Origin of the sequence: Streptomyces sp. NPDC017448, assembly GCF_044330565.1 — a bacterium.
Taxonomy (GTDB): domain Bacteria; phylum Actinomycetota; class Actinomycetes; order Streptomycetales; family Streptomycetaceae; genus Streptomyces.
This window is the reverse complement of the sequence record NZ_JBIRLM010000005.1, coordinates 74,413-187,697: the sequence shown is the minus strand read 5'-3', so window position 1 is coordinate 187,697 and position 113,285 is coordinate 74,413. Positions and strand designations below refer to the sequence as shown.

Annotated in this window: 100 protein-coding genes, 2 tRNA genes and 1 riboswitch (1 of these 103 running past the window's edge); of the genes, 57 read left to right on the top strand and 45 right to left on the bottom strand. The window is 73.2% G+C overall.

Annotated elements, in window-relative coordinates:
* The 3 genes in view from ACH4K1_RS11520 to ACH4K1_RS11510 are tightly spaced (at most 41 nt apart) and all read left to right on the top strand, a layout consistent with a single transcriptional unit that may run on beyond the window.
* Positions 1-484, top strand: the 3' end of a protein-coding gene (locus ACH4K1_RS11520) for a serine hydrolase domain-containing protein (protein WP_398088860.1). 683 nt of this gene lie to the left of the window's left edge; only the last 484 of its 1,167 coding nucleotides appear in the window; the start codon falls outside the window, past its left edge; it ends in the stop codon at positions 482-484.
* Entirely contained in the window at positions 481-1,284 is an 804-nt protein-coding gene (locus ACH4K1_RS11515) for an SDR family NAD(P)-dependent oxidoreductase (RefSeq protein WP_398088643.1), read from the top strand. The genes ACH4K1_RS11520 and ACH4K1_RS11515 overlap by 4 nt, the downstream gene beginning before the upstream one ends.
* 41 nt (positions 1,285-1,325) lie before the next feature.
* Complete coding sequence (locus ACH4K1_RS11510; RefSeq protein WP_398088641.1) at positions 1,326-1,796, top strand: GNAT family N-acetyltransferase; 471 nt, start codon at positions 1,326-1,328, stop codon at positions 1,794-1,796.
* A gap of 97 nt (positions 1,797-1,893) precedes the next feature.
* Here the strand turns inward: ACH4K1_RS11510 and ACH4K1_RS11505 are convergent, their stop codons facing one another.
* From ACH4K1_RS11505 to ACH4K1_RS11490, 4 genes are all read right to left on the bottom strand, one after another.
* Complete coding sequence (locus tag ACH4K1_RS11505; protein WP_398088639.1) at positions 1,894-2,124, bottom strand: DUF6243 family protein; 231 nt, start codon at positions 2,122-2,124, stop codon at positions 1,894-1,896.
* Between the two features lie 869 nt (positions 2,125-2,993).
* Entirely contained in the window at positions 2,994-3,845 is an 852-nt protein-coding gene (locus ACH4K1_RS11500; RefSeq protein ID WP_398088638.1) for an EamA family transporter, read from the bottom strand.
* The gene (locus ACH4K1_RS11495; RefSeq protein ID WP_398088636.1) at positions 3,842-4,363 is read right to left on the bottom strand and encodes a YbaK/EbsC family protein; all 522 of its coding nucleotides are present in this window, start codon (positions 4,361-4,363) and stop codon (positions 3,842-3,844) included. The genes ACH4K1_RS11500 and ACH4K1_RS11495 overlap by 4 nt, the downstream gene beginning before the upstream one ends.
* Positions 4,364-4,515: 152 nt before the next feature.
* Positions 4,516-6,156: a penicillin-binding transpeptidase domain-containing protein gene (locus ACH4K1_RS11490; RefSeq protein WP_398088635.1), complete on the bottom strand. Its 1,641-nt coding sequence runs from the start codon at positions 6,154-6,156 to the stop codon at positions 4,516-4,518.
* Between the two features lie 243 nt (positions 6,157-6,399).
* Here ACH4K1_RS11490 and ACH4K1_RS11485 point away from each other — a divergent pair, with 243 nt between their 5' ends.
* The gene (locus ACH4K1_RS11485) at positions 6,400-7,872 is read left to right on the top strand and encodes a hypothetical protein (protein ID WP_398088634.1); all 1,473 of its coding nucleotides are present in this window, start codon (positions 6,400-6,402) and stop codon (positions 7,870-7,872) included.
* A 121-nt stretch (positions 7,873-7,993) separates the two neighbouring features.
* On the opposite strand, the gene ACH4K1_RS11480 is transcribed toward ACH4K1_RS11485, so the two are convergent.
* A complete protein-coding gene (locus tag ACH4K1_RS11480) occupies positions 7,994-8,839 on the bottom strand; it encodes a hypothetical protein (protein ID WP_398088632.1) in 846 nt (281 codons plus the stop codon).
* A 247-nt stretch (positions 8,840-9,086) separates the two neighbouring features.
* Here ACH4K1_RS11480 and ACH4K1_RS11475 point away from each other — a divergent pair, with 247 nt between their 5' ends.
* Positions 9,087-9,605 carry a hypothetical protein gene (locus ACH4K1_RS11475; protein ID WP_398088631.1) on the top strand — a complete coding sequence of 173 codons (519 nt, stop codon included), beginning with the start codon at positions 9,087-9,089 and terminating at the stop codon, positions 9,603-9,605.
* Between the two features lie 136 nt (positions 9,606-9,741).
* Here the strand turns inward: ACH4K1_RS11475 and ACH4K1_RS11470 are convergent, their stop codons facing one another.
* Positions 9,742-9,924 (bottom strand): hypothetical protein, encoded by a 183-nt coding sequence (locus tag ACH4K1_RS11470; RefSeq protein WP_398088884.1) that lies wholly within the window; start codon positions 9,922-9,924, stop codon positions 9,742-9,744.
* 118 nt (positions 9,925-10,042) lie between these two features.
* Positions 10,043-11,812 carry a dolichyl-phosphate-mannose--protein mannosyltransferase gene (locus tag ACH4K1_RS11465; protein WP_398088630.1) on the bottom strand — a complete coding sequence of 590 codons (1,770 nt, stop codon included), beginning with the start codon at positions 11,810-11,812 and terminating at the stop codon, positions 10,043-10,045.
* A 53-nt stretch (positions 11,813-11,865) separates the two neighbouring features.
* Between ACH4K1_RS11465 and rsmI the strand changes: the two genes are divergently transcribed.
* On the top strand, positions 11,866-12,780 hold the full coding sequence (rsmI, locus tag ACH4K1_RS11460) for a 16S rRNA (cytidine(1402)-2'-O)-methyltransferase (RefSeq protein ID WP_398088629.1): 915 nt from the start codon (positions 11,866-11,868) through the stop codon (positions 12,778-12,780).
* A 48-nt stretch (positions 12,781-12,828) separates the two neighbouring features.
* Here the strand turns inward: rsmI and ACH4K1_RS11455 are convergent, their stop codons facing one another.
* Genes ACH4K1_RS11455 through ACH4K1_RS11435 form a run of 5 tightly spaced genes read right to left on the bottom strand, consistent with a single transcriptional unit; the run spans position 12,829 to position 16,723 of the window.
* Positions 12,829-13,887: a serine hydrolase domain-containing protein gene (locus ACH4K1_RS11455; protein WP_398088627.1), complete on the bottom strand. Its 1,059-nt coding sequence runs from the start codon at positions 13,885-13,887 to the stop codon at positions 12,829-12,831.
* On the bottom strand, positions 13,884-14,813 hold the full coding sequence (locus ACH4K1_RS11450) for a DUF6895 family protein (protein ID WP_398088625.1): 930 nt from the start codon (positions 14,811-14,813) through the stop codon (positions 13,884-13,886). The genes ACH4K1_RS11455 and ACH4K1_RS11450 overlap by 4 nt, the downstream gene beginning before the upstream one ends.
* Positions 14,810-15,829 carry a DUF6895 family protein gene (locus tag ACH4K1_RS11445; protein WP_398088623.1) on the bottom strand — a complete coding sequence of 340 codons (1,020 nt, stop codon included), beginning with the start codon at positions 15,827-15,829 and terminating at the stop codon, positions 14,810-14,812. The genes ACH4K1_RS11450 and ACH4K1_RS11445 overlap by 4 nt, the downstream gene beginning before the upstream one ends.
* On the bottom strand, positions 15,826-16,536 hold the full coding sequence (locus tag ACH4K1_RS11440; protein ID WP_398088621.1) for a hypothetical protein: 711 nt from the start codon (positions 16,534-16,536) through the stop codon (positions 15,826-15,828). Before ACH4K1_RS11440 ends, ACH4K1_RS11445 begins: the two co-directional genes overlap by 4 nt.
* A gap of 10 nt (positions 16,537-16,546) precedes the next feature.
* Positions 16,547-16,723 carry a hypothetical protein gene (locus ACH4K1_RS11435; protein ID WP_398088620.1) on the bottom strand — a complete coding sequence of 59 codons (177 nt, stop codon included), beginning with the start codon at positions 16,721-16,723 and terminating at the stop codon, positions 16,547-16,549.
* 473 nt (positions 16,724-17,196) lie between these two features.
* Between ACH4K1_RS11435 and ACH4K1_RS11430 the strand changes: the two genes are divergently transcribed.
* From ACH4K1_RS11430 to ACH4K1_RS11410, 5 genes are all read left to right on the top strand, one after another.
* A complete protein-coding gene (locus ACH4K1_RS11430; protein ID WP_398088618.1) occupies positions 17,197-17,664 on the top strand; it encodes a hypothetical protein in 468 nt (155 codons plus the stop codon).
* A gap of 134 nt (positions 17,665-17,798) precedes the next feature.
* Positions 17,799-18,665 carry a TatD family hydrolase gene (locus ACH4K1_RS11425; RefSeq protein ID WP_398088617.1) on the top strand — a complete coding sequence of 289 codons (867 nt, stop codon included), beginning with the start codon at positions 17,799-17,801 and terminating at the stop codon, positions 18,663-18,665.
* Positions 18,666-18,749: 84 nt separating this feature from the next.
* Complete coding sequence (gene rsmA / locus ACH4K1_RS11420) at positions 18,750-19,640, top strand: 16S rRNA (adenine(1518)-N(6)/adenine(1519)-N(6))-dimethyltransferase RsmA (RefSeq protein WP_398088616.1); 891 nt, start codon at positions 18,750-18,752, stop codon at positions 19,638-19,640.
* On the top strand, positions 19,637-20,530 hold the full coding sequence (locus tag ACH4K1_RS11415) for a 4-(cytidine 5'-diphospho)-2-C-methyl-D-erythritol kinase (RefSeq protein ID WP_398088614.1): 894 nt from the start codon (positions 19,637-19,639) through the stop codon (positions 20,528-20,530). The genes rsmA and ACH4K1_RS11415 overlap by 4 nt, the downstream gene beginning before the upstream one ends.
* An 82-nt stretch (positions 20,531-20,612) precedes the next feature.
* Entirely contained in the window at positions 20,613-21,977 is a 1,365-nt protein-coding gene (locus ACH4K1_RS11410; protein ID WP_398088613.1) for an acyltransferase, read from the top strand.
* 42 nt (positions 21,978-22,019) lie between these two features.
* Here ACH4K1_RS11410 and ACH4K1_RS11405 read toward each other — a convergent pair whose 3' ends face one another.
* Both ACH4K1_RS11405 and ACH4K1_RS11400 read right to left on the bottom strand, forming a co-directional pair.
* A complete protein-coding gene (locus ACH4K1_RS11405; protein WP_398088611.1) occupies positions 22,020-23,084 on the bottom strand; it encodes a hypothetical protein in 1,065 nt (354 codons plus the stop codon).
* On the bottom strand, positions 23,081-24,208 hold the full coding sequence (locus tag ACH4K1_RS11400) for a hypothetical protein (RefSeq protein WP_398088610.1): 1,128 nt from the start codon (positions 24,206-24,208) through the stop codon (positions 23,081-23,083). The genes ACH4K1_RS11405 and ACH4K1_RS11400 overlap by 4 nt, the downstream gene beginning before the upstream one ends.
* A 137-nt stretch (positions 24,209-24,345) precedes the next feature.
* On the opposite strand from ACH4K1_RS11400, the gene ACH4K1_RS11395 reads away from it, so the two are divergent.
* The 7 genes from ACH4K1_RS11395 to galK all read left to right on the top strand — a co-directional run bounded on the left by ACH4K1_RS11395 (position 24,346) and on the right by galK (position 35,118).
* Positions 24,346-26,175 carry an ABC-F family ATP-binding cassette domain-containing protein gene (locus tag ACH4K1_RS11395; protein WP_398088608.1) on the top strand — a complete coding sequence of 610 codons (1,830 nt, stop codon included), beginning with the start codon at positions 24,346-24,348 and terminating at the stop codon, positions 26,173-26,175.
* 338 nt (positions 26,176-26,513) lie between these two features.
* Positions 26,514-28,364 (top strand): PQQ-binding-like beta-propeller repeat protein, encoded by a 1,851-nt coding sequence (locus ACH4K1_RS11390; protein WP_398088606.1) that lies wholly within the window; start codon positions 26,514-26,516, stop codon positions 28,362-28,364.
* Between the two features lie 85 nt (positions 28,365-28,449).
* Complete coding sequence (locus tag ACH4K1_RS11385) at positions 28,450-30,387, top strand: PQQ-binding-like beta-propeller repeat protein (protein ID WP_398088605.1); 1,938 nt, start codon at positions 28,450-28,452, stop codon at positions 30,385-30,387.
* Between the two features lie 263 nt (positions 30,388-30,650).
* On the top strand, positions 30,651-31,379 hold the full coding sequence (locus ACH4K1_RS11380; protein WP_398088603.1) for a LuxR C-terminal-related transcriptional regulator: 729 nt from the start codon (positions 30,651-30,653) through the stop codon (positions 31,377-31,379).
* A gap of 477 nt (positions 31,380-31,856) precedes the next feature.
* The gene (galT, locus tag ACH4K1_RS11375) at positions 31,857-32,900 is read left to right on the top strand and encodes a galactose-1-phosphate uridylyltransferase (RefSeq protein WP_398088601.1); all 1,044 of its coding nucleotides are present in this window, start codon (positions 31,857-31,859) and stop codon (positions 32,898-32,900) included.
* Positions 32,897-33,910 (top strand): UDP-glucose 4-epimerase GalE, encoded by a 1,014-nt coding sequence (gene galE / locus ACH4K1_RS11370; protein WP_398088599.1) that lies wholly within the window; start codon positions 32,897-32,899, stop codon positions 33,908-33,910. The genes galT and galE overlap by 4 nt, the downstream gene beginning before the upstream one ends.
* Positions 33,907-35,118 (top strand): galactokinase, encoded by a 1,212-nt coding sequence (gene galK / locus ACH4K1_RS11365; protein WP_398088597.1) that lies wholly within the window; start codon positions 33,907-33,909, stop codon positions 35,116-35,118. Before galE ends, galK begins: the two co-directional genes overlap by 4 nt.
* Positions 35,119-35,225: 107 nt before the next feature.
* On the opposite strand, the gene ACH4K1_RS11360 is transcribed toward galK, so the two are convergent.
* Entirely contained in the window at positions 35,226-35,666 is a 441-nt protein-coding gene (locus ACH4K1_RS11360; RefSeq protein ID WP_228990890.1) for an N-acetyltransferase, read from the bottom strand.
* Between the two features lie 245 nt (positions 35,667-35,911).
* Here ACH4K1_RS11360 and ACH4K1_RS11355 point away from each other — a divergent pair, with 245 nt between their 5' ends.
* Positions 35,912-36,697 (top strand): LuxR C-terminal-related transcriptional regulator, encoded by a 786-nt coding sequence (locus ACH4K1_RS11355; RefSeq protein ID WP_398088595.1) that lies wholly within the window; start codon positions 35,912-35,914, stop codon positions 36,695-36,697.
* Here the strand turns inward: ACH4K1_RS11355 and ACH4K1_RS11350 are convergent.
* Positions 36,653-37,150, bottom strand: coding sequence for a MarR family winged helix-turn-helix transcriptional regulator (locus ACH4K1_RS11350; protein WP_398088593.1), 498 nt, complete (start codon positions 37,148-37,150; stop codon positions 36,653-36,655). The genes ACH4K1_RS11355 and ACH4K1_RS11350 overlap by 45 nt on opposite strands.
* Positions 37,151-37,238: 88 nt before the next feature.
* Between ACH4K1_RS11350 and ACH4K1_RS11345 the strand changes: the two genes are divergently transcribed.
* Positions 37,239-38,051, top strand: coding sequence for a trans-aconitate 2-methyltransferase (locus ACH4K1_RS11345; protein WP_398088591.1), 813 nt, complete (start codon positions 37,239-37,241; stop codon positions 38,049-38,051).
* Positions 38,048-38,425: a VOC family protein gene (locus ACH4K1_RS11340; protein ID WP_398088589.1), complete on the top strand. Its 378-nt coding sequence runs from the start codon at positions 38,048-38,050 to the stop codon at positions 38,423-38,425. The genes ACH4K1_RS11345 and ACH4K1_RS11340 overlap by 4 nt, the downstream gene beginning before the upstream one ends.
* Before the next feature lie 9 nt (positions 38,426-38,434).
* Here the strand turns inward: ACH4K1_RS11340 and ACH4K1_RS11335 are convergent, their stop codons facing one another.
* The 3 genes from ACH4K1_RS11335 to ACH4K1_RS11325 all read right to left on the bottom strand — a co-directional run bounded on the left by ACH4K1_RS11335 (position 38,435) and on the right by ACH4K1_RS11325 (position 40,818).
* On the bottom strand, positions 38,435-39,037 hold the full coding sequence (locus tag ACH4K1_RS11335; RefSeq protein WP_398088858.1) for a Uma2 family endonuclease: 603 nt from the start codon (positions 39,035-39,037) through the stop codon (positions 38,435-38,437).
* Between the two features lie 111 nt (positions 39,038-39,148).
* The gene (locus ACH4K1_RS11330) at positions 39,149-39,835 is read right to left on the bottom strand and encodes a TetR family transcriptional regulator (RefSeq protein WP_398088587.1); all 687 of its coding nucleotides are present in this window, start codon (positions 39,833-39,835) and stop codon (positions 39,149-39,151) included.
* Positions 39,832-40,818, bottom strand: coding sequence for an acyl-CoA desaturase (locus ACH4K1_RS11325; protein ID WP_398088585.1), 987 nt, complete (start codon positions 40,816-40,818; stop codon positions 39,832-39,834). Before ACH4K1_RS11325 ends, ACH4K1_RS11330 begins: the two co-directional genes overlap by 4 nt.
* 395 nt (positions 40,819-41,213) lie before the next feature.
* On the opposite strand from ACH4K1_RS11325, the gene ppc reads away from it, so the two are divergent.
* Positions 41,214-43,943, top strand: coding sequence for a phosphoenolpyruvate carboxylase (ppc, locus tag ACH4K1_RS11320; RefSeq protein WP_398088583.1), 2,730 nt, complete (start codon positions 41,214-41,216; stop codon positions 43,941-43,943).
* 30 nt (positions 43,944-43,973) lie between these two features.
* On the opposite strand, the gene ACH4K1_RS11315 is transcribed toward ppc, so the two are convergent.
* The 7 genes from ACH4K1_RS11315 to ACH4K1_RS11285 all read right to left on the bottom strand — a co-directional run bounded on the left by ACH4K1_RS11315 (position 43,974) and on the right by ACH4K1_RS11285 (position 49,712).
* The gene (locus ACH4K1_RS11315) at positions 43,974-44,444 is read right to left on the bottom strand and encodes a hypothetical protein (RefSeq protein WP_398088581.1); all 471 of its coding nucleotides are present in this window, start codon (positions 44,442-44,444) and stop codon (positions 43,974-43,976) included.
* 124 nt (positions 44,445-44,568) lie between these two features.
* Positions 44,569-45,162 carry an aminoacyl-tRNA hydrolase gene (gene pth, locus ACH4K1_RS11310; protein WP_398088579.1) on the bottom strand — a complete coding sequence of 198 codons (594 nt, stop codon included), beginning with the start codon at positions 45,160-45,162 and terminating at the stop codon, positions 44,569-44,571.
* Between the two features lie 143 nt (positions 45,163-45,305).
* On the bottom strand, positions 45,306-45,896 hold the full coding sequence (locus tag ACH4K1_RS11305; protein ID WP_398088577.1) for a 50S ribosomal protein L25/general stress protein Ctc: 591 nt from the start codon (positions 45,894-45,896) through the stop codon (positions 45,306-45,308).
* Between the two features lie 206 nt (positions 45,897-46,102).
* On the bottom strand, positions 46,103-47,080 hold the full coding sequence (locus ACH4K1_RS11300) for a ribose-phosphate diphosphokinase (protein WP_073771276.1): 978 nt from the start codon (positions 47,078-47,080) through the stop codon (positions 46,103-46,105).
* Between the two features lie 119 nt (positions 47,081-47,199).
* Positions 47,200-48,648, bottom strand: a complete 1,449-nt coding sequence (gene glmU / locus ACH4K1_RS11295; protein ID WP_398088575.1) for a bifunctional UDP-N-acetylglucosamine diphosphorylase/glucosamine-1-phosphate N-acetyltransferase GlmU — start codon at positions 48,646-48,648, stop codon at positions 47,200-47,202.
* A gap of 108 nt (positions 48,649-48,756) precedes the next feature.
* Positions 48,757-48,827 (bottom strand) — tRNA-Gln (locus ACH4K1_RS11290).
* Positions 48,828-48,839: 12 nt separating this feature from the next.
* Positions 48,840-49,712 carry a hypothetical protein gene (locus tag ACH4K1_RS11285; RefSeq protein ID WP_398088573.1) on the bottom strand — a complete coding sequence of 291 codons (873 nt, stop codon included), beginning with the start codon at positions 49,710-49,712 and terminating at the stop codon, positions 48,840-48,842.
* Positions 49,713-49,868: 156 nt separating this feature from the next.
* On the opposite strand from ACH4K1_RS11285, the gene ACH4K1_RS11280 reads away from it, so the two are divergent.
* The gene (locus ACH4K1_RS11280; protein WP_398088571.1) at positions 49,869-51,191 is read left to right on the top strand and encodes a sensor histidine kinase; all 1,323 of its coding nucleotides are present in this window, start codon (positions 49,869-49,871) and stop codon (positions 51,189-51,191) included.
* A 105-nt stretch (positions 51,192-51,296) separates the two neighbouring features.
* Here ACH4K1_RS11280 and ACH4K1_RS11275 read toward each other — a convergent pair whose 3' ends face one another.
* Both ACH4K1_RS11275 and ACH4K1_RS11270 read right to left on the bottom strand, forming a co-directional pair.
* Entirely contained in the window at positions 51,297-51,797 is a 501-nt protein-coding gene (locus tag ACH4K1_RS11275; protein WP_398088569.1) for an SUKH-3 domain-containing protein, read from the bottom strand.
* Between the two features lie 10 nt (positions 51,798-51,807).
* Entirely contained in the window at positions 51,808-52,332 is a 525-nt protein-coding gene (locus tag ACH4K1_RS11270) for a YwqJ-related putative deaminase (protein ID WP_398088567.1), read from the bottom strand.
* Positions 52,333-52,568: 236 nt separating this feature from the next.
* On the opposite strand from ACH4K1_RS11270, the gene ACH4K1_RS11265 reads away from it, so the two are divergent.
* The 4 genes from ACH4K1_RS11265 to ACH4K1_RS11250 all read left to right on the top strand — a co-directional run bounded on the left by ACH4K1_RS11265 (position 52,569) and on the right by ACH4K1_RS11250 (position 58,679).
* On the top strand, positions 52,569-53,546 hold the full coding sequence (locus ACH4K1_RS11265; protein WP_228990913.1) for an SMI1/KNR4 family protein: 978 nt from the start codon (positions 52,569-52,571) through the stop codon (positions 53,544-53,546).
* Positions 53,547-53,551: 5 nt separating this feature from the next.
* On the top strand, positions 53,552-56,074 hold the full coding sequence (locus ACH4K1_RS11260) for an SUKH-4 family immunity protein (protein ID WP_398088565.1): 2,523 nt from the start codon (positions 53,552-53,554) through the stop codon (positions 56,072-56,074).
* A gap of 298 nt (positions 56,075-56,372) precedes the next feature.
* The gene (locus ACH4K1_RS11255) at positions 56,373-57,278 is read left to right on the top strand and encodes a cellulose-binding protein (RefSeq protein WP_398088563.1); all 906 of its coding nucleotides are present in this window, start codon (positions 56,373-56,375) and stop codon (positions 57,276-57,278) included.
* Between the two features lie 249 nt (positions 57,279-57,527).
* On the top strand, positions 57,528-58,679 hold the full coding sequence (locus ACH4K1_RS11250) for a cytochrome P450 (RefSeq protein WP_398088856.1): 1,152 nt from the start codon (positions 57,528-57,530) through the stop codon (positions 58,677-58,679).
* A gap of 109 nt (positions 58,680-58,788) precedes the next feature.
* Here ACH4K1_RS11250 and ACH4K1_RS11245 read toward each other — a convergent pair whose 3' ends face one another.
* From ACH4K1_RS11245 to ACH4K1_RS11225, 5 genes are all read right to left on the bottom strand, one after another.
* Positions 58,789-60,105 carry a cytochrome P450 gene (locus ACH4K1_RS11245; RefSeq protein WP_398088561.1) on the bottom strand — a complete coding sequence of 439 codons (1,317 nt, stop codon included), beginning with the start codon at positions 60,103-60,105 and terminating at the stop codon, positions 58,789-58,791.
* Entirely contained in the window at positions 60,102-60,716 is a 615-nt protein-coding gene (locus tag ACH4K1_RS11240; protein ID WP_073771266.1) for an ATP/GTP-binding protein, read from the bottom strand. The genes ACH4K1_RS11245 and ACH4K1_RS11240 overlap by 4 nt, the downstream gene beginning before the upstream one ends.
* On the bottom strand, positions 60,697-61,053 hold the full coding sequence (locus ACH4K1_RS11235) for a DUF742 domain-containing protein (protein ID WP_398088560.1): 357 nt from the start codon (positions 61,051-61,053) through the stop codon (positions 60,697-60,699). The genes ACH4K1_RS11240 and ACH4K1_RS11235 overlap by 20 nt, the downstream gene beginning before the upstream one ends.
* Positions 61,050-61,550, bottom strand: a complete 501-nt coding sequence (locus ACH4K1_RS11230; RefSeq protein WP_398088558.1) for a roadblock/LC7 domain-containing protein — start codon at positions 61,548-61,550, stop codon at positions 61,050-61,052. The genes ACH4K1_RS11235 and ACH4K1_RS11230 overlap by 4 nt, the downstream gene beginning before the upstream one ends.
* Before the next feature lie 114 nt (positions 61,551-61,664).
* Positions 61,665-63,821, bottom strand: a complete 2,157-nt coding sequence (locus ACH4K1_RS11225) for an ATP-binding protein (protein ID WP_398088556.1) — start codon at positions 63,819-63,821, stop codon at positions 61,665-61,667.
* Between the two features lie 760 nt (positions 63,822-64,581).
* On the opposite strand from ACH4K1_RS11225, the gene ACH4K1_RS11220 reads away from it, so the two are divergent.
* On the top strand, positions 64,582-65,304 hold the full coding sequence (locus ACH4K1_RS11220) for a 3-keto-5-aminohexanoate cleavage protein (protein WP_398088554.1): 723 nt from the start codon (positions 64,582-64,584) through the stop codon (positions 65,302-65,304).
* Here ACH4K1_RS11220 and ACH4K1_RS11215 read toward each other — a convergent pair.
* The 3 genes from ACH4K1_RS11215 to ACH4K1_RS11205 form a co-directional block, all read right to left on the bottom strand.
* A complete protein-coding gene (locus ACH4K1_RS11215) occupies positions 65,285-65,677 on the bottom strand; it encodes a VOC family protein (protein WP_398088552.1) in 393 nt (130 codons plus the stop codon). The genes ACH4K1_RS11220 and ACH4K1_RS11215 overlap by 20 nt on opposite strands.
* Positions 65,674-65,967 (bottom strand): ArsR/SmtB family transcription factor, encoded by a 294-nt coding sequence (locus tag ACH4K1_RS11210; protein ID WP_398088550.1) that lies wholly within the window; start codon positions 65,965-65,967, stop codon positions 65,674-65,676. Before ACH4K1_RS11210 ends, ACH4K1_RS11215 begins: the two co-directional genes overlap by 4 nt.
* A 78-nt stretch (positions 65,968-66,045) precedes the next feature.
* Positions 66,046-67,578 (bottom strand): MFS transporter, encoded by a 1,533-nt coding sequence (locus tag ACH4K1_RS11205; RefSeq protein ID WP_398088854.1) that lies wholly within the window; start codon positions 67,576-67,578, stop codon positions 66,046-66,048.
* 917 nt (positions 67,579-68,495) lie between these two features.
* Here ACH4K1_RS11205 and ACH4K1_RS11200 point away from each other — a divergent pair.
* The 3 genes from ACH4K1_RS11200 (at position 68,496) to ACH4K1_RS11190 (ending at position 72,822) form a co-directional block, all read left to right on the top strand.
* The gene (locus ACH4K1_RS11200) at positions 68,496-69,017 is read left to right on the top strand and encodes an ATP-binding protein (protein ID WP_398088549.1); all 522 of its coding nucleotides are present in this window, start codon (positions 68,496-68,498) and stop codon (positions 69,015-69,017) included.
* Between the two features lie 434 nt (positions 69,018-69,451).
* Positions 69,452-70,240: an ABC transporter ATP-binding protein gene (locus ACH4K1_RS11195; RefSeq protein WP_398088547.1), complete on the top strand. Its 789-nt coding sequence runs from the start codon at positions 69,452-69,454 to the stop codon at positions 70,238-70,240.
* Complete coding sequence (locus ACH4K1_RS11190; protein WP_398088545.1) at positions 70,237-72,822, top strand: ABC transporter permease; 2,586 nt, start codon at positions 70,237-70,239, stop codon at positions 72,820-72,822. The genes ACH4K1_RS11195 and ACH4K1_RS11190 overlap by 4 nt, the downstream gene beginning before the upstream one ends.
* A 219-nt stretch (positions 72,823-73,041) precedes the next feature.
* On the opposite strand, the gene ACH4K1_RS11185 is transcribed toward ACH4K1_RS11190, so the two are convergent.
* Positions 73,042-73,767: a DNA-binding response regulator gene (locus ACH4K1_RS11185; RefSeq protein WP_398088543.1), complete on the bottom strand. Its 726-nt coding sequence runs from the start codon at positions 73,765-73,767 to the stop codon at positions 73,042-73,044.
* Between the two features lie 533 nt (positions 73,768-74,300).
* On the opposite strand from ACH4K1_RS11185, the gene mfd reads away from it, so the two are divergent.
* The 4 genes from mfd to ACH4K1_RS11165 all read left to right on the top strand — a co-directional run bounded on the left by mfd (position 74,301) and on the right by ACH4K1_RS11165 (position 79,287).
* Positions 74,301-77,834 carry a transcription-repair coupling factor gene (mfd, locus tag ACH4K1_RS11180; protein ID WP_398088542.1) on the top strand — a complete coding sequence of 1,178 codons (3,534 nt, stop codon included), beginning with the start codon at positions 74,301-74,303 and terminating at the stop codon, positions 77,832-77,834.
* A gap of 129 nt (positions 77,835-77,963) precedes the next feature.
* The gene (locus ACH4K1_RS11175) at positions 77,964-78,221 is read left to right on the top strand and encodes a hypothetical protein (RefSeq protein WP_398088540.1); all 258 of its coding nucleotides are present in this window, start codon (positions 77,964-77,966) and stop codon (positions 78,219-78,221) included.
* Complete coding sequence (locus ACH4K1_RS11170) at positions 78,203-78,742, top strand: GntR family transcriptional regulator (protein WP_398088538.1); 540 nt, start codon at positions 78,203-78,205, stop codon at positions 78,740-78,742. The genes ACH4K1_RS11175 and ACH4K1_RS11170 overlap by 19 nt, the downstream gene beginning before the upstream one ends.
* On the top strand, positions 78,739-79,287 hold the full coding sequence (locus tag ACH4K1_RS11165) for a GntR family transcriptional regulator (RefSeq protein WP_398088536.1): 549 nt from the start codon (positions 78,739-78,741) through the stop codon (positions 79,285-79,287). The genes ACH4K1_RS11170 and ACH4K1_RS11165 overlap by 4 nt, the downstream gene beginning before the upstream one ends.
* On the opposite strand, the gene ACH4K1_RS11160 is transcribed toward ACH4K1_RS11165, so the two are convergent.
* Entirely contained in the window at positions 79,275-80,138 is an 864-nt protein-coding gene (locus tag ACH4K1_RS11160; protein ID WP_398088534.1) for a nucleotidyltransferase domain-containing protein, read from the bottom strand. The two genes, ACH4K1_RS11165 and ACH4K1_RS11160, sit on opposite strands and share 13 nt — an antisense overlap.
* A 342-nt stretch (positions 80,139-80,480) precedes the next feature.
* On the opposite strand from ACH4K1_RS11160, the gene ACH4K1_RS11155 reads away from it, so the two are divergent.
* Entirely contained in the window at positions 80,481-81,074 is a 594-nt protein-coding gene (locus tag ACH4K1_RS11155) for a GNAT family N-acetyltransferase (RefSeq protein WP_398088532.1), read from the top strand.
* 228 nt (positions 81,075-81,302) lie between these two features.
* On the top strand, positions 81,303-82,088 hold the full coding sequence (locus ACH4K1_RS11150; protein ID WP_398088531.1) for an HNH endonuclease family protein: 786 nt from the start codon (positions 81,303-81,305) through the stop codon (positions 82,086-82,088).
* 84 nt (positions 82,089-82,172) lie between these two features.
* Here the strand turns inward: ACH4K1_RS11150 and ACH4K1_RS11145 are convergent, their stop codons facing one another.
* Entirely contained in the window at positions 82,173-82,838 is a 666-nt protein-coding gene (locus tag ACH4K1_RS11145) for a hypothetical protein (protein WP_398088529.1), read from the bottom strand.
* Between the two features lie 235 nt (positions 82,839-83,073).
* Here ACH4K1_RS11145 and ACH4K1_RS11140 point away from each other — a divergent pair, with 235 nt between their 5' ends.
* Together ACH4K1_RS11140 and ACH4K1_RS11135 are read left to right on the top strand one after the other, a co-directional pair.
* Complete coding sequence (locus ACH4K1_RS11140; protein ID WP_398088527.1) at positions 83,074-83,820, top strand: GNAT family N-acetyltransferase; 747 nt, start codon at positions 83,074-83,076, stop codon at positions 83,818-83,820.
* Between the two features lie 65 nt (positions 83,821-83,885).
* Positions 83,886-84,419: a cysteine hydrolase family protein gene (locus ACH4K1_RS11135; protein ID WP_398088852.1), complete on the top strand. Its 534-nt coding sequence runs from the start codon at positions 83,886-83,888 to the stop codon at positions 84,417-84,419.
* A 22-nt stretch (positions 84,420-84,441) separates the two neighbouring features.
* Here the strand turns inward: ACH4K1_RS11135 and ACH4K1_RS11130 are convergent, their stop codons facing one another.
* A complete protein-coding gene (locus ACH4K1_RS11130; RefSeq protein WP_398088526.1) occupies positions 84,442-85,170 on the bottom strand; it encodes a hypothetical protein in 729 nt (242 codons plus the stop codon).
* 233 nt (positions 85,171-85,403) lie between these two features.
* Here ACH4K1_RS11130 and ACH4K1_RS11125 point away from each other — a divergent pair, with 233 nt between their 5' ends.
* The 13 genes from ACH4K1_RS11125 to ACH4K1_RS11065 all read left to right on the top strand — a co-directional run bounded on the left by ACH4K1_RS11125 (position 85,404) and on the right by ACH4K1_RS11065 (position 101,798).
* Complete coding sequence (locus ACH4K1_RS11125) at positions 85,404-87,788, top strand: N-6 DNA methylase (RefSeq protein ID WP_398088524.1); 2,385 nt, start codon at positions 85,404-85,406, stop codon at positions 87,786-87,788.
* A 224-nt stretch (positions 87,789-88,012) separates the two neighbouring features.
* Positions 88,013-88,678 carry a hypothetical protein gene (locus tag ACH4K1_RS11120; RefSeq protein WP_398088522.1) on the top strand — a complete coding sequence of 222 codons (666 nt, stop codon included), beginning with the start codon at positions 88,013-88,015 and terminating at the stop codon, positions 88,676-88,678.
* Positions 88,675-90,330: a protein kinase gene (locus tag ACH4K1_RS11115; protein WP_398088520.1), complete on the top strand. Its 1,656-nt coding sequence runs from the start codon at positions 88,675-88,677 to the stop codon at positions 90,328-90,330. The genes ACH4K1_RS11120 and ACH4K1_RS11115 overlap by 4 nt, the downstream gene beginning before the upstream one ends.
* Before the next feature lie 176 nt (positions 90,331-90,506).
* On the top strand, positions 90,507-91,160 hold the full coding sequence (locus ACH4K1_RS11110) for a SurA N-terminal domain-containing protein (RefSeq protein WP_398088519.1): 654 nt from the start codon (positions 90,507-90,509) through the stop codon (positions 91,158-91,160).
* A gap of 147 nt (positions 91,161-91,307) precedes the next feature.
* Positions 91,308-92,315, top strand: a complete 1,008-nt coding sequence (locus ACH4K1_RS11105) for a nucleoside triphosphate pyrophosphohydrolase (RefSeq protein WP_398088517.1) — start codon at positions 91,308-91,310, stop codon at positions 92,313-92,315.
* 50 nt (positions 92,316-92,365) lie between these two features.
* Positions 92,366-94,210 carry a sel1 repeat family protein gene (locus tag ACH4K1_RS11100; RefSeq protein WP_398088516.1) on the top strand — a complete coding sequence of 615 codons (1,845 nt, stop codon included), beginning with the start codon at positions 92,366-92,368 and terminating at the stop codon, positions 94,208-94,210.
* Positions 94,207-95,571, top strand: a complete 1,365-nt coding sequence (locus ACH4K1_RS11095; RefSeq protein WP_398088515.1) for a cytochrome P450 — start codon at positions 94,207-94,209, stop codon at positions 95,569-95,571. The genes ACH4K1_RS11100 and ACH4K1_RS11095 overlap by 4 nt, the downstream gene beginning before the upstream one ends.
* 179 nt (positions 95,572-95,750) lie before the next feature.
* Positions 95,751-96,794, top strand: a complete 1,044-nt coding sequence (locus ACH4K1_RS11090; protein WP_398088513.1) for a transglycosylase family protein — start codon at positions 95,751-95,753, stop codon at positions 96,792-96,794.
* Positions 96,795-97,083: 289 nt separating this feature from the next.
* A riboswitch (cyclic di-AMP (ydaO/yuaA leader) is annotated at positions 97,084-97,266 on the top strand.
* A 5-nt stretch (positions 97,267-97,271) separates the two neighbouring features.
* Positions 97,272-97,988 carry a transglycosylase family protein gene (locus tag ACH4K1_RS11085; RefSeq protein WP_398088511.1) on the top strand — a complete coding sequence of 239 codons (717 nt, stop codon included), beginning with the start codon at positions 97,272-97,274 and terminating at the stop codon, positions 97,986-97,988.
* Between the two features lie 320 nt (positions 97,989-98,308).
* A complete protein-coding gene (gene eno / locus ACH4K1_RS11080; RefSeq protein WP_030803159.1) occupies positions 98,309-99,589 on the top strand; it encodes a phosphopyruvate hydratase in 1,281 nt (426 codons plus the stop codon).
* Positions 99,590-99,679: 90 nt separating this feature from the next.
* Positions 99,680-100,159 carry a septum formation initiator family protein gene (locus ACH4K1_RS11075; protein WP_398088509.1) on the top strand — a complete coding sequence of 160 codons (480 nt, stop codon included), beginning with the start codon at positions 99,680-99,682 and terminating at the stop codon, positions 100,157-100,159.
* A 68-nt stretch (positions 100,160-100,227) separates the two neighbouring features.
* A complete protein-coding gene (locus tag ACH4K1_RS11070) occupies positions 100,228-100,842 on the top strand; it encodes a DUF501 domain-containing protein (protein ID WP_398088507.1) in 615 nt (204 codons plus the stop codon).
* The gene (locus ACH4K1_RS11065; RefSeq protein WP_398088505.1) at positions 100,839-101,798 is read left to right on the top strand and encodes an exopolyphosphatase; all 960 of its coding nucleotides are present in this window, start codon (positions 100,839-100,841) and stop codon (positions 101,796-101,798) included. Before ACH4K1_RS11070 ends, ACH4K1_RS11065 begins: the two co-directional genes overlap by 4 nt.
* Positions 101,799-101,878: 80 nt before the next feature.
* Here the strand turns inward: ACH4K1_RS11065 and ACH4K1_RS11060 are convergent, their stop codons facing one another.
* Positions 101,879-102,148, bottom strand: a complete 270-nt coding sequence (locus ACH4K1_RS11060; protein WP_398088504.1) for a type II toxin-antitoxin system RelE/ParE family toxin — start codon at positions 102,146-102,148, stop codon at positions 101,879-101,881.
* Entirely contained in the window at positions 102,145-102,414 is a 270-nt protein-coding gene (locus tag ACH4K1_RS11055) for a type II toxin-antitoxin system Phd/YefM family antitoxin (protein WP_398088502.1), read from the bottom strand. The genes ACH4K1_RS11060 and ACH4K1_RS11055 overlap by 4 nt, the downstream gene beginning before the upstream one ends.
* A 488-nt stretch (positions 102,415-102,902) precedes the next feature.
* Here ACH4K1_RS11055 and ACH4K1_RS11050 point away from each other — a divergent pair, with 488 nt between their 5' ends.
* Positions 102,903-104,288: an NAD(P)/FAD-dependent oxidoreductase gene (locus tag ACH4K1_RS11050; RefSeq protein ID WP_228990981.1), complete on the top strand. Its 1,386-nt coding sequence runs from the start codon at positions 102,903-102,905 to the stop codon at positions 104,286-104,288.
* 404 nt (positions 104,289-104,692) lie between these two features.
* On the top strand, positions 104,693-106,039 hold the full coding sequence (locus ACH4K1_RS11045; RefSeq protein WP_398088500.1) for a class I SAM-dependent methyltransferase: 1,347 nt from the start codon (positions 104,693-104,695) through the stop codon (positions 106,037-106,039).
* Between the two features lie 108 nt (positions 106,040-106,147).
* Here the strand turns inward: ACH4K1_RS11045 and ACH4K1_RS11040 are convergent, their stop codons facing one another.
* A complete protein-coding gene (locus ACH4K1_RS11040; RefSeq protein WP_398088499.1) occupies positions 106,148-108,679 on the bottom strand; it encodes an ABC transporter permease in 2,532 nt (843 codons plus the stop codon).
* A gap of 123 nt (positions 108,680-108,802) precedes the next feature.
* Positions 108,803-109,573 (bottom strand): ABC transporter ATP-binding protein, encoded by a 771-nt coding sequence (locus ACH4K1_RS11035; protein WP_228990989.1) that lies wholly within the window; start codon positions 109,571-109,573, stop codon positions 108,803-108,805.
* A 578-nt stretch (positions 109,574-110,151) separates the two neighbouring features.
* Between ACH4K1_RS11035 and ACH4K1_RS11030 the strand changes: the two genes are divergently transcribed.
* From ACH4K1_RS11030 to ACH4K1_RS11020, 3 genes are all read left to right on the top strand, one after another.
* Positions 110,152-110,237 (top strand) — tRNA-Leu (locus tag ACH4K1_RS11030).
* Positions 110,238-110,512: 275 nt separating this feature from the next.
* Positions 110,513-111,391, top strand: coding sequence for a Bax inhibitor-1/YccA family protein (locus ACH4K1_RS11025; protein ID WP_228990991.1), 879 nt, complete (start codon positions 110,513-110,515; stop codon positions 111,389-111,391).
* A gap of 171 nt (positions 111,392-111,562) precedes the next feature.
* On the top strand, positions 111,563-111,880 hold the full coding sequence (locus tag ACH4K1_RS11020; RefSeq protein WP_376154197.1) for a hypothetical protein: 318 nt from the start codon (positions 111,563-111,565) through the stop codon (positions 111,878-111,880).
* Positions 111,881-111,977: 97 nt separating this feature from the next.
* Here the strand turns inward: ACH4K1_RS11020 and ACH4K1_RS11015 are convergent, their stop codons facing one another.
* Positions 111,978-112,877: a hypothetical protein gene (locus ACH4K1_RS11015; RefSeq protein WP_398088497.1), complete on the bottom strand. Its 900-nt coding sequence runs from the start codon at positions 112,875-112,877 to the stop codon at positions 111,978-111,980.
* Positions 112,878-113,285: the final 408 nt, after the last annotated feature.

Genomic DNA, 113,285 nt, shown 5'->3' with positions numbered 1-113,285 from the left:
GCGCTCCGTCGTCGAGGCGTACCGCGATCCGCACTCCCTCACCCGCCGGGCGTTCGGCGCGATCGACCCGTTCCCCGACGAGAACGACCCCGCCTACCGCGCGGCCGAACTCCCCGCCTCCGGTGGCATCGCGACCGCCCGGGGGCTCGCCCGCTGCTACGCCGCGATGATCGGGCCCGTCGACGGCCACCGCCGCCTGTTCGCCCCCGCCACGCTCACCCTGGCCCGTACCGAGGAGTCGGCGGGCCCCGACCGGGTGCTGGTCGTCAACACCCGTTTCGGCCTGGGCTACATGCTGCACGGACCGGCCTCCCCGCTGCTCGGCCCGGGCTCCTTCGGCCACCCCGGCCGCGGCGGTTCGCTCGGCTTCGCCGACCCCGAGTCCGGCATCGCGCTCGGCTACGTCACCAACGGCCTCCAGAAGGGCGTCACCGCCGACCCCCGTGCCCAGGCGCTGGTCAGGGCAGTACGGTCGGCGCTATGACACCTGAACCCTCCCCGAACTCCGCCCGCTTCGACGGGTACAGCGTCCTCATCACCGCCGCCGGCCAGGGCATCGGCGCGGCGACGGCCCGCCGCCTGGCGGCGGAAGGGGCCTCGGTCCTCGTCACCGACCTGGACGCGGAGCGCGCGTCCGACACGGCGGCGGCGATCCGCGCGGCGGGCGGCACGGCCTCCTCCCTCGCCTGCGACGTGGCCGACCGGACGGCGGTCGAGGCGGCGGTGGCGCACGCGGTCGAGACCTTCGGCCGCCTCGACGTCCTGGTCAACAACGCGTACGCGGCGGGCGAGGACGCCGAACTCTTCGAGGACGAGCCCGACGCGACCTGGGAACGCGATCTGGACATCACCCTGTCCGGCCCGTTCCGCTGCGCCCGCGCCGCCCTGCCGCACCTGGTCGCCTCCGGCCGGGGCGCGATCGTCACCATCGGCTCGGTCAACGGCGAACAGGACTTCGGCGGCCACGCGTACAGCGCCGCCAAGGCGGGCCTGACCAGCCTGACCCGGACGCTGGCGGGCCACGCCGGACCGCGCGGCGTCCGCGTCAACCTCGTCGCCCCCGGCACGATCCGCACCGACGCCTGGGCGGGCCGCGACGCCGAGCTGGAGCGGGCCGCCGCCCTCTACCCGCTCGGCCGCGTCGGCACCCCCGAGGACATCGCCTCCGCCGTCGCCTTCCTCGCCTCCACCGACGCGGCCTGGATCACCGGGACGACGCTGCGCGTGGACGGCGGCATCCTCGCGGTGAACACGGGCTTCCGGCAGGCGATGGCACGGCCGTAATCCCATGGTCGCGTGAGGCCGGCAGGGCCTACCCTGCGCGGATGATCGACCACGGACACATCGACAGAACCGGCCGTCCCGTCACCCTCCGGGCGGTGGACGCGGACAACTGGCGGGCGGTCGCCGACAGTGCGCCGCGCGACGACCAGCGCGACTGGGTTCCGGCCCTGGCCGCCCGCTACCTGGTGCTGAGCAGCCGAGAGGACGACTGGAACTCGCTGGCCGTGGTCGCGGGCGACGAGGTGGCCGGGCACGTCATGTGGGCCCGGGACGAGGACGGCGCGTACTGGATCGGCGGCATGCTGATCGACGCCGCCCACCAGGGCGCGGGCATCGGCCGCGCCGCCGTACGGACCCTGGCGGCCTGGCTCTCCGCCCGCGGCGACTGCACCGCCGTACGCCTCTCGTACGCCCCGGCCAACGAGGCCGCCGCCCACCTGTACGCCTCGCTCGGCTTCCGCCCGACCGGGGAGGACGAGGACGGGGAAGTGGTGGCGGAGCTCACTGTCTGATCCCCTCCTTCAGGACGAGCCGAGCAGAGCCGACCTGGGCAGGGCCGGCCCGGGCCCGGCCGAGGCTCGGGCGTGGAGCCCGCGGCGGCCGGTGGCGTCAGCTCTGGGCGGTGTCGTCGTCCGTCCGCTCGGTGCCCGCGTCCGCCGCGCTCCCGGCCCCGGCCGCCTTCTCGCGCATCTTGCGCACCAGCTCCGCCTTCTGGTCGGCCGCGCCCTTGCGGTCGAGGTTGCGGTGCGGACCGTTGTTCTGCCGCTCGGCGCGGGACAGCTTCTTGCGCTGGCCGCCGCCCTGGCCCACGGGGTTGTTGATGTTCTTGCTCACGGTCACGGGTTCTCCCGGTAAGGATGCGAAGTGCTCTGGTGAAGCGGTCTACGGATGCCAACGGATTCAACGGTGGGGGACAGGCGGCGACGCCGAAGGACGTCAGCAGTGGCCCATCACGATCCCACGCGTAGATCTACGTCTGGAATGACAAGGACGTTACCCGGTCCCGCCGGCCCCGGTCGACGAGCACGGTCGCCCGAGCGCAGTGCGGGCAGGTGGCCGCCGAGGGATCGGTCCCCCCCGCCGAAGAAGGCCGAACGCCCTATTTCGAGATGCAGCCCGTTGGTCGTCAGAGAGCACAGCCCCGGCTCCGGGTGGTCGGTGGCTTCGGCGTAGAGCGTTCCCGGCGGGTACCCCGGTCCCCACCCGAGCACGCAGTCGTCCTGACGTTCCGCGCCGATGATGCTCTCCGCGATCAGCCGGTCACGCACGTTCTCCCGAGCCGCGGCGCGTCCTCCGCGGTGGCCTCGGTGTCGACGCACGTCTGGAACCAGTCGCCCATGCTCTCCCCCTGGCGTGATCCGTGGGCGGGCACTGTACGTCCCGCCACGGACAGTGCGGCGGCCGGCCGGGAGCAGCTGGTGCGGGTGGTGAGAGGGGATCGGGTTCTCAGGCGGCGGCCTGTACGTATGCGGTTCGGGTGGTTGATGTCCCGGGACACCGCATCGCGGTGCCGCGCGGCCCGGCGACGGTGTGTCGGCGCGTATCGGCACGCGCCGGGCCCGTATCGGAGTCGACCCCGCGGTGTACCGAGACGCGGCGAACCGGGTCGCGCTGTCGCGCGTCCCGGCGGACTCCTCGCCGTAGGACGCTGTTTGCCGCCCTCACGGTCGTAGTGGGAGGACGGCTCATGTTGCGGCCGAAGGTGGGCGTCAACCCGTGTGCAGCATCAGGCCGATGCCCACGACCATCAGCCCCGCCGCCGCGATCCTCGGAGTCCCGAAGCGCTCCTTGAAGAACAGCGTGCCGATCGCCGCGCCCACGATGATCGACGACTCCCGCAGCGCCGCGACCGGCGCGAGCGGCGCCCTTGTCTGGGCCCAGAGGACCAGCCCGTACGCGACCACCGAGAGGGCCGCGCCGAGCAGGCCGCGCGCCGCGTACGGCTTCAGCTGCGGGAGCAGGCCGGCGCGGCGGCGGTAGTACGCGTACGCGGGGATCGCCAGGCCCTCCAGGACCATCAGCCAGGCGACGTAGCCCAGCGGGGCGCCCGACGCCCGTACGCCGACGCCGTCCACCGTCGTGTACCCGGCGATCGCCAGACCCGTGCCGAGCGCCGCCACGATCGCCGGCCGGTGCGGGCGCTTCCCGGACCCCCGGACGCCCCACAGCGCCAGCCCGACCAGCCCGGCCGAGGCCACCGCCACGCCCGCCGTCGCCCAGGCGTCCGGCCGTTCGCCGACGAACACCGCCGCCAGCACCGTCACCACCAGCGGAGCCGTACCCCTGGCGATCGGGTACATCTGGCCGAAGTCGCCCAGCGTGAACGAACGCATCAGCAACAGCATGTACGCCACGTGCAGCGCGGCGGAGACGAGGAGATACGGCCACGCGCCCGCCGCCGGGAACGGCACGAAGAGGGCCATCGCCACACCGATCAGCAGACCGCCGCCGGAGATCAGCGTGAAGGAGAGGAGCTGGTCCTTGATCGCGTGGGCGATGGCGTTCCAACTGGCGTGCGTTATCGCGGCCATGAGGACCGCGAGGGCGACCGCCGGGGTCACTCGGCCGACTCGCGCACATCCGCTACCGTCGCGCCCGCGTGGGCGATCAGCGTTTCCGGGTCGAGCGGGAACACCGTGTGCGGGGTGCCCGCCGCCGCCCACACCACCGCCTGGTCCAGCAACCGCCGGTCCGCCAGGACGCGGGTCCGGGTGGCGTGGCCGAAGGGCGGTACGCCGCCGATGGCGTACCCCGTGGACTCCCGGACCACGGCCGCGTCCGCCCGCTCGACCTTCCCCGCGCCCAGTTCACGCCGTACCAGCTCCACGTCCACCCGCGAGGAGCCGTCCATCAGGACCAGCACCGGAACGCCGTCCGCCGCGAAGACCAGGGACTTGACGATCGCGCTCAGCTCGCAGCCGACCGCCGCTGCCGCCTCCGCCGCCGTACGGGTCGCGTCCGGGAAGCGGCGTACCTCGACCTGGAGACCCAGTTCGGCCAGCGCCTCCGCGAACCGGGGGTGGGCGTGGGAGGCGGGGGAGACGGGGGCGGACGGTGCGGTGGGTTCGGGTGCGTTCATGACTGCACGCTAGCGGTAGGTGTGCGATGCATGGGACGGAGGCCGGGGGCGGGAAGAGCGGGTACGGGTCGGGCCGTCCGGCCAGGTGTCCCGTCCGGCCCCGGTCCGGTCCGGCTCCGGCCCCGGTCGGCCCCGCCCTCACCCTCCGGCCCTCACCCGCCCGCGCGCAGGACCTCCGCCACGACCGGGCCCGCCGCGTCGCCGCCGTGGCCGCCGGTCTGGACGACCGCCGCCGCGGCGAGGTCGTCGCTGAAGCCGGTGAACCAGCTGTTGGAGGTGTCCTGTCCGTCGACCTCGGCCGAACCGGTCTTTGCGCCCTTGTCACCGCCCACCGAGGCCATCGCCTTCGCACCGGTGCCCCAGGCGGCCGTGGCGCGCATCATTGTGTTGAGCTGCTGGACGACGGAGGGGGACAGCGAGCGTGAGGCAGTCGCCAGCTCCCGGTTGTCCAGGGACTGCGGGACGATGATCGGCTGGCGGAAGGTGCCGGTGCGGGCGGTTGCGGTGATGGACGCCATGTTGAGGACGTTCATCTGGACGGTGCCCTGCCCGATGTACTGGGCGGCGGCCTCACCTTCGACCTCCTCCGGCACGCTGCCGTCGGACGTCACCACACCGGTCTTCCAGTCCAGGCCGATCCCGAAGACCTCCCGGGCCTCCTTGGCGAGCGCCGAGTCGTCGTCGACGTCGTCGATCATCTTGATGAAGGCGGTGTTGCAGGACTTGGCGAAGCTCTGGGTGAAGGTGGAGCCATCCGGCAGCGAGAAGCGGCCCAGGTTCTCGATCGTACGGGTGTAGTACCGGACGTCCGGCGGGCACTCGGCTGCCCCGTTCGCCGTGACGAGCCCCTTCTCCAGCAGCATCGCCGCCGTCATGATCTTCAGCGTCGAACCGGGGGCCTGCTTGCCCTGGAGCGCCACGTTGAACTCGGTCACCGGGTTGTTGGCCACCGCGCGGATCGCCCCTGTGGACGGCTTCACCGCCACCACGGACGCCTGCGCGTACTTCTTCACCGCCCGCTCCGCCGCCGCCTGCGCGTTCGCGTCCAGCGTCGTCTGCACCTTGCCGGGCTTGCCCTTGGCCAGGGTCAGCAGGTTGACGTCCGGCTGGGACGCGTCGGCGGGCTCGATCCAGGTCTCGATGCCGGCCGAACCGCCCGAGGCCTCCCCGTACTTCTGGCGCAGCGTGTCCAGGGCCGGCCCGAGCGAGGGGTACTTCTCCTTGGTCAGCACCGTTCCGTTGCGGTCGACGGCCTCGATCGCCGGGGTCGAGGACTCGCCCGTCTTCAGCGTCGCCCCCTCCGTCAACTGCGGGTGCACGACGGCCGGTTCCCAGTCCACCAGGGCCTTGCCCGTCGTCAGTCCGCGTACGACGGTCAACTCCGAGGCGTACGACAGGGGCTTCGACTTCCCCTGGAACGTGACCGTGGCCTCGACCGTGTACGGCACCTTCGTGCCGACCGGCGGGGCGGGCGTGATCTTTACCTTGCCGATGCGCGCGTCCTCGCCGTACGAGGAGAGCACCGGCTCCGCGCCCGACTCGTTGTTGGTGAGCAGCGCCGCGCCCTTCGCGTCCCCGGCCGCCCACGCGTCGAAGAAGCCCTTCGACGTCTGCGCGATCTCCTCCGCGCTCGGCGGCCCCGTCTTCACCTCCGACGACTCGGACGCGCTCCGTGTACCGTCGCCGCCCCCGCCAGCCGTCTCCCCGAGCACGCTGTACGCCCCGTAGCCGATCCCTCCGGCCACCAGCACGAACGCTCCGCCGACCACGGCGACCCTCGCTCCACTGCGCATCGCGCAGCCCCCCTCCCCAGGAAAACCCCCTGAACACGTTCAGGGGGCAACTGTGAGGAACCCTAAGCGTGGGCGGCGGGGCGTGAGGGCGTTGTTACCGGACCGGAATGCTGGGCCGGAAAGCGCTCTCCCGCTCCGGACAGCCGTTGCGGACGGCCGCCGGGGCAGCCGGTTACAGGCGGCCCGGGCCGGGAAGACTGGCCGGGAATGTACGGGGGACCGAGCGTCGGGGGGCGTGCGGGCATGGGCATGCGCAGAGACATATGGAGGGGGCGCGGAGCCGGTTCGACGGTGGCCTACCCGGTCAAGCACCTGCCGTCCGGGACGCTGCCGCCGGGCGCCGGGAAGGGAACCGCACCCGCCGTCTGGTCCGTCACCGGGGACGGCGTCGTCACCTGGTCGCCGGCCGGGGGCGCGGTCTCCGCCTGGTCCTCGGCCGATGTGGAGCGCTGGCGGAGGGCGGGCGGCCCGGCGGTCCTGTCCCCGGCCCTCATCGGCTGGGTCCTCGCCGCGCTGGTGGCGACGGCGTACGTCCTGCTGTACGGGATTGCGTCCGCCTCCCCGGCCTGGCACGGCGGGCACGGGACGGGGACGGACTGGCTGCGGTACCCGGGTGCGGTGCTGCTGGCCGCCCTGCCGCTCTGGTACCGGTACGTGCCGGTCGCGGCCGTCCCGGCGGCGCTGTACGTGGCGGTGGAGGCGGGCCTCCGGACGTTCGGGAGCGGCGGGACGGACACCGCGGCCCGGTCCGGTCAGTCGGTCGTCCTCGCCGCCTGCGCCCTGGCGTTCACCGGAGGCTGCCTGCGGCTGTGGGCCCGGCGGCGGCAGCGGGCGCTGATGCGCGCCGTGGCCGGAAACAGACGGTTTCCGCTGCCCGAGGGCGTCCCGGCGTCGGACGGCCACCGCGGCCACCAGCGGGTCTTCCTCGGCCTCGCGCTCGCCCTGGCCGCCGCCGGCGTCCTCACCGAGGGTCTGGTCCAGGACCTGACGCGGACCGGTGAACCGTACGACGCGGTCGGGCAGCAGCGCGTCGCCCTGGTGCTCCTCGTGGCCGCCACGACGTTCTACGGCCGGGGCGGGCTCGCCCACCTGGCGGCGCGGCGGCTGTACGGACAGGAGCAGCCCGTCCTGGTCGTGGGCGTACGCGTGGGGAAGGACGGACGCCACTGGGTGTACCCGGACGCCCGCACGACCACTGCCGCCCCCCTCGTCGCGTACGTCCCCCAGCGGCGCGACACCCGCACCAGGACGAGGCTCCTGAGCAGCGGCTCCGCGTACGGAACGGGGAACGGACACTACGACGTCGACCCGGAACAGGAGCCCTTCGAAGCGGTCCTGTACGGGACGGTCACCGAAGGCGACGAGGTGGTCCTCGTCCACGCCCGCGCCGAGTACCACCGCCGCCAGGAGACGGGGCGGTTGTACGCGACCGTCACCACCGCCCCGCTCCGCCCCGACCGCCGGCACCGGCTCGGGCCCTGGGAGCCGGCGGACGCGGCCGAGCGGCTGCGGAAGGGCCGGGAGCGGATGGAACGCCACTGGCACGAGGAGCGCGAGGCGAAGTGGCGGAGGGAGGAGCGGCGCGAGAACCCGCCGCCCAGCGCCTCGACCCGGTCGAGCGGGCACCGCGCCCGGCGCAGCGCGAACAGCTGCGGCGGCGGCTGCGGATCGAGCTGCGGCGGCGGTGGCGGCGGCTGCGGGGGCTGCGGCGGCTGAGCGCGAGCCCGGCCCCCGTCAGGTCCTCAGCCTTGCCCCCGTCAGCCCCTCGGACAGGCGGCCGACGCCCGTCGGGGCGGGGTCGTCCGCCCTCGACGGCCGCCTGCCCGTCCGGCGCCGGTCACTGCGCCCAGTCGAAGAAGCCCGTCTCCAGGTCGAGCTGGGCCGTGCCGCCGCCGAGGTTGATCCCGCCGACCCCGTCCTCCAGCTCCAACACGTACGGGGTCAGCCCCTCCGGCATCGCCTGGCAGGGCATGACCGTTCCGCCGAGGTGCGAGGTCCCCTCGACGGTCGACCAGAACGCTTCGAGCTCCTTGTCGTCCGAGGACCAGGCCGGCACATAGCCGCCCTCGCCCGTCTCGGAGGGCGCGATGCCGGTGTTCGGGTCGCCGGTGCGTTCGCCGATCCAGACCGTGGTCTCGGGGGCGCTGTCGTCCCAGGCGTTCTGGCCGCGGCCGTACGGGTCGCCGAGGCCGGCGGGCCGGATGTCGGCCGGGGGGCCGATGCGGGGCGCGGCGAACTCCTCGGCGGTGAGCCGGACGAGCGCGTGCGCGCCCCCGATGAGGTCCTCCAGGTCCTCCTGCTCGGGGTGGCGGGCCGCCGCCGCTGCCGCCACCTCGGCCAGGAAGGGATCGGCGGCCTGCTCGGCGGTGGGCGCGACCCCCTCCAGCAGCTCGGCGACGCCCTCGATGTCGTCGGCGACGTGGTCGTCGGCCTGGAAGAGGGAGACGGCCACCAGGTGCTCGCCCTTGCGCCGGTAGTCCTCGGGCAGTTCGAGGGTGATGACGTGGATCATCGGCAGCCCGGTGACCGGGCTACGCGGCCACGCCGCCGGTTCGATGCCCGGTCCGCGTCCGCCGCACCACCCGGCGACGCGGGCGTCGGGCAGCTCCATCCCGACGGCCCCGCCCGGCCGGATCGCCAGCTCGTCCGCGCTTTCCCCGAACCCCAGGTCGTACGCCTTCACCGTGGTGCCTTCCGTTCGACTGCGACGGCGCTCAACCTACGCGAGGGCGGCAGATTGCCGACATCGGGCAACCGGCGGCGGCCCGCTGTGCCGGGACCGCCCCCTGAAATCGCCGCGGCGGCCCGTCTAGCCTGCTGGGAAACGAGGACACGCGGCCCGGCGACCACCGGGGGCGCGCACGACCGCGAGAGCAGCGGGCGCGGGGGCGCCGGTCGGCTGCCGGCGGTCGCACGGGAGGGGGATCGGTTTGGACGGCACGGTGAGCGGGGGCGGCTCCGAGGTGCGCACACCGCCGGACACGGGGGCGTTCGGCGGCGCAGGGGGCGGCGGGGGTGAGAGCCACCCGGGGCCGCGCGCCTCCTTGCTGATGTCGCTGGCCCTCGCCCTGCTGCTGGGCGCGCTGTCGGCGCTGGTGATGTTCCCGGCGGCCCGGCACCTGCGCTCGCTCCAGAGCGGTGAGCGGGCTCAGGCGACGCTGCACACCGCCGGGGCCTGCATGACCGGCCAGTGCGAGGTGAAGTTCGAAGCCGGCGGGCGGACCGTGGTGGCCGACCTCCCGGTGGGCAGCGGCGGCGGCAAGCAGTCCGTGGGCGCGGCCGTCCCCGTCCGGTACCAGGCGGACGATCCGCAGGTGGTGGCCCGGGAAGCGGACGTCGGGGGAGGCGGCGCGGCCCTGCTGGCCTGGCTGACGGCCGGGGCCGCCGTGCTCTTTCTGGTGCTGTCGGGGGTGGCCGCGGTCTTCGGCACAGGACAGCGGCGAACATGATTTCGATGATGTGTGTATGTGATGTGTGTAAGTGCCGAAGGGCCGGGCACTAGGACGAACGCAACGAGTTCCGGTGGTCTTCCACCGCCGGAACCGATCGATCGGGTGCACCGCGACCGTTGCGAACTGTGGGTGTTCACGCACCTACTCGGACTCGGCGATGGGATTTGGCATGATTCTCCTTGGACTTCTTCTCCTCATCATCGGACTGCTCGTCGGTATGTCGCTCCTGACGACGATCGGTGGAATTCTCATCGTCGTCGGCGCGATCCTCTGGATTCTCGGTGCGACCGGCCGCGCCGTCGGCGGTCGAAAGCATTATTTCTAGGCTCACCGAGCCTGCTCCGGCACCACATGCGGGTGGCCGCGACGAGATACCGTCGCGGCCACCCGCATGTGCGCGTTTTCCCTCCCGGAGGGTCTCCGGACGTCCGGCGCTAAACCCACGTGTCCAGCCACATCCGGTCCCGCCACAGGTCCTCCGGAATGGATGTCCCGGTGTACAGCGGCCAGAAGTAGATGAAGTTCCAGACGATCAGGAGCACCAGCACGCCCACCGCGATCGCTCCCAGCGTGCGGCGGCGTTCGCCCGTGGGGTCGTTCTCGGGGAGGCCCAGTTCGGCCTTGGCTCCCGTGCCCGCCGCCGGGCCGATGACCGCTCCCAGCATCATCGTGACCGCCAGGCAGAGGAACGGGACGAACACCACCGCGTAGAAGAGGAAGATCGTCCGCTCCTGGTAGAAGAACCAGGGCAGCCAGCCCGCCGCCACACCGCAGGCGATCGCGCCCGCCCGCCAGTCGCGGCGGAAGAACCAGCGCCACACCACGTACGCCAGCGCGAAGCACGCCAGCCACCACAGCAGCGGGGTGCCGATGGCCAGGACCTCGCTGGCGCACTTGCCGGTCGCGGACTCGGTGCAGCCCGTCTGCTCCTCGTAGAAGTACGAGACGGGGCGGCCGAGGACCAGCCAGCTCCACGGGTTCGACTCGTAGGTGTGGCCCGAGGTCAGGCCGACGTGGAAGTCGTACACCTGGTTCTCGTAGTGCCACAGGCTGCGCAGCCAGTCCGGGAAGAGCCAGGACCACGTGGAGCCCTTGCCCTCGGTGGCCGCCCAGTTCCGGTAGTAGCCCTTGTCCGTCACGATCCAGCCGGTCCACGAGACGGTGTACGTGACGATCGCGACCGGCACCGTGGAGAAGAACGCGGGGACCAGGTCCCGGCGCAGCACCGCCCGGTAGGGGTGGACCGCTCCCGCCGTGCGCCGCGCGCCCACGTCCCACAGGACCGTCATCAGACCGAACGCCGCCAGCACGTACAGGCCGTTCCACTTGGTGGCGAACGCCAGGCCCAGCAGCACGCCCGCCGCCGGCCGCCACGGCCGCCACCCCAGCCGCAGGGTCTCCGCGATCCGGGCGTCCGGCCGCAGCACCCCCTCCCCGTCCACCGGCAGCGCGGCGGCCAGCCGGCGGCGGACGTGGTCCCGGTCCGCCACCAGGCAGCCGAACGCGGCCAGCACGAAGAACATGACGATCAGGTCGAGCAGCGCGGTCCGGCTCATCACGAAGTGCAGACCGTCCACCGCGAGCAGCAGCCCGGCCAGACAGCCCAGGAACGTGGAGCGGAACAGCCGCCGCCCGATCCGGCAGAGCAGGAGCACGGAGATCGTGCCGAGCACCGCCACCATGAACCGCCAGCCGAACGGCGTGAAACCGAACAGCTGCTCACCGAAGCCGATGATCCACTTGCCGACCGGCGGGTGCACCACATAACCCGGGTCGGTCGGGATCGGGACCGAGGACGGGTCGTTCAGGATCTGCTTGTCGACGTCCTTGGGCCAGGCCCCCTCGTACCCCTGGTTGACCAGCGCCCACGCGTCCTTGGCGTAGTACGTCTCGTCGAATATCACCGCGTGCGGCTGGTCCAGCCTCCAGAACCGCAGCACCCCGGCGACCAGCGTCACCAGCAGCGGGCCGCCCCAGCCGGACCACCGCACCAGCCGGTCGGCCACGTGCGGAGGGATCGCGAGCACCGACCACACCTGGCGTCCGGGCCGCGTGTACGGCGGGTCCAGCCGGTCGCGGAGGGAGGCCTCCGGGCGGGGGACATAGCCGAAGCGGCGCAGCCGCCGTTGCCAGGAGGTCGGCTCCTCGCCGGGCGCGTCTCCGGCGTCGTGGCCCCGCTGGGTCTCGGGTGCGGTACTCGTCACCGCGCCATCGTAGGGAACGCATCTGTGCGAAGGGCGCTGCCCGTGCTGCGAGGATGGCTGATGTGACTGGAACGACTGGAACGCTCGTGCTCGCAGGAACCCCCATCGGCGACGTGGCGGACGCCCCGCCGCGCCTGGCCGCCGAACTGGAGCGGGCCGACGTCGTCGCCGCCGAGGACACCCGGCGGCTGCGCCGGCTCACCCAGGCGCTCGGCGTCCACACGACGGGGCGTGTCGTCTCCTACTTCGAGGGGAACGAGTCCGCCCGTACGCCGGAGCTGGTGGAGGCCCTGACCGGCGGGGCGCGCGTCCTGCTGGTGACGGACGCGGGCATGCCGTCCGTCTCCGACCCCGGCTACCGGCTCGTCGCCGCCGCCGTGGAGCAGGACATCCGCGTCACCGCCGTACCCGGGCCGAGCGCGGTGCTGACGGCGCTCGCCCTGTCCGGGCTGCCCGTGGACCGGTTCTGCTTCGAGGGGTTTCTGCCGCGCAAGGCCGGTGAACGGCTCTCCAAGCTCCGCGAGAACGCCGGTGAGCGGCGCACGATGGTCTTCTTCGAGGCCCCGCACCGGCTGGACGACACCCTCGCCGCGATGGCCGAGGTCTTCGGCGCGGACCGCCGTGCCGCCGTGTGCCGGGAGCTGACCAAGACGTACGAGGAGGTCAAGCGCGGCCCGCTCGGCGAGCTGGCGGTGTGGGCCGAGGACGGGGTGCGCGGCGAGATCACCGTGGTGGTGCAGGGCGCCGCCGAGACCGGGCCGCAGGAGCTGGACGCCGAGGAGCTGGTGCGGCGCGTGCGGGTGCGGGAGGAGGCGGGGGAGCGGCGCAAGGAGGCCATCGCCGCCGTCGCCGCCGACGCCGGGCTGCCGAAACGGGAGGTGTTCGACGCGGTGGTGGCCGCCAAGAACGCGGAGAAGACGGCCGGGAAGAAGGAGCAGGCGGTGGGGAAGACGGAGAAGACGGAGTAGGCGGCCGGGAAGGCGGAGCGGGCGCAGCGGTCCGGCGGGGCGGGGCGCCTACGGGGTTTCCGTCAGGAGGCCGTACGCCGTCGCCACGAAGGTGTCCGCCCGGTGCACCCGCCGCGTCGCCGTCGCCGCCACCGCCAGCCCCGTCCCCGGCCGGAACCCCAGGAACGCCTGCTGCCCGAGGGTCGCCCCGGCGTGGAAGAGGACCGGGCCGTACGGGGACGGGTGGTGGAACCACGTGAGCGTGTGGGTGTGCGTGTGCCGCAGCCCGCGCCGCAGCAGGGGCCGGCGGACCTCCGCCAGCGCCGCGGCCAGCGTGGGGTCGGTCAGCCCGGGCCCGCCCGCGTGCGCTTCCAGGAACGTGAGCATGTCCAGCGGGGTTGCCCGGACCGCGCCCGCCGCCGTGAAGCCCCCGGTGTCCAGTGCGGGGACCGGGGCCCCGTCCCGGCGGTGGCCCACCGCCTCCGTGCCCTCCGGCCCCGGGCGCACCCGGGTCGCGTCCAGGTGCAGCGGGGCCAGCACCTGCTGGTGCAGCAGCACCTCCCACGGGGTGCCGGTGGCCGCCGCCAGGGTGTGGCCCAGGACCGAGACGGCGAAGTTGGAGTAGCGCCAGCGGGTTCCGGGCCGGTGGCGCGGGCGGGCCCGCAGGAAGGCCCGCACCACCCGCTCGGCCGGGTAGCCGCCGTACGGGTCGGTCGACCAGCGGGGCACCGCCTGCGGGTAGAAGTCGGCCGGCAGCGCCGGCAGCCCCGAGGTGTGGGTGAGCAGGTGGCGCAGCGTGATCCGGCGCACCGCCGGGTGCACCGGGAACCCCGGGGCCAGCAGCTCCGCCGCCCGGTCCTCGTACCGCACCCGGCCCTGCGCCACCAGCCGGGCCAGCAGGAGCCCCGCGTACGGTTTCGACGCCGAGCCCAGTTCGTGGGCCAGCAGCTCGCGGGGGACCGGGCCCGGCTCCGCGCTGCCGCCGGTGTGGACGGTGCGCACCCCGTTCCGGCTGATCGCGAGCACCACGCCCGGGGCCTCGATCCGCCCGGCCGCCTCGGCGAGCAGCCGTGCGGCGGCCGGGTCCGCGGCCGTGGAGGCCGCCGGGAGCGCCGTCGTGCCGGTCATGCCGGGGCCGGGGCCGCGCTGAGGTCGGAGAGGGCGCGGGACAGCGCGAGCGCCGAGGCGAACGCGGCCACCAGCGTCGGGTGGTAGACCAGGTCGAACACCGACTCCTCGTCCCCCTCCGGCATCCCGCCGACCACCGGCATCGCCCCGTCCGCCTGCTGGGCCTGCGCGAACCCCTGCCAGGCCGCCGGGTCCAGGGTGGGCTCCGGCAGGCAGGCGTCCACGACCAGCAGCTCGCCCAGCAGGTCCCACCGCTTCAGGTCCAGCCAGTCGTCCAGCCAGGCCGGCAGCCACAGCGCCAGGTACTCGGCGACGTCGGCGGGCAGCCCGTCCGGCTTCTCGCCCCAGTCGGTGAGGTGGAAGACGGTGTGCGTGATGTCGTAGCCGATGTGGCCTTCGACCGTCCACGGTTCGGGCCGCCGCGCCAGCCAGGTGTGGGCCAGCGCCGCCGTCTCCGGAACGCTCGGCTCCACCCCGAACCGCCGCTCGATCGCGCTCAGCCCCAGCCGCCGCACCGGCAGCACCTCCAGCGCCGCCCAGCTCGCCAGCCGGTGGTTGAGCCGGATCGCGGACTCCAGCTCGGGCTGCCGGTAGCCCAGCTCCCGGAACGGTACGTAGACCTCCAGCGGCACCGGTGAGAGCGGTTCGCGCCGCTGGCCCTCCAGCAGCCGCGCCCCGGAGTCCAGCAGCTCGTGCCAGGCGTGGTCCAGCAGCTTGCGGGCGAGGGAGGACTGCTGCGAGCCGGCCACGCCCTCGCGGAAGATGACCTTTCCGATCAGCGCCAGCTCGCCCAGCGGCTTGAACCGGTCCAGCACGCCCGCCTCCGGGGACGGGTCGGCCTCCAGCCGGAACCCCTCCCGGTGCTCGTACAGCCAGCCCAGGGCCTTCGCGCCGACGTCGTGGATCTGCTGGATGCCGCTGCTCATGCGGGGCGCCTTTCCCGGCCGGGCGCGGACCCGTCCGTCTGCTCCGGCGACCGCAGCGACCTCAGGGACAGGGCCGCCGCGAAGGCCGTGACGAGCGTGGAGTGGTAGCAGTCGATGAAGGGGTACGGGTCCGGCGCGGGGTCCTCGGCCGGGGCGCCGGTCTCCGGGACGCAGCCGGTCGGGTGCTGGACTCCGGCGAGCACCGGCCAGACCGCGTCCAGCAGCCCGGCGGGGGCGGGGCCCGGGAGCGAGGCCGCCACCGCGAGCAGTTCGCCGGTCAGGTCCCACTGGCCGCTCTCCAGGCAGCCGTCGATCCAGGCGGGCAGCCAGGTCCGCAGATAGCCGTCGATCCTCTCCGGAACCCGGTCGGGCATCCGGCCCCAGTCGGTGAGGTGGAAGACGGTGTGGGTCAGCGCGTAGCCGGAGGGGCCCTCGAACGTCCACGGCTCCGCCAGGCCGCCCAGCCAGGTCCGGGAGAGCACCGCGCCCGCGTCGGTGTGGGGGACCGTGCCGACCCGCCGCTCCGAGTTGACCAGGCCCAGCTGGCGGTTGGCGTGCTGCTCGGTGTGGGCCCAGGCGCGGGTCGCGGTGAGCGGGCGGGCCAGCGCCTCGAACCCCTCGTGGCGCAGCCCGTACCCGGCGAAGGCGGCGTAGATCTCGTACGGGTACGCGGCGAACGGCTCGGCGCGCAGCAGTTCCAGCAGCAGCCCGCCCTCCCGCACCTGCTCCCAGGCGTACGCGACGAGCTCCCCGGCCGTCGTGTGCTCCGGGGTGCCGGGGTCGGTGGCGCGGCGGATGGTGGAGCCGAGCTGGGCCAGCTCGCCCAGCGGTTTGAGGGTGCCGTTGACCTGGGTGTGGGGCTCCAGGATGTCGTCGGGGAGGGCGAAGCGGGCGCGGTGCGCGTCGGTCCAGCCGAGGGCGGAGCGCAGGACGCCGGGGAGGACGGCGAGCGCGGCCCCGGACTCCGCGCCCGGCCCGGGGCGCCCGCGCGGCTCCCGGGTCGCGGTCGCCGTCACCGTGCGCCCGCCCCGTCCATCAGACGTGCGGCCCGTACGTGGAGGGCGACGCGGGGGTCGTGGCCGCCCATCAGCTCCACGAACTCCAGGCCGCCGTCCAGGCCCAGGGTGTCGGGTGCGCCGCCGGTCGCCGTGAGCCAGCGGCCCGCGCCCGCCGCCTGGAGCCAGTCGCGCCGCCGTACCGCGCGGACGAAGCCGCGCGCCAGGTCGACGGCCCGGTTGGCCGCGGCCCGCTGCACGGCCGACGGGGCGGCCGGGACGGCGAGCGGCGCGAGGACCGACAGCTGGTGGGTGAACGCCTGCCAGGGGGCCTCCTCCAGCCAGGCGGCGTCGGGCTCCGCGTACGCGCCGGGCGCGGGGGGTGCGCCGAGGGCCGGGGGAGCCATCCGCTGGAGGGTGGAGATCATGTGCCAGTGGCTCCAGGCCGTGGCGGCCGGGGCGTCCGGCTTCGGCGGGAACTCCCGTACCGCCCGGTCGAGTACGGCGACGTCCCCGGGGTGCGGATTCCCTCCGTACAGCACGCTCGGCAGCAGCAGGTCGGCCCCGATGACCCGTACCGCCGCGATTCCGGTCCGATCGTCCTCGTCGATTCCCGCAGCGCCGCACACCGTGGCGAGGTGGTCCCCGCTCCGAAGAGCGAGGACCACCTCTGATGCCAGGTCATGCACGGCGCCCGCGAGGGGCGACGACGCATGTGTCTGGTTCATGTTCCGGCGTTCAGCCCTTCTTCGGGCGGGGGGTCGGAGGCGAGAGCAGGAGAGCGCCGCCGCCCGCGAGGAGCGCGAGGGCCGCGCATTCACGGGAGTCGCGGTACAGGCCCTCGACCTCGCCCGGGTTCAGGGCCGCGTCCAGGTCGAGTTCGACGTCGGTGGCAGTGGTGTCCGTAGTGAACATGAGGTGTTCCCCGTTCTGTGGGAAATGGGGTGGACGTAACGAGTGAAAAGCAGGAAAGGCGGCTCCGCAAATCGGGGCGGGGCATCCGGGGAAATCGCGTATTCAATTGAACGATGAATTCTTGGGGCGCGGACGGGGGGAAAGCCCGTGCCCGCAAGGGAAAAGGGAGGGCGCATCGGGGGTGGTGCGCGGGCGCATTCACCTCGGGTGTGGGGCGCATTCGGGGGCGCTCGATGGATCGTCCGGGCGGCTCTCCCGCGGGGGAGGTCACGCGCCGCCCCGCCCCGGTCCTCACCCGCGCCATGCGGGGGCAAAGGGCGGCCCAAGGAGGGAAAGAACGCATCAACAACGGAACGGAGCCCGTGCGTCCGCCCGAGGACGGGTGTCCACTGGAAGGGACGGGCCGCCTGCCCGAACCCTCGGGCGGGGCGCCCGCCCCCGGAGTGTGTGACCGGCGGCCAGGAGGAGCGGGCATGAGCGAGATCGCAGCCACCACCGTCCACGAGGCGTACGCCTTCGCCTGCATGAAGTGCGGGTACGGCTGGGAGCAGTCCTACGAGATAGAGCACCGCGTCGACCACCACGGCCACGCGTTCGTCGTCTACACGGCCGACGGTGAGCGGGTGCCGTCCCCGCTCTCCACGCCCACCTGCGCCAACTGCGGCGGACACGTGGTGCGCATCATGCGGGCGGGGCGGGTCGCGGGCGTCCAGGAGCTGCTGCGCACCCAGCGGACGCCCCGCGCGGCGAAGGCCGCCGGGAAGGGCCGGGCGGGGCCGGCCGCCGGGAAGGACGGGGCGCGGACCCCCGGGAAGGAGGGGCCGGAGACCGCTGAGAAGGACCGGGCGGAGGCCCCCGGGAAGGACGCGGCGGCACCGGCCGCCGCCGCGGAGCGCCACGGGAAGCTGTCGGGCCTCCTCCACCCCTTCCACCGCCGCTGAACCCGCTCCTCCGCCGGGGCGGGCGGCCCTTCCGGCGGGGGTGACGCGGGGCGCCCCGCGACGGAGGACGTACCGGAGCGGCGCCCCGGCCGGCGGTCGTACGAGGGCGGCGGGGTCCTCGTACGATCGTCGGCATGAGCCGTACCGAACCCCCGCCGCTGCCCGAGCCCCTGAGGGTTCCGGTCGCCGACTCCCACACCCACCTGGACATGCAGGACGCCACGGTCGAGGAGGCCCTCGCCCGGGCCGCCGCGGTCAACGTGACGACGGTCGTCCAAGTGGGGTGCGACGTGGCCGGCTCCCGGTGGGCCGCAGAGACCGCCGCGGCCCATCCCGCCGTCCACGCCTCGGTCGCCCTGCACCCCAACGAGGCCCCGCGCATCGTCCACGGGGATCCGGACGGCACCGCGCGGCAGGGGGCCAGGGAGCCCGGCGGCCGGGCGGCGCTGGACGAGGCGCTGGCGGAGATCGACGCGCTGGCCGCCCTCGACCACGTGCGCGGGGTCGGTGAGACGGGCCTGGACTTCTTCCGCACCGGCCCCGAGGGCGTCGCCGCCCAGGAGGAGTCCTTCCGGGCCCACATCGAGATCGCCAAGCGGCACGGCAAGGCCCTGGTCATCCACGACCGCGACGCGCACGCGGACGTCCTGCGGGTCCTGCGCGACGCGGGCGCGCCCGAGCGGACGGTGTTCCACTGCTACTCCGGCGACGCCGAGATGGCCCGGATCTGCGCGGCGGCCGGCTACTTCATGTCCTTCGCGGGCAACGTGACCTTCAAGAACGCCCAGCCGCTGCGGGACGCGCTCGCCGTCGCCCCCACCGAGCTGGTCCTCGTCGAGACGGACGCCCCCTTCCTCACCCCCGCCCCGTACCGGGGCCGGCCCAACGCGCCCTACCTCATCCCGGTCACGCTCCGCGCGATGGCCGAGGTGAAGGGCGTGGACGAGGAGACGCTGGCGAGCGCGATCCAGGCCAACACGGCGAGGGCCTTCGACTTCTGAACGGCAAGGGCCTTCGGCTTCTGACCGGCGGGCCGGTGCGGGCGGCGGGGACGGGCCCCGCCCCCGCCGCCGTACGCTTACCGGGTGAGCAGCACTGAGCCCGACGCCCTCCTGGGCCCCGCAGACATCCGCGACCTGGCCGCGAAGCTGGGCGTACGCCCCACCAAGCAGCGCGGTCAGAACTTCGTCATCGACGCCAACACCGTCCGCCGCATCGTGCGCACGGCCGAGGTCCGCCCGGACGACACCGTCGTCGAGGTCGGCCCCGGGCTCGGCTCGCTGACCCTGGCGCTGCTGGAGGCGGCGGGCCGGGTGACGGCCGTCGAGATCGACGACGTGCTCGCCGACGCGCTGCCCGCCACCATCCGGGCCCGGATGCCGGAGCGCGCCGACCGCTTCGCCCTGGTCCACTCCGACGCGATGCTGGTCACGGAGCTGCCCGGCCCCGCGCCCACCGCGCTCGTCGCCAACCTCCCGTACAACGTGGCCGTGCCCGTCCTGCTCACCATGCTGGAGCGCTTCCCCAGCATCGAGCGGACCCTCGTCATGGTCCAGGCCGAGGTCGCCGACCGGCTCGCCGCCCGCCCCGGCAACAAGGTGTACGGCGTGCCCTCGGTGAAGGCCAACTGGTACGCGGACGTCAAGCGCGCCGGGTCCATCGGCCGCACCGTCTTCTGGCCCGCCCCCAACGTCGACTCCGGACTCGTCTCCCTGGTCCGGCGCACCGAGCCCATCGCCACCACCGCCTCCCGCGCCGAGGTCTTCGCGGTGGTGGACGCGGCCTTCGCCCAGCGCCGCAAGACGCTGCGCGCGGCCCTGTCCGGCTGGGCCGGCTCCGCCCCCGCCGCCGAGGCCGCGCTCACCGCCGCCGGGATCTCCCCGCAGGCGCGCGGCGAAGCGCTGACGGTGGAGGAGTTCGCGGCGATCGCGGAGAACAAGCCGCAGGCCGCCGACGTTCCCGGGGGTGACCGGTGAGCGTCACCGTCCGCGTCCCCGCCAAGGTCAACGTCCAGCTCGCCGTGGGCCCCGCCCGCCCCGACGGCTTCCACGACCTGGCCAACGTCTTCCTCGCCGTCGGCCTGTACGACGAGGTCACCGCCGCCCCCGCCGACGAGCTGCGCATCACCTGCTCCGGCCCGGACGCCGCCCAGGTCCCACTGGACGCCACCAACCTCGCCGCCCGCGCCGCGCTCGCGCTGGCCGAGCGGTACGGCATCGCCCCCGCCGTCCACCTGCACATCGCCAAGGACATCCCGGTCGCGGGCGGCATGGCCGGCGGCAGCGCGGACGGAGCCGCCGCCCTGGTCGCCTGCGACGCCCTGTGGGGGACCGGCGCGAGCCGCGACGAGCTCCTCGCGATCTGCGCGGAGCTGGGCAGCGACGTGCCGTTCAGCCTGGTCGGCGGGGCCGCTCTCGGCACCGGACGCGGCGAGAAGCTGACCCCGGTCGAGGTCGGCGGAGCCTTCCACTGGGTCTTCGCGGTGGCCGACGGCGGCCTCTCCACCCCTGCCGTCTACGGGGAGTTCGACCGCCTCACCGCCGCCACCGAGGTCCCCGAGCCGACCGCGTCCCCCGCCCTGCTCGCCGCCCTGCGCTCCGGCGACCCCGGCGCACTCGCGGCCGCCCTGGGCAACGACCTCCAGCCCGCCGCGCTCTCCCTGCGCCCCTCCCTCGCCGCCACCCTGGCGGCGGGCACGGCGGCGGGGGCCCTGGCCGCCCTGGTCTCCGGCTCCGGGCCGACGACGGCGTTCCTGGTCGCGGACGAGGAGGCGGCCGAGAAGGTCGCGGCCGCCCTGACGGCGTCCGGGACCTGCCGCAACGCCCGCGTGGCCGCCTCGCCCGCGCCGGGCGCCCACGTGGTCTGACCCCGGAACGCGTCCGTACTCACCGCGGATCTGAGTACGGACGCGCTGCCGGCCCCCGCCCGGCTCGCGCGACCGTACGTTCATGGGATCAAGTGTTCGTGACCTGGCCGGGGCGACGCCCGCCACCCGGGACCGCTACGTCGACCTCCTCCGGGTCGCCTCGCTCGCCGCGGTCGTGCTCGGCCACTGGCTGATGGCCGCCGTCACCCCGGACGGGGTCGGCAACCTGCTCGCCGTCGTCCCCGCCCTCCAACCGCTGACCTGGCTGCTCCAGGTCATGCCGGTGTTCTTCTTCGTCGGCGGCTTCTCCCACGCGCTGTCCTACCGCTCCCTGCTCCGCAAGCACGCCCGGCCCGCCTCGGGGGCCGCCGCGGACTCCGTCTACTCCGCCTTCCTCCGCGCGAGGCTCCAGCGGCTCCTGCGCCCCACCACGGTCTTCGTCCTCGTCTGGGGCGCGGCGGCGCTGATCGTCCAACTCCTCGGCGGGGGCGGCGGCCTGACCGGCGCGACCCTGCGCATGGTGACCCAGCCGCTCTGGTTCATCGGGATCTACCTGGCGATGGTCGCCCTCACCCCGCCCCTGCTGCGGCTGCACGAGCGGTACGGCTGGGTCGCCTTCGCCGGGCCGGCCGGCGCGGCGGCGGCGGTGGACATCCTGCGCTTCGCGGCCGGGGTTCCGTACGTCGAGTTCCTCAACTTCGCCTTCGTCTGGCTCGCCGTCCACCAGCTCGGCTTCCTGCGCGCCGACGGCCGCATCCGCCGCCCCGCGCTCCTCGCCGGGGCGGGCCTGGTCACCGCCTGCGCGCTGGTGGCGTTCGGGCCGTACCCGCTCTCCATGGTCGGCATGCCCGGCGAGAAGGTCAGCAACATGGCCCCGCCCACCCTCGCCCTGCTGGCCCACGGCCTCTGGCTGGTCGGCGCGGTCGAACTGCTCCGCGCCCCGGCGGCCCGCCTGCTGGAGCGCCCGCGCGTCTGGCGCACGGTGGTGGCGGCCAACGGCGTGGCGATGACCGCGTTCCTCTGGCACCTCACGGCGATGTTCGGGGTGTACGGGGCGCTGCTCGCCCTCGACGTGCCGCTGCCCGCGCCCGCGTCGGCCGCCTGGTGGGCCCAGGTCCCGCTGCGGATCGCCTGCGCGGCGGCCCTCACCGCCGCTCTCGTCGCCGTCTTCCGCACCTTCGAACGCCCGGCCCCCTCCGCGCCGGGGACGGACCGCGGCCCCCTCGCCGCACCCGGAGCCCCCGGGGCGGGCCCGCTCGCCGCCCTCGGCGCGACGCTCTGCCTACTCGGCGTGCTGGGTCTGTCCATGGTCGGCTTCAACGACCTGCTGGACGGCCGCACGGCCCTGCTGATCGCGATCCCGGTCAGCGCGCCGGCCGCCGTCGCGATGACCCTGGGCGGCTGGCTGCTGGTGGAGCGGGCGGGACGGGGAAGGGGTGCGCGGTAGGCGTCAGCGGCCGTAGGGGCAGCGGCACGGGGCCATACGGACCTACACCCTCTCCGGCCCCTCGCAGCCGTGCTTCTTCGCGGAGCGCTCCGCGAAGCGCTGGAGCGCCGCCCGCAGCCCCCGGTGGTCCACGACCGGCGCCGCCATCTCCGGGTCGTCCTCGTCGCGGAGGGTCTCCACCTGGAACAGGGCGGTCCCGCCCGCGCCGGGGCATCGCGCGGCCAGCTCGTAGGCGCCGGAACGGGTGGAGTGGCCGTCCGAGCGGTAGTCCAGCCGGCGGCGGGCCTCCCGGGCGGGCGGCCCGTAGGACGCGGTGAAGCCGTACAGGAGCGCGCCGCTCCGGCCGCCCAGGGCGCAGTTCTCCAACGGCGCCGGGCCCTCCGTGATCTCCCGAACCGTGTGCACGCCCCACCGGGCGGCGGTCTTCTCGTCCACCACGCCGGCGCAGCTCCCCGTGGCCGCGGCGACGGGTTTGCGGTCCGCGCGGGTCGTCGTGACGCCGACGTCCTTCACCCGCCCGCCGGTCCGGGCCGCACAGCCGGTCCGCCGGGCGTACGCCGTCGCCGTCTCCGTGAGGACGGCGACGAGCCGTTCCCGGGACACCGGGTCGTCGAAACCGCCCCGGCCGAGCTCGGCCTCCGCCGTCATCATCCGGCCGTGCCCCGAGCCCTTGCCGCAGCTCAACAGCAGAGCCGCCCGCGCCTCATGGGTGTCCTCGTCGTCCGGGTCGAAGTGGAAGGAGCCGGTCCAGCCGTGCCCCAGAGGTGCGTCGTACCCGTCGACCCCCTCCAGGAGCGACGGGCCGTCCGTGTCCCGGGCCCACAGCCGCAGGTCCGCCCCGGAGCCGTCACCGGCCGCGCTCACCGTGCAGATCCAGCGCCCCCGGTCGTCGCCGCCCGCCGAGGTCGGGGAGGCGCCGTCGAACAGCTCCCGCACCGCCCCGGCCGCCAGGTCGCCGTCGCAGGCCGAGTCCAGCGCCCGGTCGTCGCGCCAGGAGTCGTACCCGCCGGAAGCCCAGAAGAGCCCACCCGCCAGCACCGCCGCGGTCACGGTCCAGGCCGCCGTACGGCGTACCCCCCGCCTGCGCCGGAAAGGGACGTCGCTCACTTCCACACCTTTCCGAGGACCTTCACCGCACGGCATCCGGACGAGGCCAGATACGCGTCGAGGACCCGGTCGGCCCGGTCGGCCGCGAGGACGGAAGCGGCCGTCGTCACCTTCACCCGGCTCAGCGTCCGGGCCCCCGAGCACGAGGACTCGGCCCAGACGGCCAGCGTGTACGACTTCTCACCGCGCTCCGGTTCCGGGGCCCGGGTCAGGGCGGCCAGTTCGGCCCCGTACGCCGTGCGCGCTTCGGGCAGCAGCGGCCCCCGCCAGCTCACCGACGACACCGTGGCGGAGTGGTCCAGCCGGTTCGCCGGCTTCACCCGCGTGACGCTCACGGAGCAGGCGTCCACGCCGTCGCCCGTGCCGCCGTCGGGCTCCGGCTTCCTGCCGTCGAGCATCTCCGGCCGGAACCAGCGGCAGGACGGCGGGACCTCGTCGGTCTCGTCGTACGGATCCTCGACGGGCCTCGGCGGGGGCGGCCGTACGTCCGAGGGCTTCACCGCCGCCCCTCCGCAACCGCCCCGGTCCCGTACGTGGTTGGCGGCGGCCGCCACCACGCCGCCCAGATCCCTCGCCGCCCCGGCGGGCTCCGACCCGTCGGCGGACAGCGAGGCGTGAACGCGGAAGCGGGTCGTCGGCCGGGGGTACCCGGGCAGGCCGGCCGGGCAGTCGGCGGTGACCTGGGTGGTGGCGGTGCGGTACTCGGTGGCCCAGCGGGGTTCCTCCGCCCGGTCCGAGGCCAGGACGTCCCGGAGCCGTACCCCGGCCGGCGCGACGTCGAGCACCGGCACCGCCGCGAGCTCCAGCCCCCCGTACGCGCCACCCCGGTGGTCGCCCCACTCCAGCGAGCACCGCAGCAGGGTGCGCGGTCCGCGCCCGGACGGTCCGGTCAGGTCCAGGTCGCCGCGCAGCTCCCAGGTCTCGTCGCCGGGCAGCAGACCGCGCACCGTCCCGCGCGGCAGGACGCCCCCGCACGCGGTGGCCAGGACCTCGGCGTTGTGGGCGTCGCGCCGCTCGGACCGCACGAGGAGGAAGCCGCCCACCAGCGCCGCGGCGAGCACGACCGCCGCCGCCTTCGGCAGCCACCGGTCTCCGGTGAACCGTTCCCATGCCGCTGCCGCCATGCCGCCCCCCCCGGTGCCGTTGCCCCGGGGCGCACGCTATCGCAGGCCCCAGGGCTCCGGGCGGCCCCGGCCCGACCGGCGACTACCCTGGTACGGGAAGCGGTCCTTACCGCGAGGACCCCCGGGACAGGAGTGAAATGGCCGTCAATCTGGTCAATGTCGAGCAGGTCAGCAAGGTGTACGGCACCCGTGCCCTGCTCGACGGCGTATCCCTCGGGGTGTCCGAGGGGGACCGGATCGGCGTCGTGGGCCGCAACGGCGACGGCAAGACCACCCTCATCCGGATGCTCGCCAAGCTGGAGGAAGCCGACAGCGGCCGCGTCACCCACAACGGCGGACTGCGTCTCGGCGTCCTCACCCAGCACGACTCCCTCGACCCGGAGAAGACCATCCGGCAGGAGGTCATCGGGGACCTCGCCGACCACGAGTGGGCGGGCAGCGCCAAGATCCGCGACGTGCTCACCGGGCTCTTCGGCGGCCTCGCCCTCCCCGGCTTCGAGCACGGCCTCGACACCGTCATCGCCCCCCTCTCCGGCGGTGAGCGCCGCCGGATCGCGCTGGCGAAGCTCCTCATCGACGAGCAGGACCTGATCGTCCTGGACGAGCCCACCAACCACCTCGACGTCGAAGGCATCTCCTGGCTGGCCGGCCATCTGCGCGCCCGCCGCTCCGCCCTCGTCTGCGTCACCCACGACCGCTGGTTCCTCGACCAGGTCTGCACCCGCATGTGGGACGTCCAGCGCGGCACGGTCCACGAGTACGAGGGCGGCTACAGCGACTACGTCTTCGCCCGCGCCGAACGCGAGCGCATCGCCGCCACCGAGGAGACCAAGCGGCAGAACCTCATGCGCAAGGAGCTGGCCTGGCTGCGCCGGGGCGCCCCCGCCCGCACCTCCAAGCCGCGCTACCGCATCGAGGCCGCCAACGAGCTGATCGCGGACGTGCCGCCGCCGCGCGACACCAGCGAGCTGATGAAGTTCGCCAACGCCCGCCTCGGGAAGACCGTCTTCGACCTGGAGGACGTGACCGTCCAGGCCGGGCCCAAGACCCTCCTCACCCACCTCACCTGGCAGCTCGGGCCCGGCGACCGCATCGGCCTCGTCGGCGTCAACGGCGCGGGCAAGACCTCGCTGCTGCGCGCCCTGGCCGAGGCCTCCCGCACCCAGGGCGAGGAGCAGCCCGCCGCCGGGAAGATCGTCGTCGGCAAGACCGTCAGGCTCGCCTACCTCTCCCAGGAGGTCCACGAGCTGAACCCGAACCTGCGCGTCCTGGAGGCCGTCCAGCAGGTCCGCGACCGGGTCGACCTCGGCAAGGGCCGCGAGATGACGGCCGGCCAGCTCTGCGAGCAGTTCGGCTTCACCAAGGAGAAGCAGTGGACGCCCGTCGGCGACCTCTCCGGCGGTGAGCGCCGCCGCCTGCAGATCCTGCGGCTGCTGATGGACGAGCCCAACGTCCTCTTCCTCGACGAGCCCACCAACGACCTCGACATCGAGACCCTGACCCAGCTGGAGGACCTCCTCGACGGCTGGCCCGGATCGATGATCGTGATCTCCCACGACCGGTTCTTCATCGAGCGGACCACCGACCGGGTCATGGCGCTCCTGGGCGACCGCTCCCTGCGGATGCTGCCGCGCGGTATCGACGAGTACCTGGAGCGCCGGCAGAGGATGGAGGAGGAGACCACCCCCTCCGCCGCCGCACCCCGTACGTCCTCGGCCCCCTCCTCCTCGTCCTCCGCCGCCCCCGCGGTCTCGGCGCAGGCGTCCCGCGCCGCGAAGAAGGAGCTGCAGAAGGTCGAGCGGCAGCTCGACAAGCTCTCCACCCGTGAGACCACGCTGCACCAGCAGATCGCGGAGCACGCCACCGACTTCGAGAAGGTCGCCAAGCTCGACGCCGAACTGCGTGAACTCGTCACCGAGCGCGACGAGCTGGAGATGCGCTGGCTGGAGCTGGCCGAGGACGCCTGACGGGGCCGCCGCGCCGGGGTTCCGCCCCGGCGCCGGCCGGCGCGGGCGACGACGGCACGGTCCGGTCGGGACGCCGGACGGCGCCCGCCTCCGGTGACTGCCCGTCACCTCCCGCCAGGGCGTAACGAGGGCATCACGAGGCGGTTCTCCCTTGGGAACAGGGCTTGGCCCGAACCGGCTGCCGGTGGCCGGCGGGTGGTAGAAAGAAGCCCCGCCCGACTGTCGTAACACCGCGGAAGCCATGCCCGATTCGCTCCTTTCCGAGAGGGATTGACCCTCTTGGGAATGCGGGGGAGACCGGATCGCGCACCGGGCCGCACGAAGGGGGACGTGCTGATATGAGCCAGCCGCCCAGCCAGCAACCGCCGCAGGGAGGCTTCGGGGCTCCGCAGGAGCCGCCGTACGGAGCTCCTCAGCCGCCCCAGGGCCCGCCGCCCGCACAGCCGCCGGCCGGCCCGCCGCAGGCGCCCCCGTCCGGTGCGCCGGCTTACGGCTACCCGCAGCAGCCCCCGGCCCCGCCCGGCCAGGCCCCCGGCCCGTACGGTCAGGCCCCCGGCCCGTACGGCCAGCAGCCCGGCCCCTACGGTCAGCAGCCCGGTCCGTACGGTCAGCAGCCGGGTCCGTACGGCCAGCCGGCCCCCGGCCCGTACGGCCAGCAGCCCCAGGGCGGCTACGGCTACCCGGCGCAGCAGTACCCCGGCGCTCCCGCACCCGGCGGGCCGGGCTCCGGCGGCGGCGGGTTCCTCAAGGGCAGGACCGGCATCGTGGTCGCGGCGGCGCTCGCCGTGGTCCTGGCGGCCGGTGCGGGCACCTGGTTCCTCGTGAGCGACGGCGGCGACGAGGACAAGAAGCCCGTGGCCACCACCAGCAACGATCCCAAGGCCCCCAGCGCGTCGCCGACCGTCGACGAGGGCGACGGCAGCGGTGACGGCCGCGAGGGGAACGACGACCTCAACGCCGGGCGCAAGCCGGGCGAGGCGAAGGTCGCCTGGCTCCAGAAGAACGACGTGGACCTGCCGCGCAACGGCGCCTCCGTGTACGGCCCCTGGTTCGCCGGCGACGTGATCGCCAAGGCCGTCTACCGCGGGGTCTCCGGCTACTCGGTCGCCGACGGCAAGCAGAAGTGGACCCTTCCGCTCCCCGCCGACGTGTGCGCCGCGCCCGACTCCCCGACCGCCGACGGCAAGATCGTCATCGGCGTGAAGGACGGCACCACGGACAAGGCCAACTGCTCCGTCCTCCAGATGATCGACCTCAACACCGGCAAGCCCGGCTGGAAGAAGTCGGTCAAGAAGAACGGAACCTGGGACTTCCTGTCCGACATCGGTCTGGCCATCAGCGGCGACACCGTCACCGTCGGACGGACCAGCAACTCCAACGCCTACCGGGTCAGCGACGGCAAGGAGCTGTTCGGCAACCCCTCGGGCAACTGCAAGCCCTTCGCCTTCGCCGGGGGACCGAAGCTGATCGCCGCGGCCAGTTGCCGCACGGACGACGTCGAGAACCCGCAGCACCAGGTCCAGGAAGTGGACCCGGCCACCGGCAAGCCCAAGTGGACCTACCAGCCGCCGCGCGGCTGGGAGGTCAGCAAGGTCTACTCGGTCACCCCGCTCGTGGTCCGGCTCGACCACGAGGAGAAGAAGCAGTGGGCCATCGCCGCGCTCACCGACAGGGGCAAGCTCCGCTCCCAGCTCGCGCCCGCCAAGGGCGACACGCTCACCGCGGACTGCGGGAGCAGCTTTGCGATCTTCGGTGAGAAGCTCGAAGGGTGCAGCGGCGTCGCCGCCGACGCCGACACCTTCTACATGGCGACCCAGGACGACACCAGCGGCACCGCCCGGACGAACAAGGTCATCGCCTTCGACCTGAACACCGGGAAGCCCAAGTGGGAGGCGCCCGCCCCCGCCGAGCGCGTCCTGAAGCCGCTGGGCATGGAAGGCGGAAACCTGGTGCTCTACATGCGGCCCACGTACGACGCGGCCGGAGCCGTTGTGACGCTCCCGCCGACCGGCGGCGCCCCCAAGACGCTGCTCCAGCACCCCGCGTCGGCCGGCCGGATCGAGAACGGTTTCTTCTCCTCCAAGGTCGTCTACCGGGGAGAGCGATCCTTCGTCTTCAGCACGCGGGTGAGCGCGAGCAACGACAAGGAGGAGCTGGAGCAGTCGACGCTGCTGGTGTTCTCCAAGTGACCGCCCGGCACGGCAGCCGGACGGAGCCCCGGCCCCTCGGCCCCACGCGCCCCCACGCCCACTCGTCCCCAGAGGTACGCACGCCATGACCCAGCCACCGCAGCAGCCGCCCCACGAGCCGCCGAACACGCCCCCGGAGGCCCCGAACACGCCGCCGGGAGCCCCGAACACGCCCCCCGCGCCGCCCGCCGGCGGCTTCGGCGCACCGCAGGACCCTCCGCCGGGAGGGTTCGGCCGGCCGGCCCCGCCGTCCGCCGACCCCTTCGGCAAGCAGCCGCAGCAGCCTCCCGCCGGACAGCCGCAGCCCCCGGCCGGGCCGCCCCAGCAGCCCCCGACCGCGCCCGCGGGCGGCTACGGCGCTCCGCAGCCCCCGCCGTCCGGCGGCTACCCGACCCCGCCCGCGCCGCAGCCCAACGGCTACGGCTACCCGCAGGCCGCGCAGCCCGGATACGGCTACCCGCAGGGGCCCGCCGGACAGCCCGGACAGCCGGGGACGCCCCAGCAGGGGTACGGCTACCCGACCCAGCCGATGCAGCCGCAGTACGGGGCGCCGCAGCCGGCCGGCGGCGGCAAGAAGTTCTCCACCCAGATGCAGATCATCGTCGCCGCCGCCGTCGCGGTGGTGCTGATCATCGGCGCCGGAATCGTCTACTCCGCCACCGGCGACGACGACAAGAGCGGCAAGGGCCAGGCGTCCTCCTCCGGCTCCACCGGCGGCAAGGGCGGCGAGGGCGGCGGTCTGGCCGGCGGCGACGAGAAGGCGCCCGCCAACACCAAGTCCAAGGTCGCCTTCCAGTTCCCGCAGCCGGTCGTCACCGACATCACCACGGTCGAGGGCTCCTGGCTCACGGACAAGGCGTACGTCAAGTCCGGCATCGCCGAGATCAACGGCTACGACCGCGACAAGGGCACCAAGCTCTGGTCCTTCCCGCTGGCCGGCGAGGTCTGCACCACCTCCCGGCACATGAGCGAGGACTACAAGACGGCCATCGTCTTCCAGGAGACGAAGGCCTCCAAGGAGAACAAGTACCCCTCGTGCAACCAGGTCGGCGTGGTCGACCTGGCCGCCGGCAAGCTCCTGTGGAGCAAGGGCGTCACCTCCGCCACCGGCGGCGACGAGCAGATCCGCTTCGACGAGGTCACCCTCAGCGGGACCACCGTCGCCGCGGCCGGCACCTCGGGCGGCGCCGCCTTCAAGCTGGACACCGGCGCCGAGCTGTGGAAGCCGAAGGTCGGCGCGGACGGCTGCTACGACGGCGGATACGCGGGCGGTGAGGCCCTCGCCGTGGTCCGCAGGTGCGGTACGAGCGACGCCCCCCAGCTCACCGTGCAGGCGCTGAACCCGACCACCGGCGCGCCGCTGTCCTCGTTCCAGATGCCCGCGGGCGTCGACTACGCCTCCATCGTCTCCACCAAGCCGCTGGTGGTCGCGGCCGACGTCGGCGACACCGCCGGCGACGGCAGCGGCATCTCCGACTTCTTCTCGATCGACGCGGCGACCGGCAAGCTGATCGTCCGCATCCCCGCCGACGCGGAGAAGTACGCGGCACGCTGCGCCTCCACCGAGGTCGAGCGGTGCCGGCACATGGTCGTCACCAACAACCGGCTCTACCTGCCGACCGAGCGCCACGACGGCACCAGCGAGTACGGCGACACCAACGAGATCGTCGCCTTCGACCTGGCCACCGGCAAGCTCCTCGGCGGCCGGGCGGACGCGGGCGACCGCCACACCCTGACCCCGCTCCGGAAGGACGGCACCAGCGTCATCGCCTACAAGGAGAGCCCGTACGACAAGGGCGGCCAGGTCGTCTCCATCGACGGCGAGACCTTCAAGCAGACCCAGCTGATGGAGAACCCGAGCGACGAGGCCGTACGGACGGCGGAGAAGCGGTTCTCCCTCGACTCGGCCGAACTGATCTACTCGGACGGGCGGTTCTACATGGCGAGCAAGTCGGTCCACAAGCCCAGCACCGTCAACCCCGACGAGAAGGTCTACCTCGTCGTCGCCTACCGCGCCGAGTGACCACCGCACGCGCCGGGCGCCCTTCCTGAGCGCTGGACCCAGCAGTACCCAGGCCCCGCCGGCCGCCCGTCCGACCGGCGGGGCCGATCGTTTCCGCCTCCGAACCGGTCACCGGCAGGCGGCCGGTCGGCCCCGAACCGCGCAGAATCCGGCACTTCGGGGGGCTTCTGCCCCGTTGGGGCCGCGCACCGTCGAACAAGCGTGTACCTTGCCGGGTCAGGAGTCCGGGGGCCGGGCGTACAGGGCTGTGGGGGAGAGAACCGATGGGCGTGCGGCTCATGGTGGTCGACGATCACCGTCTGCTCGCCGAGGCACTCGCCTCGGCGCTGAAACTGCGCGGGCACCGGGTGCTCGCGGCGGCCGCGCCGACCTCCGGAGCGGCGGAGCTCGTGGTCGGCAGGGCCCCGGAGGTCTGCCTGTTCGGTACGGCTTCGCCCGCCGACCCCGGGGTCTTCGACCCGATCGCCCGCATCGGCCGGGAGCGTCCGCAGGTGGCGGTGGTGGTCCTCGGACCGGTGCCCAGCCCGCGCGGGATCGCCGCCGCGTTCGCGGCCGGGGCCGTGGGGTACGTCCGGCACGACGAGCGGATCGAGGGCGTCGAGCGGGCCATGCTCAAGGCGCGGGCGGGGGAGAGCGCCGTCGCCCCGCAGCTGCTGCGGGGGGCCTTCGCCGAGCTGCTCAACCCGTCGGTCCAGCCCGACGACGAGGGGCGGCGGCTGCTGAGGATGCTCACCCCGCGCGAGGCGGAGGTCCTGGTGCGGGTCGCCGAGGGCGAGGGCACCCGGCTGATCGCGGCCGGCATGGACATCGCCCCGAGCACCGCCCGCACCCATGTCCAGCGGGTCCTGATGAAGCTCGGGGTCGGCTCCCGGTTGGAGGCGGCCGCCCTCGCCGCCCGTACGGGGCTGCTGGAGCGCGCCGCGGCGCACGCGGAAGCGGCGGCGGGCGGCGAGGCGCGGCCGGGCCCGTACGCTCCCCGCGGCGGCGGGTGACGCCGAGCCCCGGGCAAGCGCCGGTGCGCCGGCCAAGCGGCGGTGCGCCGGGGACGTAGGGGGTGCGCCGGGCAAGGGGCGATGCGCCGGGCAGACGGCGGTGCGCCGGGCAAGCGGCCGTGCGCCGGGCCCGCTCCGGGGTGGGCCGGTCCGTGCCGGGGCCCGGGTTCCGCTCCGGCGCCGTACCCCGGGCCGACCCGGCCCCGCGTCGGGATCCGGGGCGGTGAGGAGGGCGACGGCGGCCACGGCGACCGCCCCGGCGACCAGCCTGCCGAGCCCGGCGGCGAAGCCGGCGCCCAGGCCGGACGGGATGCCGGCGACCCCGCCCCGGCAGCTCCGGAAGTGCTCCACCACCGCGCCCCCGCCGATCGCCTCCGTGCGGCCGTCGAGCGCGCGTGATCGCCGGACCATTGACGCTGATGTTCGTTTATGGTTTGTTGTGCGCGATTGTGTTGGGAGATCCGGTGGAGGACTCTGGTGAAGAAGACGGTGACGACCCTCGCGGACGGCCGTGAGCTGATCTACTACGACGCGGCGGACGACGCCGTCCGCGAGGCCGTGGACCACCGCCCCCTGGACGCCGTCTCGACCTCGTCCGAGATCCGCCGCGACCCGCTGCTCGGCGACGCCGTCGCCATCGCCTCGCACCGCCAGGCCCGCACCTACCACCCGCCGGCCGACGCCTGCCCGCTCTGCCCCACCCGGGACGGGAGGCACAGCGAGATCCCCGACGACCACTACGACGTCGCGGTCTTCGAGAACCGCTTCCCCTCCCTCGCAGGCGACTCCGGCCGCTGCGAGGTCGTCTGCTTCACCTCCGACCACGAGGCGTCCTTCGCGGACCTCACCGAGGAGCAGGCCGCGCTCGTCCTCACCGCCTGGACCGACCGCACGGCCGCCCTCGCCGCGCTCGACCAGGTCACCCAGGTCTTCTGCTTCGAGAACCGGGGCGCCGAGATCGGCGTCACCCTCGGCCACCCGCACGGCCAGATCTACGGCTACCCCTTCGTCACGCCGCGCACCGAGTTGATGCTCCGCAACGCCGCCCGCCACCGCGAGGAGACCGGCGGCAACCTCTTCGACGACCTGGTGGCCCGCGAGGAGAAGGACGGATCACGCGTCGTCCTCGCCACCGACCACTGGATCGCCTTCGTCCCCTACGCGGCGCACTGGCCCTACGAGGTCCACCTCCACCCCCGCCGCCGCGTCCCCGACCTGCGGGAGCTGGACGAGGGCGCGCGGACGGAGTTCCCCCGGGTCTATCTGGAGCTCCTGAGGCGCTTCGACCGGATCTTCGGGCCCGACGAGCCGCCGACCCCCTACATCTCCGCCTGGCACCAGGCGCCGTTCGGGGTTCCCGGCCGGGACGGTTTCGCCCTGCACCTGGAGCTTTTCACCATCCGGCGTACCTCCGGCAAACTGAAGTTCCTCGCGGGGTCCGAGTCCGGCATGAACGTGTTCATCAACGACGTGCCGCCGGAGGCCGCGGCCGAGCGACTGCGAGAGGTAGCGAGCCAGTGAACGATCCTCGGAACACCCGCGACGCCCAGGGGGCCGGCGACCCCAAGAAGTACCTGGTCACCGGCGGCGCCGGATACGTCGGCAGCGTCGTCGCCCAGCACCTGCTGGAGGCGGGCCACGAGGTGACCGTCCTGGACGACCTCTCCACCGGGTTCCGCGAGGGCGTCCCGGCGGGGGCCGCGTTCGTCGAGGGCCGCATCCAGGACGCCGCCCGCCACCTGGACCCCTCCTACGACGGCGTCCTGCACTTCGCCGCCTTCTCCCAGGTCGGCGAGTCCGTCGTCAACCCCGAGAAGTACTGGGTCAACAACGTCGGCGGCACCACCGCCCTGCTCGCCGCCATGCGCCAGCACGGCGTACGCACCCTCGTCTTCTCCTCCACCGCCGCCACCTACGGCGAACCGGCCTCCAGCCCCGTCACCGAGACCGCCCCCACCGCCCCCACCAGCCCCTACGGCGCCTCCAAGCTCGCCGTCGACCACATGATCGGGGGCGAGGCCACCGCCCACGGACTGGCCGCCGTCTCGCTGCGCTACTTCAACGTGGCCGGGGCCTACGGCAGTTGCGGCGAGCGCCACGAACCCGAGTCCCACCTCATCCCGCTCGTCCTCCAAGTCGCCCTGGGCAAGCGCGAGTCGATCAACGTCTACGGCGACGACTACCCCACCCCGGACGGCACCTGCGTCCGCGACTACATCCACGTCGCCGACCTCGCCGAAGCCCACCTCCTGGCCCTCGCCGCCGCCGCCCCCGGCGAGCACCTGATCTGCAACCTCGGCAACGGCAACGGCTTCTCGGTCCGCGAGGTCATCGAGACCGTCCGCAAGGTCACCGGCCACCCCGTGCCCGAGACCCCCGCCCCCCGCCGAGGCGGCGACCCGGCCGTCCTCGTCGCCTCCGCCGCCACCGCCGTCGAACGCCTCGGCTGGCAGCCGTCCCGCGCCGACCTGGCCGGGATCGTCGCTGACGCCTGGCAGTTCGCCCGCCGAGAGGAGACCGCCACCCCATGACCGCGACCGCGACCGCCGCAGCGCCGTCCGACGCCGCCGGGGAACCGTCCGGGACCGACCCCGCGGCCGCCTTCGCCGAGCTGTACGGGCGCGAGCCCGAGGGCATCTGGGCCGCCCCCGGGCGGGTGAACCTCATCGGGGAGTACACCGACTTCAACGGCGGCTTCGTCATGCCGTTCGCCCTCCCGCACACCGCCCGCGCCGCCGTCTCCCGCCGCGACGACGGCGTCCTGCGGCTGTACTCCTCCGACGTCCCCGGCGGCGTCGTCTCGCTCCGCGTCGACGAGCTGGCGCCGCACTCCGGCCACGGCTGGGCCGCCTACCCCGCCGGGGTGCTCTGGGCGCTGCGCGCGGCCGGGCACCCGGTCACCGGGGCGGACATCGCAGTGACCTCCACCGTGCCCACCGGCGCCGGGCTCTCCTCGTCCGCCGCCCTGGAGACCGTCACCGCGCTGGCCCTGAACGACCTCTTCGAGCTGGGCCTGAGCCCGGCCGAGATCGCCGTGGCCGGCCGCCGCGCCGAGAACGACTTCGTCGGCGTGCCCTGCGGGATCATGGACCAGATGGCCTCGGCCTGCTGCGCCGAGGGCCACGCCCTCCACCTGGACACCCGCGACCTCTCGCTGCGCCAGGTCCCCTTCGACCCGGCCGCCCGGGGGCTGACGCTGCTGGTCGTCGACACCCGGGTCAAGCACGCGCTGGGCGACGGGGCGTACGCGGAGCGCCGGGCCGGCTGCGAGGAGGGCGCCCGGCTGCTCGGCCTGCCGATGCTGCGCGACCTGCCGTACGAGGAGCTCGCCACGGCGCTCACCACGCTGGCCGATGCCGGGGCGGACGAGTCCGTGATCCGCTGCGTACGCCATGTCGTCGGCGACAACCGCCGCGTCGAGCAGGTCGTCGCCCTGCTCGACGCGGGCGACCTCCGCGCGGTGGGCCCCCTCCTGAACGAGGGCCACGTCTCGCTCCGCGACGACCTCCGGGTCTCCTGCCCCGAGTTGGACCTGGTGGTCGAGGCGGCGAACGCGGCCGGGGCGCTGGGTGCGCGGATGACCGGGGGCGGCTTCGGCGGCTCGGCGGTCGTCCTGGTGGAGGAGGCGGTCGCCGGCACGGTGGCCGGGGCCGTCGCCGAGGCGTTCGCGGCGGCCGGACACGCCGCCCCAGGGATCTTCGACGCCGTCCCGTCGGCCGGGGCGCGCCGGCTGCGCTGAGAGGCGGAGCGCCCTCCGGGCCCCTCCCGGAACGCGCGGGCCGGGAGCGGACGTGCCGGACGGACCGCACCCGTCCGGCCCCGGCGAAGGGCCCGGCGCCCCGCCCCTCACAACTCCTTGGCCAGGATGAACTCGGTGACGCCCGGCGGGTAGTCGGCGACCCGGCCGATCTCCTCGTACCCCTGCTTGCGGTAGAAGCCGGGTGCCTGGAAGTCCCAGGTCTCCAGCCGCGACCGGGTGCAGCCGCGCTCGGTGCGGGCGGTCCGTTCGGCCTCGTCGAGCAGGCGCGCGCCGAGGCCCGAGCCCCGGTGCGGGGCGTCGACCCAGAGGAGGTCGACGTGCAGCCAGTACGCCCAGGTCCGCCCGGCCAGTCCTCCGGCCAGGGCTCCGCGTCCGTCCAACGCCCATACCTCCAGCGGCACTTCGTGCTCGGCGGAGGTGGACAACAGCGCACGCAGGCCGGCCGATGCCGCGACATTGTCCCCGTGCAGACGCCCGCTCAGCAGAATGCGACGTTCTTTGTCTACTTCTGTCACAAGACGGAACATGAAACACACCCTAAACACCTGAGGTAACCAGTTCGTCGAATCTCCTTCCCCCCATGGCCCCCGCCCGTACGCTGATCCTCAGCACCGGTGGGGGCCGGTGCCGATTCAGGGGAGCGAGAAAGCCGGGTGCGGCGTCCGGGGCAGGGTGGCAGGCGGTTCGGCGGCGGCGGCCGTCGGCGCGGCAGGCCGCAGTGAGGCCCCGGACGCCGTACCCGCGGTTTTCCGCCCCCTCCGATGGGGGTTCTGTGGCGCGTATCCGGGTTCTGGTGGTCGACGACCACCGCATCTTCGCCGAGTCGCTGGCGGCGGCCCTCGCCGCCGAGTCGGACGTCGACGTCTCCGCGGCGGGCAGCGGCCCGGCCGCCCTGCGCGCCCTGGAGCGCGCGTCCGCCGAGGGGCGCGGCTACGACGTGCTGCTGGTCGACGCCGAGCTGGGCGCCCGGACCGCTGACGGCGCGCCGCCCGTGCCCGGGCCCCGGCGGGAGGAGGCGACCGCCGTCGACGGCATCGCGCTGGTCGCCGGGGTCCGCGCCGGCCGGCCCGCGGTGCGGTCGGTGGTGCTCGCGGAGAAGGACGATCCGCGCACCGCCGCGCGGGCGCTCCAGGCGGGGGCCTCGGGCTGGGTGGCCAAGGACTGCTCGCTCCAGCGGCTGCTGGCGGTGATCCGGGGGGTGCTGCGGGACGAGACGCATCTGCCGCCGGCCCTGCTCACCGGCGTCCTGCGGGAGCTGACCGCCGCCCGCAAGCACCGCACCGAGAGCGAGCGGCTGGTGGGGTCGCTGACGCCCCGGGAGCGCGAGGTGCTGCGCTGCATGGTGGCGGGGCTGGGCCGCAAGGCGGTCGCGGAGCGGCTGTTCCTTTCCCCGCACACGGTGCGCACCCACATGCAGAACGTGCTGGGCAAGCTCGGGGTGCACTCGACGCTGGCGGCGGTGGCGCTGGCCCGCCGGGCGGGCGTCGGGCCCGTCGAGGAGGCGCCGGACCCGCTAGGTCGGGATGTTGTCGAACGGGGCGGTCAACTGGCGCAGTAGCCCGGCCAGTTCGCCACGCTGGGCACGGGACAGCTCGCCGAGGATGGCCCGTTCCTGGGCGAGGAGCCCGGCCAGCGACTGGTCGGCCTTGTCGCGCCCCTCGGCGGTGAGGCGGACGAGGACGCCGCGCCGGTCGCTGGGGTCGGGCAGCCGCTCGACGAGGTTCTTCTTGGTCAGCCGGTCGATGCGGTTGGTCATCGTGCCCGAGGTGACCAGCGTCTGGGTGAGGAGCTGCCCGGGGGAGAGCTGGTAGGGGGCGCCGGCCCGGCGCAGCGACGTCAGCACGTCGAACTCCCACGGCTCCAGGTTGTGCTCGGCGAAGGCGATGCGGCGGGCCCGGTCGAGGTGGCGTGCCAGGCGGGAGACGCGGCTGAGCACCTCGAGCGGTTCCACGTCGAGGTCGGGGCGCTCGCGGCGCCATGCAGCGACCAGACGGTCGACCTCGTCCTCCATGACGATCAGTGTAGTTGGTCCCTCGACATGAAGTCTCTTGAGGTCAAGTGTCTTGACATCGAGAGATAATGGGCGGGATCCTCCTCCCATGACCGCATCCGACCGCCCCGCCTGGGATCCGCAGCAGTACCTGCGCCACGCGGGCCACCGCACCCGCCCCTTCCACGACCTCCTCGCCCGCGTCGGGGACCTCCCCGGCCGCCCGGCGCCGCGCATCGCCGACCTCGGCTGCGGCGCGGGCAACGTCACCGCCCTCCTCGCCGACCGCTGGCCCCGGGCCCGGATCACCGGCTACGACACCTCGCGGGAGATGCTCGCCGAGGCCGCCGCCCGCGCCCGTCCCCCGCTCCTCGACTTCGCCGAGGCCGACGCCGTGACCTGGGAGCCCACCGAACCGTACGACCTGATCGTCTCGACCTCCGCCCTCCAGTGGATCCCCGGCCACGCCGACCGCTTCCCCCGCTGGATCGACGCCCTGGTCCCCGGCGGCGTCCTCGCCTTCCAGGTCCCCGGCAACTTCGCCGCCCCCAGCCACACCCTCCTGGCCGGCCTCCGCGCCTCCGACCGCTGGCGCCCCCTCCTCCACGGCGTGGGCGACCGCACCGCCGCCGTCCTGGAACCCGCCGACTACCTCGCCCGCCTGCGGGACCTGGGCTGTGCGGCCGACGTCTGGGAGACCACCTACCTCCAGACCCTGCACGGCGACGACGCGGTCCTCGACTGGGTCAAGGGCACCGCCCTGCGCCCCGTCCTCACCGCCCTCGCCGACGACCCCGAAGCGCGCGAGGCGTTCGTCGCCGCCTATCGCGACCTGCTGCGCGACGCCTACCCGCCCGGCCCGCACGGCACGGTCTTCCCGTTCCGCCGCATCTTCGCCGTCGCCCGGAAGGACCAGCCGTGACCGCCCCTGCCGCCCTCGTCGCCGTCGACCACGTCCAGCTCGCCGCCCCACCCGGCTCCGAGGACGCCCTGCGCGCCTTCTACACCGGCGCCCTGGGCATGACGGAGATCCCCAAGCCCCCGGTGCTCGCCGCCCGCGGCGGCTGCTGGTTCGCTGCGGGCCCCGTCCAGCTCCACCTCGGCGTCGAACAGGACTTCCGCCCCGCGAGGAAGGCCCACCCGGGCCTGCGCGTCACCGGCATCGAGGCGTACGCCGCCCGCCTGGAAGCCCACGGGGCCGAGACCACCTGGGACGACGACCTCCCCGGCCACCGCCGCTTCTACGCCCACGACCCGGTCGGCAACCGCCTGGAGTTCCTGGAGCCGGACGCGTGACCGCCCCGCCTACAGCTCGTTGAGCGCTTCCGCCGACACGTCGATGTCCACCGGGAACGGCACCCCCGTCTTCAACCGGTCGTGATGGATGCCGGTCAGCGCGTACGCCTTCGTCACCGGGTCCAGCTCGTAGACCCGCACGACGGGGTGCCGGTCGGTGCCGGTCATCTCCACCAGCCAGAAGTGCGGGATGCCGGCGGCCGCGTACTTGTGCGGCTTGGCCTCACGGTCACGGGCCTCGGAGTCGGGGGAGACGACCTCGACGGCGAGGAGGACGTCGGCGGCCTGGTACCGGGTCACGTCCGGCCCGGTGACCGCCTCGCTGCGGACGACGGAGACGTCGGGCTCCGGCCCGTTGCGCCGGTCCAGCACCACGGTCATCTCCCGGCGGACCTTCACCTCCGGCGGCGCCGTACTGCGCAGCCCCATCACCAGCAGGTCGATCATCGTGCTGTGAAAGTCTCGCTGCGGACTCACGAAAACCAGGCTCCCGTCGATCAGCTCGGTGTGCGGCGGGAGATCGGGCAGCGTGAACAGGTCGTCCACGGTGTATCCGTCCTGCGGGGGCACCGGCCAGCGGGAACTGTGCGCGGTGGTCGGCTCGGCGGTCATGGTTCCTCCCATGGACGAATCCTCTGCCCTCCCGACCACACTACGGCGGAAAATCCGCCCCCGTCATCACAACGGGTGACGACGGGGGCAGGACTGCGCGATCAGCCGCGCTCAGCTCTTCCGGTGCCCTATCAGCCGGGGCTTCGCCTCCAGGTTCTCCAGCCCGTGCCAGCACAGGTTCACCAGATGGGCGGCGACCTCGGCCTTCTTCGGCTTGCGCACGTCCAGCCACCACTGACCCGTCAGCGCCACCATCCCCACCAGCGCCTGGGCGTACAGCGGCGCCAGCTTCGGATCGAAGCCCCGCGCCTTGAACTCCAGGCCCAGGATGTCCTCCACCTGCGTGGCGATGTCGCTGATCAGCGACGCGAACGTGCCCGTCGACTGCGCCACCGGCGAATCCCGCACCAGGATCCGGAAACCGTCCGTGTACGACTCGATGTAGTCCAGCAGCGCGAACGCCGCCTGCTCCAGCAGCTCCCGCGGATGACCCGCCGTGAGCGCCCCCGTCACCATGTCCAGCAGCCGGCGCATCTCCCGGTCGACCACCACCGCGTACAGGCCCTCTTTGCCGCCGAAGTGCTCGTACACCACCGGCTTGGAGACCCCGGCACGCGCCGCGATCTCCTCCACCGACGTGCCCTCGAACCCCTTGTCGGCGAACAGGGCCCGCCCGATGTCCAGCAGCTGCTCGCGGCGCTCCTTCCCCGTCATCCGGACCCGTCGGGCCCGTCGGGAGGGGGAGGTCCTGCTCTGCCCGCTGTTCGTGCTGGAGTCGGTCGCCACGTCGTCAATCATGCCGCGTCGGCCGGTACGCGCGTGCGCCGGGAGTCGATACGCGCGGCGTCCGGCCACCGCACGTCATGGGCCCAGCCCAGCATCTCGAACCAGCGGATCAGCCGCGCGCTGGAGTCGATCTGGCCCCGCATCACCCCGTGCCGGGCGCTCGTCGGATCCGCGTGGTGCAGGTTGTGCCACGACTCCCCGCACGACAGGACCGCCAGCCACCACACGTTCCCCGAGCGGTCACGCGACTTGAAGGGCCGCTTGCCCACCGCGTGGCAGATCGAGTTGATCGACCACGTCACGTGGTGCAGCAGCGCGACCCGCACCAGCGAACCCCAGAAGAACGCGGTCGCCGCACCCCACCACGACATCGTCACCAGACCGCCCACCAGCGGCGGAATCGCCAGCGACACGATGGTGAACGTCATGAAGTGGCGCGAGACAGCCCGGATCGCCGGGTCCTTGATCAGATCGGGGGCGTACTTCTGCTGCGACGTCTGCTCCTCGTCGAACATCCACCCGATGTGCGCCCACCACAGCCCCTTCATCAGCGCCGGCAGGCTCTCCCCGAACCGCCACGGCGAATGCGGGTCGCCCTCCGCGTCCGAGAACCGGTGGTGCTTGCGGTGATCGGCCACCCACCGCACCACCGGCCCCTCCACCGCCAGCGAACCCATCACGGCCAGCGCGATCCGCAACGGCCGCTTCGCCTTGAACGACCCGTGCGTGAAGTACCGGTGGAAACCGATCGTGATCCCGTGGCAGCCGATGAAGTACATCGCCACCAGCAGACCCACGTCCAGCCAGCTCACCCCCCGCCCCCACGCCAACGGCACCGCCGCGACCAGGGCCACGAACGGCACCACGATGAACGCCAGCAGCGCGAACTGCTCGATCGACCGCTTCCTGTCACCGCCCAGCGTGGCGGGAGGCAGCGGGGCCGCCGCCACGCCGGGCGGCTCGGTCACGTCGATCGCGGGGGGAGTACTCGGCACAGGGATACCTCGGAGGGTGAGGGGAAAGGCACGGACGGCCGTGGCTACGGTTCCGTAACCTACGGCTTGGTAAGTATGGCAGTGACGGGCACCACAACACGAGAGGCCGGTCCCACCCGTCACCCGCGGTAGTCCAACCGCCACCTGGGTAGGGGACACCCGCCCGGGTTCGTCCCCGGCGGCCGCCGCGACCCCCTCGGGCCACCGGACACGCCGCCCGCGGCGACACCTATCCTGGGAGGGTCGGACAGCGCGGTCCGCACCCGCTCGTCGGGGCGTGGCGACAGCACCGCTGCCAGCCGCAGGGCCCCGGACCCCGCCACCCGCCCCACGGCCACTCCCCGGGGGCGGTGAAGCGAACGCACCTCCTCATTCACTGCAAGGAGCCGCACACTGTGAGCAGTGCCGACCAGACCCCTGCCGCCAGCCCCGCGCTGCGCGCCGACATCCGCCGCCTCGGCGACCTCCTCGGCGAAACCCTCGTACGCCAGGAGGGACAGGAACTCCTCGACCTCGTCGAACGGGTCCGCGCCCTGACCCGCACCGACGGCGAAGCCGCCGCCGAACTCCTCGGCGACACGGACCTGGAGACCGCCGCACAGCTCGTGCGCGCCTTCTCCACCTACTTCCACCTCGCCAACGTCACCGAGCAGGTCCACCGCGCCCACGAGATGCGCGACCGCCGCTCCGCCGAGGGCGGCCTCCTGGCCCGCACCGCCGACCGCCTCAAGGACGCCGACCCCGACCACCTGCGCGAGACGGTCAAGAACCTCAACGTCCGGCCCGTCTTCACCGCCCACCCCACCGAAGCCGCCCGCCGCTCCGTCCTCAACAAGCTGCGCCGCATCGCCGAACTGCTGGAGACCCCGGTCATCGAGGCCGACCGCCGCCGCCTCGACCTCCGCCTCGCCGAGAACATCGACCTCATCTGGCAGACCGACGAACTCCGCGTCGTCCGCCCGGAACCCGCCGACGAGGCCCGCAACGCCATCTACTACCTCGACGAGCTCCACGCCGGCGCCGTCGGAGACGTCCTGGAGGACCTCGCCGCCGAACTGGAGCGCGTCGGCGTCGAACTCCCCGCCGGCACCCGCCCCCTCACCTTCGGCACCTGGATCGGCGGCGACCGCGACGGCAACCCCAACGTCACCCCCGCCGTCACCTGGGACATCCTGATTCTCCAGCACGAACACGGCATCACCGACGCCCTGGAGATGATCGACCACCTCCGCGGCCTCCTCTCCAACTCCATCCGCTACGCCGGAGCCACCGAGGAACTCCTCGCCTCCCTCCAGGCCGACCTGGAACGCCTCCCCGGCATCAGCCCCCGCTACAAGCGGCTCAACGCCGAGGAGCCCTACCGCCTCAAGGCCACCTGCATCCGGCAGAAGCTCGTCAACACCCGCGAACGCCTCGCCGAAGGCACCCCCCACCGCCCCGGCTGCGACTACCTCGGCACCGCCGAACTCATCGCCGACCTCGAACTCATCCAGACCTCCCTGCGCGAGCACCGCGGCGGCCTCTTCGCCGACGGCCGGATGGACCGCACCATCCGCACCCTCGCCGCCTTCGGCCTCCAGCTCGCCACCATGGACGTACGCGAACACGCCGACGCCCACCACCACGCCCTCGGCCAGCTCTTCGACCGGCTCGGCGAGGAGTCCTGGCGCTACGCCGACATGCCCCGCGACTACCGGCAGAAGCTCCTCGCCAAGGAACTCCGCTCCCGCCGCCCCCTCGCCCCCACCCCCGCCCCCCTCGACGCGGCCGGCGAGAAGACCCTCGGCGTCTTCCACACCATCAAGGAAGCCTTCGAACGCTTCGGCCCCGAAGTCATCGAGTCCTACATCATCTCCATGTGCCAGGGCGCCGACGACGTCTTCGCCGCCGCCGTCCTCGCCCGCGAGGCCGGACTCCTCGACCTCCACGCCGGCTGGGCCAAGATCGGCATCGTCCCGCTCCTGGAGACCACCGACGAGCTCAAGGCCGCCGACGTCATCCTCGACGCCATGCTCGCCGACCCCTCCTACCGCCGCCTCGTCTCCCTGCGCGGCGACGTCCAGGAGGTCATGCTCGGCTACAGCGACTCCTCCAAGTTCGGCGGCATCACCACCTCCCAGTGGGAGATCCACCGCGCCCAGCGACGCCTCCGCGACGTCGCCCACCGCTACGGCGTACGCCTGCGCCTCTTCCACGGCCGCGGCGGCACCGTCGGCCGCGGCGGCGGCCCCTCCCACGACGCGATCCTCGCCCAGCCCTGGGGCACCCTGGAGGGCGAGATCAAGGTCACCGAACAGGGCGAGGTCATCTCCGACAAGTACCTCATCCCCGCCCTCGCCCGCGAGAACCTGGAACTGACCGTCGCGGCCACCCTCCAGGCATCCGCCCTGCACACCGCGCCCCGCCAGTCCGACGAAGCCCTCGCCCGCTGGGACGCGGCCATGGACACCGTCTCCGACGCCGCCCACAGCGCCTACCGCAAGCTCGTCGAGGACCCCGACCTGCCCGCGTACTTCCTCGCCTCCACCCCGGTGGACCAGCTCGCCGACCTGCACCTGGGCTCGCGGCCCTCCCGCCGCCCCGGCTCCGGCGTCTCACTCGACGGCCTCCGCGCCATCCCGTGGGTCTTCGGCTGGACCCAGTCCCGCCAGATCGTCCCCGGCTGGTACGGCGTCGGCTCCGGCCTCAAGGCCCTGCGCGAAGCCGGACTCGACACCGTCCTCGACGAGATGCACGAGCACTGGCACTTCTTCCGCAACTTCATCTCCAACGTCGAGATGACCCTCGCCAAGACCGACCTGCGCATCGCCCGCCACTACGTCGACACCCTCGTCCCCGACGAGCTCACCCACGTCTTCGACGCCATCGAGGTCGAACACGCCCTCACCGTGAGCGAAATCCTGCGCATCACCGGCGGCGAGAAGCTGCTCGACACCAACCCGGTGCTCCAGCAGACCTTCTCCATCCGCGACGCCTACCTGGACCCGATCTCCTACCTCCAGGTCTCCCTGCTCGCCCGCCAGCGCCAGGCCGCCGAGCGCGGCGAGGAGCCCGACCCGCTCCTCGCCCGCGCCCTGCTGCTCACCGTCAACGGCGTCGCGGCAGGGCTCCGCAACACCGGCTGACCACCGACGCCAGCCCCCGGGGCGGCCCCGCTACAGCGCGACGAACGTCGCCACCAGCAGGGCCGCCCCCGCCAGCCCCGCACCCCACGCCGTACGCGCCATCCGCAACCCCCCGCCGATCACGCACGCCGCCAGCAGCATCGCCCCGCCCAACGGCACCCAGGCATGCAGAAAGCCCGGCACCCCCGTGCGGACCACCGCATCGGAACCGGGCTTCACCACCACCGGGAAACGATCCCCCACCCGCGCCGCCACCGAACGGTCCACGGACACCCGCGCCCGCTCCCGCGACACCGCGTCCGGCTCGAACGAACCGGTGCACGCCTCCTCGCCGCACCCCGTCACCGTCACGACCCCGTGCTCCCGGCCCTTGGCCAGAACGATGTGGTGCGCGGTGTTCCACGACGACCACGCACCCGCCACCAGCAGCACCAGGACGACCAGGCCCATGGCCACCCGCCGCCCCGCGACCGCCGCCCGGCGGGAAGAGCTCCGTTTCATGGGGGCCGATCCTTGGCCAGACCCGCACCCCCGGTCAACCCGCGACCGGAAAACGCCCCACCACCACCAGGAATGTCAGGAGTTGCGCCCGACACCCGCCCCCTCGCCGGACCGGGGCGGGACCTCAGGAGTTGTACGCGCTCTGCGCCCGCTCCAGCCCCTCCGCCAGCAGGCACTCCACCGCGTCCGCCGACCGGTCCACCAGAAACGCCAACTCCTTGCGCTCCGTAGAGGAGAAGTCCTTCAGCACGAAGTCCGCCACCTGCATCCGCCCCGGCGGCCGCCCGATCCCGAACCGCACCCGGTGGTAGTCCGGACCCATTGCCTTCGTCATCGACTTCAGCCCGTTGTGCCCGTTGTCCCCGCCGCCCAGCTTCAACCGCAGCGACCCGTACTCCACGTCCAACTCGTCGTGGACCGCCACCACATGGTCCAGCGGCACCTTGTAGAAGTCCCGCAGCGCCGTCACCGGCCCGCCCGACAGGTTCATGTACGACATCGGCTTCACCAGCACCACCCGCCGGCTCGCCGGACCCGGCGGACCGATCCGCCCCTCCACCACCTGCGCCTGCGCCTTCTGCGCCCGCTTGAACTTCCCGCCGATCCGCCCGGCCAGCAGATCGACGGTCATGAACCCGACGTTGTGCCGGTTCGCCGCGTAATCGGGGCCGGGGTTGCCCAGGCCCACGATGAGCCAGGGGTCGGTGGCGTCGGACATCAGCGCTCGGTCTCCTCATACGCGTACAAGCGGGACGGCAGGCGAACGGGGCGGCGGCTCCCCGCAGGGAACCACCACCCCGTCAGTCAACCAGGTGGAACACGTCACGCGGCCGGAGCCGGCGCGACGGAGGGGGACGAGGCTCAGGCCTCGGTGCTCTCGCCCTCGGCGGCCTCGCCCGCGGCCGGCTCCTCGGCCTGCGCGGCGACGACCTGGATCACGATGGCGTCCTCGTCGCCGGCCAGCACCGAACCCTTGGGCAGCGCGATGTCCTTGGCGAGGATCGAGTCACCGGCGTCCAGGCCCGCGACGGAGACCGTGACGGACTCGGGGATGTGGGTGGCCTCGGCCTCGACCAGCAGCGTGTTCTGGACGAACTCCAGCAGGTTGGAGCCCGGAGCCAGGTCGCCCTCGGTGTGCACCGCGATCTCGACCTCGACCTTCTCGCCGCGCTTCACGGTCAGCAGGTCGACGTGCTCGATGGTGCCCTTGAGGGGGTGGCGCTGCACGGCCTTCGGGATGACCAGCGCGTCCTTGCCGTCGATCTCCAGACCGATCAGCACGTTGGCCGTACGCAGCGCGAGCAGCAGGTCGTGGCCGGGCAGCGTGACGTGGACCGGCTCGGCGCCGTGGCCGTAGACGACACCGGGAACCCGGTCGGCACGGCGGACGCGGCGGGCGGCGCCCTTGCCGAACTCGGTACGGACCTCGCTGGCGAGCTTGATCTCAGCCATGGTTGCACTCCTCGTCAGATGGGGTGGGCCGTCGGAAGACGGAACACGAACGGTCACCCGGCCCACGACAGGCCTGCTACGAAGAGCGCGTCGATAACGGACCGCCGTACACAGGTACGGCCTCCCTCGCCGAGCAACTCGCTGAGTCTACCCGGCGGGGAGGCCGCACCCCAAAGTGGATCACCAGAGGGCGATCACCACCCCTGTCAGCCCTGCTCCTCGAAGAGGCTCGTCACCGAACCGTCCTCGAACACCTCGCGCACCGCACGCGCGATCGTCGGCGCGATCGACAGCACCGTGATCTTGTCCAGCTCCAGCTCGCCCGGGGTCGGCAGCGTGTCCGTGAAGACGAACTCGCTCACCTTCGAGTTCTTCAGCCGGTCCGCCGCCGGACCCGACAGCACCCCGTGCGTCGCCGTCACGATGACGTCCGCCGCCCCGTGCGCGAACAGGGCGTCCGCCGCGGCGCAGATCGTGCCACCGGTGTCGATCATGTCGTCGACCAGCACGCAGACCCGGCCCTCGACGTTGCCGACGACCTCGTGGACGGAGACCTGGTTCGGCACGTCCTTGTCGCGGCGCTTGTGCACGATCGCCAGCGGCGCGTCCAGCCGGTCGCACCAGCGGTCGGCGACCCGCACCCGGCCCGCGTCCGGCGAGACGATCGTCAGCTTGGAACGGTCCACCTTCGCGCCCACGTAGTCCGCCAGGATCGGCAGCGCGAACAGGTGGTCCACCGGGCCGTCGAAGAAGCCCTGGATCTGGTCGGTGTGCAGATCGACGGTGAGGATCCGGTCCGCACCCGCCGTCTTCATCAGGTCCGCCACCAGACGGGCCGAGATCGGCTCACGGCCCCGGTGCTTCTTGTCCTGACGGGCGTACCCGTAGAACGGCACGATCACCGTGATCGAGCGGGCCGACGCGCGCTTCAGCGCGTCCAGCATGATCAGCTGCTCCATGATCCACTTGTTGATCGGAGCCGTGTGGCTCTGGATCAGGAAGCAGTCCGCGCCACGTGCCGACTCCTGGAACCGCACATAGATCTCACCGTTGGCGAAATCGAACGCCTTCGTCGGCACAAGACCGACTCCCAGCTGATGGGCGACCTCCTCGGCAAGCTCGGGGTGGGCGCGGCCGGAGAAGAGCATCAGTTTCTTCTCGCCGGTCGTCTTGATCCCGGTCACAGCACAGTCTCCTCAGACATGTATCTGGCGCCGCACGCATGGTCCCGATGTGCAACGAGCCAGCCGAAATGGGGTGAGCATCTATCACGGTACGCCGTCACCGGCGCACCTGTTTCCGGTCAGCTTTGCCCGTCGGTCTCCCGCACCGACGCCTGAGCGGCCTGCGCGGCGGCGCTGCCCGGCCGCTTCCGGGCCACCCAACCCTCGATATTCCGCTGCTGGCCCCGCGCCACGGCCAGCGAACCGGCGGGCACGTCCTTGGTGATGACCGACCCCGCGGCGGTGTAGACCCCGTCCCCGACCGTGACAGGTGCCACAAACATATTGTCCGAACCGGTACGGCAGTGGGAGCCGATCGTCGTGTGGTGCTTGGCCACCCCGTCGTAGTTCACGAAGACGCTCGCCGCACCGATGTTGGTGTGGTCGCCGATCGTCGCGTCCCCCACGTAGCTGAGGTGGGGGACCTTCGTCCCCTCGCCCACGGTCGCGTTCTTCATCTCCACGTACGTGCCGGCCTTGGCCTTCGTCCCCAGCCGCGTTCCCGGCCGCAGGTACGCGTACGGGCCCACCGACGCCCCCGGCCCGATCTCGGCCGAGTCGGTCACGGAGTTGTCCACCCGCGCCCCGGCCCCCACGGCGGTGTCCTTCAGCCGCGTGTTGGGCCCCACCTCGGCGTCCTCCGCGAGGTGGGTGGTCCCCAGCAGCTGCGTCCCCGGGTGCACGACCGCGTCCCGCTCGTACGTCACCGTCGCGTCGATCAGCGTGGACGCCGGGTCCACCACGGTCACGCCCGCCAGCATCGCCCGCTCCAGCAGCCGCTCGTTCAGCAGCCGGCGCGCCTCGGAGAGCTGGAGGCGGTTGTTGATCCCGAGGATCTCGCGGTGGTCGCCCGCCACGCACGCCCCGACCCGGTGCCCGGCCTCGCGCAGGATCGAGAGCACGTCGGTGAGGTACTCCTCGCCCTGGCTGTTGTCGGTGCGCACCTTGCCCAGCGCGTCGGCCAGCAGCCGCCCGTCGAACGCGAACACCCCGGAGTTGATCTCCCGGATCGCCCGCTGCTCGTCGGTGGCGTCCTTGTGCTCGACGATCTCGGTGACCGCGCCCGAGGCCGGGTCGCGCACGATGCGCCCGTAACCGGTGGAGTCGGGGACCTCGGCGCTCAGGACGGTGACCGCGTTGGCGTCGGCGGCGTGGGTGGCGGCGAGCGCGCCGAGCGTCTCGCCGGAGAGCAGCGGAGTGTCGCCGCAGACGACGATCACGGTGCCGTCGACGGCCCCCCCGAGCTCCTCCAGCCCCATGCGGACGGCGTGGCCGGTGCCGTTCTGCTCGGCCTGGAAGGCGGTGCGGACGGGGGCCTCGCCGGCGTTCAGGTGCGCGGTGACCTGCTCACTGGCGTGGCCGACGACCACGACGAGGTGCTGGGGGTCCAGCTCACGGGCGGCGGCGACGACATGGCCGACGAGCGAGCGCCCGGAGATCTCGTGCAGGACCTTGGGAGTCTTCGACTTCATGCGGGTGCCCTCACCCGCTGCGAGGACGACGACGGCTGCCGGGCTGGTTGCGCTCACGGATGTGCCCTTCGGCTTCGGGTGGTGGTCATCCGCAGGATACCGGGGGTGTTTCCACCGGAAACGGGGGCGGGCCCCGACCGGTGTGGTCGGGGCCCGCGCGTACTGCTCCCGGGGAAGGAATCGAACCCTCATTCAATGGACCAAAACCATTTGTCCTGCCATTAGACGACCCGGGATGGTATCGCCGTTTATGTCCGATTCTCTTGATCGGCGCGTTCCGCAGCCCCTACTATGCCGCACCAGGAGCCCTCGATGCGACGGTACAGCTCCGCGCTTTTCCGTACGCGTACCACCAGGCAGCCCCGGTAGTGCTCGCCGGCATTCTTCCGGTTCGTCTTCGGCGAGTGCTTCTTGAGCGACGTCTTGCCGAACGCCGAAGGTGCGGCCCCGGTGAGGGCGGCCCAGAACTGCTCGGCTGCCGTGACGTCCCCGGACTCGTGGATGTGCACGTGGAAGCGGAGGCGCTGGTCGTCCACTTCCAGGAGACGGAGCCAGGCGAGGAAGACCCTGACCATGCCGGGGTCGCTGTTGACGAAGGTGACCCGCTCCTGGGTGCGGTACGGCTTGGACTTGGAGCCCTCCGCCCAGTAGAGGCCGACGCCCACCAGGAAGAGTTCGCGGTCGGTCATGGCGCCGATCTCCTCTGCGGCCCTCTGTTTCGCCGCCCGGCGCTCGGCGTCCCGCCGCTGGAGTGTCGCTTCCCAGCCGCGCCGCCCGACCGCGGAGGACTCCTCCCGCGTCCGCCGGCGCTCCGGCTTCGGCAGATCCCGTACCCAGAGCGAGATCGAACTCTTCGAGCACCCCAGCTCCACCTGGATCCGGTCGTAGGTCATCCCCTGGAGCCGCAGCTCCCGGGCCTTGGCCCGCAGGTCGTCCTTGGCGTTGGGGCGCTTCGTCCACTCCGGCGCGGGCTCGCCCTGGAGGAGGCGGTGGAGCATGTCGTTGTTGAAGACCTTCAGCCGGTCCCTGATCTGCCGGACGCTCAACCCCTCCCGGCGCAGCGCCACCGCCCGGGCGCGTAAGCTCTCGAAGTCGGCGTACTTGCTGGTGGTTTCCGTCATACGGGGATCGTCGTCCGGAATGCGAACGTCCGGGTCGACAGCATGGGCGGTTCGCCATTTCGGGCGATCGGCAGGTGTTTCGTGCTTGTTCGAGTGCGGCACGTGCTGTTGCCGGTCCCCCGGAATCGAGGTGCGTCCGCCCGTAGGCTGGATGCCATGACCGCAACGGGGGAAGACCGGGAGGCGGCGGGATCGACCACCCGCGGCTACTGGTGGTGGGAGCGGCGGCGGAGTGTCGCCCTGGACGGGGGACTGGCGCTGGTTTCGGCGCTGGAGTGTGGCCTGGAGGGGGTGGAGTTCGCCGGGAACACCGGGCTGCCGGTGCCGGTGGGCGTGGTGATCGGACTGCTGGCGGGTTCGGTGCTGCTGGTCCGTCGGCGGTGGCCGATCGCCGTGGTGCTCGTGACGATCGCGATGACGCCCGCCGAGATGGGTTTCCTGATGGCCCTCGTGGGCCTGTACACGCTGGCGGCGTCGGAGGTGCCGCGCCGGATCACCGTCGTGCTGGCGGGGATGGCGCTGGTGGGGACGTTCATCGTCACCTACGTGCGGCTGCGGCAGAGCGTGGCGGAGCAGGCGGACTTCGGCCCCGGGGACTGGTACGTCCCGCTGATGTCGGTCTTCATGGCGGTGGGGCTGACGGCGCCCTCGGTGCTGTTCGGCCTCTACACGGGGGCCCGGCGCCGGCTGATGGAGAGCCTGCGGGAGCGGGCCGATTCGCTGGAGCGGGAGTTGTCGCTGCTCGCGGACCGGGCCGAGGAGCGGGCCGAGTGGGCGCGTACGGAGGAGCGGACCCGGATCGCCCGGGAGATGCACGACGTGGTCGCCCATCGGGTGAGCCTGATGGTGGTGCACGCCGCCGCCCTGCAGGCCGTGGCGCCGAAGGATCCGGCGAAGGCGGTGCGCAACGCGGCGCTGGTGGGGGACATGGGCCGGCAGGCGTTGGCGGAGTTGCGCGAGATGCTCGGGGTGCTGCGTACGGGGGAGGCGCTGAGGGCGCCCGCGGCGGCGGGCGGGGTTCCGCTGGCGTCGGTGGGGAAGGCCGCCGCCGCGGCCGCCGCGACCGTCGCCTCGGAGGAGGGGCCCCGGCTGCGGGAGCTGGAGGAGCTGGTGGCGCAGTCGCGGCAGGCGGGGATGGTGGTCGAGCTGTCGGTGGACGGGGAGGCGCGGCCGTATCCGCCGGAGGTCGAGCAGACGGCGTTCCGGGTGGTGCAGGAGGCGCTGACGAACGTGCACAAGCACGCGGCGGGTGCGAAGACGTGGGTGCGGCTCGCGCACCGGGGTGCGGAGGTCGCGATGCAGGTGGAGAACGGCCCCTCGGACGTCGCGGTGGCGGACGCGGGGCTGCCGAGCGGGGGGAACGGACTGGTGGGGATGCGGGAGCGGGTGCTCGGGCTGGGGGGCGTCTTCGTCTCCGGTCCGACCGAGGCGGGGGGCTTCCGGGTGTCGGCGGTGCTTCCCTGCGGTGCGGACGCCTGACGGTCGGCCCGGTCGGCCCGGCCTGCTCCGGCCCGTCCGCACGCGCTCGCGCGCACGGGCCGGGGCGGCAGCTCCGGCCGCGGACCCCGGGCGGGCCGTCCGCGCTTACGCCGACGTCAGGCGGGACGGTTGGACGCCGGTGACGAGGGTGGAGAGGGCCTCGTCGATGTCCTGGCCCAGGAACCAGTCGCCGGTGTGGTCGATGCTGTAGACCCGGCCCTCGGCGTCGATCGCCAGTACCGCCTGTTCCCCGCCCTCCGACCCGAGCGGACTGACCTCCGTCTCCAGGGCGCGGCCGAGGTCGCCGAGCGTACGGGCCAGGTGGAGGCCGCTCAGGGGGTCGATGTGGACGGTGGCGGGCGCGATGTGGCGGCCGGCGGCGGATGCGGTGATGTGGAGGCCGCCGAACTCGGCCCAGGCTTCGACCGCCGCCGGGAGGACGGCGTGCCGGTGGCCGGCCGGGGAGGCGTGGGAGCGCAGGGTGTCGGCCCACTCCTCCGCCTGGCGGATGTCCCAGCGGCCCGGCTGCCAGCCGGCGTCGCGCAGGGCGGCGTCGACGGCGACGGAGAAGCGGGTGGTGGAGGTGTGCTGCTGGCGGTCGTGCATCGGTGGGCGGTCAGCCCTTCTCGGCGGTGGTCGCGGCGCCGGTGGTGGTGAGGTCGACGGGGCGTACGCCGAAGTGGGCCAGGAGTGCGGAGCAGGACCGGCAGGGCGGTGCGTAGCTGCCGTGGAGCGGGTCGCCGTCCTCGCGGATGCGGCGGGCGGTGATCCGTGAGTGTTTGAGGGCGCGCCGTGCCTCCCCGTTGGTGAGGGGTTTTCGCTGGGCGCGTTTGGAGCGTCCGCTCTCGGCGGCGGTGAGCCGGCGGGAGAGCAGTATGGCTTCGGGGCAGCGGCCGGTGAAGCGTTCGCGCTGGCCGCTGGTGAGGGTGTCGAGGAAGTCCTGGACGAGCGGGTGCAGTACCGGTGGCCGGTCGCCCTTGCCGGCGGTGCAGGTCAGCGTCTCCCCGCGGACGGAGAGCGCGGCGGCCACGGCGGGGAGGATCCCGTCGCGGCGGTGGATCAGGCGGGGGGTGCGGCTGGTCTCGGTGCTGCTCCAGCTGAGGCGCGGATCCCCTGATGTGACGGTTTGTGCGGTTTGCATCGTGCTGACGTCCCTCCCTGCAATCCCCCGAGTTGCGGGGACAGCCTGCCAAATGTGCCGGGTGGTGGGGAAGCGGGGGCGGGGAAACGTGCCCGCGTGTCGCCCGGAGGCCCCGGTCCGTCGCCTCACCGTCACGTGGATGTGACCGTTGGTGACGGTACCGGCGGAGCCGGGGGGCCCTGTCGTCCCACCGCTTAGGCTGTGCGCAACACCGGACGCAGCAGGGGGCAACAGCCATGACGACAGGTCGGCTCGGGCAGCAAGCCGCGCCACCGAACGCCGCCTACGCCGGGCAGGTCGTGAACTTCCCGGACCCGGTCCGGGCGTCCCGCCACCCGGGAGGGGTGCGGATGGACGGGGGCGGCCGCCCGGTGTTCTCGCCGTACGCGCGCGCCGCGGCGGAGATCGCCGATCCGCCCCCGGGCTTCGGTGTCGATGAGCTGCGCCTGACCGATTACGTGTCGGCGAACGCGGCGATGGCGGCGGCCGGGCACGAGCTGTGGGACACGATTCCCGCGGTGGCGACCCCGCACGGCTGGACGTGGCACCACGTGCCGGGTGGCCGGCGGATGGAGCTGGTGCCGGTGGAGGTGAAGGCGCTGCTGCGTCATCACGGCGGGCTGGCGGGTACGGACGTGGACCAGGACCGGCGCGGTACGCGCCCGTTGCAGGAGACCCGTCCGGCGCACTTCCGGCTGCCGAAGGGGGCGGTGGCGGTGAGCGAGCAGCAGGTGCAGGGGGTCGAGGAGGACCTCGGGTACCGGCTGCCCGGCGCGTACCGCTCGTTCCTGAAGGCGGCGGGCGGTTCGGCCCCGGTGGGCGCGGCGTTGGACGCGGAGCTGGGGCTGCTGGTGGACCAGCCGTTCTTCACGGTGCGCGACGAGGCCGCGATGAACGATCTGGTGTACGTGAACAAGTGCCTGCGGGACCACTTCACCAAGGACTACCTGGGTGTGGCGTTCGTCCAGGGCGGGATCGTGGCGGTGAAGGTGCGCGGTCAGCGTCCGGGTTCGGTGTGGTTCTGCCCGTACGACGATGCCCGGGACCGGGACGGTTGGAGTGTCCAGGAGCGCGTGGAGCGGCTGCTGCTGCCCTGCGGTGAGGACTTCGACGCGTTCCTGCAGCGGCTGGCGGGCAACCCGCCGGAGCTGGAGACCGTGGCGAACCTGATGGTGGACGGCGGCTTCGCGCGCGTCGTCCCGGTGGAGGGGTGAGCGCGGTGGTGACTTTCGCGCAGGCGCAGGAGCGGGCGGACGAGTGGGTCAACGGGGAGGTGCCCGCGTACCAGCACCGTGAGGTACGGGTCCGCGAGTTCGAACTGGGTTTCGTGGTGTGGGCCGAGGACCGGCCGGAGGGACCTGTCTCGGACGGGGGCCGTCAGCGGCTGGTGATCGCCCGGGACAGCGGTGAGGCGACGTTGTGGCCGGGGCTGCCGGTGGGCGAGGTGATCCGGCGGTACGAGGAGGAGTACGGGGTCGCGGCCGGTGCGCCGGAGGCCGCGCCGGAGCCGCCGCAGCGGGTGGATCTGAACCAGACGTCGTTCCTGTTGACGCCGCCGGAGTGGCTCCAGGAGGCGGCTGACAAGCTGGGGATTCCGGATCACCGTGCGGAGCGGGGCGGGGCGGAGTCCGCGGAGCCGTCCCCGTCCCCGGAGCCGTCCCCGTCCTCGTCCCCGTCCCCGGCCCCGGCTTCGACCGGGTCCTCGTCGGCGCCGGGCGGGGCGCCCGGGGCGGGGGGAACGCCTCCTCCTTCCTCCGCCGGCGGCTCCGCGGCGTCGTGGCCCGCCGCCGGCGGGGCCGAGGGCTACGAGCCCACGGCCTCGGACGGGGTGCCCGCCGGGGCGACCCCCTGGGCGGGTACGGACACCAATTCCGACTCCGACGACGGGGCGGTCCCCCTGCCCGCGACGGTGTTCGCACCGCCGCTGTCGGGGTCGGACGACGAGGAGGCCCCGCCGCCGGTGGTCCCGGCGGAGGCGCCCACCGCGCTGATGGCGGGGGGCAGCCGGCTGCCGCGTACGCAGGTCGCGCCGGCGCTCCGGCCGGACGAGGGGCCCCCGGCGGCGGACGACATCGCCGACGCGGCCACGAGCAAGGCCGCGGTGCCGCCGCGCGGGGCGCGCGGGGGCGGCCCGTCCACCCCGCCGCCGCCCGGCGCGCCGGGGGTTCCCGGCATGCCGCCTGGCGCGACGCCGCCGCCGTCGGGCCCGGGCGCGCCCGGTGCTCCGGCGGGCGGATACGTACCGACGCAGCTGGTCTCCCAGCTCGGGCCGCCCGGGGCCGCCCCCCCGGCCCCGCCCGGTCCGCCGGGCGCCACGCCGCCCCCCGGCCCGCCGGCTCCGCCCGGGCCTCCCGGCGCCACGCCGCCTCCGGGCGGCGGGGTGCACCATGCCGCGACGATGCTCGCGGACGGGAGCAGCATCGGCGCGGGCGTTCCGGGCCCGCCCCGGCCGCCGGGCGCTCCGGGGGCCCCGCAGCCGCCCGGCCCGCCCGGAGCCCCGGGCGCGCCGCAGCCTCCCGGCCCGCCGGGCCCGCCCGGTCCGCCGCCGGGCGCCACGCCGCCTCCGGGCGGCGGGGTGCACCAGGCGGAGACGATGTTCGCGGCCCCGGGGCAGGTCGGTCCGCCGGGAGGTTCGCCGGGCGGGGCCCCCGGTTCCGTACCGCGGCCGCCGGGTCCGCCCGGTCCGCCGCCGGGCGGGCCCCTGCCGCCGCCCGGTGCGCACACCCCGCCGCCCCCGGCGTACGGCTATCCGCAGCAGCCGACCGGTCAGCCGACCGTGGGCCCCGGCTACCAGGCCGTGCTGCGGTTCCGGGCGCCGGACGGCAGCGAGCAGCAGCTGATCCGCCGCTCGGCGCCGGGAACCCCGCACCCCGAGTGGCAGATGCTGCACGAGCTGCGGGCGATGAACGTGCCGCCGCAGCAGGTCATCGAGCTCCACACGGAGCTGGAGTCCTGTGAGCTGCCGGGGGGGTACTGCGCGCGGATGATCAGGGAGACCTGGCCGCAGGTGCGGATCACCAGCGTCGCCCCGTACGGCACGGACCACGCCAGTCGGCAGCAGGGGATGCAGCACCTGCTGACGCACCAGGGCGAGCTGCACCAGGTCGCGGACGGCCCGGCCCGGCCCGCCCCGGTGCGGGCGCCGCTGCCGCAGATGCCGCCCGCGCCCGCGCTGCCGCCGGAGGCGGTGGCCGAGGAGCTGGTGCAGGCGTTCGGGCCGCAGGGCGTCCTCCGGTTCGACCAGCGGGCGGTGTCCCGTCAGGGGGTGCCGGAGGTCGTGGCGCGGACCCTGGTGTGGGCGGGGCTGCCCGCCGATTTCGGGCCGTTCTTCTGGGCGCAGCCGGGGCAGCCGGTGGTGCCGACCCTGGCCGAGCTGGCGGCGCAGCGGCAGGTGCAGGCCGCGCCGGACGCGGGGTCGTACCTGGTGATGGGTACGGACTTCGGCAAGGCGGTCTGCGTGCAGTACGGGACGGCGAACATCGTGGCCGTGCCGGTGGAGGCGGGGCCGGGCGGACAGTCGGCGCCGCCGCAGTTCGTGAACACCGGCCTGCCGGAGTTCGTGCGGTCGATGGCGCTGCTGGGCCGGATGTGGCGGCTGCGGTTCGGGTTGAATCCGGAGCAGGCGGGGCGCTGGACCGTCGATTTTCAGGCACAGCTGGTGGCGTTGGACCCGGCGGCGCTGGCGTCGCCGGAGAGCTGGTGGTCGGTGCTGCTGGAGCAGATGTGGGACGGCCTGATCTGACGGTCCGGCGGTCCGTTCCGGCGGCTCGATTCCGTCGGTCTGTTCGAGGCGCCCGGTCCCGGAAGGGGCCGGGCGCCTCGCCGTGTGCGGGGCCGGTGCACCGGTGATGCCGGTTCGCCCGGATCTGTGATGCCGATCGCTTCCGGCCTGAATGGCGCTGATCGATTCCGACTTCCGACACGAATTGCCGCATCCTTGACGTATCGCGGGGTGTCGTGATCGTGATCCGGCGGTGCGCGCCGGTGGGTCTGTGGATGTGCGGGTCGGTGGGTCGGTTGCTCGGAGAGAGGCTTCAGGGATGAGTGCTGGACCGGTGTCCGCGTACGACGTCGTCGGGTTGCGGGGGCGGGGTTACCGTCCCGACCAGGTGGACCGGGCGACGGCCGAGCTGACGGCCGAACGGGACCGGGCGCTCGCCGAGGTCGCCCGGCTGACGGACCGGGTGGAGGAGCTGGGGGCGGAGGCGGCCCGGCTGGCGGAGGCCGTGGCGGCTCTGCCCGTGCAGGACTACGCGGAGCTGGGGGAGCGGGCGCAGCGGATTCTGGCTCTGGCCGAGGAGGAGGCGCGGGCGCTGGAGGCCGAGGCGCTGGAGGCCGGCCAGGCGTTGCGGGACGAGGCCGAGGCGGCGGGCCGGGCGGCCGGGGAGGCGGCGCGTGCGGCGGCGGCCGAGGTGCGCGCGGCGGCCGGGCTGGCGGCCGAGGAGCGGGTGGCGGCGGCGGTCCGGGAGGCGGAGGGCCTGCTGGCTGCGGCCCGGCAGGACGCCGAGGAGGTGCGGTCGGCGGCGGCCGCGGCGATGGCGGAGACCCGTGAGCGTACGGCGAGCGTGCTGGCCCACCAGGAGCAGGAGCACGCCGAGCGCCGCAAGGCGGTCGAGGCGGAGCTGGCGGCCGAGGAGGCGGCGCTGGAGGCCCGGCACGCGGAGCTGACCGGGCGGGCGGAGGCGCTGCTGGCGGAGGCGGGCCGGAAGCTCGCCGCCGCGCAGGAGGCCGCCCGGCACGGCCAGGAGGACGCGGAGGCGCGGGCGGCGGAGCTGCTGGCCGAGGCCCGGGTCCGGGAGGAGCGGGTGGTCCGGGAGACGGAGCGGATTCTGCGGGAGCACGAGGAGGGCCGCGAGGAGGTCCAGGCCCACATGGCGCATGTGCGCAGCTCCCTGGCGGCGCTGACGGGGCGGGTGACGTCGTCGGGCGAGGGGGCGGAGGACTGAGCGGCTCGCGCCCGGGCGGCGCGCCCCCGGAGGGGTGGCCGCCCTTCCGCATCGGGTGCTCCGATGCCGGAGCCGGGCCGGTCGCAACGGGCGGCAACCCTTGACGAACACGTGTTCCGGGGAACAGATGGAAGCGTTCAGTTCACACGTATCCATTTCCCTGTTCAGCTGGGAGGGTTCATGTCGGTCACCGTGCCGGACATTCTGTCGCCCGAGTTCGAGAGCGACCCGTATCGGGCATATCGCAGCATGCGGCAGGACACGCCGCTCCTGTGGCACGAGGCCACCAGGAGTTACATCGTCTCCCGTTACGAGGACGTCGAGCGCGTCTTCAAGGACAAAGCCGGTGAATTCACCACCGAGAACTACGACTGGCAGATCGAACCGGTGCACGGGCGGACGATTCTCCAGCTCAGCGGGCGCGAACACGCCGTGCGCCGGGCCCTGGTCGCGCCCGCTTTCCGGGGGAGCGACCTGCGGGACAAGTTCTTGCCGGTCATCGAGCGCAATTCGCGCGAATTGATCGACGGGTTCCGGCACTCCGGCTCCGTGGATCTGGTCGCCGACTACGCCACCCGCTTTCCGGTGAACGTCATTGCGGACATGCTGGGGCTGGACAAGTCCGACTACGAACGTTTTCACGGGTGGTACACGGCCGTCATCGCCTTTCTCGGAAACCTCTCCGGAGATCAGGACGTGGCACGGGCGGGCGAACGCACCCGCGTCGAGTTCGCCGCCTACATGCTGCCGATCATCCGCAAGCGGCGCGAGGAGCCGGGTGACGACCTCCTGTCGACGCTCTGCACCGCGGAGGTCGACGGCGTCCGGATGAGCGACGAGGACGTCAAGGCGTTCTGCAGTCTGCTGCTGGCGGCCGGCGGGGAGACCACCGACAAGGCCATCGCCGGGATCTTCGCCAACCTGCTGACCCACCCCGAGCAGTTGGAGGCGGTCCGCGCCGACCGGAGCCTGATAGCCCGTGCCTTCGCCGAGACCCTGCGCTACACGCCCCCGGTGCACATGATCATGCGGCAGGCGGCGTCGGACGTGGAGCTGAGCGGCGGCACCGTACCGGCGGGCTCCACGGTGACCTGCCTGATCGGGTCCGCCAACCGGGACGAGGAGCGCTACCGGAACCCCGACACCTTCGACATCTTCCGCGAGGACCTGTCCGCCACGAACGCCTTCTCGGCGGCGGCCGACCACCTCGCCTTCGCCCTGGGCCGGCACTTCTGCGTGGGCGCCCTGCTGGCCAGGTCCGAGGTGGAGATCGGGGTGGGCCAGCTGCTGGACGCCATGCCGGACCTGCGGCCGGCGGACGGCTTCGACCCGGTCGAGCACGGCGTCTTCACCCGGGGACCGCAGAGCCTGCCGGTCCGGTTCACGCCGGTCTCCGGCTGACCGGCCCTCCCCTCATCACGCCCCTTCGCCCGGGGACGAAGGGGCGTGGTCTGCCGCACCCGCGGGCGAAGAGGTGTGGTCCGCCGCCCCGGCCGAAGGGGCGCGCGTCCTACTGCGCCACCGGGCTGAACTGCACCGGAAGCTCCGAGAGCCCGCGCATCCAGATCGACGGCCGCCAGACCAGCTCCTCGGGTTCGACCGCCAGCATCAGGTCCGGCAGGTGCTCCAGCAGCGTCTCCACCGCCGTACGGGCCATCACGTCGGCCAGCAGCGGGGCGGGGTAGGGGCAGCGGTGCTCGCCGCTGCTGAACGACAGGTGCGCGGAGTTCTCCGCCCCGACGTACGACTCCGGCCAGATCTCCGGGTCGGTGTTGGCCGCCGCGAGACCCAGGACCAGGCAGTCGCCGGCCCGGATGTGCCGGCCGCCGAGCTGGGTGTCCCGCACGGCCCACCGGCCGATGAAGTTCTGCGTCGGGGTGTCCAGCCACAGCACCTCGTTGAGCGCCTCGCCGACGCTGAGCCGGCCGCCGGAGACGTTCACCGCGAAGCGCTCGTCGGTCAGGAGCAGCCGCAGCGTGTTGCAGATCCAGTTGGCGGTGGGCTGCTGGGCCGCCGCGATCACCGAGATCAGGTCCTGGACGATCTCCTCGTCCGTGAGGCCCGCCTCGTGCGTCACCATGCGGGAGGTGACGTCGGGCCCGGGGGCCGCCCGCTTGTCCGTGACCAGTTGGCGCAGCCGGTCCCCGACCCGCCCGTACGCGGCCACCGGGTCGTCCCCCTCGTCGGCGTCCAGCGAGATCCGCAGATCGTCCACCAGCCGCTGGGTGTCCTCGCCCGACACCGGCATACCGCACATCTGCACCACCGCCCGCATCGGCAGGGCGTGGACGTAGCTGTGCATCAACTCCGTCCGGCCGCTGCCGGAGAAGCCCGCGATCAGCCGGTCCGCGATCCGCCGGCAGTCCCGCGCCAGCTCGAACTGGTCCACGCCCTCCAGGGCTTCGGTGATGACCCCGGCCCTGCGCCGGTGCTCGTCGCCCTCGGTGAACAGGACCGACGGCTGGTACCCGACGAACGGCAGCAGCGGCCAGTCCGGCGGAATGCTGTCCCACTGGTTCCAGCGGCGCGAGTCCCGCGCGAACAGCTCGTCGTGCGTGGTGACGTAGGACAGCTCGGAGTAGCCGAGCACCAGCCAGGCCGGGACGTCCCCGTCCAGCAGGACCGGCGCCACCGGCCCGTGCTCCCGCCGCAGCGACCGGTAGAGCTCGGTGGGCGTCTGCTGGTACGAGGCGCCGGCGAGGCGCACGGCACCGGAGCCGACCGGGCAGCCGGGGGCGGGAGCGGGGTCGGCGGGGGCTGTGGGGCCGGGGCCCGGGTCGAAGGACGAGCCGAGGGCGAAGTCGTAGGAGGGATCGGAGGTGGTCATGGTGTCGTCTCCCGGGCGATGGCCATCGTGCGCAGATGGTCGACGAGCGTGATCAGTACGTTCTTGCTGGACTTCCGGACCCGGGCGTCGCAGTCGACCATGGGGACGTGCTCGGGCAGCGCCAGGGCTTGACGGATCTCGTCGAGGGAGTGGGCGACGTCGTCGTCGAAGCGGTTGACCGCCACCACGAACGGGGTGCCGTGGTGCTCCAGCCGGTCGATCGCGTACCAGGAGTCGTCCATCCGGCGGGTGTCCACCAGGACGACCGCGCCGAGCGTGCCGGAGAACAGGCGGTCCCACAGGAACCAGAACCGTTCCTGCCCCGGCGCGCCGAACAGGTACAGCACGATCCGCTCGTTGAGGCTGATGCGGCCGAAGTCGAAGGCGACCGTGGTGGTCGTCTTGCCGTCGACGCCGCTCGTCTCGTCGACGCCGACGCCCGCCTGCGTCATGACCTCTTCGGTGTTCAGCGGCCGGATCTCGCTCACCGAGCGGACGAGCGTGGTCTTGCCGACGCCGAACCCTCCGACGACGACTATCTTCAGGCCGGTCTCGGCCGCGTCGGCCAGCGGTGTGCGCTGGGCCGGCAGTTCACAGCTTCCGGAGACCATGGAGCACCTCCATCAGCAGTTCGGAGTCGGGCAGTGCGGCGGCCGAGGTGGCCGCGCGGGGGTGGCGGGCGGTGATCCGGCCCATGACGTGGAGGTCGTCGAGGAGGATGCGCACCACGGTGACGGGCAGGCCGAGTTCGGCGGCGATCTCCACGACGGCGGTCGGGTGCGTGCACAGGTCGAGGATGCGCGCGTGCTCCGACTGCATGCCGGTGGTGGGCCGGCACTCGCTGACCACCAGGGTCACCAGGTCGAAGGAGTCCGCGGCCCGGCTGCGGCCCCCGGTGACCGTGTAGAGCCGGTCGGGGGCGCCGGTGTCGACGGGCCGACGGGTCACGACTCCCTCCCCGGGGACGTGCCGCTCCCGGGTGACGTGCCTCCCGGGGCGGCGCCCCGGGGCACGGGGCCGGTGCCGCGGTGCCGGGGGGAGTGAGGCGCGGCGGCCCGGGGCGCGGCGCGCAGGTGTTCGCCGATCTGCTCGACCATCTGCGTCATCTGGTTCCCCACGATGCTGGGGTCGGCCTCTTCCGTGGCGACGACGGCCAGATGCGCCCCCTCACCGGCCTCGACGATGAAGAGCAGGCCGCCGTGGAACTCGGTCATCGAGTGCCGTACGCCGCCGGAGCCGTCGCCGAACTCGATGGAGGCCCCCTGCGCCAGCGCCTGCATGCCCGAGCAGATGGCCGCCAGTTGGTCGGCCTGGTCGAGCGTCAGGTGCTCGCTCCAGCAGAGCTTGAGCCCGTCGCGGGAGAGGGCCAGGGCGTGCCGCGTACCGGGGGTCTGGTCGAGCAGCCTCTGCAGGAGCCAGGTGAGGCTGTTGTCTGTGGTCTGCATGATGAGTGACGGGACCGTGACGCCGGCGGGCGGCCGACGGCCCGTACCTCCAATCTCGGATGATCGAGCGAGCGCGTCCGGCGGACCGGACACCGTGCGGATGGGCGTTCCGGGCTACGGCGCGGACGGCGGCGGTACGGTCCCGGCGTCCGGCTCGTCGGCGCCCCCGGCCCCTGTGCTTTCGGCGTTCCGGGCGTTCCGGGCGTCCGGCTCCTCGGCGGCACGGGGACCGGGCCGCCTGCCCCGGTGGAAGGCCCCGAACTGTTCGCCCGCGCTGCGGGGAGGGACGGCCCGGGGGGTGTCGCCCCGGGGGCCCGCGGAAGCGGTGGGGTCGGGCGCTCCACGGTGGCGGCCGCGCTCGGCCTCGCTCATGGTGCGGCCGGGCGTGCGGACGGGCAGTCCGCCGGGGGTGGAGGCCGCCGCGGGACGGAGGGCCGCCGGCGGCTCGGCCGCACGCGGACGGAAGACGAGCCGGTCGTCGGCCGGTGCGGGCGACGCCGGGGCGGCGTGGGCCGGACCCCGGGTCGGCGCCGGGGCCGGACGCTGGGGAATCCCCTGGCCCGGCGCCCGGGCCGGTCCCAGGTCGAGTCCGTGGGCGGGCGTTCGCGAGGCGTACGGGGCCGACGGGGGCGCGAAGGGGGCGTCGCCGGGCGCGGCGGGAGCGTCCGGCGGCGTGGGAGCCGCGGGGGCCGGGACGGTGTGGACGTCCGGCGGCGCGGGTGCGGCGGGCGGCGTCGCGGGGGCCCTGTCGGCCACGGGCGACGGCTCGGAGGCCGGCGGGAGTTCGGGCGAGGGCGCTGCGGGGGCCGCGGGCGCGGGAGCGGGCGTGGCCGCGCGGGACGGCGACGCGCCCGCGGAGACGGCGGCGGGGGCCGGGTGGCTGTCGCGTGCCTCCTGCGCGATCAGGTGCCTCGGCAGCAGGACGACCACACCGGTGCCGCCCCGCGAGGACGGACGGTAGTTGACGCTGATGCGGTGCTTGAGCGCGAGCCGTCCCACCACGGCGAGGCCGAGGCGCGTGCCCTGGAGCGTCGCCAGGTCGGTCAGCCGTCCGGCGACCGAGTCCGCCGCGCGCCGCATCGCCGCATCGGCCATCTTGAGGCCGCTGTCCTCGATGGTGACGACGACTCCGGTGCCGCGCTCCTCGACGTAGACGTGCACCTCGTCGATGGGCGGCGAGAAGTTCGCGGCGTTGTCCATGAGTTCGGCCAGGAGGTGCATGACGCCCTCGGCCGCGAAACCGGCGATGGAGACGTTGGACGAGCAGTGCAGCCGCACCCGCTGGTAGGCGGCGATACGGCCGACCGCGCCGCGCAGGATGCTCTCCATCACGATCGGCCGGTTCCAGGCGCGGCTGGGACGGCCGCCCATCAGCAGCGCCAGCCGGTCGGTCATCAGACCGAGCTGCGAGGTGCTGTGGTCCAGCTTCAGCAGATCCCCGAACACCTCTTCGCCGTGACGTTCCTGCATGGTGCGCAGATCGGCGAGCATGCTGACGGACTTCGCCTGGACGCGGCTGAGCGCCTTGGCCGACGCGGTCTGCGCGGCGAGAGCACGGCGTTCGCTGAGCGCGAGCTCCCGGATCACGGCCTCGACGGAGGCGCGCAGCAGCCGCTGCTCGGGCAGGTACACCTCGGCCTGCACCGTGGCACCGGACTCGCCCTCGCGGAGCCGGGCGACCGCGGTCGGCAGCGTGTCGCGGGTGAAGCGTTCCACCTCGGAGGTCAGCGCGTGCAGTTCCTCGCGGAGCCGCGCGTTCTCCGCGCCCATCTCGTCGTGGACCCGCGTGCTGTCGGCGCGCAGCGCGGCCGTCTGCCGCTCCTGCCCCTCGACGGTGGTGGCGAGGAGGTGCAGCAGCTTGCGCTGGCGGGGGCTGCGCGGCAGCGGGATCTGGGCGAGCGCGTCGGCGGCCTCCGCTCCGCCGCGTACCAGCTGGATCAGGGCGGGCAGCGCCACGTCGGCCGTGTGCGCGGTGTCCGTTTCGAGCGCGGCCAGCGCGGCCTTGAGCTGTTCGGCCTCGTCGGCGCGGGCGGAGGCGGCGCGCTGGGCGCGGCGGGTGCCGCTGTGGGCGGTGGCGAGCGCGACCGCCAGGACCACCCAGGCGGTGAGCACCACCGCTCCCACCCAGCCGCGCGCCCCGGACGGGGCCAGGACCACGGCCACGGCTCCGGCGACGGCGGTCACGGACAGCGTGGCCACCAGGGGCGCCGGCGTCGCCTTCGGCGCGTTCATCGGCCGCCGCCGCTGACTGGCTGGTACGGGTTTCGGCATGGATGCGGTCCCTCAGATCTACCGAGCGGAAGGTATGCGAAAGATGTGCGGCCGCCCCGAAAAGGCGCAGATCGCCTGGGCACAACGGAATCGGAGCAAGCGGAAGCAATCTTTCCTGTCAGGGGTTGACCACATCGTAGACATGCTCCTGCGGCGGATGATCCGGTCGACGGCATAGTCCGTAGGCAGAGTGATTTTGACGGGAAGTGGTCAGCAGGATGCGGCTGTTGTGGTATTCGCGAGGCGGCGTGCGGCGATGGCGGGCCCCGGGCGGGAAGAGGCCGCCGGGAAATGGCCCGGGCAGGGGCGATAGTCGGCCGTGCGGCCTCGGCAGGGAAGTGGTGACGCGTGAGCGGGCCGCGCCAGGGATTCCTTTTCGGCCAATCTGAAAAACCTTGCCGGATCATATCGGTCAGCGCTGTGGACCGGTACCTCCGCAATGGCACCGGTACATGCGTGGTGACACCAGTAAACGGAACGGCGCCCCCGCTTCCGGGAGAGCGCCGGAAACGCGTCGGCGGAGCCGGCCGTCGAGGTGGTGGGGGCGGGAGTCCGGGAATCCGCTCGGGCGGACGGCGGACGGCGGACGGCGGACGGCGGACGGCGGTCGGTGGGGGCGGAGGCGGAGGCCGTCCGGCCGGCCGGGCCCTGCGGTGTGGGCCCCGGGCCTGCGGTGCGGTCCCGGACTTGCGGTGCGGTCCCGGATTTACGGTGTGGGCCCCGGCCGGTGGAGCCGGGTGCGGCCTGTGAGGATGGCTCCATGCTCCAGGTCTGTCTGAACGGCGCCCGAAACCGTGCCGAGTGCGCCCACCTGCCGGTGTCGCCCGGTCAGTTGGCCGAGGCGGCCCGCGAGGCCGTCGCCGCCGGCGCCGAGGACGTCCACCTGCACCCCAAGGATCGCGACGGCCGGGACACGCTGGAGCCCGAGGCCGTCGCCGCCGCTGTGGAGGCGGTCCGGGCGGCGGTCCCGGGCGTCCCGGTCGGGGTCACCACCGGGGCGTGGGCCGCGGCGGACCCCGGGGGCCGTGCCGCGCAGGTGCGGGCCTGGACGGTGCTCCCGGACCACGCCTCCGTCAACTGGCACGAGGACGGCGCCGTCGAGGTGGCCGAGGCCCTCCTGGGCCGGGGGGTCGGCGTCGAGGCGGGCGTCTACTCCGGTACGCCCGCCGCGCGGCGGTTCCTGGAGTGGCCCGGGGCCGACCGGGTCCTGCGCGTCCTGGCCGAGATCACCGAGACCGACCCGCGGGAAGCGGTCCGCGCGGCCGCCCGCCTGCTGGACGACCTCGCGCCGGCCGCCGCGCCGGTCCTCCTGCACGGCGAGGACGCTGCCGCCTGGCCCGTACTCCGCCTCGCGGCCTCCCGTCGGCTGGCCACCCGGATCGGGCTGGAGGACGTGCTCCACCTGCCCGACGGCTCCCCCGCGCCGGACAACGCCGCTCTGGTCGGCGCGGCCCGCGCGATCGTCAGGAGGCGGTCTGCATGATCTGGATCAGGTTGCCGCAGGTGTCGTCGAGGACCGCGATGGTGACGGGGCCCGCCTCCAGCGGCTCCTGGGTGAACCGCACCCCGAGCTTGCTCAACCGTTCGAACTCCGCCCGTACGTCGTCCACGGCGAAGGCGGTGGCCGGAATGCCGTCCTCGGCCAGGGCCGTCGTGTACGGCTTCACCGCGGGGTGCTTGTCCGGCTCCAGGAGGAGTTCGACGCCCTCGGGGTCCTCGGGCGAGACCACGGTCAGCCAGCGGTCCTCGCCGCCGACCGCGACGTCGTGCTTCTTCCGGAAGCCGAGGACCTCCGTGTAGAAGCGCAGGGCCCTCTCCTGGTCGTCGACGAAGACGCTGGTCAGGTTGATTCTCATGGAGTGCTCTCCGGTGCCTTCGGCCCGAGCCATCGGGCGGCGATGTGCTCAAGGGGTTCGGTGTTCAGGTCGTGGAACTTGTAGCGGCCCTCGCGGCGTGTGATGACCAGGCCCGCCGTCTCCAGGACGGCCAGGTGCTGGCTCACCGCCTGCCGGGACAGGCCCGGGCCGTGTCCGGACGCCAGTCGCGCGCATATCTCGAACAGGGTCTGGCTGTTCCGCTCCGCCAGGCCGTCGAGGATGCGGCGTCGCGTGGGGTCGGCCAGGGCCTTGAAGACATCGTCCGCCATACCTCCACCATAGGCAAGTAGAGACTTGCCTATCAAGGCGGGGCGCCGCCGAGGGGCGATGCCGCTTCCGCACGGCGGCTAGGAGGAGGTGTCCTGTCGGCCGGTCGCCCCGGACGGTTCGGGGGCGGCCGCCGTCGCGGGAGTCCCGGGCGACTCCGTGATGACCGGGAAGCGGCGCGGGGCGAGGGTGATCAGGGCGAGCAGGGCCAGGGCCGCGGCTCCGGCGGCCCCGACGTAGACGTGGTCCACCGCCGCGTCCACCGCCCGGCGCAGGTACTCCGCCGCCGCCGACGAGACGGCGTCCGGCTCCTCCAGCGCGCGGGCCACCGCGTCCAGGTCGCCCGGCAGGCCGTCCACCGGGGCGTCGAGGAGGCGGGCGGCCAGGACGCCGTTGGCGATGGCCCCGAAGAGCGCCGCGCCGACGCTCTGGCCGACCTGGCGGCAGAAGAGGACCGACGCCGTCGTCGTGCCGCGTTCCGCCCAGCCGACCGTCGACTGGACGCCCACGATCAGCGGGAGCTGGAAGAGGCCGAGGGCGGCGCCGAGCAGGAGCATCAGCAGCGCGGGGTGCCACGGCTCACCGGGATAGGGGAGGAGCGGGAAGGCCAGCAGGATCAGCAGGGCCGCGCCCATGCCGACGATGGCGGTCCGGCGGAAGCCGATCCGGTTGTAGACCCGGTCGGAGAAGGCGGCCGAGACGGGCCAGCTCAACGTCATCACGGAGAGCACGAACCCGGCGGCTATCGGCCCGAGACCGAGCACCGACTGGGCGTACGTCGGCAGGAAGACGGTCGGCGCGACCATCAGCAGCCCCATCGCACCGAGCGCCAGGTTGACCGAGGCGATGGTGCGCCGCCGCCATACCCAGCCCGGGATGATCGGCTCCGCCGCCCGCCGCTCGATGACGACCGTGAGCGCGGCCAGCGCCGCGCTCGCCCCGAACAGGCCGAGCGAGGGCGCCGAGAACCACGGCCAGGCGACGCCGCCCTGGACGAGCGCCGTGAGCAGCAGCGCGCCGGTCGCGAAGACGGCGAGCGCGCCCGCCCAGTCCACCCGGGGCCGCGTGGCGGGGCGCGGGCGCGAAGGCTCCTGGAGGTGGCGGACGACCAGCCAGAGGGCGACCGCTCCGACCGGGAGGTTGATCAGGAAGATCCACCGCCAGTCGGCGTATCCGGCGAGCAGCCCGCCGGCCACCGGTCCCGCGACCGAGGACGTCGCCCACACCGTGGACAACTTCGCCTGGATGCGCGGCCGTTCCTTGAGCGGGTAGAGGTCGGCCGCGATGGTCTGGATCGTTCCCTGGAGCGCGCCTCCGCCCAGGCCCTGGACGATACGGAAGGCGATGAGCGCGGCCATGTTCCAGGCGGCCGCGCAGAGGAGGGAGCCGACCAGGAAGAGGATGATCCCGGCGATCAGGACCGGTTTGCGGCCGAAGGTGTCGGAGAGCTTCCCGTACAGGGGGAGGGTGACGGTGACGGCGAGCAGGTAGCCGGAGAAGAGCCAGGAGAAGACGGTGAAGCCGCCCAGGTCGCCGACGATCTGGGGGACGGCGGTGGAGACGATGGTGCCGTCGATGGCCGCCAGCGCCATGCCGAGCATGAGCGCCGCCACGACGGGGCGGCGGCCCCGGGGCGTGGTGGTGGCGCGGACGGTGGGCGGGGCGGTGGACGCGGCACGCTCCGGGGCGGGGGCGGGGGCGGGGGCGGGGGTGGGGGCGGGGCCGGTGGGCGTGCTGGGCCCGGGGCGGGTGTGTGTGCCGGAAGCGGGGTTGGGGCCAGGGCCAGGGCCGGGGTCGGGGTCGGGGTTCGTGCCGGTCTCCGCCCTGGGGCCCGGGCCGGGGCTGATGGCCGTGCCCGGGCCGGGGCTGATGGCTGTGCCCGGGCCGGTGCGCCCCTTCGTGCGTGCGCCCGATCCCTTGGCCGTCTCCGATCCCGTGCGCGTGCCCGTGCCCGTTTCCGTGCCCGTTTCCGTGCGCGTGCCCGGGTCCGTGGCTGGTGCCCCCTCCGCGACTGCTTCCGGACCCGCGCTCGGGCCCGGGGCGGCCCCGGCGGCGTCCGGGCCCGCCTCCGCGCCGTCCGTCTCGGCCCCGCCCCTGCTGTCCGTGCCGTCCACCGAGTTTCCTTCCCTATGCACCTATCTCCCGGAGGCACTGTCTCATCCGCGCGCGCGGGAGGGGAGGGGCCGAAGAGGACGGGGCGGTGGCGAGAGGGCGGGGGAGGAGTTCCGGGCCGGGGCGCCGACGCATTCTCGGCGGGCTTTCGGCGTGTCCTGGGTGGAGTGTGGGGAGCCTTCGACAGGTCTTCAGGGGCTCTCCTCGGCGGACGCTTCCACTCCGGTTCGGCCGGCCGCCCCTCCGGGGGCGCCGCGCTCCGCCGGACCTGAGCCGAAGCACGATAGTCGCCACTGGGGCAGGCTTTCTGTCACCGTCTGGTCGGCCTGCCCAGTCGGTGCGGCCTTCTCGCGACCGGTGACACCTGGTCTTGGCGGTTGAGACCACGTGCGTCTCGCACGGCGCTAGCGTTGGTTCCATGATCGTATGGCTCAACGGCACCCACGGCGCAGGCAAGACGACGACCAGTGCCCTTGTGCAGCAGCTGCTCCCGGATTCACGGGTGTTCGATGCCGAAAAGGTCGGCGAGACGCTCATGGACATCAAGCCGGAGCTGCCCTGGACGGGCAACTTCCAGGACTGGCCGCCGTGGCGCCCGCTCGTGGTCGAGACCGCCCGCCACGTACTCGACTTCACCGGCGGCACTCTGGTGATGCCCATGACTGTCCTGGTCGAGCAGTACTGGCGCGAGATCAGCTCGGGCCTCGCCCAGCACGCGATTCCGGTACGGCACTTCGTTCTCCATGCCGACCAGGACACCCTCCGCGGGCGCATCGAGGGGGATACGGACCTCGGTCCTTCCTCATTCCGTCTCGCATACCTCGAGCCGTACGCCGAGGCGGCCCGCACGTGGCTGCACGGTGAGGCCGAGGTCGTCGACACCACGCACCTCACGCCCGCCCAGGCCGCCCTGCAGATCGTGGAGGCCCTCAAGAGTTGAGGCCCGCCCGTCGATCTTCACTCCTGGTGGAACACGGGTTGCTCAAGCATGGGGGACAAGCCGTGTGCCCCACTGGTGACAACGAGGGTGCTTCGGCAGGCCCCATTCGCCCTGTCATCCGGCTCTGCCGGTGACCACTGCTGAGCTTCGGCTCAGAACCGTGCCCCTGACCCGGTGTCCGCCCGGAGGGCGAGTCCCCTAGGGGGCGTCCCCTCATTGCGGCCAGGGCTGGTTCCTCCCGGCGGAGGACGTGGCGGCGGGGGGCGTCTCCTTAACCTCTTCTTACGTCGCCGCTACGGCTCGCCGCAGGGGGGCGGGTGGGGAAAACCCCACCCGAAGACTGCGCTGAACACCATCGCGCCGCGTACGGTCCCGAACCCATAATCGAGCCGTACTGATTGACGTCTCGTCACCGACCGACATAGGAGAAAACCGTGACAACGGCTGTGACCATTCCCAGGCACGGGGGCGCTGGAGGGCGTACGGCCGTCGCGGCGCGAGCGCGGCAGGTCCTCAAGGCGTACGGCACCGGTGAGACCCGGGTCGTCGCGCTCGACCATGTCGATGTGGACATAGCCCGAGGGCAGTTCACGGCCATCATGGGCCCGTCCGGCTCCGGCAAGTCGACCCTGATGCACTGCCTGGCCGGGCTGGACACGGTGACGTCGGGCGAGATCTTCCTCGACGAGACCGAGATCACCAAGCTGAAGGACAAGAAGCTCACCCAACTCCGGCGTGATCGGATCGGGTTCATCTTCCAGGCGTTCAACCTGCTCCCCACGCTCAACGCGCTCGAGAACATCACGCTGCCGATGGACATCGCGGGCCGCAAGCCCGACGCCGCCTGGCTCCAGCAGGTCGTGGAGACGGTCGGCCTCTCCGAGCGCCTCAAGCACCGGCCCACCCAGCTCTCCGGCGGTCAGCAGCAGCGCGTCGCCGTCGCCCGGGCGCTCGCCGCCCGTCCGGAGATCATCTTCGGTGACGAGCCCACCGGGAACCTGGACTCCCGCGCCGGGGCCGAAGTCCTCTCCTTCCTCCGCAAGTCGGTCGACGAGCTGGGCCAGACCATCGTGATGGTCACCCATGACCCCGTCGCCGCCTCCTACGCGGACCGGGTGCTGTACCTCGCCGACGGTTCCATCGTCGACGAGATGCACAACCCGACCGCCGAGCAGGTCCTCGACCGCATGAAGCACTTCGACGCGCGCGGGCGGACGTCATGACCGTCTGGAAGACCTCGGTGCGCAACTTCCTCGCGCACAAGGGCCGGATGGCCCTCTCCGCCGTGGCGGTGCTGCTCTCCGTCGCGTTCGTCTGCGGCACCCTCGTGTTCACCGACACGATGAACGCGACCTTCGACAAGCTCTTCACGGTCTCCTCGCCCGACCTCACCGTCCTCCCCAAGGCCGCCGACGACAACGAGGGGCAGCCCGCCGCCGGCAAGCCCGCCTCCCTGCCGGCCTCCACGGTCCAGCAGGTCGCGAAGACCGAGGGGGTGGAGAGGGCCGAGGGCTCCGTGTACTCCATGGCGGTCACCGTCGTCGACAGCGAGAACAAGAACATGGGCTCGCAGACCGGCGCCCCCACCATCGCGAGCAACTGGACCAAGAACGACCTGCGTTCGATGAAGATCACCTCCGGCCACGCCCCCCGCGGCCCCACCGAGGTGATGATCGACGCCGACACCGCGAAGAAGCACAAGCTGAAGATGGGCGACGAGCTGCGCACCATCGCCGCCACCGGTGACCTCAGGGCGAAGATCAGCGGCATCGCGACCTTCACCGTCACCAACCCGGGTGCGGCCGTCGTCTACCTCGACACCGCCACCGCGCAGAAGCACCTGCTGGGTGCCCCCGACGTCTTCTCGCAGATCCTGGTGTCCGCGAAGAGCGGCGTCAGCGACACCCAGCTCAAGAAGAACGTGGCCGCCGCCCTCGACGGTTCCGGCGCGTACGCCCTCCGGACCCAGAAGGAGGCCGCCGACGCCAACAAGGACGACATGGGGGCCTTCCTGGGCGTGATGAAGTACGCGATGCTCGGCTTCGCCGGGATCGCCTTCCTCGTCGGCATCTTCCTCATCGTCAACACCTTCTCGATGCTGGTCGCCCAGCGGACCCGCGAGATCGGGCTGATGCGGGCCATCGGCTCCAGCCGCAAACAGGTCAACCGTTCCGTCCTGGTGGAGGCGGTCCTCCTCGGCATCGTCGGCTCCGTGCTGGGCGTCGTCGCCGGTGTCGGTCTCGCCGTCGGCCTGATGCAGCTCATGACCGCGGTCGGCCTGGAGCTGTCCACCGGCGACCTCACCATCGTCTGGACGACCCCGGTCCTCGGCCTCCTGCTCGGCATCGTCGTCACCGTCCTCGCCGCGTACATCCCGGCGCGCCGGGCCGGCAAGGTCTCCCCGATGGCCGCGCTGCGCGATGCCGGAACCCCCGCGGACGGCCGCTCCGGTCGGGTCAGGGCCGGGATCGGCCTGGTCCTGACGGCCGCCGGAGGAGCAGCCCTGTGGGTGACCACCCAGGCGGGCAAGGCCACCGAAGGCTCGGTGTACCTCGCCCTCGGTGTGGTGCTGACGCTGATCGGCTTCATCGTGATCGGTCCGCTCCTGGCCGGTGTGGTGGTCCGCGCCCTGAGCGTCGTCGTCCTGCGCTTCTTCGGACCGGTCGGCCGGCTGGCCGAGCGCAACGCCCTGCGCAACCCCCGCCGCACCGGCGCGACCGGCGCCGCCCTGATGATCGGGCTCGCCCTGGTGGCCTGCCTGTCCGTCGTCGGGTCCTCCATGGTGGCCTCGGCCACCGAGGAGCTCGACAAGTCGGTCGGCGCGGACTTCATCGTCCAGGACAGCGGCGCGGGCCGGCCGATCGTGCCCCAGGCCGCCGAAGCCGTGCACGCCGTGTCCGGCCTGGAGCACGTGACGGACTACGCCTTCCTCGGCGCGAAGATCACCGCTCCGAACGGGAAGACGGAGGACAAGGGGATCGTCGCCGCGGACCCGACGTACCGGCAGGACGTCCGCCGCACGGCGCTCTCCGGCGACCTGGCGAAGGCGTACGGGAAGAACGCCATGTCCGTCGGGGAGGACTACGCCAAGAAGCACGGGGTCAAGGTCGGCGACACGATCACCGTCGCCTTCAAGGAGGGCAAGACCGCGAAGCTCACGGTCGCCGCCGTCACCTCCGACGACTCCAATATCGACCGCGGTGCGATGTACACCAACCTCACCACGGCGGCCTCCTACGTCCCGGCCGACCGGATGCCGCAGAACGCGGCCATGTTCGCCAAGGCCGAGGAGGGCAAGGAGAAGGAGGCGTACGCGGAGCTCAAGAGCGCCCTCGCGGAGTACCCGGTCTACGGAGTGCAGAACCAGGCCGACTTCAAGGAGATGCTCAAGGACCAGATCGGCCAGTTGCTGAACATCGTGTACGGCCTGCTCGCCCTGGCGATCATCGTCGCGATCCTCGGTGTGGTGAACACCCTCGCCCTCTCCGTGGTGGAGCGGACCCGTGAGATCGGCCTGATGCGCGCCATCGGCCTCTCCCGCCGCCAGCTGCGCCGCATGATCCGGCTGGAGTCCGTGGTCATCGCCCTCTTCGGAGCCCTGCTCGGCCTCGGACTCGGGATGGGCTGGGGCACCGCCGCCCAGAAGCTGCTGGCTCTGGAGGGGCTGGTGGTCCTGGAGATCCCGTGGCCCACCATCCTCACGGTGTTCGCCTGCTCGGCGCTCGTCGGACTGTTCGCCGCCCTCGTCCCGGCTTTCCGGGCGGGTCGGATGAACGTCCTGAACGCCATCGCGACGGACGGGTGAGCCGGGGGCCCTCCCGGCAGGGGTGACCCTTCGGGCGTCACCGTAGGATGACGGCAGGCTCCGGGACGTTCCTCCAAACGTCCCGGAGCCGAACCCGTTCCAGGCCGCGAGCGGGTTCCTGCCCGGGGCCGGGCGCGTTCCCGGTCCGGGCCGCAGCCGCTCCCGTTCCGGGTCGCACCCACTCCCGTCCCGGGACCGGCCTGTGGGCCGTGGCGGCCCTCAGATCCAGCCGCGCTCGCGGGCCAGCAGGGCGGCCTGGGCCCGGCTGGCCGCACCCAGGGTCTGCATCAGGTCGGCGACATGCCGCCGGTAGGTCCGTACCGACACCCCCAGCCTCCGGGCGCCCGCTTCGTCCTTGCCCACCGTGCACATCGTCATGAGCACCCGGCGCCCGATCCCGGACGGGCGGAGTTCGGGGGCCTTCCCACCGCTCGCACCGGCGTCGCCCGCAGGGAAGCGGTCCGCACCGGTACGGGTGGTACCGGTACCGCCCGTACTGGTACCGCCCGTACTGGTACCGCCCGTACCGGCCGGGTCGCCCGCGGGCTCCCCGGCCCCGGCGAACAGGTCGACCCGTTCACGGATCCCGGCCGGCGCTTCCCACGGCCCGACATCCCGCGACCGGGGGGCACGGTCCCCCTGCTCCGCGCGTAGACCATCAATGACGTGCCACGATCGGGTGACGCGCTGCAGCTCCTGGTGGAGGGCGTGGAGCCGGATGCCCACCAGCCGGGCGAGGGCCGCCCCGGGCTCCGCCGGGAAGATCCGCCCCTCCGCGTCCTCGGCGTGCAGCAGCCCCAGCTCCTGGAGCCGGGCGATCCGGTCGCGGGCCTCCTGGGACCGGGAGTGCGGCAGGAGACGGAGGTCGTCGGCGCGTGTGCCGGGATGGCGCAGGAAGTGCCGGTAGATCTCTTCCTCGGCCTTCGGGATCCCGAAGACAGACATCTCGTTCTCGTCCACGTACGCCCCCGCTGCCTGGTGCCGTGGACCGTGCGCCGAGGGGGGTCGCCCCGCGCCGCCCGCCCCGGCCGCTGCCCGTTCCGCCCGTGCCGTTACCGCTGGTGGGACGCGTCGGCCGACGCACCGGTCCGGGTGTCCGGACGGTGTCCGTGTGCGCGTGCCCGTGCCATGGTCGGGCAAAGACTAGAGGCTGAGCCCCTTTCTGGGAGGGGCCCGGACGCAACTGTGTGCGATACGGAGGTGAACGGTGTGCGACGGCCGACGAGCGGCACGGTCCGCACGACGGACGGCGGGCACGGTCCGCACGACGGACGGCGGGCCCGATCCGCCCGGCCCGATCCGCCCGGCCCGTTCCGCCCGGCCCGGGGCTCCGCCGCACCCGTTGCGGACGCGGCTGTCACCCCCTGGCCGTACCCTGGAATTCACCCGGCCCGTCTCACGTGTCGGGCCCTTCGCGTTGCTCGCCCGCCGGCAGCAGCCTGCTGCCGGTACCCCTTGATCACCCGGACGGAAACTTCATGAGTCTGCACGGTCTGCTGGACGTCGTCGTCACCGACCCGGCGCTCGCCGAGGCGGTGAAGGCCGCCGGGGACGGGCACCGGCCCCATGTCGACCTGGTGGGCCCGCCCGGCGCACGGCCGTTCGCCGTGGCCGCGCTGGCCCGGCAGACCGGCCGTACCGTGCTGGCCGTCACCGCGACGGGGCGGGAGGCCGAGGACCTGGCCGCCGCCCTGCGCACCCTCCTGCCGCCGGACACGGTCGCGGAGTACCCCTCCTGGGAGACCCTGCCGCACGAACGGCTCTCGCCGCGCTCGGACACCGTGGGCCGGCGCCTCGCCGTGCTGCGGCGCCTGGCCCACCCGCGTGAGGACGACCCGGAGACCGGCCCGGTCTCGGTCGTCGTCGCGCCGATCCGTTCCGTGCTCCAGCCGCAGGTCAAGGGGCTCGGCGAGCTGGAACCGGTGTCGCTGGTCGGCGGGCAGAGCGCAGACCTGGGCGAGGTGGTGGAAGCGCTGGCCGCCGCCGCCTACTCCCGGGTGGAACTGGTCGAGAAGCGGGGCGAGTTCGCCGTGCGCGGCGGCATCCTGGACGTCTTCCCGCCGACCGAGGAACACCCCCTCCGGGTGGAGTTCTGGGGCGACGACGTGGAGGAGATCCGCTACTTCAAGATCGCTGACCAGCGCTCCCTGGAGGTCGCCGCGCACGGGCTGTGGGCGCCGCCCTGCCGTGAGCTGCTGCTGACCGACGAGGTGCGGGAGCGGGCGGCGGCCCTGGCCGAGGCCCATCCGGAGCTGGGCGAGCTGCTCGGCAAGATCGCGGAGGGCATCGCGGTCGAGGGCATGGAGTCCCTGGCCCCGGTCCTGGTCGACGAGATGGAGCTGCTGCTCGACGTCCTGCCGGAGAACGCGATGGCGATCGTCTGCGACCCGGAACGGGTCCGGACGCGGGCGGCCGACCTGGTCGCCACGAGCCAGGAGTTCCTCCAGGCGTCGTGGGCGGCGAGCGCGGGCGGCGGGGAGGCGCCGATCGACGTGGGCGCGGCCTCGCTGTGGGGCATCGCGGACGTCCGGGACCGGGCCCGTGAGCTGGGCATGATGTGGTGGACGGTCTCCCCGTTCGCGTCGGACGCCGCCGACCACGACGACGACACCCTCCGGCTCTCCATGCACGCCCCGGAGGCGTACCGGGGCGACACGGCCCGGGCGCTGGCCGACACCAAGGGCTGGCTGGCCGACGGGTGGCGCACGGTGTACGTCACGGAGGGCCAGGGGCTCGCCTCCCGTACGGTCGAGGTGCTGAGCGGCGAGGGCATCGCGGCCCGCCTCGACGCGGACCTGACCGAGATCACCCCGTCGCTGGTGCACGTCTCCTGCGGGGCGATCGACCAGGGTTTCGTGGACCCGGCGCTGAAGCTCGCCGTGCTCACCGAGACCGATCTGACCGGCCAGCGCACCGCCACCAAGGACCTGGGCCGGATGCCGGCCCGCCGCCGCAAGACGATCGACCCCCTGACGCTGGAGGTCGGCGACTACATCGTCCACGAGCAGCACGGCGTCGGCCGGTACGTGGAGATGGTGCAGCGCACGGTCCAGGGCGCGACCCGCGAGTACCTGCTGGTCGAGTACGCCCCGGCCAAGCGCGGCCAGCCCGGCGACCGCCTCTACATCCCGACCGACCAGCTGGAACAGGTGACCAAGTACGTCGGCGGCGAGGCCCCGACGCTGCACCGGCTCGGCGGGGCGGACTGGACCAAGACGAAGCAGCGGGCGAAGAAGGCGGTCAAGGAGATCGCCGCCGACCTGATCAAGCTGTACAGCGCGCGGATGGCGGCCCCCGGCCACGCCTTCGGGGCGGACACCCCGTGGCAGCGGGAGCTGGAGGACGCCTTCCCGTACGCGGAGACGCCCGACCAGCTGTCCACGATCGCCGAGGTCAAGGAGGACATGGAGAAGACGGTCCCGATGGACCGGCTGATCTGCGGCGACGTCGGCTACGGCAAGACGGAGATCGCGGTCCGGGCCGCGTTCAAGGCGGTGCAGGACGGCAAGCAGGTGGCGGTCCTCGTGCCCACCACGCTCCTGGTCCAGCAGCACTACGGCACGTTCACCGAGCGCTACTCCCAATTCCCGGTCAACGTGCGGGCGTTGAGCCGCTTCCAGTCCGAGTCGGAGTCCAGGGCGACGCTCGAAGGGCTCAAGGACGGCTCGGTCGACCTGGTCATCGGCACGCACCGCCTGTTCTCCTCCGAGACGAAGTTCAAGGACCTCGGCCTGGTCATCGTGGACGAGGAGCAGCGGTTCGGCGTCGAGCACAAGGAGCAGCTGAAGAAGCTCCGCGCCAACGTGGACGTGCTCACCATGTCCGCCACCCCCATCCCCCGTACGCTCGAAATGGCGGTCACCGGCATCCGCGAGATGTCCACGATCACCACCCCGCCGGAGGAGCGCCACCCGGTGCTCACGTTCGTCGGCCCGTACGAGGAGAAGCAGATCGGCGCGGCGATCCGCCGTGAACTGCTGCGCGAGGGGCAGGTGTTCTACATCCACAACCGGGTCGAGTCCATCGACCGGGCCGCCGCCCGCCTGCGCGAGATCGTCCCCGAGGCGCGCATCGCCACCGCCCACGGCCAGATGTCCGAACAGGCGCTGGAGCAGGTGGTGGTGGACTTCTGGGAGAAGAAGTTCGACGTGCTGGTCTCCACGACGATCGTCGAGTCGGGCATCGACATCTCCAACGCCAACACCCTGATCGTGGAGCGCGGCGACAACTTCGGCCTCTCCCAGCTGCACCAGCTGCGCGGCCGGGTGGGCCGTGGCCGCGACCGGGGCTACGCCTACTTCCTCTACCCGCCGGAGAAGCCGCTCACCGAGACCGCCCACGAGCGCCTGGCGACCATCGCCCAGCACACGGAGATGGGGGCGGGCATGTACGTGGCGATGAAGGACCTGGAGATCCGCGGCGCGGGCAACCTGCTCGGCGGCGAGCAGTCCGGCCACATCGCGGGCGTCGGCTTCGACCTGTACGTCCGCATGGTCGGCGAGGCGGTCGCGGACTACCGGGCCCAGATGGAGGGCGGCGTCGAGGAGGAGCCGCCGCTGGAGGTCAAGATCGAACTCCCGGTCGACGCGCACGTCCCGCACGACTACGCCCCCGGCGAGCGGCTGCGCCTCCAGGCGTACCGCGCGATCGCCTCGGCCACCTCGGAGGACGACATCCGCGCGGTCCGCGAGGAGCTGACCGACCGCTACGGCCCCCTGCCCGAGCCGGTCGAGAACCTCCTCCTGGTCGCCGGCCTGCGCATGCTGGCCCGCGCCTGCGGCGTCGGTGAGATCGTCCTCCAGGGCTCCAACATCCGCTTCGCCCCGGTGGAGCTGCGCGAGTCCCAGGAACTGCGCCTGAAGCGCCTGCACCCCAAGACGGTCATCAAGCCGACCGCCCACCAGATCCTGGTCCCGCGCCCGACGACGGGCAGGATCGGCGGCAAGCCGGTGATCGGCCGCGAACTGCTGGCGTGGACGGGCGAGTTCCTGACGACGATCCTGGGGTCGTAGCCCGGCCGGGGCGTGAACGACCGGGCCCCGCGGGACGTACATGTCCGGCGGGGCCCGCGGTGTTGCGCCGGGCCGGTGCTGCGGCACCGGAGACCGCTTGAATACCGCCCGCACCGTCTTGCCCACGACGTGGTGGTCGATGCCGAAGGCCGCTGCGAGTTCAGCGACGAGGAACAGGCCGCGCCCCGAGCAACTGCCTTCGTCCGGGTGCTGAACCTCCGGCCGTCCGTCGCCGCTGTCCCGGACCGCCCGTCGTGCGAGGTCATCCGTCAGGTCGAGCCGAACGGCGAATTCCCGTCCCGGCGGGTGTTCGACGGAGTCGCCTACCGTGTGCACCGGCAAGGTCCGTCGTCGGCGAAAGAGAAGCCATGGGCAAAGGTGAAGTGATCAGCGCGTCCACTCACTACCTGACGCCGGTGGACGGCGGGGGCGACGTCTGGAGCACCGAGGCGGCGGCTGCGGGGCGCCGGGGCACGCAGAAGATCATGAGCGCTGGTGAAGTCGCTGCTCCGGAGCGCGTGGCTGACCTGCTCGGGGTGAAGCGGGGCGGCCAGGTCGTCGCGCGGCGGCGGATCATGTACCTCGACGGCGAACCGTGCGAGTTGACCGACACCTACTACCCCTTGGAGATCGCACGAGGCACAGGGCTGGCCGGCACGGCGAAGATCCGAGGAGGGGCCGCCCGGCTGCTCGCCGAACTCGGTTATGTCGGCACCCGGGCGCAGGAGGATGTGGCAGCCCGTATGCCGTCCGAGAGTGAGCGGGCGTCACTGTCGCTCACGGCAGACGAGCCGGTCCTCGAACTGACCCGGCTCACGCTCGACGCGCAAGGCCGACCGCTCCAGGTAGATGTGATGGTCATGCCATCACGGGGTCAGAAGCTGCGGTACGAGATCAGGATCGGATGACGGCGCGCGGACCGGAGACGGAAGGGGCGGACGGCCGCCCCCTGGACGAGCGGATCGCCGCCGATCTACGGGACGACATCATGTCCGGGGACCTGGCTCCGGGTGACAGCCTGCCCTCCACAGCACAGTTGAAGGAGCGGTTCGGCGCCGCGAACGCCACGGTTCAGAAGGCCCTGCAACTCCTCAAGAACGAGCACCTCGTGGTCGGCCGGGCGGGCGCGGCGGTGACCGTACGCGAGCATCGGCAGCGCACGATACGGCCCGCCGCGTACATGACGCCGTCCACGACGGGGGAGCCGTATCGCCGACTGACGGAGGCGAAGAAGGCGGGCACCCGTGCCCGCAGCTCTCTCCTGGACGTTACGGAGTCCGAACCGCCGGCGGATGTCGCGGAGGCGCTCGCACTTCCCTCGGGCGGCACGGCCGTCCTCCGCCTCGGGCGGCACGGCCGTCCTCCACCACCGCCTCCCATCGAGGCCACGGTGATGGTCAAGGCGGGGCACTTGTGCGAGGTGCAGTACGCGTTCACGCCTCAGTCCGGCTGAGGCCGCCCTGTCCCCGGCAGCATCTGCGCGATCTCCTCGTGCAGCCCCAGCGGCAGCCGGGCTCCCCACCGGGCCGCGGCCTCGGCCGCCAGGTCACGGCTCCATCGCCAGCTGTTCGCCGCCGCCGTGCGCAGGTCATCGGGGGCCAGGGCGGCGGTGGTCGTGGCATACCGCTCGACGTCCGCCGCCGGCAGGTCCGCCTCCAGGGCGCGGCTCGGGGTGAGCCAGTGGGCGGACGAGCCGCGCAGCAGGCGGCAGAGCTTGAGCTGGAGCGGGGCGATGACGGCGTGCAGCAGGTTGTGGGCGCGGGCGTGCTCGCCCCGGGCCTGGACGTGGGCCAGCATCAGGGTCCAGTTGGCCAGTTCGTCGGTGAGCTGCTGAGCGGTGGCCACCGGCTCGGGCGGCCTGAAGGCGGCCAGTTCCCGGGCGGCGGCGGTCAGATGCCCGGTGCGGTCCAGGAGCACGGCCGCTTCGGGGCGGGGGAAGTGGATCTGGTCGCGCCAGGTGGCGATCTCCGCGATGCCGGGGCCGGCGGGCTCGATGTGGAACTCGCCGCGCATCAGGTCGTCGAAGACCACGGCGAGGATGCCGTACATGTTGGTGTACGCCAGCTTGAGCGGGGCCAGCCGCTCCACGAACTCCCGCCCGTCGAAGGGGTCGGCGTCCCCCTCCCGTACGTAGAGGTACGCGTCCAGGTCCGAGTGGGCGTCCGCCTCACCGAGCGACCAGGAGCCGTACAGCAGGACGCCCTCCACGCGGGGATCGGCATCGGCTGTGGTGCGCAGCAGCTCGATACGGCGGGCCAGGGCGTCGGCGGGCAGGGGGGCGTGGATGGGCCGGGTGTGCGGCATGGCCGGGTCTCCTGAGTGGGGTACGTGGGCAGACGAACGGTGCCCGACGCTCGACGCCGGGCTGCTTCCGGTCCCGGTGCGGGACCTCGCTCGTCGCTCAGGAAAAGACGCCCATCAGGGCAAGCCTACGGGTCGTCCCGGTGCGGCGTCGTGCCCGGGTTCCGACCACCGGTGCGATGTCCGGGCAGCGGAGTCGGCTGCCGCGTCGCCAGGCCTGCCCGCCCGTACGCGGCGAGCCGGAGCACCCCGCCCTCCGGCGGCGGTTCCGGGGACCGCCGGTGGCGGGTCGGCCGGCGGACGGACCCCGGCCGTTGTGGTGCGGCGGGCCGGTACGGTGCGGACATGACGCGACCTGACAGCGAATCAGCTGGACGTGGGCCGGCGGAGGAGGCCGTCACCTATCGCATGGCCGAGAGCGAGAGGGACAGGACGGCCGTCATCAAAGGGGAGTTCACCTCGGACACCGTCTTCGAGGTGGTCGACTCCGGCGGGGACGGGTTCTCCATCCGGCCTGCCCGGCTGGACCGGCCGATTCACAAGGTCTTCCCCGACGACGAACCCGAGGGCGATGAACCGTCGGAGGGCGCGTGCCGGTTCGTCGCGCTGGACGGCGACCGCCTGTGCGGCTATGTCGACACGCGGTATGAGTCCTGGAACCGGCGGCTGGTCATGGCCGACATCGAGGTGGCCGGGCCGTACCGGGGCCGGGGAATCGGACGCACGCTCATGAGCCACGCCATCGACTGGGCCCGGACATGCGGTGCCGGCCACGTCTGGCTGGAGGTGACCAACATCAACGCTCCGGCCATCCGCGCCTATCAGCGGATGGGGTTCGCTCTCTGCGGCCTGGACACCTCCCTCTACAGCGGCACCGAGTCCGAGGGGGAGACGGCGCTGTTCATGAGCCGCTCTCTCGACGGCCCCGCCGGTCGATAGCCCCGTGCCCGGGCTCGGCCATGGAGACGCGGAGGCTCTCCGGCCCCGGACGGCAGGACTTCCTACGATCCCCGTGCACCGGGCATGCGGGCGGCCGCCAGACCCGTGCCCTGGCCCGGCCCGTCACCTTCGGGGACGTCATGAGCGCAGTCATGGAAGCCGCCCCGGCGGGGAAGACGCTCGTAGGATGCTCCGCGTTCGGTTTTCTTCCCGTCAGGACGGCTTCACGTGATAGCTCCCCGTACGCACCGGGCGGCGGCCCTGCCCGCCGTCGGCGTCCTCGTCGTGCTCGCCCTGGCGGGCTGCGACCCCGACGACCTCACCGCCGAAGGGGGCGCCACGAGCGGGGGGACCAAGGACGGCGCGCGGTCCGCCGAGGGCTTCGGCGCGAGTCCGCTGGACAATCCGGACGGTACGAAGCCGGGGCTGGCCCCGCTCACCGGCGACGCGGACCGGGCCGCCGCCCGGAAGATCATCGAGAAGGTGGCCACGAAGGGGCGCGGCCCCAGGACCGGTTACGAGCGGAAGAAGTTCGGCTACGCCTGGAAGGACGGGATCGACGGCATCCCGCTCGCCCGCAACGGCTGCGACACCCGCAACGACCTGCTCGCCCGGGACGGCAAGGACGTCGAGCACAAGGCGGGGTCCGACTGCATCGTCATGGCGATGACGCTCCAGGACCCCTACACGGGCGCGACCATCGACTGGCGCAAGCAGCAGGCCACCGAGGTCCAGATCGACCATGTGATGCCGCTGTCCTACGACTGGCAGATGGGCGCCGCCCGTTGGAACGAGTCCAAGCGCGAACAGATCGCCAACGACCCGCTCAACCTCCTCCCGGTGGACGGCCCGGCCAACAACGCCAAGCGGGACTCCGGCCCCGCCTCCTGGCTGCCGCCGTACAAGCCGATCCGCTGCTCCTACGCGGTGCGGTTCGCCCAGGTGTCCCTGAAGTACGAGCTTCCGGTCACGACGGCCGACAAGCGGGCCATGCTCGCCCAGTGCGGCGGCTGACCCGCCTCCGCCCCCAAACACCGGTCGGGGCCGCCCCGAAGGAGCGGCCCCGAAGGAGGCGCGGTGTGCGCGGGCAGGGGCCGGTCAGACCTTGCCGCCGCAGATGACGTTGTACGGGCGGCCGAGCGCCATCATCAGCTGCATCGGTTCCGTGGTCGCCGCCGGGCACTCGGTCTTCTTGTCGACGAGCCCGAGCACCTTGAAGTCGCTCGCCCCGGCCGAGGCGCAGACGATCTCCTTGGCCGTCGCCGACACGCAGTCGCCCTCGACGAGCTGGCCGCCGCCGGCGCCCGCGTCGCCGGGGTGGTCCCCGATCAGGTTGCGGCCGCAGACCGTGTTGGTGGGGATGCCGCCGCCCTTCTTGCCGTCGCCGGAGCCGAAGACCCGGGAGACCTGGATGATCAGGTCCGTGCCGGCCGGGCACTGGATCGCGTTGGGCATGATGCTCGCGCTCTTGACCTCCAGCGCCTTGAAGGTCGCGCCCGACTCGTCGCAGTCGAAGGCCCGGTAGCCGTCCGGCTTGTTCTCCGGGTCCGGGCCTCCGCAGTCGCCGATCTCCCAGGAGCCGCCCTTGCCGTCCGAGGCGGACGAAGCGGACGAGGAAGCCTTCGACGCCGACGACTCGTCACCGAAGATCTTGGACGCCCCGTAGCCCAGGCCGAGGATCACCGCGAGCACCAGCAGGCTCTGCAGGCATCCGGCGCCTCTCCGGGGGCGGTTCGGCGTACTGCCGGGCTGGGGCTGGGCCATGGTTCTGCTCCTCAGGGGTGACGCACGACGACACGGGGGAAAGTCACGGGTGGGGACGCGGCATGCACACTTCACGGTTCCGGCGGTGGAACCGGTCCCGGCCCGGTCCCGGCCCGGTCCCGGCCCGGTCCCGGCCCGGTCCCGGAGCGGGCAGTCCGCGTACCGGAGGGCCGTTGCTCGGCAAGGAGCCGATATTCGCTGGTCGCAGCGGTGCGGACTGCCTAGGGTCGCGCGTATGGAACTGCACATCACCACTCTTGCCGAGCGTCCGGAGCTGGCCGACGCCCTGAACGGGATGCCGGACACCTGGCCGGAGTTCGTGCTGGAGGACATCGTCGGGTGGGCGAACTTCCCCCGGATCGCGGTCGATTTCCCGCAGTACGTGCTCGTCGCCACCGACTCCGACGGGGTGGTGGTCGCCCGCGCCTACAGCGTGCCCTTCCTGCTGGACGCCCCCGGGCGCGGGGAGCTGCCGGTCGGCGGCTGGGACCGGATGCTGCTGTGGGCCTTCTCGGACCTGCGGCGCGGGCGTACGCCCGACACGGTCGGCGCGATCGAGATCACGGTGGCGACCGGCCATCAGGGCAAGGGCATATCGGGCCGGATGCTCGCCGCGATGCGGGACAACGCGCGGCGGCTCGGCTTCCGGGAGGTCGTCGCCCCGGTGCGGCCGAGCGGCAAGCACCTGCGGCCCGCACTGCCGATGGAGGAGTACGCCCGGCTGACCCGTCCCGACGACGGGCTTCCCGAGGACCCCTGGCTGCGGGTCCACGCCCGGGCGGGCGGGACGGTGGACTCGGTCGCCACCGTGTCGATGACCGTGAGCGGCTCGCTCGCGCAGTGGCGGGAGTGGACCGGGCTGCCGTTCGACACGGACGGCCCGGTGGAGGTGCCGGGGGCGCTGGTGCCGGTGCACTGCGCACTCGCCCATGGGTACGCGGTCTACGCCGAGCCCAACGTCTGGGTGCGGCACCGGCTGTGACGGCGGTCCCGGACACGGAGGAGGTCGCCGCGGCGGAGGCGGTCTCCGCGCTGCTCGTCATCGACATGCAGAACGCCCTGGTCGCGATCGCGCACCGGGCGTCCGCCACCGTCGCGGTCATCGCCGGTCTCCAGGAGCGGGCCAGGGCGGCCGGGGCCCCGGTGGTCCTGGTGCAGCAGGAGGACGAGGAGCTGGAGCCGGGGACCGAGGGGTGGCGGATCGCGCCCGAACTGGCCCCCGCCCCCGGTGACACGGTCCTCGCCAAGACCGCCCCGGACGGCTTCCTGGGCACCGGGCTGGACGCGCTGCTGCGGGGCCGGGGGGTCACCGAGGTCGTCGTCACCGGTTTCGCCACGGAGATCTGCGTCGAGTCCACCGCCCGGCAGGCGCTGAGCCGGGGGTACGACGTGGTGCTCGTCGCGGAGGGCCACACCACCTCGGTCCGGCCGGACGGCTCCGGCCCGTACGCCGCGCCGGAGGCGTCCGTCGCGCACCACAACGAGATCTACCGGAACCTCCGCTTCCCAGGCCGCCGGGTGCGCGTCCTGCCCGCGGCCGAGGTCGGCTTCGGCCGCGGCCCGCACCCGGGAGCACCGTAGGGCGGCCGGCGCCGCCCGCCTCCTACTGCTCCAGGTCGACGATGTCCTTCGCGGCGGGCTTCTTCGCCACGACCGGCGCGTCGAAGTCGGAGAAGTGCATCGTCATCGGCTCCTCGCCGCCCCGGGACGTGACGCGCAGGATGTAAGGGTCGCCCTTGGCGGCGACGTCGAAGGTGTACGTCTCCTTGCCGTCCTTCTCCGTGAGCCGCAGGGACGGCTTGCCCGCGACCGTCGAGGGGCCCTTCTTCTCGGCGGCGTTGTCGTTCGCCTCGAACTCCTTCAGAAGCGCCTTCAGGTCACAGAACTCGATGGCCTCCGCCGTGTCCGGGTCGGACGCCTTCGACTCCAGCCAGTTGCCCGCCAGCATCTCGACCGCCGCGTCCGCCTCCGCCTTCGGCTCACCCTTCATCTGCGCGCGCAGCATGGCCTCGTCGAACTTCGTGTAGACCGTCCCACCGGTCTTCACGATCTCCATGCTTCCCTGGCCGCCCACCGTCATGGTCCCGGTGCAGTCCCCGCCCAGGCTCGACGCGAAGTCGGCCTGGACCCGGCCGTCCGGAGTGGTCATGTCGACGCCTATCCGCAGGGACTTCACGCCGTTCGTGGCCTTGAGAGCCTTGTTGGCCACCTCCGGGCCCGACTGGCCGGCGAACGGCCCGGTCTCCTTCGGGGAGTCCGTGCCGCAGGCGGCGAGGCCGACGAGGGCCAGCGCGCAGAGGGTGTTGACGGAGATACGGGTGGCGAGGCGCATGGGTCAGGCTCCGGGAGGAGGGGCGCGAGGGCGCGCCGAAGAGAGGGGGGAAGAACAGCCCCGGTGGGGCGGGTCAATAAGAGCAAACCTTGTGAACCGAGTCAACACGGTTCATGGGTGAAGCGTCGGGCAACGGCCTCTGCGGGTGTGGTGCGAGGGAGTCGCTATGCTCGCGGCAGCCGGCGTCGACGGGGTGAGCGACGGGCGGGCGAACGGACCAAGGGGAGAGCCAAGTGCCGGAGAACGCGACCGAGGTCACCGCGGCGGGAATCGCCCGACTCGCGGGCGTGGGACGGGCCGCCGTCAGCAACTGGCGCCGTCGGCACGCCGACTTCCCGCAACCTGTGGGCGGCACCGGAACCAGCCCGTCCTTCGCCCTGGCCGAGGTCGAGCAGTGGCTGCGCGACCAGGGGAAACTCGTCGAGGTACCGCTCCGCGAACGCATCTGGCAGGCGGTCGCCGGGCATCCGGCGGGCGCCGTCCAGGCGCTGATCCACACCGGCTGCGCCCTGCTGGTCGTCCGCGACCGGCCCACCGCCTGGCTGGAGCTCACGGCCTCCCCCGACGAGCGGATGGCTGCTCTCCTGCCGCACACCGTGGAGCATGTCCTCACCGCCCGGTTCGGGCCCGGGGGCGCCCCTGCCGACGCGGACCGCCCAGCGGGTTCCCCGGCTGTTCCCCCCACGCGCCGCCCGGGGCCCGCTGATGTTCACACGGCGCCTTCGTCGGAGCCCGCCGATGTTCACACCGCGGGCAGGGCGGAGCCCGCCGGTGTTCACGGCCCGGCCCGGCCGGAGTCCGCCGGCCCCCGGGCGGCGGACTCGCCGGAGCCCCCCCGTGCCCCCGGGGCACGCGCTGTTCACACCCCCAGCGCGCAGGAGCTGCTGCCGTCCGTGCCGCTCCTGCGGGCCGCCGCCGAACTGGCCGCCGGGATCGGGGCCGGGCCGGCCTTCGAGTTCCTGCTCGGGCGGCAGTTGGACGCCAACCCGCGCCAGTACACGCTGACCCCGCCGCACCTCGCCGAGCTGATGGCGGACCTCGCCGAACCGCCGAAGGAAGCGGACCGGCCCGTCCGCCGCCGGCACGTCCGCAGCGTCCTCGACCCCGCCGCCGGCACCGGCGCCCTGCTCCGAGCGGTCCACGGCCCCGCCGCGCTGTACGGACAGGAGGCCGACCCCGCCCTCGCCGCACTCACCGCCCTGCGCCTGGCCCTCGGCGCCGAGGGCCCCCGCGGAGCCGCCCCGGGGCCGGTCGTCCGTACCGGCGACACCCTGCGGGCCGACGCCTTCCCTCAGGTGGCGGCCGACACCGTGCTCTGCCATCCGCCGTTCAACGAACGCAACTGGGGCCACGACGAACTGGCCTACGACCCGCGCTGGGAGTACGGGCTCCCGGCCCGCACCGAGTCCGAACTCGCCTGGGTCCAGCACGTCCTGGCCCGGCTGCGCGACGGCGGAACCGCCGTCCTGCTGATGCCGCCCGCCGCCGCCTCCCGCCGCTCCGGCCGCCGTGTCCGCGCCGGCCTCCTGCGCCGGGGAGCCCTCCGGGCCGTCATCGCCCTGCCGGCCGGGGCCGCCCCTCCGTACGGCATCCCGCTCCACCTCTGGGTGTTGCGCAGGCCGGAGCCCGGCGTGCGGCCCCCCGCCGACCTCCTCCTCGCCGACACCGCCGCCCTCCCGGACCCGGCCTCCCCGGCCCCGGAGGACGGCCCCGCCCCCGGCGGTCCGGCGGGAGCCGGCAGGGCGGGCGGCGGCAAGGCGCCCGGTGGCGGGCGTGAAGGGATCGACTGGCCCGCCGTGCGCGCCGCCGTGCTCGACGCCTGGCGCGACCGGGCCGACGTCGAGGGCGTCAGCCGCGTCGTGCCCGTGGTCGAACTCCTCGACGACGACGTGGACCTGGCCCCGGCCCGCCACCTCCCGCGCCCCGCGGCCGGAGGCGGCGCGTCCGGCCTCGGGGAGATCGGGGAGCGGCTGGCCGAGACCCTGCGCCTGACCTCCGGCCTCGTCCCGCCGGCCGTCGCCCCCGCCGGCTCCGCGCACCTGCCGCTCACCACGGTCGGCGAACTCGCCCGCGCCGGAGCCCTGCACCTGAACACCGGGACCGCCGCGCCCGGAAGCGCCGCGGTCCCCGTCCTCACCGAGCACGACGTCCTCACCGGCGCGGTTCCGGTCGCCCCCGCCCCGCCGTCCGGCCCGGAGGCCCCGGGCCGGACGGTCGACGAGACGGTCCTGCTCGAACCCGGCGACGTCGTCGTGCCCGTGCTGGGCGGCGGTACCGCGGCCCGGGTCGTGGACGAGGCGACGGCCGGGGCCGCGCTCGGCCGCAACCTCCAGCTCCTGCGGCCCGACCCGGCCGCCCTCGACCCCTGGTTCCTCGCCGGATTCCTGCGCGGTACCGCCAACCACCGGCAGGCCAGCAGCTACGCCTCCACCGCCGCCCGGCTGGACGTGCGCCGCCTCCAACTGCCCCGGATGCCGCTCGCCGAACAGCAGCGGTACGGGGATCGCTTCCGGGAACTGGCCGCCTTCGAGGACGCGCTGCGGACGGTGGGCCGGCTCGGCGGGCTGCTCGTCCAGGGGATGTACGACGGCCTGGCGGACGGCACGGTCGCACCCTGAGGGCCCGGAGGCCCTGACGCCCTGGGCCCTGTCGCCCCGACGCCGTGACGTCCTGACGCCCGGAGCTGCGGCCGCCCCCCACGCCCCGGGCCCCGGCCGCCCGGGGCTCCCGGGCGCCGTGTCCCGCAACGGTTCGGCACGACGTCGGGACAACGGGGACAGCCGGTCGGCGGAGGTGTATACGCTCACCCCACACGTCCGCCATCCGCCTCCAGGAGCAGCACATGCACGGCTACGGCCCGACGCCGCAGCAGCCGGTCGCACCCCGCCCGTCCCCGGCGACGCTCACCGCGGTGCGCGTGACCCTCGTGGTGATGACCGTGCTGAGCTGCGGCCTGCTGGGGTGGGCGCCGATGCTGCGACTCGCGATCGTCACCCGCAGGCCGCGCGACTGGGTCCTGCTGGCGGTCGTGACGGTCTCGAACATCGCGCTGTTCGCCTTCATCCTGGCGACGCCGGACGACCCCGACGACATGACGGACGCCCAGGCCCTGACCATGGCGGCGTGGATGCTCGGCGGTCTGACCGCGGTGATCACCTATTACCTGAGCGCGGAGATACGCCACTACACCTCCCTCGGCGCCCCGCCCCCGTACACCGCCGCCGCGCCTCCGCACACCGCGTACTCCGCACCGCCGCTTCCGTACCAGCCGCACCATCCGCCTCAGCCCCAGCCGCAACACCTCCCCGCCCAGCACCCGCCGCAGGGACAGCCCCGCACCCCGCACCCGCCCCAGGGGCAGCACCCCAACCCGTACACGGGGCCGGCCGCCCCGCCCACGCCCGTCCCCGCCCCCCGCCGCCTCGACCAGGTCCGCGCCGAACTGGACGAACTGAGCGACTACCTCCGCAAGGAGAGCGGGGAGAACAGGGAGGGCGAGGGCCGGTGAGCGGGCGGATCATCGCCGACCGGTACGAACTGGCCGCCCTCCTCGGCCAGGGCGGCATGGGACAGGTGTGGACGGCGTACGACCGGCGTCTCGACCGCCGCGTCGCGGTGAAGCTGCTGCGCCCCGACCGGGTCGCCGGGCCCACCGGCGGCGACGCGGCCGACGAACTGCGCCGCCGCTTCGTCCGCGAGTGCCGGGTCACCGCCCAGGTCGACCACCCGGGGCTGGTCACCGTCCACGACGCGGGCAACGACGGCGACGACCTCTACCTCGTCATGCAGTACGTCGAGGGCGCCGACCTCGCCGACCACCTGGCCGAGCACGACCCGTACCCCTGGCCGTGGGCCGTCGCGGTCGCCGCCCAGCTCTGCGCCGTCCTCTGCGCGGTCCACGCGGTGCCGATCGTCCACCGCGACCTCAAGCCCCGGAACGTCATGGTCCGCCCCGACGGCACCGTCACCGTCCTCGACCTCGGCGTCGCCTCCGTCCTCGACACCGACACCACCCGCCTCACCCACACCGGCTCACCGATCGGTTCCCCGGCCTACATGGCCCCCGAGCAGGCGATGGGCGGCGCGGTCGGCCCGTACACCGACCTGTACGCCCTCGGAGTCCTCCTGTACGAACTCCTCAGCGGCGAGGTCCCGTTCGCCGGGTCCACCGCGCTCGGCGTGCTGCACCGCCACCTGTACGAGCCCCCGGTCCCGGTCCGCCGGACCCGCCCCGAGGTCCCGGTCGCGCTGGAGGCGCTCGTCCTGCGGCTGCTCGCCAAGGACCCGCAGGCCCGGCCCGCCTCCGCGCAGGAGGTGTACGAGGAGCTGGCCCCGCTGCTGCCCCAGCACGGGACGCCCGCCGCCCCGCTCGACCCGACCCGCCCCTTCCTGCGGCCGCACGCCCCCTGGCCGGACCGGGCCGCGACCCCCGCCCCCGTGCCCGCGCCCGCCACCTTCGCGGCCCCGCCGCCCGCCCTCGGCGCGCCGCGGTCCTTCACCCCGCCCCCGGCCGGTCCGCCCCCCGCCCCGCCCTCCGTCCCCGTACGCCCCGGCACCCCGCCCCACGCCACCCCGCCGCCGCCCGCCAGGCCGGACGTCGCGCGCGCCGTGGACGAGGTGAAGAAGCTGCTCGGCGAGGGCCGGATCACCCAGGCCGTCGATGTCCTCGGGGCCACCCTCCCGGCCGCCGCCGCCGAACACGGCGAGCACTCCCCGGTCGTGCGCATCCTGCGCAAGCAGTACGCCGCGACGCTGATGGACGACGGGCAGTACCGCCGCGCCCTGCCCGAACTGCGCCGCCTCGCCGATGACCGCGCCGCCGAAGCGGGCCCGGCCGACGCCCAGGTCCTCCAGTTCCGCTACGAGGCGGCCCAGTGCCTCGAACAGCTCGGGGAGGCCGGGGCCGCGCTCGGCGAGTACCGCGCGGTCCTGCCGTACTACGAGAACGGCTACGGGCCGATCACCTCCGACCCCGGCCGCGCCCTCGACATCCGGCACCGCATCGGCCAACTGCTCCTGGCGGTGGGGGACCACACGGCGGGCCGGGCGCAGCTCCAGGCCCTGCTGTACGACGCCGAGCGCACCTACGGGCCGCACCACCCGCTACCGGCGGACCTGCGCCGCCTGCTCAGCCACCAGCGGGAGCTGCACGGCGGCTGACGGCCGCCCCGGAGCGCTCCGCGGCGCCGGCCCCGCGCCGGACCCCGCCGCGGGCCACATCCCCAACTCCTCCCGAATCGTTGGTCGAATCAGTGGCACGGGCCACATCCACTGCCTAACATCGATCACCGCAAGGCTTTGTGCACCCATGCACAAACTCTCCCCGGGAGGCTCCTTTGCACCGCCGTCGTCGCACCGCGCTCGCCGTCCTCGCCGCAACGCTCGTCGCCGCACCGCTCCTGTCGGCCTGCGGCGACCAGGCCCACCCCGGGGCGGCGGCCGTCGTCGGCGGTGAGCGGATCGAGGTGTCGGCGGTCCAGGCCCGCGCCGCGCAGGTCCGCAGCGCCCAGGAGAGCTCCCCGCAGGCCGCCCAACTGGTCGACAAGTCGGGCCAGCTCAGCCGCGCCAAGCTGCACGGGCTGATCTTCACCCGGATCCTCGACCGGGCCGCCGAGGACGCGGGGGTCACGGTCACCCGCAAGGAGATCCAGGAGATGCGGAAGGCCGGCCGTGCCCAGCAGGGCGGCGAGGAGCAGTTCGAGGCGATGATGCTCCAGCAGCGCTGGGTCGCCCCGGACCAGATCGACGCCGACATGCGGCAGGAGGTCCAGCTCCCCAAGCTGGCGCGGGCGCTCGGCGTGGACCTCGGCACGCCCGCCGGGCAGCAGGCGGTGGGGGAGGCGCTGACCAAGGCGTCCAAGGCGCTCGACATCGACGTCAATCCGCGCTTCGGCACCTGGGACGACCAGAAGATGCAGCTCGGCGACTACCGCGCGCCCTGGATCACCCAGCGCACCGAGCTCACCCCCGAGCAGCCGACGGGGGCCTGACCCGCCGGACGGCGGCCACCGCCGGGAGCCCGGACCGGCCGCCGGGAGCCCCGTCCGGCCGCCGGTCTGCCCGGCCGCCGGCCCGGTCCGGCCCCCTTTCCGGGGACGCCCGGGCGGAGCCGACCCGGCCGGAGGTAGGTTCGCACGGTGAACGCCGAAGCCCCCGACGCCTCCGTCGAGACCCCCGCCGGCCCCGGCCGCATCGTCCTGCTCACCGCCAGCCACCGGGTCGCGCCCGGCCTGCTGTCCTGGCCGGCCTGGCAGACGCTGCACGCCGCCGACCGGGTCCTGGTCACCGACCCCGACCACCCGCAGCTGCCCTACCTCCGCGAGGCGGGCGTACGCGCCGAGCACGCCGTACCCGCCGCCGACGACCTGGTCGCGGAGTGCGCGGGCGGCCGGACCGTCGTCGTCCTGGTCGGCGGCGAGGGCGACACCCGGCTGACGGACGGCCTGGCCCGGCTCGGCGGATCGGGCCGGGTGGCCATGCCGGACCTGGAGCTGCTGCCCGGCTCGTACGACCTGCCCGGAGCCCGCATGCTGGACCTGGTCCAGGTCATGGACCGCATCCGCCGCGAGTGCCCCTGGACCTCCCGCCAGACGCACCGCGGGCTGGCCAAGTACGCCATCGAGGAGGCGTACGAACTGGTCGAGGCGATCGAGGACGGCGACCGGGACGAGCTGCGGGAGGAGTTGGGGGACGTCCTGCTCCAGGTCGTCCTCCACGCGCGCATCGCGCAGGACGGCCGCCCGGAGGACGGATCGGAGCCGTTCGACGTGGACGACGTGGCGGGCGGCCTCGTCGAGAAGCTGATCCACCGCCACCCGCACGTCTTCGGCGACGCCACCGCCGAGACCCCGGAGGACGTCCACGCGCACTGGCTGCGCACCAAGGCGACCGAGAAGCAGCGCACCTCGGTCACCGAGGGCGTCCCCCTCGGCCAGCCGGGCCTGGCCCTCGCCGCGAAGCTCGGCAGCCGGGTCCGTACAGCCGGTCTCGACGTCCCCCTGCCCACCGGCGACACCATCGGCTACGAACTCCTCGCCCTCGCCGTACGCGCCGAGGCGAACGGCGCCGACCCGGAGGCCGCCCTGCGCGCCGCCGCCCGCGCCTACCGCGACGCGATCCTGGCGGCGGAGGGGCACACGGATTAGTACGGTGACGGCAGGGGCGTCATGAGGGGGGTACGGGCGTGGACGAGGGGATGACGTCGCTGGCTCGCACGTTGATGCGGGTCATCGAGAGCAACGACCGGGACGCGTACGGGCTGATGGCCGAAGCGGTCGGCGGCGCCGGCTCGCGGTCCCTGCGCGTACGGCTGGCCGAGGTGAGGGACGCCCGCGCCAACGGGGAGGTGGGACGCCCGGCGGAAGCCCTCAACGACCTCCTGGACGAGGTGAGGCGTTTCGCCCCCCATACCTACGGGGAACTGGAGGCGCTCGCCCAGACGTTCCGCGAGGACGAGGCCGCACGGGCCGCCTCCCGGGTGCGCGGGCCGGCCCCGGCCCGGTCCGATGCCGCAGCCCCCCGCAACAGCGTCTCGGGCGGCGTCTTCGAGGCCCCGGTCGTCCAGGCCGGGACCTTCAACGGCGGTGTGCACACCTACTTCGGAGCGCCGCAGCACACCGGCCCGCCCCCGGTCGCCGACTGGCCCCGGCTCGACACGGCCGACCCGATCGCCTTCGGCGTGCGGCGCACCCGGCAGGTCGGCGACGAACCGGCGCTGCCCCCGTACGTCGCCCGGGACGGCGACGCCCTGCTGGAGAAACGGATGGGCGCAGCCGCCGGGACCGGCGGGCTGGTGCTGGTGACCGGCGAGCCCCTGTCCGGGAAGAGCCGGACCGCCTGGGTGGGGATGCTCGCCAACCTGCCGGGGGCGACCCGCCTCTTCGCCCCCGCGGCCGGCACCGATCTGCGCGGCCTGCCCCCCGTGCTGCGCGCCCGAGGCGAGGAGCCGTGCGTGATCTGGCTGGACGAGCTGGAGGGCCACCTCGGCGAACACGGCCTGACCCCGGCGCTCCTCGCCGAACTGGTCCGCCTGCGCGTCCCGGTGATCGCCACGATGGGGGACGAGGCGTACGACGCCCACCGCTTCGGCGGCCAGGCCCGCGCCCGGGTCCTGGCCGGTGTCGATCCGGTGGAGCTGACCCGCGTGTGGACGGCGGACGAACTGCGGAGGCTGACCGGAGCGCGCGAGGACCACCGGCTGGCGGACGCGTCCCTCTGGTGCGAGGACGACGCCGTCGCCGCGTTTCTCGCCGTGGGCCCGGAGCTGTGGGACGAGTGGTGGCGTGCCCGCCGCCCCCACGCCCACCCGCACGGCCATCTGCTGGTGCGCGTCGCCATGGACCTGGCCCGGTGCGGGACGGACGACGCCCCCGTCCCGTCGCGTGTGCTGCGCGAGGCGTGCGCGCTGTACGAGCGGGAGGCCGCGCAGGCGGCCGGGGAGTCGTTCGAGGACGCACTCGCGTGGGCGTCCGGGGTGCGGCACGGCGTCACCGGGATGCTGGTCCCGGGCCCGGAGCCGGAGAGCTGGAGGTCCTTCCCGACCCTGCACCGGGACGCGGTGGCCCGTCCGGACGCCCCGCCCGTGCCGCTCGGCCTGTGGCTCCGCGCCATGGAAGTGGTGGGCGGGAATCCGGATCTCCAGGAACTGGTGGTGGAGAGCGCCCAGAGCGAGCTGGAGGGCGAGGCGGACGGGCGGCCGGAGGTCGGGCTGGTGCTCGGCCGCCTCTACGAGGCGACCGGGCAGGCCCGGTACGCCGAGGAGTGGTTCCGGCACTCCGCCGACGCGGGCGGCGTCGAGGCGGCGGGGGTCGTGGGCAAGGCCCTCGCGGAACGGGGGGACGTGGCCGAGGCCGTTCCGTACCTGGAGCGGGCGGCGGAGGCCGGGGACTCCTTCGCCCAGGGCTATCTGGTGACCGTGCTCGTCGACCGGGCGGTGTTCTGGCTGGATCGCGGCGCCGGGGGCGGGAGCCGGGTGGCGGCGTACTACGCCAGGAGAGTGCGGGCGTCCCTCGACGCCGTGCCCGATACCGTCGAGGAGTGAACGACAGCCCCGCACCGAGCACCCCCGAGCCCCCCGCCTGCCCGCACGCCGCCCCGCACGAGAAGGCCGCCGCCGCGCCGCACGGAGCGGCCCCGGCGGCCCCCGCCCCCGCACTCTTCACCTGGGAGTTCGCCACGGACCCCTACCCCGCCTACGCCTGGCTCCGCGAGCACCGCCCCGTGCACCGCACCGCCCTGCCCAGCGGGGTCGAGGCGTGGCTCGTGACCCGGTACGGGGACGCCCGGCAGGCCCTCGCCGACGCGCGGCTCTCCAAGAACCCGGCCCACCACGCCGAGTCGCCGCACGCCAAGGGCAAGACGGGCATTCCGGGGGAGCGCAAGGCGGAGCTGATGACGCACCTGCTCAACATCGACCCGCCGGACCACACCCGGTTGCGCCGGCTCGTCTCCAAGGCGTTCACCCCGCGCCGGGTCGCGGAGTTCGCCCCCCGCGTCCAGGAGCTGACGGACCGGCTCATCGACGGGTTCGTCGAGAAGGGGGAGGCCGACCTCATCCACGACCTCGCCTTCCCGCTCCCCATCTACGCCATCTGCGATCTGCTCGGCGTCCCCCGCGAGGACCAGGACGACTTCCGGGACTGGGCGGGCATGATGATCCGGCACGGCGGCGGGCCGCGCGGCGGGGTCGCCCGGTCGGTGAAGAAGATGCGCGGCTACCTCGCCGAACTCATCCACCGGAAGAGGGAGGCCCCCGGCGACGACCTGATCTCCGGACTCATCCGGGCCAGCGACCACGGCGAGCACCTCACGGAGAACGAAGCCGCCGCGATGGCGTTCATCCTGTTGTTCGCCGGTTTCGAGACGACGGTCAACCTGATCGGGAACGGGATGTACGCGCTCCTGCGCCACCCGGAGCAGCGGGCGCGGCTGCAGGCGTCCCTGGAGGCGGGGGAGAGCGCCCTGCTGGCCACCGGCATCGAGGAACTGCTGCGGTACGACGGACCGGTGGAGATGGCGACCTGGCGGTACGCGACCGAGCCGCTGACCCTGGGCGGCGAGGAGATCGCCGCCGGGGATCCCGTCCTGGTGGTGCTCGCCGCGGCCGACCGCGACCCGGAGCGGTTCGACGAACCGGACGTCCTGGACCTCGCGCGGCGTGACAACCAGCACCTCGGGTACGGACACGGCATCCACTACTGCCTGGGCGCGCCGCTGGCCCGGCTGGAGGGGCAGACCGCGCTCACCACGCTCCTGAGGCGCCTCCCCGACCTGCGACTCGCCGGTGATCCCGCCGATCTGCGCTGGCGCGGCGGGCTCATCATGCGGGGGTTGCGGACTCTTCCGGTCGGGTTCGAACCGGGTGTCCGGACCGGGAGAAGTGACAGCCTGTCACCTCTGTGACTTTCACGTGATCTGCGCTGCATCGACTTGTGACATACGTTCGCATCCCGCTAGGTTCACGGTTCGACGTGCGGGCCGCACCATGCCCACGCGTCACTCGGGCACCGGGGCGCGGGGCGTGTGAACCCGCCGTACGGCGCCCGGGCACCTCGCTCGTCAGTCGCACGGAAGGCATACCCATGGGCTCCGCGAACGGCAGACACCGCCGACCTCGCCAGGCACCCGCCATCGTCGTCGCCGCGGGGGTGACGGGATCGGCCATCGCCATCCCGCTGCTCGGCGCGAGCGGCGCGCACGCGGCCGACTCGGCCACCTGGGACCGGGTGGCGGAGTGCGAGAGCGGCGGAACGTGGAGCGCCGACCTCGGCAACGGCCACTACGGCGGGCTCCAGTTCTCGCAGGCGACCTGGTCGGCGTACGGCGGCACGGAGTTCGCGCCCCGCGCCGACCTCGCCAGCCGGTCCCAGCAGATCTCCATCGCCGAGAAGGTCCTGGACGACCAGGGCCCCAAGGCGTGGCCGAGCTGCGCGGTGATCTCCGGCCTCGCGGTGGACGGCAGCCTGCCCGGCGTCGACCCCGGCACCCCTCCGCCCGCCGATCCCGCCGCCGACCCCTCGGCCGCGCCGACCGGTGAAGCGGACACGGGCGACAAGGCCGATGAATCCGGCGCATCCGGCGAAACCGAGGAGAAGGGCGGGGGCGAGAAGGGCGGCACGCCGGAGAAGGGCGCTGCGGAAGAAGAGACCGGAGCCCCCGGCCCCTCCGCGACGCCCACCGACCCGCCGGCCTCCGACGCCCCTGAGGCGGGCCCCTCGGCCGGCACCGAGGCCCCGGCGGGCGAAAGCGGCGAGGACCGTCGGAGCGGCGGCAAGCACCGCGGCGCCCCCGCGCCCGAGAAGGCCGAACGGGAGGGCGACGGCCCGCGCGGTTCCGGCCGGCACGCCTCGCGCGGTGACGGCGACGCGAGGAACGGAGGCGCGAGGAACGGCGGCGCGCCGGGCGGATACACGGTGAGGGCCGGCGACAACCTCTGGTCGATCGCCGACGCGCAGGAGCTCCCCGGTGGCTGGACGGGCCTGTACGAGACCAACAAGGACGTCCTGGGCCCCGACCCGGACCTGATCCTGCCCGGCCAGAACCTGGACCTGGGCTTGGACCGGAAGGCCGAACCGGGCGTCGATCCGGCCGCGCCGGAGAGCGCCGAGAAGCCCGCCGCCGACTGACCCCCGGCAGGAAAACGCCCCGAAAATGTGGGCAGTTCAGAGACCTATGTCCACTTTTGCGTAAGTGAGACATGGGTCTCTTTGCTTCAACTCACGCATTTCACCCGGCCGATCCGGGCGGATCGCCCCCGACCTGCGGAAACGGGCGGGCCCTGGCGGCGAGTTCGGACTGATTGTCCCCTATGTCCGTCCTTGAATGTCGGGGTTGGCTGTGTTTACGGTCTAAGCCGCTCGCACCGCGGGCCCCGACGACCGTCACGCCGAATCCTGCCGGCGGCCGGAGGGAACAGACGCGCAAGCGCCGTAGGCAGGAGCGGGGGACCCAGGTAAGCCGCCGGGCCCGGACGCCTCGTCGAGAAGACGGGGCCGTACGGAGCCGGCTAGGGGTGAAGCGGTGCGCAAGGACGCACGGCCGGGCAACTCATCAGCCCGAACCCGACAGCTCACCTCGTAGGCGTCGGTGAGGAGATTCGTTCCATGCTGCTGAACAGCAAGGGCAAGCACCGCCGCCCGTCCAAGGCCACCCGTATCGCCACCCTGGTGGGCGTCACCGGCGCCGCCGTCGCCGTCCCGCTGATGGGTGCGACCAGCGCCTCCGCCGCCTCCGTCGAGACCTGGGACGCCGTCGCCCAGTGCGAGTCCGGCGGCAACTGGTCCATCAACACCGGCAACGGCTACTACGGCGGCCTGCAGTTCTCCCAGTCCAGCTGGGCCGCCGCCGGCGGTACGCAGTACGCCGCCCGCGCCGACCTGGCCTCCAAGGACCAGCAGATCGCCACCGCCGAGAAGCTTCTCGACATGCAGGGCCCGGGCGCCTGGGCCTGCGCCGGTGCGGGCGGCCTGACCAACGACGGCGTGGACCCGGGTGTCAACACCGGCTCCGGCCAGTCCCAGCAGGCGCAGCCCGAGCGCGAGGCCGAGCAGCCCACCACGCGCTCCGAGCAGCGCTCCGCTCCGCAGGCCGCGCCGAAGGCCGCTCCGCAGGCCGAGAGCAAGAAGACCGTCACCACCCCGACCGGCGAGAAGGTCCGCAAGGGCGACGGCGAGTACAAGGTCAAGACCGGCGACACCCTGAGCAAGATCGCTCAGAAGGAGGGCGTCAAGGGCGGCTGGAGCAAGCTCTTCCAGCTCAACGACGACATCGTCGAGGACGCGAACCTGATCTTCCCGGGCCAGCAGCTCCACCTGAAGTAACCGCCGTCTCTCCTCCCCGGGGGGAGGGCGTCCGGCGGCCCCCTCCCCCGCACGGCTTCCCGGCCCGGCGCGCTCCCCCCGGCGCGCCGGGCCGGGTTCTTCGTGACGGGAGGCGGGAAGCGCACCCGGCTGCGTTCACCTCTTGTGGTTACCGCTCAGTAGATTTCTGGAGTTTCGCCCCGATACGCACGCTCCCGGCCCCTTTTTCGTCCCAGGAGGCGGGCGGTCGGCCGGTCAACGGGGCCGAGCCGGATAGGCTCGGGTCGCAAGGCCACAGTGACCCTGCACAACCAGTGTCAGATCCCAGAAGGAGATGCCTCGTGCCGTCCATCGACGTCGTCGTAGCCAGGGAAATCCTCGACTCCCGGGGCAACCCCACGGTCGAGGTCGAGGTCGGCCTCGACGACGGCAGCACGGGCCGTGCTGCCGTTCCGTCCGGCGCCTCCACCGGCGCGTTCGAGGCCATCGAGCTTCGCGACGGCGACCCCAACCGCTACCAGGGCAAGGGCGTCGAGAAGGCCGTCCTCGCCGTCATCGAGCAGATCGGCCCGGAGCTCGTCGGGTACGACGCCACCGAGCAGCGCCTCATCGACCAGGCGATGTTCGACCTGGACGCCACCGAGAACAAGGCGTCGCTCGGCGCCAACGCCATCCTCGGCGTCTCGCTGGCCGTCGCGCACGCCGCCTCCGAGGCGTCGGACCTGCCGCTCTTCCGCTACCTCGGCGGCCCGAACGCCCACCTGCTGCCCGTTCCGATGATGAACATCCTGAACGGCGGCTCGCACGCCGACTCCAACGTGGACATCCAGGAGTTCATGATCGCGCCGATCGGCGCCGAGTCCTTCTCCGAGGCCCTGCGCTGGGGCGCGGAGATCTACCACACGCTGAAGAAGGTCCTGAAGACCAAGGGCCTCTCCACCGGTCTCGGCGACGAGGGCGGCTTCGCCCCGAACCTGGAGTCCAACCGCGCCGCCCTGGACCTCATCGTCGAGGCCATCAAGGAGGCCGGTTACGTGCCGGGCCGCGACATCGCGCTCGCGCTCGACGTCGCCGCGTCCGAGTTCTACAAGGACGGCGTCTACGAGTTCGAGGGCAAGTCCCGCTCGGCCGCCGAGATGACCGAGTACTACGAGGAGCTCGTCTCCGCGTACCCGCTCGTCTCCATCGAGGACCCGCTGTACGAGGACGACTGGGCCGGCTGGAAGGTCATCACCGACCGCATCGGCTCCCAGGTCCAGATCGTCGGCGACGACCTCTTCGTCACCAACCCCGAGCGGCTGGCCCGCGGCATCGAGGAGGGCTCCGCCAACGCCCTGCTCGTCAAGGTCAACCAGATCGGTTCGCTGACCGAGACCCTGGACGCCGTCGAGCTGGCCCAGCGCAACGGCTTCAAGTGCATGATGTCGCACCGCTCCGGCGAGACCGAGGACGTCACCATCGCCGACCTCGCCGTCGCCGTGAACTGCGGCCAGATCAAGACCGGCGCCCCGGCCCGCTCGGACCGCGTCGCCAAGTACAACCAGCTGCTGCGCATCGAGGAGATCCTCGACGACGCCGCGGTGTACGCGGGCCGCTCCGCCTTCCCGCGCTTCAAGGGCTGACCCGTCGCAGGACGGTAGCCTCCGTCCGTCCCCGCACCCGGTCCCGTACCGTGTGCGGGGACGGACGTGTGTGACGGGGAGGCGGGAGACATGGCCGGGAAGGACCGCGACCGGTTCTCCACCTCTACCAGGCTGCGGCTGCTGGGCGAGCAGACCGCCGCCCGCGTGTACCGGTCGCAGAACCGCCGCCAGGCCCGCCGCTCCCGGCTCACCGGCCGGGCCGCGTTCCTGGCGCTGGTCGTCTGCTCCCTGGTGGTGGCGCTCGCCTACCCGATGCGGCAGTACGTCTCCCAGCGCGACGAGATCGCCGAGCAGGAGCGGCTCTCGCAGGAGGCGGAGCGGCGCACCGAGGAGCTGCGGGACGAGAAGGCGCGGCTCCAGGACGACGCGTACATCATGCGGCTCGCCCGCCAGCACCTCCATTACGTACTCCCCGGGGAGATCGGCTACACCGTGGCCGACCCCGACGCGGCGGAGGACTCCCGCGGGGAGCCCGGCGCGAACGACCGCCCCTGGCACTCCAACCTGTGGGACGGCGTGGACGACGCCGACCGTGCCGACCGCGACTGACCGACCGACCCCGTACGTTCACTCCCGTACGTCCACCTCTAGAGCTTCCGAGCAGAACCAAGGCAGGCATGGAAACGCCCCCTCCGCAGACCGAGTCCACCCAGCCCACCGACGCGGACATCGCCGCGTTCGAGCAGCAGCTCGGCCGCCCGCCGCGCGGTCTGCGCGCCATCGCGCACCGCTGCCCGTGCGGCAACCCGGACGTGGTGGAGACCCAGCCGCGTCTGGAGGACGGCACGCCGTTCCCGACGACGTACTACCTGACCTGCCCCCGGGCGGCCTCGGCGATCGGCACGCTGGAGGCCAACGGGGTCATGAAGGAGATGACGGCCCGTCTGGGGTCCGACCCGGAGCTGGCCGAGGCCTACCGGGCCGCCCACGAGGACTACATCGCCCGCCGCGACGCCATCGAGGTCCTGGAGGGCTTCCCCAGCGCGGGCGGCATGCCGGACCGGGTGAAGTGCCTGCACGTCCTGGTCGGCCACTCGCTGGCCGCCGGACCCGGCGTGAACCCGCTGGGCGACGAGGCCATCGCGATGCTGCCGGAGTGGTGGGCGAAGGGCCCCTGCGTCACGCCGTGCACGCCGCCGAGCGAGGAGGACGGCTGGACGGTGGACGCGGACGGCGACGGCCACGCCGCCTTCCGTCCGCTCGACGGCCCGGGCGACGGGCGGGGCGCGTGACCCGGGTCGCCGCGGTCGACTGCGGCACCAACTCCATCCGGCTCCTCGTCGCCGACGTGGACCCCGCCACCGGCTCCTTCACCGAACTGGACCGGCGGATGACGATCGTCCGCCTCGGCCAGGGCGTCGACCGGACCGGCCGGCTCGCCCCCGAGGCGCTGGAGCGGACGTTCGCGGCCTGCCGCGAGTACGCCGCCGCGATCGGGGAACTGGGCGCGGAGCGCATCCGGTTCGTCGCCACCTCCGCCTCCCGCGACGCCGAGAACAGCGGCGAGTTCACCGCGGGGGTACGCGAGATCCTGGGCGTCGAGCCCGAGGTGATCACCGGCGACCAGGAGGCGCAGCTCTCCTTCGACGGGGCCACCAAGGAGCTGGCCGGCCGCGACGACCTGGCCAAGCCCTACCTGGTGGTGGACATCGGCGGCGGCTCGACCGAGTTCGTCCTCGGCGCGGACCGGGTGGAGGCGGCCCGGTCCGTGGACATCGGTTGCGTACGGATGACGGAGCGTCACCTCGTCGACGGCGGCGCCGTGGTGGACCCGCCCAGCCACGAGCGGGCCGCCGCGATCCGCGCCGACGTGGAGGCCGCACTCGACCTGGCCGAGCGGACCGTGCCGCTCACCGGGGCCGGCACCCTGGTCGGCCTGGCGGGCACCGTCACCACGATCGCCGGGATCGCGCTGGAGCTGGAGGCGTACGACTCCGGGGCCATCCACCACTCCCGGATCACCCGCGGCCAGGTCCGCGCGATCACCGAGCACCTGCTCCGCTCCACCCACGAGGAGCGCGCCGCGATCCCCGTGATGCACCCCGGCCGGGTCGACGTGATCGGCGCGGGAGCGCTGGTCCTGCTCGCGGTGATGGAGCGGACGGGCGCCCACGAGGTCGTCGTCAGCGAACACGACATCCTGGACGGGATCGCCTTTAAAGCGGCGGAAGGCGGACCGTTCGCCTGACACAGGAGATGCCCGACGGGATCGCCCGGAGCGCCGCTCGGGCGGAGGGAGGCGGGGCTGCTCCGAGGTCGCCCCGCCGCTCAGAGGGACCGGTGGACGTCGCGCCGGTCGCCGACCTTGACGACGAGGATGACCAGTTCGCCGTCCTCCACCCGATAGGCGACGCGGTAGCTGCCCACCCGGAGCCGGTAGAGCCCCGAGGGGCCGGTGAGCTTCTTGACGTCGGCGTCCTCGCGGTACGGATCGTCGCCGGGGGCGGTGAGAGCGGCGAGGATTCGCATGGCGGCGGGCCGGTCGATGGCGCGCAGTTGCCGTTGCGCTGCCGCGGTGAACCGGAACGCGTACTTCATGCCGCGCCTTCGGTTCGCTCGGTGAACAGGTCCGCCAGGAGTTCGGCCATGGTCACCGTGGGGCCGCCCTCGGCCAGGACGGCTTCTGCCTCACGGGCGAGTAGCACGTCGGCAGCCTCTTCCAGTGCGTCGAAATCCGCGATCGGCACGAGTGCGGCGACAGCCTCGCCGTTGCGGGTGATGACCGTGGGTGTTCCCTCTTCGGCCGCGTTGATGTGGTCCGCCAGGTGCGCGCGGGCTTCCCGTACCGACACCGTGTTGTCCATGGGGCAGGGTGTACGCGTCAGTGTGTACACGGGGCTCGGGTCGGCGGCCTGTGTCCGGAGCCGCCACGACCGCTCGATCGGGGTGTCATCTGCACCGTTGAGCTTCGATTCGCCCCCTGGAACCCCCTCCGGGGAGCGAATCGGTGGGGTGGGGCGGGAAAGTTCGTGAACTTCTTCACAAGGAATGGGGCCCGGTGGGGCCCCGTTCGTGTCGTTCGGGGCCTTCCGGGTGGCCCCGGGGGTCGCACGCGGGTGCGGCACGTGCGTCGCCAGGGCGTTGCGTACGCGGGGAAGAGGGCGGTGGTTCACCCTGCCGGGAGGGCCAAGGGCCAGCTCACAGGCGGTGCACAACGTTTCCCGAGGGGCTCTGGTTCCCTTCTGCAACCATGACCTGGGTCACGTGGGCGGCGAAGTGTAGCAGAGGGTAGGTCAATCCTTGTGAAGGGGCTCACGAGCACCCCCCGCGGGCGGGGTGGATACTCGATGGCATGAGCACCACGGAGCGTCCCAGGATCCTCGTTGTAGGCGGTGGGTACGTAGGCCTGTACGCAGCTCGTCGCATTCTGAAGAAGATGCGATACGGCGAGGCGACCGTCACGGTCGTCGACCCGCGGTCGTACATGACCTACCAGCCCTTCCTCCCCGAAGCTGCCGCCGGCAGCATCTCGCCTCGGCATGTCGTCGTCCCGCTGCGACGCGTGCTGCCCAAGGCTGAGGTTCTCACCGGTCGGGTCACGACCATCGACCAGGACCGCAAGGTCGCCACGGTCGCGCCGCTCGTCGGCGAGGCCTACGAGCTGCCCTTCGACTACCTGGTCATCGCGATGGGCGCCGTCTCCCGCACCTTCCCGATCCCCGGCCTCGCCGAGCAGGGCATCGGCATGAAGGGCATCGAGGAGGCCATCGGGCTGCGCAACCACGTCCTGGAGCAGCTGGACAAGGCCGACTCCACGACCGACGAGGACGTCCGCCGCAAGGCGCTGACGTTCGTCTTCGTGGGCGGCGGCTTCGCCGGCGCGGAGACCATCGGCGAGGTCGAGGACATGGCCCGCGACGCCGCGAAGTACTACACCAACGTGAAGCGCGAGGACATGCGCTTCATCCTGGTCGACGCCGCCGACAAGATCCTTCCCGAGGTGGGCCCGAAGCTGGGCGCCTACGGCAAGGAGCACCTGGAGAGCCGCGGCGTGGAGATCTACCTCTCCACCTCGATGGACTCCTGCGTCGACGGCCACGTGGTCCTGAAGAACGGCCTGGAGGTCGACTCCAGCACCATCGTGTGGACCGCCGGCGTGAAGCCGAACCCGGCCCTGGCCCGCTTCGGCCTGCCGCTCGGGCCGCGCGGCCACGTGGACACCTCCGAGAAGCTCCAGGTGCAGGGCACCGACTACATCTGGGCCGCGGGCGACAACGCCCAGGTGCCGGACATGGTCGGCCGCCGCGCCGGCAACCCGAACGCCTGGTGCCCGCCCAACGCCCAGCACGCGCTGCGCCAGGCGAAGGTCCTCGGCGACAACGTGATCTCCGGCATGCGGGGCTTCCCGCAGAAGGAGTACAGCCACGCCAACAAGGGTGCGGTCGCCGGACTCGGCCTGCACAAGGGCGTCGCGATGATCGTCATGGGCAAGGTGAAGATCAAGCTCAAGGGCCGTCTCGCCTGGTACATGCACCGCGGCTACCACGGCATGGCGATGCCCACCTGGAACCGCAAGATCCGGATCTTCGCCGACTGGACGCTGGCGATGTTCCTCAAGCGCGAGGTCGTCTCGCTCGGCGCCATGGAGACGCCGCGCGAGGAGTTCTACGAGGCCGCCAAGCCGGCCCCGGCTCCGGCCGCCGCCAAGTCCGAGGGCGAGAAGGCCAAGGCCTCCTGACCCTGCGGTGACCCGCTCCGCCGGGAGCGCTCCGTACGACGCCCGAAGGGGCCGTCCGCCATCCGTGGTGCGGACGGCCCCTTCGGCGTGTCGCCCTTCGTCGCGTCCGGCGGCCCCGGCGTGCCCGGGCGGCTCCTCCGGCGTGCCCGAGCCGCCCCTCCGGCGTGCCCCGGACGGGGAGGCGGCCGGGAGCGGACGGCGCGTCAACACCCGCCCCCGCCGCACGGAGGGCCGGGGAGCGCCCTTTGCCGGTTCGTTGCCCGGTAGCGGGATGACGGGGAGTACGGGAACAGTTGACGCAGGTGTACCTCGTGTCGGCACCGTGGTGGAGCGGCGGGGTCACGAGCATGTCCGTTCGCCTGTGCCTGTTGTGCTTGTCGGGAAACACCACGGAGGTGTGCGCCATGACAGACGCCGCGTCGCGGCTGACCGCTCTCGCCGAAGAGTTGCTCTCGCAGCCCCTGTCGATCCGGGTCCGGGCCTGGGACGGCAGCGAGTCGGGGCCGCCCGACGCCCCCGTCCTGGTGATCCGTCGCCGGCGCGCCCTGCGCCGGCTCCTGTGGAAACCGGGCGAACTGGGCCTGGCCCGCGCCTGGGTGGCCGGTGAGATCGACGTCGAGGGCGATCTGTACGAGGCGCTGAGCCGGCTGGCGGGGCTGCTCTGGGACCGCGAGGCCGAGGATTCCGTCCACCCGGTGCGCGACCCCCGGGCCCGCGCCTTCGCCCGCGGCCTCCTCGGCCTCGCGGGCCCCTGGCCGCCGCCCGCCCCGCCCGCCGAGGAGGTGCGCCGCCGTACCGGACCGCTGCACACCAGACGGCGCGACAGACAGGCCGTCAGCCACCACTACGACGTCGGCAACGACTTCTACGCCCTGGTCCTCGGCCCCTCCCTGGTCTACTCCTGTGCCTACTGGCAGGACGGCGGAACCCTGGAGGAGGCCCAGCGGGACAAGCTCGACCTCGTCTGCCGCAAACTCGCCCTCCGGGAAGGCGACCGGCTCCTGGACGTCGGCTGCGGCTGGGGCTCGATGGCCATCCACGCCGCCCGCCACTACGGCGCCCGGGTCACCGGCATCACCCTCTCGCGGGAGCAGGCCGCCCTCGCCCGCAAGCGCGTCGCCGACGCGGGGCTGACCGACCGCGTCGAGATCCGCGTCCAGGACTACCGGGACGTCCTTCCCCGCCCACCCGGCTCCGCCCGAACAGGGGACGCCCCACCCGGACCGTACGACGCGATCTCCTCGATCGGCATGGCCGAGCACGTCGGCTCCGTCCGCTACCGGGAGTACGCCGACGCCCTCTACGCCCTCCTGAAGCCCGGCGGCCGCCTCCTGAACCACCAGATCGCCCGCCGCCCCGAGAAGGACGAGGACGCCTACCGCATCGACGCGTTCATCGACGCCTACGTCTTCCCCGACGGCGAACTGGCCCCGCTCGGCCGCACCCTGGCCACCCTGGAGGAGGCCGGGTTCGAGGCCAGGGACGTCGAGGCGCTGCGCGAGCACTACGCGCTGACCCTGCGCCGGTGGGTGGCCAACCTGGAGCGGCACTGGCAGGAGGCGGTACGCGCCACCTCCCCGGGCCGGGCCCGGGTCTGGCGGCTGTACATGGCCGCCTCCGCGCTCTCCTTCGAGCACAACCGGATCGGCGTCAACCAGATCCTCGCCGTGCGCCCGCTGGACGGCGGAGGCTCCCGGATGCCGCTGCGCGCCCGCGCCTGGACGGAGCCCGCCGGGGGCGGGGACGCCTGACCCGTACGCGTACCCGCCGTCCCGGACGCGGGCGAGGGGCCGGTGCACGCTTCCGCGCGGTGCACCGGCCCCTCGTCGTCCCCTCGTCCCGGCCCTGCCGGGCCCGGACTACTCCGTCTTGATCGCCGTCAGCATGTTGAGCTTCGCGGCGCTGCGGGCGGGCCACAGCGAGGCGAGGACGCCCACCAGCGCGGCCAGCAGCAGGAAGACGCCGAGCCGGTCCCACGGGATGACCAGGGCGTAGCCGGGGATGTCCGCGGACAGGGTCCGGCCTATCGCCCACCCGAGGAAGACCCCGAGGCCGACCCCGATCACCGCGCCGAAGACCGAGATGACGACGGCCTCCAGCCGGATCATCCGCTTGACCCGGCCCCGGTCGAGACCGATCGCGCGGAGCATGCCGATCTCCTGCTGCCGCTCGAACACCGACATCGCGAGGGTGTTGACCACGCCGAGGACCGCGATCAGCAGGGCCATGGCGAGCAGCCCGTACATGATGTTCAGGGCGGTGTTGACGAAGCCGCCGAACATGTCGCGGATGTCCTGCCGGTCCATGACGCTCATCGCCGGGTTGTCGCCCAGGGCGTCCACGATGGACTGCTCGTGGGCCTTGCTCGCGCCGCCGTCCGTCTTGATCCAGATCTCGCGGATCTCCGGCCGGGTGGAGGTGCTGTGCTCGTCGGCCGTCTCCTTCGGGATCACGAAGGGCGAGAGGAACTCGTTCTCCTTGTAGGTCGCCCCGATCTTCAGCTCGCTCTTCTTCTCGTCGTCGAACTTCACCGGAAGGGTGTCGCCGGTCTTCCAGCCGTTCGACTTCGCGGTCTTGGCGCCGACCGCCACCTCGCCGTCCTTGAGCGAGGCCAGCGAACCGGACTCGACCGCCAGCGAGAAGACCTTCTCCACATCGCCCGGCGTGACGCCGGAGGCCGAGAAGTACTCGCCGTCGACCTCGAACCACGCCGCCTGCTGCGGGGAGAGCGCGGTGACGCCGTCCGCCTTCGACAGGGCGGTGAGGGCGGACTCGTCGAGCGAGTCGCCGCTGGCCATCGAGACCATGTAGTCGGCCTTGATGTTGTCCGTGGTCATCTTGTCGATGGCCTGGCCGAGCGTGACGCCGAGCACCGAGATGCCGGTGACCAGGGTCAGCCCGATGGCCAGGGCGGAGGCGGTGGCTCCGGTGCGCCGCGGGTTGCGCACCGCGTTCTGCGACGCGAGCTTCCCGGAGACGCCGAACACCTTCTTCAGCAGTGGCCGGACCAGTGCGACCACCGGGCGGGACAGCAGCGGGATCAGGATGATGACGCCGATCAGGGCGAAGAACGCGCCCCCCGCGACCAGCTGCCGGCCGGAGGTGCCGCCGCTCGCCGCACCGCCGACGATGCCCGCGGAGCCGAGCAGGGCGATGACGCCGCCGATCGAGTTCCGTACGACGAGGGACTTCACGGAGGCGGTGGCGTGGACGCTGCTCATCGCGGCGACCGGGGCGATCTTCGCGGCCCGGCGGGCGGGCAGCCAGGCGGCGAGCACGGTGATCAGGATGCCGACCGCGAAGGCGGAGAGGACGGCGGTCGGGGAGACGATCAGCGGGCCGGCGGGGATCTTGCCGCCCATGAGGCCCATGGCGGAGCGCAGACCGGTGGCGAGCCCCAGCCCGAGCAGGAAGCCGATCACCGAGGCGAGGGTGCCGACGACGCCGGCCTCCAGCAGCACCGAGCGCTTCACCTGGCGGCGGGTGGCGCCGATGGCGCGCATCAGGGCCAGCTCACGGGTGCGCTGGGCGATCAGCATGGTGAAGGTGTTGGCGATGAGGAAGACGCCGACGAAGAGGGCGATGCCCGCGAAGGCCAGCAGCATGGTGTTGAGGCTGCTCAGGCCGGACTCGATGTCCTTCGCCTGCTGGTCCGCCAGCTTCTTGCCGGTCTGCGCGGTGGCGTCCTTCGGCAGCAGTGGCACGATCTCGTCCAGCAGCTTCTGGTCGGAGACGCCGCCCGCCGCGGTGACCGTGGCGTTCTGGAAGACGCCGGGCTTCAGGTAGAGCTCCTGGGCGGTCGCGGTGTCGAACAGCACGAGGCTGCCGCCCGCGTTGACCGCGCCGTCCTCGGTGGTGAAGATCCCCGAGAGGGTGTACTCCTTCACCGGCCCGTTGGTGGCGACCCGCACCGGATCCCCGACGCGGTACTCGCCCTTGCTCGCGGTGTCCTTGTCGAGCGCGACCGAACCGTTCTTCACCGGGCCCGAGCCGTCGGTGAAGACGTACTGGAAGTCCTTGCCGTCCTCGCCGGGGGCGAAGTTCGCGCCGGTGTTGGACCAGCCGTTGCCGATCAGCTTGCCGTCCGGGTCGGCCACCCCGGCGAAGCCGGTGACCCGGCCGGTGGCCGAGGCCACGCCGTCCAGCCCCCGGATCTTCTCCAGGGTGGCCTCGTCGAGACCGGGGTTCTTCTCGTCGTCGCCGCTGTACGTCTCGACGGAGACGGCGACGTTGTCGTAGCTCTTGGCGGACTGGTTGCGGAAGGCGTTGCCGAGGGTGTCGGTGAAGACCAGCGTGCCGGAGACGAACGCTACGCCGAGCATGACGGCGAGCACGGTCATCAGCAGCCTGGCCTTGTGCGCGAGCACATTGCGCAGGGCGGTACGGAACATGTCTGTGTCCTGGGATGGGTTCCGGAAGTGCGGAAGGGGGAGGGCAGGGGGGCGCACGCGTACGGAAGGCCGTACGCGGCGGCCGGGCGGCGGCCGGTCGGTACGGGGCGACCGGCCGGGGCGTCAGCTGGTGCGGCCCTTCGCGTCGAACGCCTTCATCCGGTCGAGGACCCCGTCGGCGGTCGGGTGCATCATCTGGTCGACGACCGCGCCGTCCGCGAGGAAGACGACCCGGTCCGCGTAGGAGGCGGCCACCGGGTCGTGGGTCACCATCACGACGGTCTGGCCCAGGTCGCGCACCGAGTTGCGCAGGAAGCCGAGGACCTCGGCGCCGGAGCGGGAGTCCAGGTTCCCGGTCGGCTCGTCACCGAAGATGATCTCGGGCTGCGAGGCCAGGGCGCGGGCCACGGCGACGCGCTGCTGCTGACCGCCGGACAGCTCGGTCGGGCGGTGCTTCAGCCGATCCGAGAGCCCCACCATGTCGATCACCTTCTGCAACCACGCGGCGTCCGGCTTCCGGCCCGCGATGTCCATCGGCAGGGTGATGTTCTCCAGCGCGGTGAGCGTCGGCAGCAGGTTGAACGCCTGGAAGATGAAGCCGATCTTGTCCCGGCGCAACTGCGTGAGCTGCTTGTCCTTCAGCGTGGACAGCTCGGTCTCGCCGATGCGCACCGAACCGCTGCTGAAGCTGTCGAGGCCGGCGACGCAGTGCATCAGCGTCGACTTGCCCGAACCGGACGGGCCCATGATCGCGGTGAACTCGCCCTGCGGGAAGTCCACGGTGACCCGGTCCAGCGCGACGACCTGCGTCTCGCCCTCGCCGTAGACCTTCGACAGCTCCGTGGCGCGGGCGGCCACCGTGGTGGGGCGGGGAACGGTGGGGGTGGTGGTCACTGGGACGCTCCTGGTTCGGTGATGCGGATGGCCGGGCCGTGCTGATGCGGGCTTCGACGCCATGCCTCGGGGACTTACTCCATCCTTACGGCTCGATCGCGGCCGGGCGTCCCTCCCGATGCCCGTTCCCGGGGCCCTCTTGAGTCGCACCGCCGGTGCCCGTCCGTCCTCCTCGGGTATGACATCGACCCCGAGGCGCACCCCCGGCCCCGGCCGCGACCACCCCTCCGTGATCACCCAGCGTGAGCCCACGGAGGTACGGGGGACGGTCGCCGCGACGGTGCGCGGACGGCGTCGGAGCCGGGGTCCGCGGGGCGCCGGACCCGAGGGTGGCGCGCACCGTGGCGGACCCTGGCGCGGACCTGGCGCATTGGGCCGTACGAGTGCGGCGACTTTCCGTCAATCCCGGGCGGCGCGCGGGCCGCCCGGGATCGGTCGCCGGTGGGTGGTCAGCCCGCCCCCAAGTGCTGACGGTCTCTCAAACGGTCAATAAAATAAGACAACATCGCGCCAGTGTTCCGCTGATCGGGGGACGGCCCCGGATAGGGTCGGTAGCCATACGCGGAGCCGCGTGGCACGCCCGGATGGTGGAACGTAGACACGGCGAGCTTAAACCTCGCTGCCCCTCGGGGGCGTGCCGGTTCGAGTCCGGCTCCGGGCACCAGCTCCCCACCGAGCGTGACCCGACCGGCCCGCACCGTCACCGCTCTGCCGGCCCCGCCGCCCCCCGGTCCCGGCCGCGTGCGGCCCTCCTGCCCTGCCGTGTGCGACCCTCCCCCCCGGGCCGCCGCCCCGGCCCCGCGCGAGCCTTCCCCCGGGCCCCGCGGCAGGGCTCCGCCGCGTCCTGCCGGAAAGATCCTCCCCTGGCACTAGGGTGATTCTTTTGCCTACCCATTACTCTTGTGTCAAGGCCACGCAGTGTGGCCATGGAGGAGTGAAATGAGGAGCAGCAACCCGGTCTTCTCGCGACGGGGCTTCAGCCGCGACAACGGCCACGCGGGCTTCAACGCGGCGCCGCAGGCCGGGGCCCCCGCGACGGGCAACCCGTACGCACAGGGCACCGCCGCCAACCCGTACGCCACCAACCCGTACGCGCAGACGGACCTCCACGGAGCCCCGGCTCCCGCACGTCCGGACGCGATGACCATCGACGACGTGGTGACGCGTACGGCGATGACCCTCGGCACCGTGATCGTGGCCGCCGCCGCCGCGTGGTGGGCCATGCCGGTCGACCAGGCCAACCTGGGCAGCGCCTACGGCGTGGCCATCGGCGCCGCGCTCATCGGCTTCGTGCTGTCCCTGGTCAACTCGTTCAAGCGCCGGCCCTCGCCGCCGCTGATCCTGACGTACGCCGCGTTCGAGGGCGTCTTCCTCGGCATCGTCAGCAACATCGTCAGCATGTACGTCGCCCCCGGGGCGGCGATGCAGGCGGTGCTCGGCACCATGGCGGTCTTCGCCGGTGTGCTGATCGCCTACCGCACCGGGCTGATCCGGGTCACGCGCCGCTTCTACGGCTTCGTGATGGCGGCCGCCATCGGCTTCATGCTGCTGATGATGGTCAACCTCCTGTTCGCCGTCTTCGGCGGCGGCGACGGCCTCGGCTTCCGCAGCGGCGCGCTCGGCATCGTCTTCGGCATCGTGGCCATCGTCATCGGCGCGGCCATCCTCGCCCTGAACTTCAAGCAGGTCGAGGACGGCATCGCGTACGGCGCTCCGCGCGAGGAGGCGTGGCTGGCCGCCTTCGGCCTGACCGTCACCCTGGTGTGGATCTACGTCGAGATGCTGCGCCTGGTCGCGATCCTCAGCGGCGACGACTGACCCGTCCCGCAGCCCGGCGGCACCCGCTGGGACTGGAAGCACCGGAACGGCCCGCAGGCATGCGCCTGCGGGCCGTTCCGCGTGCGGAGGGGCGGCCGGGAGCGTCGCGGGGCGGAGTGCGCGCGCCGGGCCGTTGGCGGCCGTGCGGGAGGGACGCGTAGGGTCGGCCGGGTGCTCGATACGACGCCCCTGATCCAGGCCGTGGACCGATTCGCCGACCGGCTGCGCTCGGCCCCGCAGAGCCGCCTCCAGCGCGGTGCGGCCGCCGAGGCGCTGGCCGCCGCCCGGGAGCTCGCCGTACGGGCCCAGCGCCTGGAGAACCCGGACGCCGAACCGCGGGAGCTGCCGGACGCCGGGATGTTCGCGGTCGGCGACCAGGTCGCCGTCGCCGGGCGGGACCTGGCCGTGGCACTGGAAACGGCCTCGTCCCGGGAGCTGGACGAGGCCGTGCGGTACGTCGGGGAAGCGGCGGCGCGGACGTTCGCCTGAGCCGCGGCCCCGCGCGTGCGCGGGGGAGCGGGGCACGGGCGGCGAGGGTTCTCGCGCGTCCCTCCCGCGAGCCGCCCGCGTCCGGCGGACGAGGCGGTCAGAACGAGGCGATGACCCGGTCCGCGAGGATGTAGACGTTGTCCTCACCGCAGGAGAAGGTCAGCGCGTAGGCGCCCGAGACGCCCGAGCCCCCCAGCAGCACCGGCTGCCGGCCCGCCCGCAGCGCCTCCGCGAGCCGCTCGGCGGTCTCGCGGTGGCCGGGGGTCATGCAGAGCGTGGTGCCGTCGGCGAAGACGTACACGTCGAGCGTGCCCAGCGGGCCGGGGCGCACGTCGGTCAGCTCGGTCGCCGTGTCGGCCAGCTCCTCCAGCCGGTTCACGGTGCGCTCGTGATCGGTGACCACCGGCGTCTGCACGGGAACGAAGTCCGGGTGCGAGGGGTGGCGGCGGCGGGCGGCGGCCAGCTCGGGGGAGTCCTCGGTGAACTCCGTGGCCTCCGCGACGTCCGCCATCTCCGGAAGGTCGGTCAGCTCACTGATCTCGTGCTCCGCGAGAGTCCGCTCGCTCAGCTCCACGAGCTCCTCCATGGCCTCGGCCGCTTCGAGGTCCATCGACTCCAGGCCGGCGAAGTCGGCCTGCCGGGGCAGGTAGTACGGGGCGTCGTCGCCGAGGCCGGACAGGCCGCCCAGCAGGGACGGGGCGTCCGCGGCGTCGCGGGCCTCCTGCGCGGCCCAGAAGGCGCGCGCCTCGGCCAGCTCCCGCTCCCGCTCCTCGGCCAGCGCCTCGGCCACGGCCGCGCGTATCTCCTCGGCCGGAGTGGCCGTGCTGCGGCTCTGGGGCGGCACGGACGCGCCGAGAGCGTGGCCGGCGGCCAGCTCCGAGCGCAGCGCGACGACCTGCTTGCGCAGCCCGTGAGCGGCGTGCAGCGCGGCGGCGCCGACGGCCGTGGCAGCGGCGGTGGTCAGCAACAGGGCAAACGGCATGGCGCTCACTGACATACTCCCGGTTCCATCGATACCCCCGACTTCCTACATCAGCTTGGCCTGTACCGGTACGGGCTGTCAGTGCATTACGTCACGAAATGGACAGGTCTTTCGGTCCTCGGTCTCCCCGCACAACTGCGCTGACCTGGGGAAACGACACTCCCCCGGGACGCAGATCACATCCTGGGGGAGATTCGGTCACGGTCGGGGCTCGGCAGGGTTGGCCCAGCCGCTCTGCGCTGATGGTCGCGCTGGGCCTCGCCTGCGCTGCGGGCAGGTGCCGCGCTCGTACCTCGCGCGACCCCTACCCTCCGCTCCGGCTCAGCTCAGCCGCTCTGCGCTGATGGTCGCGCTGGGCCTCGCCTGCGCTGCGGGCAGGTGCCGCGCTCGTACCTCGCGCGACCCCTACCCTCCGCTCCGGCT

Bases quoted from the DNA above. Each gene is read 5' to 3' on its own strand.
- ACH4K1_RS11510 (WP_398088641.1), top strand. From the start codon at position 1,326: ATGATCGACCACGGACACATCGACAGAACCGGCCGTCCCGTCACCCTC.
- ACH4K1_RS11185 (WP_398088543.1), bottom strand. From the start codon at position 73,767: ATGTCTGTCTTCGGGATCCCGAAGGCCGAGGAAGAGATCTACCGGCAC.
- galK (WP_398088597.1), top strand. From the start codon at position 33,907: ATGACCGCGACCGCGACCGCCGCAGCGCCGTCCGACGCCGCCGGGGAA.
- ACH4K1_RS11200 (WP_398088549.1), top strand. From the start codon at position 68,496: ATGATCGTATGGCTCAACGGCACCCACGGCGCAGGCAAGACGACGACC.
- ACH4K1_RS11140 (WP_398088527.1), top strand. From the start codon at position 83,074: ATGGAACTGCACATCACCACTCTTGCCGAGCGTCCGGAGCTGGCCGAC.
- ACH4K1_RS11120 (WP_398088522.1), top strand. From the start codon at position 88,013: ATGCACGGCTACGGCCCGACGCCGCAGCAGCCGGTCGCACCCCGCCCG.
- ACH4K1_RS11390 (WP_398088606.1), top strand. From the start codon at position 26,514: ATGAGCCAGCCGCCCAGCCAGCAACCGCCGCAGGGAGGCTTCGGGGCT.
- ACH4K1_RS11100 (WP_398088516.1), top strand. From the start codon at position 92,366: ATGACGTCGCTGGCTCGCACGTTGATGCGGGTCATCGAGAGCAACGAC.
- ACH4K1_RS11240 (WP_073771266.1), bottom strand. From the start codon at position 60,716: ATGGTCTCCGGAAGCTGTGAACTGCCGGCCCAGCGCACACCGCTGGCC.
- ACH4K1_RS11455 (WP_398088627.1), bottom strand. From the start codon at position 13,887: ATGACCGGCACGACGGCGCTCCCGGCGGCCTCCACGGCCGCGGACCCG.
- ACH4K1_RS11285 (WP_398088573.1), bottom strand. From the start codon at position 49,712: ATGACGGAAACCACCAGCAAGTACGCCGACTTCGAGAGCTTACGCGCC.
- ACH4K1_RS11275 (WP_398088569.1), bottom strand. From the start codon at position 51,797: ATGCACGACCGCCAGCAGCACACCTCCACCACCCGCTTCTCCGTCGCC.
- ACH4K1_RS11515 (WP_398088643.1), top strand. From the start codon at position 481: ATGACACCTGAACCCTCCCCGAACTCCGCCCGCTTCGACGGGTACAGC.
- ACH4K1_RS11335 (WP_398088858.1), bottom strand. From the start codon at position 39,037: ATGACCGCCGAGCCGACCACCGCGCACAGTTCCCGCTGGCCGGTGCCC.
- ACH4K1_RS11315 (WP_398088581.1), bottom strand. From the start codon at position 44,444: ATGAAACGGAGCTCTTCCCGCCGGGCGGCGGTCGCGGGGCGGCGGGTG.
- ACH4K1_RS11280 (WP_398088571.1), top strand. From the start codon at position 49,869: ATGACCGCAACGGGGGAAGACCGGGAGGCGGCGGGATCGACCACCCGC.
- ACH4K1_RS11385 (WP_398088605.1), top strand. From the start codon at position 28,450: ATGACCCAGCCACCGCAGCAGCCGCCCCACGAGCCGCCGAACACGCCC.
- ACH4K1_RS11360 (WP_228990890.1), bottom strand. From the start codon at position 35,666: ATGTTCCGTCTTGTGACAGAAGTAGACAAAGAACGTCGCATTCTGCTG.
- ACH4K1_RS11215 (WP_398088552.1), bottom strand. From the start codon at position 65,677: ATGAGAATCAACCTGACCAGCGTCTTCGTCGACGACCAGGAGAGGGCC.
- ACH4K1_RS11155 (WP_398088532.1), top strand. From the start codon at position 80,481: ATGACGCGACCTGACAGCGAATCAGCTGGACGTGGGCCGGCGGAGGAG.
- ACH4K1_RS11210 (WP_398088550.1), bottom strand. From the start codon at position 65,967: ATGGCGGACGATGTCTTCAAGGCCCTGGCCGACCCCACGCGACGCCGC.
- ACH4K1_RS11250 (WP_398088856.1), top strand. From the start codon at position 57,528: ATGCGGCAGGACACGCCGCTCCTGTGGCACGAGGCCACCAGGAGTTAC.
- ACH4K1_RS11270 (WP_398088567.1), bottom strand. From the start codon at position 52,332: ATGCAAACCGCACAAACCGTCACATCAGGGGATCCGCGCCTCAGCTGG.
- ACH4K1_RS11025 (WP_228990991.1), top strand. From the start codon at position 110,513: ATGAGGAGCAGCAACCCGGTCTTCTCGCGACGGGGCTTCAGCCGCGAC.
- mfd (WP_398088542.1), top strand. From the start codon at position 74,301: ATGAGTCTGCACGGTCTGCTGGACGTCGTCGTCACCGACCCGGCGCTC.
- ACH4K1_RS11170 (WP_398088538.1), top strand. From the start codon at position 78,203: ATGGGCAAAGGTGAAGTGATCAGCGCGTCCACTCACTACCTGACGCCG.
- ACH4K1_RS11495 (WP_398088636.1), bottom strand. From the start codon at position 4,363: ATGAACGCACCCGAACCCACCGCACCGTCCGCCCCCGTCTCCCCCGCC.
- ACH4K1_RS11050 (WP_228990981.1), top strand. From the start codon at position 102,903: ATGAGCACCACGGAGCGTCCCAGGATCCTCGTTGTAGGCGGTGGGTAC.
- ACH4K1_RS11255 (WP_398088563.1), top strand. From the start codon at position 56,373: ATGAGTGCTGGACCGGTGTCCGCGTACGACGTCGTCGGGTTGCGGGGG.
- ACH4K1_RS11490 (WP_398088635.1), bottom strand. From the start codon at position 6,156: ATGCGCAGTGGAGCGAGGGTCGCCGTGGTCGGCGGAGCGTTCGTGCTG.
- ACH4K1_RS11440 (WP_398088621.1), bottom strand. From the start codon at position 16,536: ATGAACCAGACACATGCGTCGTCGCCCCTCGCGGGCGCCGTGCATGAC.
- ACH4K1_RS11350 (WP_398088593.1), bottom strand. From the start codon at position 37,150: ATGGAGGACGAGGTCGACCGTCTGGTCGCTGCATGGCGCCGCGAGCGC.
- ACH4K1_RS11160 (WP_398088534.1), bottom strand. From the start codon at position 80,138: ATGCCGCACACCCGGCCCATCCACGCCCCCCTGCCCGCCGACGCCCTG.
- ACH4K1_RS11330 (WP_398088587.1), bottom strand. From the start codon at position 39,835: ATGATTGACGACGTGGCGACCGACTCCAGCACGAACAGCGGGCAGAGC.
- ACH4K1_RS11485 (WP_398088634.1), top strand. From the start codon at position 6,400: ATGGGCATGCGCAGAGACATATGGAGGGGGCGCGGAGCCGGTTCGACG.
- ACH4K1_RS11145 (WP_398088529.1), bottom strand. From the start codon at position 82,838: ATGGCCCAGCCCCAGCCCGGCAGTACGCCGAACCGCCCCCGGAGAGGC.
- rsmI (WP_398088629.1), top strand. From the start codon at position 11,866: ATGGCTGATGTGACTGGAACGACTGGAACGCTCGTGCTCGCAGGAACC.
- ACH4K1_RS11085 (WP_398088511.1), top strand. From the start codon at position 97,272: ATGCTGCTGAACAGCAAGGGCAAGCACCGCCGCCCGTCCAAGGCCACC.
- ACH4K1_RS11220 (WP_398088554.1), top strand. From the start codon at position 64,582: ATGCTCCAGGTCTGTCTGAACGGCGCCCGAAACCGTGCCGAGTGCGCC.
- ACH4K1_RS11225 (WP_398088556.1), bottom strand. From the start codon at position 63,821: ATGCCGAAACCCGTACCAGCCAGTCAGCGGCGGCGGCCGATGAACGCG.
- ACH4K1_RS11040 (WP_398088499.1), bottom strand. From the start codon at position 108,679: ATGTTCCGTACCGCCCTGCGCAATGTGCTCGCGCACAAGGCCAGGCTG.
- ACH4K1_RS11130 (WP_398088526.1), bottom strand. From the start codon at position 85,170: ATGCGCCTCGCCACCCGTATCTCCGTCAACACCCTCTGCGCGCTGGCC.
- ACH4K1_RS11265 (WP_228990913.1), top strand. From the start codon at position 52,569: ATGACGACAGGTCGGCTCGGGCAGCAAGCCGCGCCACCGAACGCCGCC.
- ACH4K1_RS11410 (WP_398088613.1), top strand. From the start codon at position 20,613: ATGGGATCAAGTGTTCGTGACCTGGCCGGGGCGACGCCCGCCACCCGG.
- ACH4K1_RS11165 (WP_398088536.1), top strand. From the start codon at position 78,739: ATGACGGCGCGCGGACCGGAGACGGAAGGGGCGGACGGCCGCCCCCTG.
- ACH4K1_RS11075 (WP_398088509.1), top strand. From the start codon at position 99,680: ATGGCCGGGAAGGACCGCGACCGGTTCTCCACCTCTACCAGGCTGCGG.
- ACH4K1_RS11230 (WP_398088558.1), bottom strand. From the start codon at position 61,550: ATGCAGACCACAGACAACAGCCTCACCTGGCTCCTGCAGAGGCTGCTC.
- ACH4K1_RS11425 (WP_398088617.1), top strand. From the start codon at position 17,799: ATGAGCCGTACCGAACCCCCGCCGCTGCCCGAGCCCCTGAGGGTTCCG.
- ACH4K1_RS11395 (WP_398088608.1), top strand. From the start codon at position 24,346: ATGGCCGTCAATCTGGTCAATGTCGAGCAGGTCAGCAAGGTGTACGGC.
- ACH4K1_RS11345 (WP_398088591.1), top strand. From the start codon at position 37,239: ATGACCGCATCCGACCGCCCCGCCTGGGATCCGCAGCAGTACCTGCGC.
- ACH4K1_RS11470 (WP_398088884.1), bottom strand. From the start codon at position 9,924: ATGCTTTCGACCGCCGACGGCGCGGCCGGTCGCACCGAGAATCCAGAG.
- ACH4K1_RS11245 (WP_398088561.1), bottom strand. From the start codon at position 60,105: ATGACCACCTCCGATCCCTCCTACGACTTCGCCCTCGGCTCGTCCTTC.
- ACH4K1_RS11090 (WP_398088513.1), top strand. From the start codon at position 95,751: ATGGGCTCCGCGAACGGCAGACACCGCCGACCTCGCCAGGCACCCGCC.
- ACH4K1_RS11450 (WP_398088625.1), bottom strand. From the start codon at position 14,813: ATGAGCAGCGGCATCCAGCAGATCCACGACGTCGGCGCGAAGGCCCTG.
- ACH4K1_RS11435 (WP_398088620.1), bottom strand. From the start codon at position 16,723: ATGTTCACTACGGACACCACTGCCACCGACGTCGAACTCGACCTGGAC.
- ACH4K1_RS11135 (WP_398088852.1), top strand. From the start codon at position 83,886: ATGCAGAACGCCCTGGTCGCGATCGCGCACCGGGCGTCCGCCACCGTC.
- ACH4K1_RS11380 (WP_398088603.1), top strand. From the start codon at position 30,651: ATGGGCGTGCGGCTCATGGTGGTCGACGATCACCGTCTGCTCGCCGAG.
- ACH4K1_RS11055 (WP_398088502.1), bottom strand. From the start codon at position 102,414: ATGGACAACACGGTGTCGGTACGGGAAGCCCGCGCGCACCTGGCGGAC.
- ACH4K1_RS11430 (WP_398088618.1), top strand. From the start codon at position 17,197: ATGAGCGAGATCGCAGCCACCACCGTCCACGAGGCGTACGCCTTCGCC.
- ACH4K1_RS11400 (WP_398088610.1), bottom strand. From the start codon at position 24,208: ATGGCGGCAGCGGCATGGGAACGGTTCACCGGAGACCGGTGGCTGCCG.
- ACH4K1_RS11190 (WP_398088545.1), top strand. From the start codon at position 70,237: ATGACCGTCTGGAAGACCTCGGTGCGCAACTTCCTCGCGCACAAGGGC.
- ACH4K1_RS11305 (WP_398088577.1), bottom strand. From the start codon at position 45,896: ATGGCTGAGATCAAGCTCGCCAGCGAGGTCCGTACCGAGTTCGGCAAG.
- pth (WP_398088579.1), bottom strand. From the start codon at position 45,162: ATGTCCGACGCCACCGACCCCTGGCTCATCGTGGGCCTGGGCAACCCC.
- ACH4K1_RS11070 (WP_398088507.1), top strand. From the start codon at position 100,228: ATGGAAACGCCCCCTCCGCAGACCGAGTCCACCCAGCCCACCGACGCG.
- ACH4K1_RS11015 (WP_398088497.1), bottom strand. From the start codon at position 112,877: ATGTCAGTGAGCGCCATGCCGTTTGCCCTGTTGCTGACCACCGCCGCT.
- ACH4K1_RS11045 (WP_398088500.1), top strand. From the start codon at position 104,693: ATGACAGACGCCGCGTCGCGGCTGACCGCTCTCGCCGAAGAGTTGCTC.
- ACH4K1_RS11060 (WP_398088504.1), bottom strand. From the start codon at position 102,148: ATGAAGTACGCGTTCCGGTTCACCGCGGCAGCGCAACGGCAACTGCGC.